Consider the following 106,086-nt stretch of genomic DNA (forward strand, 5'->3'; position numbering starts at 1 on the left):
TTAAAGTTTGCCTTTCGCTTACCTCCGCGTGTTAATCGCCTCGGCAATCACCCTGGGGACGTGCAGTCTCTTGAGCGCCGAAGTGTACTTGGAGCAAAGCTGTCCAGCGCGACCGCGTGAGCAGTGTTGAGGAGGCGCGAGACAAATGATCGACGCACCGAACCCGGTTGACGTTCATGTCGGCCGACGTGTGCGCCTGCGGCGCAGGGAACTTGGCGTCAGCCAAGCCTGGCTTGCAGATCGTCTGGGGCTGACCTTTCAGCAGATCCAGAAATACGAGCGCGGCGCAAACCGCATCAGCGCCTCCAAGCTTTACGCGATCGCCAAGCTCCTCGAGGTCCCGATCACCTATTTTTTCGAGGGCTTGGATGACCCGGCCACGCCGACGGGACGGCAATACGCCCAAGCCTTCACCGGCGTCGTCGAAGAGCTGCTCGCCGAGCCCAACGGTCCGCAGCTGGCCGAAGCCTTTCTAAGCATCCGCCGGCGCAGCATCCGCAAAGGGCTCGCCGAGCTCGCGCCGGCGATCGCGGCGAACGACCAGGCCCAGGCGCCGGACAATGACCGTGAGGCCGCCCAATGACCTGGCGCGACGCCCTTCTTATCGCGCCGATCGTCTTCGTCGGCCTGATAGTGTCCGCGTTCGGGCTCTTTCCCGACGATAGGCGTGATTGGACGCTCTGGGCCAGCACCGCCGCCTCGGCCGCCTCGGCCGCCTCGATCAAGCCCCGTTGATCGCCGCAAACCGACACTTCAGGGCGCCCCCCGTCCTGGAGCCGGCTATGCCGACGCTTCGGGCTCGGCGTAGGACCGCCGCTTCAGCGGTCTGCGGCCGGGGCGAAGTCGACGATTTCGCCAGCGCCGTCGCGTACGACAACGCGGAACGAGACGCGCCGCCCAACGCGGGCTTCGTCGACCAGTGTCCGCCGCGCGCGGAAGGTCATGACCATGGCCGGCCAGTCGGAGGCGGTGAGCTAGTGGTGTCGTATGGCGATCGTCAGGCGGACGGGATCGACGGCGACGATCTCGTCCTCTCCGGCTTCGCTGCCGAATTCCGAGAGAATGGGGCCGACCGAAGTCCCATGGTCGGGGTCGATGCGCGCGATGCGGGCGTGGTCAAGAGCCTCGGGCGTCCCGTTGACAGTGGAGCGGTCACAGGCGCTCATCGACAAGGCTGACATCGCGATCGGCAGGAGGCTGTGACTTGGCCTTGGCTTGCGACGTCGCGGCAGACCTCCTCGACGATGAGGGGACTAGGACCGCGGGGCATCGGGTTCATGGTGCTTGCAGAGGGCGTGGTCACTGAGCACCTCGATGACCCGGCAGTCGGCCGCCTGCCCACGGCAGGCGGAGTCCACCATCCGCTTCAGTTCGGCCCGCAGCGCCTGCAGCTGCCGGATCTTCACCGTAACGGCCTCGAGCTGCTGTGCGGCCAGGACATTTGCCTGTTCACACGAGCGGTTGGGATGATCCGAAAGGTCCAAGAGGTCGCGGATGGCCTCGACCGAAAAACCCAGTTGGCGCGCGTGCTTGATGAAGCCCAGCCGGTCCACCGTCGCCTGGTCGTACACGCGCCGGTCGTTCGCCGTCCGCACCGGATCGGGAAGTAGCCCGATCCCTTCGTAGAACCGGATGGTCGGGACCTTGACCCCCGTGGCCTTCGCCAAGCCACCGATCGGCATCATCGACATCGTCAGCTCCGAAACCTGGCGCCCAAATAAGCACTTGATCCTCTACCTACTAGAGGATGCAGGCTGGCGAAATGTCCTCCTGTTCCTCAGGCCCTGCTCAACTCCAGGCCGCCGGCTCCGCCGGGTGCTGCGGCGCTACCATGGTCTTCGACGGCGCGTCGCCGGCCTATCGGCGGGTCCTGGCTTGCGTGATCGCGATCAACCTGATCGGGTTCGGCGTCGTGGCCGTGGGCGCTCTGCTGGCGGGTTCCGCGGCGCTGGCGGCGAACACCCTCGACTTCGCCGCCGATGCGGGCACCTACGCCCTGAGCCTCTGGGCCATCGGCAAGAGCGCGCAGGTCCGGGCCGCCGCCGCGCTCTTCAAAGGCGGCAGCTTGGCGGTGATGGCGCTGGCGATCCTCGGCTTCGCCGTGTGGCGCGCCCTGACGGGCGCAATGCCCGACGCAGGGGCGATCACTGGACTGGGCCTCTTCGGCGCCGCGGCCAACCTCGTGGCGGCCCTGCTGTTGGTGCGATACCGCCAGGGCGACGCGAACGTGCGCTCGGTCTGGCTCTGCACCCGGAACGACCTGATCCAGTGCGTCGCCGTCGCGGCGACCGGGCTGGTCGTCGCGCTGACCGGCTCGCGTTGGCCGGACCTTGCTGTCGGCGTGCTGCTTGCAGCCGTCTTCCTGCGCTCGGCTTGGCAGATCACCGCGCAAGCCCTGCGTGAGTCCAAGCCCGAAGGCCGCGGCGGGCAGGGTGATACTATAACACATTCCCCTTCCGCAGTGGGCCCGGTATAGAGACCATGATGATCGGGACGGCGATCCGCTGCGAAGCCTTCTGGGCAAGCGCGCCAACCCCCCACCTTTCGGCGGGGGATGCGCCGCGCGTGGTCAGGCGGCAGACGCGCTCAGCCGTTCGCGGCCGGCCAGTCCGACAGGATCAGTGGATGCGCCTAGCATTGGCCTGGGCGCTTGCCTTTGCGCTGTGCCTGACGACGATCGTTTCGGGCGCGGCCGCGCACGAGACGGTCGAACTGGGCGCAGCGCCGGCCGCCGTCGAGGCGCTCAAGATCACCGACGCGCCGTCGAAGCAAGAAGCGCCCAAGAAGCTCCTCTTCGCCATGGTCTGCACGGGCCATTGCGCTGCGCATGCCTTCGCGATGCCTTCGACGGCGGCGGCGCCGGTTCTCGTACCCGTGGTGCGAGCGGGATGGCCTGTGCTGGACGATCAGTGGGCGCAGGTGACGCGCCCGTCGCGCTTGGAGCGGCCCCCCCGAGCCTGATGCGGACCTCGGCGCCGTTCGGCGCCTGACGCCTTGCATCTGGATCATCGGGGATAACGACTTTCATGACACTCATCATGCGCGGGCGGCTGCGGTATGCGGCCGTGAGCGCGGCGGCGATCCTGGGCGCGTGGGCGTCGGGACGCGGCGCGGCGGCCGAACCGGCCCCGCCTTACCGGGACCTGCTGGCCCAGGCGCAGTCGAGCGCGCCCCGGCTAGCCGAAGCCGAAGCCGGCGTGCGCCAGGCCCAGGGCCTGGCCCGCCAGGCGGCGGCGCGGCCGAACCCGACCGCAGCGGTCGAGATGGAGAACTTCAACGGCTCCGGTCCCTATCGGGGCACGGGCGCGGCCGAGACGACGTTCTCCGTTGGCCTGCCGATCGAGCTCGGCGGCAAGCGCGGCGCGCGGATCGCCGCCGGGCGGGCCGGGGTCGATGCGGCGCGCGCCCGGCTCGCCCAGGCGCGGGCCGACTACGCCTTCGAGCTGGCCGCCGCCTACGCCGAGGCCGAGGCCGCCGAGCGGCGGGTGACGCTGGCGCAGGAGTCGCTGACCCTGGCGGAGGAAGACCTGCGCGCCGCCCGGGCGCTGGTGGAAGCCGGCAAGGAAGCCGAGCTGCGCAGCCTGCAGGCCCAGGCCGGCGTGACCTCGGCGCGGGCGGCCCTGGATGCGGCCCGCACCGCCCGCGCCAGCGCCTTCGCCCGGCTGACGGCGCTCGCCGGCTCCCCGGCGCCGTTCACCGCCCTTGCCGAAAGCCTGCTGCCGCGGCCGACGCCGGCGAACCTCGAGCGCACCATCGACGCCCTGTCGGTGCCGGCCGTGGTCGCCGCCCAGGCCGAGCGGGAAGCCGCCGCGCGGCGGGTGCGGGTGGAGCGCACGCGCGCCGTTCCCGACGTCACCGTCTCGGCCGGCGTGCGCCGCTTCAGCGGCGACGACTCCAGCGCCGTGGTGGCCGGGGTCTCCGTGCCCATCCCGGTGTTCGACCAGAACCGCGGCAACGTCAACGCCGCCCAGGGCGAGCTGCTGGCGGCCGAGGCGCGGCTGAACGCGGCGCGGCTGGACGCCGAGGCGGAGCTGCGCACCGCGCTCTTCCAGGTGGAGGCGGCCGAGACCCGGGTCGCCGCCGCCGTCGAGACCGAGGCCACCGCGGCCGAGGCCTACCGGCTCACCCGCATCGCCTATGAGGCCGGCAAGTCGCCGCTCGTCGAACTGACCAATGCGCGCCGGGCCCTGGCCGAGGCGCGCACCCAAACCATCGAAGCCCAGCTGCAGCGCCTGCGCGCCGAAGCGGGCCTGGCGCGGCTGCAGGGCCGCGCCCCCTTCGGAGTCTCCTGATGCCCCGCAAATCCCTCGCCGCCGGCGCCAACCGCAACTGGCTGCTCGCCGGCGCCGCCCTCGTCGCCGCCACCGGCATCGGCTTCACCGCCGCCAAGCTCACCAGTCCCAAACCGCCAACCGCTGCCGAAGCGTCCGCAGAAAAGGGCGAGGCGGCAGGGGCGGCGCATGCGGCCGACACCCTGGTCATGGGTCCGGAACGGATCACCGCTTCGGGCGTGCAGGTGCAGACGGTAGCCACCAGCGGGATCGCCGGCGAAATCGTCGCCCAGGCTACCGTCGAGGCCGAGCCGTCCGGGCAGGCGGCGCTGACCGCCCGCGCGGCGGGCTCCATTGCGCGGATCAACAAGCGTCTGGGTGACCCGGTCCGCGCCGGCGAGACCCTGGCCCTCGTCGAAAGCCGCGAAGCCGCTCAGATCGCCGCCGATCGCGCCACCGCGACGGCTCGCGCCGAGCTCGCGCGCAAGGTGGCGGCCCGGGAGCGGCGGCTCTTCGAGCAGAAGGTCAGCCCCAGGCAGGACTATGAGACGGCGCAGGCGGAGCTTGTCGCCGCCGAGGCGGAGGCCAGGCGCGCCGCGACCGCCGCGGGCGCGGCCGACGTCTCGCGCGATGGACGCTATGTGGCGGTGATCAGCCCGATCAGCGGACGCATCACGGCGATGAACGCAAGCCTGGGCGCCTTCGTGCAGCCCGAGACGGAGCTCTTCCGCATCGCCGATCCAAGCCGCATCCAGGTTGAGGCGGCGGTGACGGCCATGGATGCGCGACGCATCCAGCCGGGTGACCAAGCCGTGATCGAGACGACCAGCGGGGAGACGCGCTCCGCCGTCGTGCGCTCGGTGACGCCTGGCGTCAACGAACAGACCCGGTCGGCCACCGTCGTCCTGTCGCTGGCCGGAGGGGGCGGGGTGCTCCAGCCGGGCCAGCTGGTGCGGGCGCGTATCGTTTCCCGGCAGTCCGCCACCACCGGCATCGTCGTGCCCGAGGAGGCTGTGCAGACCGTTGAAGGTCGCGACGCGGTGTTCGTGCGCACGGCGAAGGGCTTTCGGGTGCAGCCCGTGACGGTGGGCCAACGCACCGGCGGCCGGGTCGAGATCCTGCAGGGGCTGAGGGGCGGCGAGGCTGTCGCCACCCGGAACGCCTTCCTGCTGAAGGCCGAGCTCGGCAAGAGCGCGGAAGAAGAATGAGCCTCCCCATCACGTCTGGAGACATGCCGAAATGATCGGCCGCATCCTATCCATGTCGGTGAAGGGGCGTTGGTACGTCCTTGTCCTGACCCTCATCATCGCCGGTCTCGGCGTCTGGCAGCTGGCGAAGCTGCCGATCGACGCGGTGCCGGACATCACCAACAAGCAGGTGCAGATCAACTCGGTGGCGCCCGCGCTGTCGCCGGTAGAGATCGAAAAGCGCGTCACCTTCCCCATCGAGACGGCGCTCGCCGGCATTCCCGGTCTGGAGTCGACGCGGTCGATATCGCGCAACGGATTCAGCCAAGTCTCGGCGGTCTTCAAGGAAAGCACCGACCTCTACTTCGCCCGCCAGCAGGTGGCGGAGCGGCTGACCCAGGCGCGCGACACCCTCCCGGCCGGCGTGCAGCCCCAGATCGGTCCGGTCACGACCGGCCTGGGCGAGGTCTACATGTACACCGTCGAGTTCGCCAATCCGGGCGGCAGGGGCGCGAAGGTCAAGGATGGCGCCCCGGGATGGCAGTCCGACGGTTCTTATCTGACTCCGGAGGGCGAGCGGCTGAGCGACCCTGTGGCGCAGGCCGGTTATCTCCGCACTGTTCAGGACTGGATCATCCGGCCGCAGCTGCGCACCGTGAACGGCGTGGCCGGGATCGACTCCATCGGCGGCTACGAGAAGCAATACGTCGTGGAACCCGACCCGGCGAAGCTGGCCGCCTACGGCGTCTCCTATACGGAGCTGGCGAAGGCTCTGGAAGCGGCCAACCTCTCCGTTGGCGCGAACTTCATCCAGCGGGCCGGTGAAGCCTATCTGGTGCGGGCCGACGCCCGGGTCCGGACGCTGGACGAGATCGCCAACGCGGTGATCGCCACCCGCCAGACCGTGCCGGTGACGGTCAAGGATGTGGCCACGGTTCGCGTGGGCGGGGATCTGCGCACGGGCGCGGCCACCAAGAACGGCCAGGAAACCGTCGTGGGCACGGCGCTCATGCTGATCGGCGAGAACAGCCGGACCGTCGCCAAGGCCGTCGGCGAGAAGCTCAACGAGGTGAAGAAGTCGCTGCCGCCCGGGGTCGTGGTCAATGTGGGCCTCGACCGCTCCGTGCTGGTGAACGCCACCATTGGGACCGTGGAGCGGAACCTCACGGAGGGCGCCATTCTCGTGGCGGCCACCCTGTTCCTGCTGCTCGGCAATGTGCGGGCGGCCTTCATCGCCGTGCTGATCATTCCCTTCTCATTCCTGATGATGGCGATCGGGATGAACAGCCTGGGCGTGCCCGGCAACCTGATGAGCCTAGGGGCGCTCGACTTCGGCCTGATCGTCGACGGCACGGTGATCATCATCGAGAACTGTCTGCTGCGGCTCGCGGAGCGACAGCACCATGAGAACCGGCTGCTGAACCTGAACGAGCGCCTCGAGACGGTCCTTCACGCCTCGCAGGAGATGATCCGCCCCACCGTCTACGGGCAGGCGATCATCTTCCTCGTCTTCGCTCCGCTGCTGACCTTCACCGGCGTCGAGGGGAAGACCTTCTCCCCCATGGCCATCACCATCATGCTGGCGCTGGCGGCGGCGTTCATCCTCTCGCTCACCTTCGTGCCGGCCATGGTGGCCATCCTTATGCGCGGCAAGGTCGCCGAGAAGGAAGTCCGGATCATTCAGTGGCTGAAGGTTCGCTACGAACCCCTCCTGGCGCGCTCACTCGCGCGGCCGTGGCCGTTCATTGGCGCCGGGGTCGCCGTCTTCCTGCTGAGTGGGGTGGTGTTCACCACGCTTGGGCAGGAATTCATCCCGACCCTGGACGAGAAGAACATCGCCCTCGGCGCCTTGAAGATCCCCTCCACGTCGCTCGAGCAATCCAAGACCATGCAGCAGCAGGTGGAGCGGGCGGTCGCCTCGCTGCCGGAGGTCCAGATGACCTTCTCCAAGACCGGCACCGCCGAGGTCGCCACCGACCCCATGCCGGTCAACCAGTCCGACAGCTTCGTCATCCTGAAGCCCAGCGAGGAGTGGCCGAAGGGGGTCACCACGAAGGAACAGGTGGCTGAGCGGATCCTCAAGAAGGTCGAGCCGCTGCTCGGCAACAGCTACGAGATCACCCAGCCGATCCAGATGCGCTTCAACGAGCTCATCGCTGGCGTGCGGGGCGATGTCGCCATCAAGCTCTACGGCGACGATCTCGACAAGATGAGTGCCGCGGCTGGCAAGATCGGCTTGGTGCTGCAGGGAATCCAAGGCGCCGAGGGCGTGCGCGTCGAGCAGACCGCTGGCGCGCCCACCCTGGACGTCCGGTTCGACCGCGCCGCCATCGCCCGTTTCGGCCTGACCGTCGAGGAGGTGGCCGACACGCTCGCCACGGCGCTCGGCGGCCGCGAGGCCGGCGCGGTGTTCGAGGGCGACCGCCGCTTCGACATCGTCGTGCGGGTGCCGATGACGCAGCGCAACGACCTGGACAGCCTCGGAGCGACGCCCGTGATGCTGCCGTCTTCGGACGGCGCGCCCAGCCAGTCGGTTCCGCTGCGCCAGCTGGTGGAGCTGCGCTTCACCGACGGCCTCAACCAGGTGAGCCGTGAGAACGGCAAGCGCCGCGTCGTGATCCAGGTGAATGTGCGCGACCGCGACATCGGCTCGTTCGTCACCGAAGCGCGCAGCAAGGTCGAGGCCGTGGCCCTGCCAACCGGCTCCTACCTGCAGTGGGGCGGCCAATATGAGAACCTCCAGGCCGCCACCCAGCGCCTGAGCATTGTCGTGCCGCTGTGCTTCCTGGCGATCTTCGTCATCCTGTTCATGGCCCTGGGGGGGCTCGCCCGCGCCGTCGCGGTGTTCGCCGCCATCCCCCTCGGGCTGGCGGGCGGGGTGTTCGCGCTGGCCCTGACCGGGATCACCTTCTCGATCTCGGCGGCCGTGGGCTTCATCGTGCTGGCCGGCGTGGCGGTGCTCAACGGCCTGGTGGTGATGTCGAGTATCCGGCAGCGTCTCGACGAAGGCATGCCCGTCGCCAGGGCGATCTACGACGGCTCGGTCGAGCGGTTCCGGCCGGTGTTGATGACCGGCCTCGTTCCGGCCATCGGCTTCATCCCGATGGCGCTGGCCCACGGGACCGGCGCGGAGGTGCAGAAGCCGCTGGCCATGGTGGTGATCGGGGGGCTGATCACCGCCACGCTGGTCACGCTGCTCGTGCTGCCCGCCATCTCCCAGCTCATCCTTAGCCTCGGGCGCAAGCCCGCGGCCGAGGGTGACCGTCCAGCAGCTCTCCAGCCCCAAGCGAGCTGACTGGACCCGCCGGCGCGGCTCCCCCCAGGCCGCGCCGGCGCCCACCTTCAAGAGGGAGGACAGCCATGCGTTTCCCCGCACTGCCGAAAGACCCCGTGCGTCACGATTGCGGACGGGCGGGGACGGCGAGCAGGAGGTCCGGACTGAGCGGTCGGCTCATCGCCGCGGCGCTGCTTTGGGCGCCGCTGGCCGCCTCGGCGGCCCCGCATGAGGAGCAGCCGCTCGTTGTGGAGCCCGCGAGGCCCGGCGTTTGGCGCGCTGACGCGAAGGGCATGCTCATCGAATTCCAGGCGCCGTTCGGATCGCAGGGCGCCCTGTCAATACGGTTCATCGGGCAGGGCGGAGAGTCCATCGCGCCACCACCCGCGCGGCAAGTCAGCCTGACGTCCTCCGGTGGCCCCGCCGTTTCGTTCTCACCGTCTGCAGGCGGGTGGACGTCCACGACCCAGGCTCCCGCCCCTCAGGACGGCGCGCTCCTGAGCATCATCGAAGCCGATCACCGTCACGACTTCCGGCTCAACGTCCATGCGAAGCCCGATTCCACGCAACCAACCGAGAGAACGCCATGAAGGGTCTGTCTCGCCGCGGCGCCCTAGCAGCGCTTGCGATCGCCGGGCTCGCGCCAGGGCGGACGCTCGCCGAGAGCCAATTCACCGTCTACCGCACTGCTGGCTGTCAGTGCTGCCAGGCGTGGGTCTCGCAGATGGAGTCCGCGGGCTACCGACCACGGACGGTCATCGTCGACGATCTCGCGGACGTCCGGCTCCGCTACAAGGTGCCGGCCGACCTGGCCGCCTGCCACACAGCCGTGATCCACGGCTACGTCGTGGAAGGCCACGTGCCCGCTGAGGACGTACAGGCGCTGCTGCGGCAGCGGCCCCAAGCCATCGGCATCGCAGTTCCCGGCATGCCCGCCGGCGCGCCCGGCATGGAGCAAGCCGACGGCAGCCGAGAAGCCTTCATGACCCTGTTGCTCCTGGATGGCGGCCGCAGGCGGATCTTCGCGCGTCACTGACCCTCATCTTCAGGAGAACCCAACATGCAGTCACCCGGCCAAGCCGTCCTGCTTCGCATCTATACCGACGAGAACGCCCTGGTGGGCGACCGCTCGCTGATCGACGTGATCATCCGAAGAGCCCGTGACGCCCATCTCGCCGGCGCCACCGTGCTGCGCGGCCGCAAAGGTTTTGGGGAGTCCGCGCGGCTGCACGAGCACCGTCCATTCGACCTGAACGACAACCTGCCGGTCGTGATCGAGTTCGTCGATGAGGAGGCGCGTTTGCGCGCCTTTCTGCCCCAACTGGATGACCTCAAGGACATCGGCTTGGTCACCTTCGAGAAGGTCGAGGTGCTCCGCTACGGCGGGCATCACGCCGACCCCCACGCGTAGCGGGCAGGAGCATCGACATGGCCCAGGTGGAGCTCCGACTGCCACTCGAGTCGGTTCTGGGAGGCGGGGCGGATCTTTGCGAGCGCTGCGTCGGGGTCCTGACGTCCGTCGCCCAGGGCCATCCCGCCGTGGCGGAGGCGCGCGTCGAGGCCAAGCAGGGGGCCGGCGAGCACCTGTTGATCCGCTTCGACGGGGAACGGGCGCCGCCCAGCCAGCTCCGCGCCTTTATCGAGGACTCTGGCGCGGTTATCGCGGAACGGTTTGGCCATTTCGTCTTCCGGGTCGGCGGGGCGATCCATCCCCGGATGGCTCGGCGTATCCGTGACCATCTCCGCGCCCAGGCCGGCGTCATCCATGCCGATGTGCGGCCGGTAGGCCGCGCCTTCGTCGAGTTCGACCGGGAGAAGACCAGCGAGGCGGCGCTGCTGGAGTCTGTCCGCACCCTCGGGGTCGAACTTCGATCATTTGACGCGGAGGCGCTTCCCTCAAATGCCGCGGCCGGAACCGTCGACCAACCTCCGCCAGCGCCTCTCCGCCAGGACACGGTGGCCGAAGGCCCCGAACGCGACGAGGATGAGGATGGGCATGCTCATGGCCAGGGTGAGGACAAGCATGAACACGCGCATGCGCACGGGGGCATCTTTGGCGAACGCACGGAGCTGATCTTCGCTCTGCTCGCCGGCGCGGTCCTGGCCGCGGGATGGCTGATCGAGCGACGCGTCGCCGGTCTCGTACCGCTCGCCTTCTACGTCGCCGCCTACGTCTTCGGCGGCTTTTTCACCGTGCGGGAAGCGTTCGAGAACCTCCGTCAGAAGCGCTTCGAGATCGACACCCTCATGCTGGTGGCGGCGGCCGGAGCCGCGAGCCTTGGCGCCTGGGCGGAGGGCGCCTTGCTGCTCTTCCTGTTCAGCCTTGGGCATGCGCTCGAACACTACGCCATGGGGCGGGCGCGGCGCGCGATCGAGGCGCTGGCGGAGCTCGCCCCGGAGCGGGCCACCGTGAGGCGCGGGACAGCCACCGAGGAGGTCCCGGTCGAAGCCCTCGAGATCGGTGACGTCGTCATCGTCCGCCCCAATGAACGCCTGCCGGCCGACGGCGTGGTGATCGCCGGCGCCAGCAGCGTCAACCAAGCGCCGATCACGGGCGAGAGCGTGCCCGTCGACAAGGCGGCAGCTGCGGACGCCCAATTGGACTTCAACAAGGCCGGCCCGGAGCACCGGGTGTTCGCCGGCACCATCAATGGGGCCGGCGTGTTGGAGGTTCGCGTCGCCCGGCGTGCGACCGAGACGACCCTGGCCCGCGTGGTCAAGATGGTGGCCGAGGCCGAGACGCAACGCTCGCCGACCCAGAGGTTCACCGATCGCTTCCAGCGCATCTTCGTTCCCGTGGTGCTCGGCCTCGTCGGCCTCTTGATGTTCGCCTGGCTGGTTCGCGACGAGCCCTTCAGCGTCAGCTTCTACCGGGCGATGGCGGTTCTGGTGGCGGCCAGCCCGTGTGCGCTGGCGATCTCGGTGCCCAGCGCGGTGCTCAGCGGCGTCGCCCGCGCCGCCCGGGGCGGGGTGCTCGTGAAGGGCGGCGGACCGCTCGAGAACCTCGGATCGCTGACCGCGCTGGCGTTCGACAAGACGGGCACCTTGACCGAGGGCAAGCCGCGCCTCACCGACGTCGATCCGGCCGACGGCGTCAGCGAGCAGGAGTTGCTGGCCGTGGCGGTGGCTGTGGAGGCGCTCAGCGACCATCCGCTGGCCGCCGCCATCGCGCGCGACGGCGCCGAACGGCTGGGCGACCGGCCAAGTGCGGTTGCAACGGACGTTCGCAGCCTGACCGGACAAGGTGTCCAGGCCCTTGTCGACGGGGCTCCGATCCTGATCGGCAAGCCGGCCATGTTCGACGCCGGCGAAGGACCCCGACCCTCGGAAGCCGTCTGGAGCGACGCGCGACGACTCGAACGCAATGGCCGCACCGTGGTGATGGTCCGCAAGGGGGACCGCTATCTCGGCAGTCTGGGCCTAATGGACACGCCCCGCCCGCCGGCGCGCCAGGTCATCGAGCGCCTCCGCGCGCTTGGCATCGAGCGGATCCTCATGTTGTCGGGGGATAACCAGTCCGTCGCCGACGCGATCGCCCAGAGCCTGAAGCTCGACGAGGCCAAGGGCGGGTTGATGCCCGAGGACAAGGTCAGGGTGATCCAGGAGCTGACGGCGCAGGAGGGCCGCGTCGCCATGGTGGGCGACGGGGTCAACGATGCGCCGGCGCTGGCCAACGCGACCGTAGGGATCGCCATGGGCGCAGCCGGGTCCGATGTGGCGCTGGAGACCGCCGACGTGGCGCTAATGGCCGACGACCTCAACCACCTACCGTTCGCCGTGGGCCTCAGCCGCCGGACCAGCCGGGTGATCAAGCAGAACCTGTGGGTGAGCCTGGGTGTGGTGGCCTTCCTGATCCCTGCGACACTGTTCGGCCTGAAGATCGGCGTCGCGGTGCTCTTCCATGAGGGCTCTACCGTCCTCGTCGTGGCCAACGCCCTGCGCCTGCTCGCCTACAAGGATCGTGACGCGTGACGTCTCCTGGAACAATTGTCGGACGGGCCGCGCACCTCGTGGCGTCGCCGGCGCTCTCCCGCGTGGCGGTAATCGCCGCGATCGCCGTGGGCCTTGCCGGTGGCGCAGCCTTGGGCGGGCGCGCAGAGGCGGTGACTGCCCCCGTCCCGCACTCACAGTCCTTGGCCGCGCCGGCGGGTGACACGCCTGACGGCGTAGACCTCGACCAGGACGGTCGCACCGATCTGGCCTGGCCGCAGACGCTCGGACAACGCGGCGAGGACGCCTACGGCTCTGGGGCGTTCGGCGCATCCCGGGACGGCGGCCGCCGGCGGCACAACGGGCTCGACCTGGTGGCGCCGGTCGGCGCCCCGATCCGCGCGCCGATTTCAGGCATCGTCACCCGGGTGGGGCAAGCCTACGCCGGCGAGCCGGAATTGCAGTTCGTCGAGATCACGAGCCCCACGACGCGGTACTCCGCGCGGGTCTTCTATGTCGGATCGTCTCGCGCCCCGGGGGCGCAGGTCACCGCCGGGGAGATCATCGGCCGGGCCCAGGACCTCGGCCGTCGATACGCGTCCGGCATGACGAACCATGTCCATGTGGAGTTCGCCAACCATCGCGGCGCCGTCTTGGACCCTTTGGCCGTGCTGCCGGCATCCCCGCGTAGCGCCGACACATGAGGAATGGAGGAACATCGTGCGTCTAGTTGCAATCTTCGCAGTGGGCGTGGTCGCTTTCGCCGGGGTCGCCGCGGCAGCGCCAGCCGAGCGCGTGGAGGTCGCCACCGAAGTGATCCCGCTTACGGGCTTTCGACTGGAGCCCCCTAGCGTCACCCGCGACGGCGAGTCTCTGCGATTTCGAGGTTTCCTGTGCCGAAAGTCCGTCGCGATGTCGCCTTACCGGGTGCGCCTTGAGCGACTCTCCAGTGACGGCCAGGTGCTGGGCGCTGCAACCGGCCGGGTCTCGGGGCTCTCAGGCCGCGGCCACCGCTGCACGGTCTACACGGTCACCGCCCCTTGGCGTCTGGAACCCGGAGACCGGGTGCGGGCCTGCGCGCAACGGGGAGACGGGCCGTGCCCCGCCGCTGGCTGAGGGGCAGGGCTTGGCGTCGGCGTCGCCAGGGAAGGCTCGAACGTCCAGGCGCGCGCGGCCGGCTTCTCACGCGACTGGTCCTGATCGGCATGGCGCTGCTTTTGGCAGCCTACATCGCGCCGCTCTTCCTGTGAGAATCGACATCAATCGCTCGGATGCGTCCCCCGCGCCGAGCCGGAAAGGAGCTGAGATATGCTCGCGGCCCTGGAAGTCACCGTGAGGCGTTGTCGCGCAAAGCATGGGACCGCCGCGCGGTGGCGCATAGCGGTCGCCTGCGGCTTGGCGGCGCTGAGCGCCACCGCAGCGAGAGGCGAAACGCTCGCCGACGCGATTACCCGCGCCTACGAGAGCAACCCGACGCTGGCGGCCCAGCGTGCACAGGTGAAGCTCGCCGACGAGGCCTATGTTCAGGCGCGGGCGGGGCTGCGCCCGCAGGTCAATGCGTCGTCCACAGCGTCCTATAGTCGGACATCCGTCAACGCCGGCCGCGGCACGTTCGTCGACACCAATGGGGATGGCATCCCTGACACTGCGGTTACCGGGTCGGGCGTGACCGAGCGGAACCTCGGCAACGCATCCCTCTCCCTCAGTCAGCCGATCTACACCGGTGGACGCACGACGGCGTCGATCACGGCGGCCGAGGCCGAAATCCTCGCCGCGCGCGAAGCGCTTCGGGAGACGGAGGGCAATCTCGTGCTCAGCGTCGTCCAGGCTTATGTGGACGTCAGGCGGGATCAACGTATCGTAGAGATCCGGCGGCAAGACGTGCAGACCCTCGCGCGTCGACTCGAGGAAACCCAGGCCCGCTTCGACGTCGGCGAGCTCACCGGCACCGACGTCGCGCAGGCCAAGGCGAGACTTGGAACATCGAGAGCCCAGCTCGCCGCCGCCGAGGGGCAACTGGAGATCAGCGCCGCCGCCTATGCTGCGGTCGTGGGTGACGATCCGGGGGAACTTGCGCCGCGTCCGGATCTGGACCCACTGCTCCCCGTTACCATAGCTCAGGCCTACGACACCGCTGAGCAGCAGAGCCCGCGCATCGGGAGCGCCGAACTGGTAGAGCGCGCGAGCCGCGCGCGCATCGCGTTCGCCAAGGCGCAACGCCGACCGACCGTGAGCCTTAGGACGGGCTACGGCTACTCCGGCCAGATCGACCCCTTCGTGGCAGATCGCCTCGCCCGCAACCTGTCGGCGTCCGTCGTGACGACCCTTCCGCTCTATTCCGGCGGGATACTGTCGTCGCAGGTGGAACAGGCCGTGCAGCGCAACAACATCGACCGACTTCGTTTGGAGACCACGGAGCGGCAGGTCCGCCAGGCGGTCGCGCAGGCATGGAGTCAGCTGCGGACCGCCCGGGCGGCGATCGCCGCCAACGAGGAGGTGGTGAAGGCCGCTCGGTTTGCGCTCGAAGGCGTACGTCTGGAATTCGAACTGGGCCTGCGCACCACGCTGGACGTCCTGAATGCGGAGCAGGAACTGCGAACCGCCGAACTCGCCTTGGTCACCTCGCGTCGCGACGCCTACGTCGCCAGCGCCGCGCTCCTGAACGCGCAGGGACGACTGGAGGCGCGGGCGCTGGCGCCGCAGCTGGCCCTCTACGATCCTTCCGCTTCGTTCCGGCGCCGCGCAGCGCCGGGCGTCTGGGCGCCGATCGATCATCTGACCCAGAGCCTGGATCGCATCGGAGCTCCGCGCGACGCGGCGGCCGTCGACCCGGCTGCGCCGGCCAGGGGCCAGACCCAAGGCACGGCTAGGGGGACCCGGCGTGAGTGAGCCGACAGCTCCCGCCCCCATTCCCGCCCGGCGGTCCGGCGCCGGTCTCGCCTCCGAGGTCGGCTCTCGGCTGCGTGCCCGGCGGCAACGGGCAGGTCTGAGCCGCCCAGAGCTGGCTAAGGCGCTGGGCGTAAGCGAGCGACAGCTGCACGACTATGAAGACGGGAGGGTTCGTGCGAGCGCCGCGATGCTGGTCCGGGCCGCGAAGGTGCTTGGATCGACCACCCTCGACTTCTTCCCGACCGTGGCCCAAATAGACACGGTCGCGCGCAAGAATATCCCCCGGTAGGCCTGAGGCCGCTTTGCAGGAACCGCAAGCGCTTGAGTAAAGGCAGACGCCGTCCCATTGCGACGCCTTGTCCGTTGAACGGGTTGTTGGGTCGTCGCCTATGGCGGCGGGCTGGACTGAACAGGCGGCCGCCCCGGTCTCGCAACGGAAAGGGGCTTCAGAACCGCGATCTCGGCCACGCCGGCGCGGCGCTCGATGTGGAATTCGACGAGCGTTCCAGCGGCGACGCCTTCGAGAAGGCGGGGCGATGCCACGGGCAGCGTCAGGCGCATCGCCGGCCAATCGGAGCCGGGGGCGGGGTCGTGATCGATGGTGATCGTGCGCGCCATCCGATCGACGGCTGTGACGTGGCCGACGCCCTTGGCGCGCGCTGGCATCGCCGACAGGGCCGCGCCCTCCAGGGCCCCGTCGTGCTCTGGAGGCGTAAGCTGCCGGCGGTGAGCGGCCATGGCTTCGGGAGTGCGTCGGACGACCGGCCTCTCGCACGCGGACAGGCAAAACCCTGCGAGCAGAATGAACAGCGGCAGGGTTGTCCGCACGGCGCCTCCTTGGGTCCCTATCATGGCGAAAAGGCGCTCGCCGAAGGGAGGCTCCTGCGATCTGTGGATGCACATGCTCTTGGCGATGTCGCGCTGCTGTCCGGTCATCCTCGAGGCCTGGGGTGGCGCGGCTTAGCTGGGCGGAGATTGAGTTCGGTTGTCGAGGTCGCGGGGATCAACCGTCTTCACCTCCGCCCCGGCGGGCTGGGAGGGGGGCCCCGCCGACCCCGAGCCGGACCGCGGCAGCGGGCGGTCAAGCGGGGCGTACTTACCGCAGCTTGAAAGCGCCAAGGCGACGAGGGATCCAACGAACAGGAGTGCAAAGCGCATGTTGTCTCCTTGCTGGGTCCGACGCGTTGGCGCCGATCTGACGCACGGTCCACCTTCCGCGCGTGGAGCGCCGCGTCGAGAGAACTGTACCAGACTAGCGCCACCACCACATTGTACTCGGCGCGCACGAGACAGCCGAGCCGTTCCCACCTATAAAAGGGACATGGCGCCAACGGCGACATCTCCCCGGCTCTTCCGGTTCGCTCCGAGGGGACGCTGCGCATGGCGACGTCGGCTCACGACGTCGCTCACCGTGATGCTGGCCTGGCTGATGATCTTAGGCGGAGCGGTCGCCCCGTCGGTCGCCCATGCCGCCCTGGAACCCACCCGGGGCGCCGCCGTCGCCGTGACGGATGGCGGGGTGAAGGACAGAGGCCAAGCCTCTGAACGCGGCGGTGTCGTCCCCACTTGCGCGGGTCACTGTGCGATGCACGCGTGGAGCCTCCCTGTCGCGCAGTTGGGCGCGACACTTCCTGCAAGCTTTGCGGCAGCCACATGGCCAGGCTCCGGCATCGGCGGGGCTGTCGTACGCCGGCCAGTAGCCTTGGAACGGCCCCCTCGAGTCTGACGTGAGCGCACCGGCCTGTCCGGGTCGGTTGATCTTCGTCACACAATCCTGGGGATTTATGCCACCATGCGCTCCGTTCTGCGTCCCATCATATTCCAGCGACGCTTGGCGATCGCCAGCCTTGCGGCTGTAGCTTTCGCGATCAGCGGCTGCACGACCATCACCAGCCATTCCGGCTATCAAGCCATAGACACCAATCCAACCGATCTCGCGGTCGGGACCGACACCAAGTCGACGGTGCGGGCAAAGCTCGGTTCGCCGTCGGTCACTTCAACCTTCGACCCGAACGTCTGGTTCTACATCTCGCAGATCAAGGCAAGGGCCGCCTTCCGCCGGCCACAGATCATCAAGCGCGACATCGTCGCTCTCGGCTTCGACAAGGAAACCGAGGTGTTGAAGACGCTCGACACCTTGTCGCTGAAGGATGGGAAGGTGATCGCGTTCAACGGCCGGGAGACGCCGACACGCGGCCGGGAGATGACGATCCTCGAACAGCTGCTGGGCAGCGTTGGCCGTGGTTCGATGCTCCCGCGGGACGACTACGGTGTGCCAGGCAACCGACCGGGCGACCGGCGTCGCTGACCGTAAAAGAGGGCCTTGCCGAGGCTGTGCGGCGGCCCCTCATTTTTCCGCGGGCGGCGACCGCGACGAAGAGGTTTCGACACGTGCGAGAGGATCCCCATCGGGAAGGTCCACGCGCCGCCTGGGACAGCCGGCCGCGCGCGACCTGGCGCACCCTCGCGGGCATGGCGATTGGCTTCGCCATCCTGGCGGCGAGCCTCTACGCGGTCTTCGAATTTAGCGAGACCCGCGCCCACCGGCCCTGGCGGGGTGAGTACGTGGTCGTCTCGCCACATGGCTGACCAGCTCTCACCTCGGAGTTCCGCCAGCCGCCCGCCATTCGGTCCCGCACGACACGAGGGGGTCGGCGAAGCCTTGGAGATGCGGCGCTGAGCCAAGACGCACCGATCGCGGCCGGATTCACGTTTCGGAAGGCCGCCATGGCTTATGAACGAGGCTTCGGCGCCGCCGGCGCCTGCGAAATTCGGGTCGGAGCGCTCGGATGGCGATGAGGGGTAGCTTGCCCCGCGTGCTGCTCGTGGAAGACGAGCTGCTTATCCGCGATCTTCTTCAGAGCGCACTCGAAGACGCCGGCTTCGAGGTCGCCGACGCCGACAGTGGCGCTGCCGCCATCGACCTTCGAGCCAATTCGCGGGCGTCGTGACCGATGTCAATCTCGGAAGTGGAACGACGGGCTGGGACGTCGCGCGTGCGGCGCGACGCGCGGATCTGCGCATCGCCGTGGTCTATATGAGCGGTGGCAGCGCACATGAGTGGGCGGCGGAAGGCGTGCCAGACAGCGCAATCTTGGCGAAGCCGTTCGCTCCCGCGCAGCTCGTCGTGGCGCTCGCCACCCAGCTCAACAATGTGGGATCGAGCGCTGGAGAGGCGTAGGCGCCGGCCCGCATTGCGTACTCGCCGCGTGGCTGAAGCACGTGACCGGATCCGCCAGTGAGGGCGCGCGGTCCCTCGGGTTTGCCGCGTTGGCGGCGTTCTGGATGAAACGTGGTTAACGGTTCGATTACTCGGCGCTGTCATAAGACTGCCTAGCGGGAACGCACCGGCGCGGCGCGCGGACGTTGTCGAACTGCGCCGGCGCAGGAGGACCCCTTGCACGAGGTCGCGCGGAGATTTGCGAGGCGCGGGTGTTTCGCGGCCTTCGTGAGCCTGTTCGCCGTAGGGCTCTTGGCGGCGCCCTCAAGCGCGGCCACGTCCCGGATCAAGGATATCGTCCAGGTCGAAGGGGTGCGGGAGAACGCGCTGGTTGGGTACGGACTGGTCGTGGGGCTAGCCGGCACGGGCGACGCGCTGCGGAACGCGCCTTTCACCCAGCAAAGCCTGGAGGCGATGCTGGAGCGTCTTGGCGTCAATACGCGGGACGCTCGCCTCAACACCAAGAATGTCGCCGCGGTGATGGTCACGGCGAAGCTCCCGCCCTTCGCGGCCGCCGGCTCGCAGGTGGATGCGACCGTCTCCGCCATGGGATCGGCGAAGAGCCTGATGGGCGGAACGCTTTTGGTCACGCCGCTCCTAGGGGCGGACGGCCAGACCTACGCGGTGGCGCAAGGGTCGGTGCAGACAGGCGCCGTCTCCGCGAGCGGCGCATCCGGTTCTTCGGTGACGAAGGGCGTACCCACGTCTGGCCGCATCGCCAGCGGCGCCATCGTCGAGCGCGAGACGGGATTCCAGTTCAACGCCATGCGGCAACTGCGCCTCAACCTGCGAAACCCCGATTTCACCACGGCGGTGCGGGTGGCCGACGCCATCAACCGCCGCTTCCCCGACGCTGCACGGGCGCAGAGCCCGACGATCGTTCAGCTCTCGGTGCCGGCGACGTCCACGACATCAGGGTTCGTCACCGCCGTGGAGGCCCTGCCGGTGGAGACCGATACGCCGGCACGGGTCGTTATCGACGAGGTGGCGGGCGTCATTGTCATGGGCGCCGATGTTCGGATTTCCACGGTGGCGATCAGCCAGGGCAACCTCACGATCTCGGTGCGGGAGACGCCGGCTGTGAGCCAGCCTTCGCCGTTTGGCCAGGGCGAAACCGTGGTGACGCCGCAGTCCAGCGTCGAGGTGGACGAAGAAAAGGGGAGAGGACTCGTGAGGCTGCCGGCGGGCGCCTCACTGGGCAGCCTGGTGAGCGGACTGAACGCGCTCGGCGTCACGCCACGGGACATGATCTCGATCCTTCAAGCTATCAAGGCGGCCGGCGCGCTGCAGGCTGAGATCGAGGTGTTGTAGGCTTTCAGAGGCGCCTGGTCGCCGCAGGTGCGGTTTGACTGTCGCGGCCGAGGGCGATGCTGGGCATCCGCCGGCTGGCCCTGCGGCTGTTCGCCCCTTGCGTTTATGGCCGCCCCAAGGTCTAAGGGCGCCGTGATCGCCAAGGTCCTCCCATTGCACGTCCGGCAAGGCGCGGCGCGTAGCCGCGGCTTCGCTTGGCTGCACATCGTCCTGGCGATCGTTCTGGTCTTTGCGGCTTTGCACCCTCAGGCTCATGCCGCGGGGCTTGCCACGCCGCTTGGCGTCGCTGCCGATACCCGCGGCGAGGCGTCCTTAGCGCCGCTGGCGGATTTTGCGCCCGACGAGGTCCCCCAGCCGACCGATGGCGGCTCAGTGTGCGCGGGAAGCTGCAAGGTGGAACTGGCCGCGCCGGCCCACTTTGTGGCGCCGGCCTATATTCCCGTGGTGCGAGCGGGATGGCCTGTGCTGGACGATCAGTGGGCGCAGCTGACGCGTCCGTCGCGGCTGGAGCGGCCCCCCCGAGCCTGATGCGGACCTCGGCGCCGTGGGCGCCTGACGCCTTGCATCTGGATCATCGGGGATAGCGACTTTCATGACACTCATCATGCGCGGGCGGCTGCGGTATGCAGCCGTGAGCGCGGCGGCGATCCTGGGCGCGTGGGCGTCGGGACGCGGCGCGGCGGCCGAACCGGCCCCGCCTTACCGGGACCTCCTGGCCCAGGCGCAGTCGAGCGCGCCCCGGCTGGCCGAAGCCGAGGCCGGCGTGCGCCAGGCCCAGGGCCTGGCGCGACAGGCGGCGGCGCGGCCGAACCCGACCGCAGCGGTCGAGATGGAGAACTTCAGCGGCACCGGCCCCTATCGGGGCACGGGCGCGGCCGAGACGACGTTCTCCGTTGGCCTGCCGATCGAGCTCGGCGGCAAGCGCGGCGCGCGGGTCGCCGCCGGCCGGGCCGGGGTCGATGCGGCGCGGGCGCGGCTCGTCCAGGCGCGGGCCGACTACGCCTTCGAGCTGGCGGCCGCCTATGCCGAGGCCGAAGCCGCCGAGCGGCGGGTGACGCTGGCGCAGGAGTCGCTGACCCTGGCGGAGGAAGACCTGCGCGCCGCCCGGGCGCTGGTGGAGGCCGGCAAGGAAGCCGAGCTGCGCAGCCTGCAGGCCCAGGCCGGCGTGACCTCGGCGCGGGCGGCCCTGGATGCGGCCCGCACCGCCCGGGCCAGCGCCTTCGCCCGGCTGACGGCGCTCGCCGGCTCGCCGGCGCCGTTCACCGCGCTTTCCGAAAGCCTGCTGCCGCGGCCGACGCCTGAGAACCTCGAGCGCACCATCGACGCCCTGTCGGTGCCGGCCGTGGTCGCCGCCCAGGCCGAGCGGGAAGCCGCCGCCCGGCGGGTGCGGGTGGAGCGTACGCGCGCCATCCCCGACGTCACCGTCTCGGCCGGCGTGCGCCGTTTCAGCGGCGACGACTCCAGCGCCGTGGTGGCCGGGGTCTCGGTGCCCATCCCGGTGTTCGACCAGAACCGCGGCAACGTCAACGCCGCCCAGGGCGAGCTGCTGGCGGCTGAGGCGCGGCTGAACGCGGCGCGGCTGGACGCCGAGGCGGAGCTGCGCACGGCGCTCTTCCAGGTGGAGGCGGCCCAGACCCGGGTCGCCGCCGCCGTGCAGACCGAGGCCACCGCGGCCGAGGCCTACCGGCTCACCCGCATCGCCTATGAGGCCGGCAAGTCGCCGCTCGTCGAGCTCACCAACGCGCGCCGGGCCCTGGCCGAGGCGCGCACCCAAACCATCGAAGCCCAGCTGCAGCGCCTGCGCGCCGAGGCGGGCCTGGCGCGGCTGCAGGGCCGCGCCCCCTTCGGAGTCTCCTGATGCCCCGCAAATCCCTCACCGCCGGCGTCAACCGCAACTGGCTGCTGGCCGGCGCCGCCCTCGTCGCCGCCACCGGCATCGGCTTCACCGCCGCCAAACTCACCAGCCCCAAACCCCCAACCGCCGCCGAAGCGCCCGAAGAGGGAGAGGCGGGTCACGGCGAGGGCGAGGCCCACGCTGAAGGCGAAGGGCACGCTGAAGAAGGTGCGGAAGCCGAAGTCGTCGCGATGGACGACGCCCGGATCAAGACTGCGGGCATCCAACTCCAGCCCGTCGCGGTCGGCGGGTTGGGGGCGGAGATCCGAGCCCAGGCCACCGTCGAGGCCGAACCGTCGGGGCAGGCGGCGCTGACCGCGCGGGCGGCCGGCTCGATCGCGCGCATCAACAAGCGTCTGGGCGACCCCGTCCGCGCCGGCGAGACCCTGGCCCTCGTGGAAAGCCGCGAAGCCGCGCAGATCGCCGCCGATCGCGCCACCGCGACGGCTCGCGCCGAGCTCGCGCGCAAGGTGGCGGCCCGGGAGCGGCGCCTCTATGAGCAGAAAGTCGGGGCGAGGCAGGACCTGGAAGCCGCACAGGCGTCTCTAGCGGCCGCCGAAGCCGAGGCCAGGCGCGCGGCGGCGGCGGCGGGCGCGGCCGACGTATCGGCAGACGGCCGATATGTGCGTGTGGTCAGCCCCATCAGTGGACGCGTCACGGCCATGTCGGCCAGCCTTGGCGCCTTCGTGCAGCCTGAGACCGAACTCTTCCGGATCGCCGACCCAAGCCGCATCCAGGTCGAGGCCGCCGTGTCCGCGCTGGATATGCAGCGGATTCAGCCCGGCGACCGCGCCAGCATCGGCGCCGCCGCCGGGACGGCTATTCCTGCGATCGTGCGGTCGATCACGCCGGCCGTCGATGAGCAGACCCGCGCCGCCACCGTGGTGCTCACCCCGACGGGCCCTCTCGGGGACCTCCGGCCCGGCCAGCTCGTGGAAGCCCGCATGACCTCGGCCCGTTCCGCCACCCGCGCGATCGTCGTGCCGGACGAGTCCATCCAGACTGTCGAGGGACGCTCCGTTGTCTTTGTCCGGACGCCCAAGGGCTTCCGCGCGCAGCCGGTCACGGCCGGGCGGCGGACCGGCGGGCGCGCCGAGATCCTGGAGGGCCTACGGCCCGGCGATGTGATCGCCGCAGCCAACGCCTTCGTGCTGAAGGCGGAACTCGGCAAGGGCGAGGCGGAACATGGCCATTAAGCCGAACCATTCGAAAGGGGAGCTGGTGGCGTCATGATCGGCCGCATCCTGGATTTTTCGGTCCGCTTCCGCTGGACCATCGTCTTCCTCGTCGCCCTGGTGGCGGCGTTGGGCCTCTACAATCTGGTCCGGCTGCCGATCGACGCGGTGCCGGACATCACCAACAAGCAGGTGCAGATCAATACGGTCGCCCCGGCGCTCGCGCCGGCGGAGGTCGAAAAGCTGGTGACCTACCCCGTGGAGACCGCGATGGCGGGAATCCCGGGCCTGCAGAGCACCCGCTCGATCTCGCGCAACGGCTTCAGCCAGGTCACCGTGGTCTTCGCCGAGCGGACGGATGTCTACTTCGCCCGCCAGCAGGTCGCCGAACGGCTCATCCAGGCCCGCGAAAGCCTTCCTGAAGGCGCCCAGCCGATGATGGGCCCGATCTCGACCGGCCTCGGCGAGGTCCTGATGTGGACCGTCGAATACGAGCATCCGGGCGGCCGCAGCGCGCCGCGCCGGGACGGCCAGCCAGGGTGGCAATCCGATGGCGCGTACCTGACCGTCACCGGCGAGCGCCTGACCGATCCGGTCGCGCAGGCCGCCTACCTGCGCGAAGTCCAGGACTGGATCGTCCGACCGCAGATGCGGAGTGTGGCCGGCGTCGCCGGCGTGGACTCCATTGGCGGCTACGACAAGCAGTTCGTGGTCACGCCAAACCCAACTCGACTGGCCGCCTACGGGGTCTCCTTCTCTGAGCTTTCCCGAGCGCTGGAGGCCGCCAACCTGACAGTGGGCGCGAACTTCGTTGAACGCGCCGGCGAGGCCTTCCTCGTGCGCACCGACGCGCGGGTGCGGACGGCCGACGAGATCGCGCGAGCGGTCGTCGCGACGCGCGGCGGCGTGGCCATTGCAGTGCGCGACGTGGCCGAGGTCAAGATCGGCGGCGCCCTGCGCACCGGCGCAGCCTCGGAGAACGGTGAGGAAGTCGTCGTCGGCACCGTTCTGATGCTCACGGGGGAGAACAGCCGGACGGTGGCGCGGGCCTCCGCCGAGCGGCTGGAGGAGATCGCCAAGACCATGCCGCCGGGCGTGCGCCTGCAGGTGGTCTACGACCGCTCAAAGCTGGTCAACGCGACGATCAAGACGGTCGAGAAGAATCTGGCCGAAGGCGCCTTGCTGGTGATCGTCGTGCTCTTCCTGCTGCTCGGCAACATCCGGGCCGCGATCATCACCGCCCTCGTGATCCCATTGTCGATGCTGATGACCGCCATCGGCATGAACCGGCTCGGCGTCTCGGGAAACCTGATGAGCCTGGGCGCGCTCGATTTCGGGCTCATCGTCGATGGCGCGGTGATCATCGTGGAGAACAGCCTTCGGCGACTGGCCGAACGGCAGCACCACGAGGGCCGGCTGCTGACCCTCCAGGAGCGCCTCGGGGAAACCCGCGAGGCCGCCCGGGAGATGATCCAGCCGACGGTCTATGGCCAGGCGATCATTCTTCTCGTCTATGCGCCGCTCCTCACCTTCACCGGCGTGGAAGGCAAGACCTTCTCGCCGATGGCGATCACAGTGATGCTCGCCCTGGCCGCGGCCTTCATCCTGTCGCTCACCTTCGTGCCGGCGATGATCGCCCTCCTGATCCGCGGCAAGGTGGCTGAGAAGGAGGTCCGCCCGATCCGCTGGGCGAAGACGCGGTACGAGCCGTTGCTCCGAAAGACAATCGGTCGTCCCTGGCCCGTGATCTTGGCGGCGGCCGCCGTGTTCGTCGCCGCTGGCGTGGTCTTCGGCTTCCTCGGGCGGGAATTCGCGCCGCAGCTGGATGAGAAGGACATGGCGGTCCAGGCGCTGCGCATCCCCTCCACCTCGCTGGAGCAGTCTTTGCGGATGCAGCGACAAGTGGAGCGCACGATCGCCAGCTTCCCGGAGGTCGCCTACGTCTACTCCAAGACCGGGACGGCGGAGGTCGCCAGCGACCCGATGCCCCCGAACGCCTCGGACAGCTTCATCATCCTGAAGCCGCAGGAGGAATGGCCGAACAAGGGCGAGTCGAAAGCCGAGCTCGTCACGCGGATGGAAGAGCGGCTGGAAGGCCTCACCGGCAATGTGTTCGAGTTCACCCAACCGATCCAGATGCGCTTCAACGAGCTCATCGCCGGCGTGCGTGGTGACGTCGCGATCAAGATCTATGGCGACGACCTCGATGCGCTGGCCCAGGCGGCGGGGCAGGTGGCGAACGTGCTCCAGACCGTCCCGGGGGCGGCCGACGTCAAGGCCGAACAGACGACGGGCTTCCCGACCCTCGATATCACAGTCGACCGCGACGCGATCGGCCGCCTCGGCCTCACCGTCGAGGAGGTCGCCGACACCATCGCCGTGGCCATGGGCGGCCGGGAATCCGGCCTCGTCTTCCAGGGCGACCGCCGGTTCGACATCGTCGTGCGTCTGCCGAACGCCATCCGCAACGACCTCGAGGCCGTGGCCGCCTTGCCGGTGCTCCTGCCGGAAGATGGCAGCGGCGTCCGGCGGTCCGTGCCGCTCCGCGACGTTGCGCGGTTCGCCTATTCTGAAGGGCTGAACCAAGTGAGCCGGGAGAACGGCAAGCGCCGCGTTGTGGTGCAGGCGAACGTCCGCGGCAACGACCTCGGCTCCTTCGTGGCCGAGGCGCAGCGGAAGGTCGAAAGCGAGGTCAAGCTCCCGCCCGGCGCCTGGGTCGAGTGGGGCGGACAGTACGAGAACCTGAAGGCCGCGCAGGCGCGACTGGCGCTTGTCGTGCCGCTCTGTTTCCTGCTGATCTTCGCCCTGCTCTACATGGCCCTGGGCGGGGTGAAGCCGGCGCTCGGGGTCTTCTCGGCCATTCCGCTCGCCCTGGCGGGCGGGGTGTTCGCCTTGGCCGCGCGCGGCATGCCATTCTCGGTCTCCGCCGCGGTCGGGTTCATCGCCCTGTCCGGGGTGGCGGTGCTGAACGGCCTGGTGATGATGACGGCCATTCGGCAGCGGCTGGAGAGGGGGGCCTCTCTCGACCATGCCATCGTCGACGGGGCGATGGAGCGGCTGCGCCCAGTGCTGATGACCGGGCTCGTGGCGTCGCTCGGCTTCGTGCCTATGGCGCTCGCCACCGAGACTGGCGCGGAGGTCCAACGGCCGCTCGCCACCGTGGTCATCGGCGGACTGGTGACAGCCACGGCCCTGACCCTGTTCGTGCTGCCGGCCATCTGTCGCCTGATCTTGCGACCGACTCCGCGTTGACGACCCGCGCCCCGTGTCCGGATTCAGCAGGGAAGCCGGACACGGGGGCGATCGAGAGGCTCTACCGGGGCAAAACGGCGCGAGCGGCGCGGTGCGTATGCTCGTCAGGACTGGCCCACACGAGATACAATGCGCCGCCCAGCACGATGAGCGAGAAGATGAGTAGGAGCACAGCTCCGCGACTGACCTTCTGCCGCATACCTTCGGATCGCTTTCATTGGGTGCTTCGCTGAAGTCTGCGACGCGCTGGCAGCGATCACAAGCGTCGACGGTCGAAACTGGCTGGCGGTCCGCGTACTGTTGACACCTCGCAAGGCGGACGATCGCAGGCGGCCGTATACGGACACCCCCGAGCACTCCCGCGGGGACCCTGACCGAGCGCACAGGAGGCGAGAATGACCTATGCCGATATCGTGGTGGATGCGACCCCCAGCCCCACAGTCCGTCAGACCCTGGAGGTGGCGGCCGAGTTCGCCGAGGCGTACGGCGGCTCTCTCTCGGTCGCCGCGTTCGCTTGGCCACGCGCCTCGACGCTGAACGAAGCGCTCCTTGGCAACGCGGGCGGGTCCGCGCTTCAAGCCTTGGCCTTCGGCGAGGTCCTCGAGAGCACGCAGGCGATCCATGGCGAGGTCTTCGCTGACCGCCAGGTCGTCACCGACTGGTGCTCGGGCATCTCGGATCCGAATCTGATCCTGAACGAGCATCTGCTCACAGCGGACCTGGCGATCCTCGGCGCCTCGGCGAGCGGACAATTCGCGAGGGTCGACGCGACGGCGCTTGCCGCCCACTCCGGCGCGCCGGTTCTGCAGATCGGATCGCGCCGGCCGCGCGTCCCGTTTCGGCAGGTCCTGGTCGCGTGGAAGGACAGCCGGGAAGCTAGGCGGTCCGTCCATGAGGCGCTCCCGCTTCTGAGGCGCGCCGAGCGCGTCGTCGTCCTCGGCGTCGGCGACGAGGTCAGGAGTGAGCGCTTGGCGCAGGTCGCCGACCATCTGGCGCGACACCAGGTCGCCGCAACTCATCTTCACCTCTCCAAGGGCGGCGCTGGCGCTTGCGCACAGATCCTGCAGCACGCCGAAACCGAGGGATGTGATCTCCTGGTGAGCGGCGCCTACAGCCGCCCTCGGTACAGCGAAAGGGTCTTCGGCGGCGTCACGCGGGAGCTTGTGCAGGGCCTGCCAATAGCCTGGCTTTTGGCGCACTGAGGCTCGACCGCTGGTGTCCTGCGCCCTTCGCCGGTCCGCCACGGCTGTAAGCGCCATCGAATCCGCGCTAATCGCCGGCCTTCTTCCGCGCCGCGCGACGCTGACGTCGGTTTAACGGCTTCCCGGCTTGCGGCGGCGCGGCAGACCGACCGCGTCCCGCCAAGGCGGCGCCCCACGCTTCGTAGTAAGGTTTGAGCCGCTCGGTCTTGAGCTGGTGCTTGAACGCGATCTGCGCCAGCCAGCCGGTGAAGCGGACACCATGGCGAATACGGACCCCCTGTTCGACGGGCTCGAGTTCGATCCAGCGTCGTTCCCGGAACCCGATCCAGCCGAGGGTGAACTCCAGCCGCCTTGGCGGGTCGAACGCCGTGATCCTGGCCGGGACTGATTTCCGGGCCACATGGCCCCAGTTCACCGAAAAACGAACCTTGGCGCCTTCCTTCGCCTCGCCCTCGATCTTCTGATACGGATTCCAACTCGGGTAGTCGTCGAAGCTGGTCAGGCGACGCCAGACGACCTGCACCGGCTGACGGATGATCAGCTCGGTCGAATAGGCGATCTCGTTCATCGGCCAGACTCCAGACGGCACGACGACGTGCGACCCGCTTCGACTCTAGGGAATGGTGCTGCAGGCGGCAAACGGTCTCCGACCTCCTCGCGGCTCGGCAACTCGCCTGCCGGTTTGCAGGCCCACCTTCGAGTGGTCGGCCGCCCGTCGGGGCGTCTCAGCATGGTCGTCCTCAAGGTTTCGGAGATGATCCCTTTGGCATCATGATCACCTGGGGTCCGGACCGCCGCGGTGGCGGGCTGGAGCGAGCGGGGGCCGGGGCGTCGCTTGGCGAGGCCTCTGGAGCAAGGCAGACGAGGCGTAGTGCGCGGGCCTCCGCGTCCGCCACCGGGGGCCGCCACGCTTCTCGGCTATATGTCGTGCCGGCGTATTCGCCACTCCAGGTGCGACGGGTCGTCTGCACAGTCCGGACCTGTCGGCTCTTGCAGTCGAAGTCGAAGGTGACCTCAAGCTTCGTAATCGTGCGCCCGGCCTCCAGCTCGGGCTCCCGCAACTCCACGACACCCTGGACGCGTTGGTATCCATGACCATGGTGCTTGTGTTTTGACTCCATCTCCAACGCCAGCGCCCCTTGGTCGGTGGCGCCCACCGAAGTCAGCGCATCCGGTTCCTGGGCGTGAACGAGACCTGGCAGAAGCGCCAGCAGGGCCAGGATCAGGCGTTTCCGGATGTTTCGAAGCACGGCGCAGTTCCTCTGCAACGGCGCTTTCGGCCCCTCGTCCGAAAAGAGCGCCAACCAAGAAGACCACGAGCGCGCCCCCGACAGAAGACAGTTAATGGAGGGCGCGGCGCGAACGGCTCGTCACCGCCGGTGAGCGACACCAAGACCAGGGACACGACAGAGCGCGCGACCCTGTTGCTTGTTGTTGTCTTACACGGCTCCTTCCATCGAGCCTGGCGACCAGCAGAAAGGTCCGCACGCCGGCGCTGCGGTCGGCGCGCACCCGATCCAGCCCAGCGGAAGCGCGAGCGCATAAGCTGGCGCCAACTTGAAGACGTGCATGGCGATCTCCCACAGGTAAGCCGGATCAAGGCGCTGAGCTCGCTGGCCTGCATCTTGGATGAACAGGGGGTGACGAGGAGCGTTCCTTGTGGGTTCAGGCCGGTGCCCTAACGATGCCTGATCGCCGCGTGGGCTCGCCACCGGCAAAAGGAGTAGGTCTATGAAGGTGCTCATCGCCGCCGCCGCGGCTCTCTCGGTCATTGGCGGCACAGCCGCCGTGGCCCAGCCTTACGACTACCGGGGTCAGCAAGACTACTACGATCAACAAGCCCACCATGGGCAGCAGGCGTATCGCGGGCATGGCCAAAACTACGGGGGTTACGTCGCCCCGGCGCCGTACGGCTATGGCCAGACTTACACAGGCAACGCCCATGCCTATGGGCGTTCCGCCTACTATGGCGATACCCACGGGGCCCGAGCGTACGGGTACGCTGATCACTACGATCGTCATTCGCGCCGGGAGGGCCGGCGAGATCGCCACTATGTCGCCCCGCGCGCACGACATGATCGGCATCACTAGGCCTTGACGCTTCGAGACCGAACCCCCGCCTTCGGGCGGGGCTCTTGCAAGGAGAGTATCCGTGAGCGATCCCACCCCTGCTTCGATAACCCCTCATGAAGGGGGCCTGCTTTGCCCCGCGTGTCGCGTGGACCTGGTGATGTCCGACCGACAGGGCGTCGAGATCGACTATTGCCCGCGGTGCCGTGGCGTCTGGCTGGACCGCGGCGAACTGGACAAGATCATCGAACGCAGCGCCGCTTACGAAGCCGGCTCGCAGGCGGCGCCGGAACCGCCGGCGGCGCGGCCTGGATATGGGCAGCCGTGGGATGGCGGGCATTCCGACGAATATCGCGGAGGCCACCATGGCGGGGGTCGCCACGGAGGCGGCCACGGCCGGCGGCGCGGCTTTCTCGGCGGCCTCTTCGACGACTAGGGCGTGGCGCGAAGCTTTGGCTGACACGCTTGCCCGAGCGCAGATCAAGCAGTCACCTAGGCTTCGAGATCGCCTCGAACCAGCCCACTCCGGCGATCCTGGATGAAGAGCGGTTCACCCTCTCCCGGTCAGAGAAGGTGGCTCGGGGTCGCGAGGCCTTCTTGGCTCTGATGCCAGCACGCTTCTCGACGCCTCTAGTGTCGGCGCCCCCCGAGATGTCCGAAGCCGTTGTGGCCGCTGGGATATCCGCGCGAGCCGTACCGATTATAGCCGGCGTAATGGCCACGGTCGTAGGCCCGCGGCGTCACGTAGATCGCGCCTCGGCCATAGCTGTAGGGCGCAACGTAGCCGTAGTTGGGGTGCGAGGAACCGTGGTAGCCGTAGTCGCCCGCGCCGTAGGTCGAGCACCCGGCCAAGGCGAGACCTGCCAGTCCGGCAACGAACACGGGTCCGATTGTGAAGCGTCTTCTCCTTAGCATGACGCGTTCTCCTTCCTCGCGGCGTAACGTAGCAGGAAACGACTCGTTCAGATGTCCGCCGCTCGGGTCATCTTCCAACCGCGATGGCGGGCAGAGTTAGGTTGACCCCACCAGCGCGATTCGCGCGTTCATCAGCTGCGCTGCAGCTGCGATCAACCGAGAGCAAGATCCATGGGTGCCGGACACGACCACGCGGGCGCGAACACCAACAGCCGTAGGCTGGCGATCGCTTTGGCGCTGACCAGCACCTTCCTGATCGCCGAAGTGGTGGCGGGCTTCGTCTTCAACAGCCTGGCGCTGCTCTCGGACGCGGCGCACATGTTCACCGATGCCGCAGCGCTCGCGATCGCCTTGGCCGCCATTCGGATCGGCTCGCGCAAGCCCGATGATCGCCGCACCTTCGGCTACCGGCGATTCGAGATCCTGGCCGCCGCATTCAACGCGATCCTGCTGTTCGGCGTAGCGATCTATGTGCTGGTCGAGGGGATCCGGCGGATCCTGGAACCCGAGGCGGTGCAATCGACCGGCATGCTGATCGTCGCCATTCTGGGCCTCGTGATCAACTTGGTGTCGATGCGCCTACTATCGGGCGGCAAGGACAAGAGTCTAAACGTGAAGGGCGCCTATCTGGAGGTCTGGGCCGACATGCTCGGCTCGCTCGGCGTCATTGTCGGGGCCGTTGTGATCCGCGTGACCGGTTGGCCGTGGGTCGATCCGATCGTCGCCATCGCGATCGGACTTTGGGTGCTGCCGCGCACCTGGATTCTGCTGCGCGACAGCACGAACATCCTGCTTGAGAGTGCGCCCCGCGGTGTGGTGCTTGCCGAAATCCGCAAGGCGATCGCTGGAACGCCGGGCGTCGCAGGCGTTCATGACCTGCACGTCTGGGTCACTGGTGCGGACCAGACGAGCGCTTCGGCCCACGTGGTGCTGGTGGATGGTGCGGAGGCTGAAGACGTCCGCCTGGCTGTCTCGTCGCGTCTGCGCGACGATTACCAACTCGAACACATCACGCTGCAGACAGAGCGCATCCCCTGTGAGGATGCAGCTATCGCGCACCTGTAGGCCAGCCGGGGCGAATCCTTTGGGAGCCGTCAACGGGGATGCCACATGTGCCGTGCGAGATAGAGCGGCTAGAGCAGACCCCGGTGTTCCACCGCGAACCTACTCGGGCGCCGGGCTCAGGATTCTGGGGCGGAGGTTCTCCTGGACCGCGCGCGCATCGAAGGCCGTCGGATCGTCCACGGGCTTCGCGCCGCGACCCATGACGATCTCAGCAGTGGCCTCGAACTTCTGGATGGTCTGCACGTCGATGCGGCTGGCGAAGAATGGGCTGCCCATGTGAGGATGCCAGGTGCTCCAGCCGTGGCCTCCATGATAGCGCCACGTCGGCGCGAAGTGTCCAAAGTGAGACCCGTACCACGACCCATAGAATGGGTCGGTCTGCAAATAGCTGCGGGTCTGCCTGTCCGTTCTGCGATCGGCGATGGCGAACCAGTCGTAGCCTTGCGCCTGAGTGAGTTCAGCCGCCCGGAACAGGAGGTAGCTCTCCACCGTCTCCCGGGACGTCAGGCTGTTGCCGGCAAACGTCACTCGCCAACGGTTCGGTTCCAGGCGCTGCTCGGAGTATCCGCCGCTGGCCTTCTGGCGCGGGAGGTTCGGCTGGTAGGGCGTCGCCGTCGCACAGGCGCTGAGGGTCGCGACGCTCAGCAGGATGACGAGCGTCTTCGCACCGAGCGCATGTGGCTTAGGCGTTGTCATGAACTCAGGCGCCCCCTTCAGCCGATCCTAATGCCTGACAGTACACACGTATGGGGTTCTTTTCGATACAGGCCGTGAGCCATTGTCAGAGAGGTTGACGCCCATGGAGGGTCCAGTCACGGTCAAAGTCGTCAAGCTGGTGTCGTCGGCATCGCGGCCATGGCCCTAAGGGCTCACCGGGCGCGCATCCGGGTTCGGCGCCGTACCGTCGGCAGCTGCCTGTCCTCCAAAAACCGAAGCTTGGCGATGGTCTCAGAGCGTCGATGGCGCGGGTGGATCCCGTTGCAACCTCAGCCTCGGACCTGCTCATCCGGGGAATGGACGCAGCTCTCCATCCGCTTGCTGCAGCAGCACTTCGACTGGCCGCCCGGCGCCTTTGGCAGCCCTGGCGAACCTAAGAGCCGCTTCCTCGGCGTCCACCTGGTAGGCGTAGCTACCCATCGAGCCGGCGTCGGAGATGACGCGCCAGCCGGCTTGGTGCCGCACGATGGCGATGGAAATGGGCATCTGTTGTGTAGCCATACTCTGCCTCCGGTTCAGAGCAGGAGGGGATCCGACTTGGCAATGGCGTGCATCGCGACCGCGCAGCCAGGGAACAGGGCGCGGCCTGCGAGCATGGAGAGCGGTTCGTTGACGACGTGTGCGCCTAAAACCACTGGGCCTCAATAGTGGCGGTGATGTGATCCAAACGTCCCTGCTACACGCGCCGACGTCGGCGCCTCCATCGGTCCGAACCACGAGCGAAGACTCCGGCCGACATCGGAAACCCGGAGGCGGCGCCGAGCCTTGCCCGCAGGCGGCGCGTCTGCTCTTTGATGGGCATGTTCTTCCTCACGACGGGGCGCGCCGCTCGCGAGACGACCCGTCGCCGCGTGGTCGGCGCCGGACGGCTATGCTCATCGGGGATGCGCTAAGCGATGCCGGGAATGCACGCCGAGGCGCATGTCGCCGTGCCGCCGGAGCGGGTTTGGGCGCTGCTCATCTGCTTCGAGAACTACCCCTTGTGGACACGCGCCCTGGCGCTGTCCGGCAAGCTGAAGCCCCACGCGCCCGTCGACTATGTCGTTCCGCTCGCTCGCCCGGCCGGACCGATCCGCCGGCTTGCGCTCCCGTGCGAGGTTACGCGCCTGACGCCGGGGCGTAGCCTGGCGCTGTCTTTCGGGTGGGGCCCGGCCTTATACGCTACGAACTCAGCTTCGAGCTGGAGCGCGACGGGGACGGCAGCCGGCTGCGCCACGGAATTGAGGCTCAGAGCTTCTTGAGTCGCGTGATCGAGGGGCGGCTGCAGCGGCTGTTGAAGCGTCCCTTCGAAACCTTCGTCAACGATGTGCGCCACCGCTTGGCAGCCCCGGCCGCGCCGAAGCCGAAGCCCCCGAGGGCCGGGAAATCCAGAGCGCCCCGAAACCTCCCGCCGCCGAAGAGGGGTCGGCGACGGTAGGCCTGCCCGGGGCAGCCCCAATGCGCCACTGACCTCAGGCTATCTCGGGCAGAATCTCTCACCGCACGAGGTATGCGAGGAGGTCGGCGAGGCTCAAGTTGAAGATGTTGGCGGCGATCTCCCAAATGCTTGAGTGTCGTACCTCCTGCAGTCCTCAGATCCGGCTAGATGAACGGGAGGTGACGCACAGCGTTCTCCAGAGGTTCAGGCCCAAAGTCCATGATGCCTGATCGCCGCGGGCCTTCGCCCCGCGGCAGAGGAGTGGTTCCCATGAAGTACCTCATTGCCGCCGCGGCGGCGCTTTCGGTCCTCGGAGCCTCGGCCGCCATGGCGCAGCCCTACGGCTACGGCGGTCAGCAAGGCTACTACGATCAGCAGCCCTATTACGGCCCGCAGCAGCCCTACCGCGGCCAAGCCTATGACGATCGCGGCTACGGCGCGCCATACGGCTACGCTCAGCCCTATACGAGTCGTGGCTATGCCTATGGGGGTCCAGCCTACAACGGCGGGCACTACGGCGCGCGCGCCCACAACTATAGCTACCGCAACGACCGGCACGTTCGCCGGGACCGCCATCATGTCGCCCCCCGGGGCCGTTACGATCGCCACCACTAAGTCGTTTGGCTTGATCCGGGACGCTCCGCCCGCGCGGGCGGAGCGTCTCCAAGGAGTACGAGCGCGCCGCCGCCTATGGACCCCCATACGACCCCCAACGGGACCGCCAGGCGTCTGCTGGTGACGGGGAGCTGTCGGACGGCGCCTATCGCCCGGACCCGGCGGAGGTCATCGGACCATCGTCACGGCGGGGAGGGGGCATGGCGGCGGTCACCGCCGACGCCGAGGCTTCCCCCGCCGCGTTTTTGACGACTGGCGGAGCACAAAATCGGCAACCCGCTTCGGCCGTGGCCGTTGCGACCGAGGTCCTCTCCGTCCTAGGCGCTGACAGGTCAAATACCGCCTGGCGCCGTCTCATCGCGACCCATAATGCCGTCAGACCTCGACCTGCGTTCGCTCCGGATCGGCGTCCTTCTGAACACCTCGAGTGGCAGCTGCGACAGCTCCACCCGCGGCGCCGTCCTCAGCGTCCTGGAGACGGCCGAGGTCGAGCCGGTGCAAGTCTGGGATGTCGTCGGCAAGGGGGTGGATCGAGCTTTGGACCAGGCGACGGAAAGTGGGTTGGACGTAATGGTCGTTCTGGGCGGCGACGGCACCATACGGGCGGCCGCCCAGCGGTGCGAGGCCGAAGGCCCTCTGCTCATGCCACTGCCGGGCGGGACCATGAACATGCTCCCCAAGGCGCTCTACGGCGCCCGTACCTGGCGAGAAGCGCTGACCGACACCCTCGCCGCGCCGATCGTGCAAGCCGTGCATGGCGGGCAGGTGGGGGGCCACCGCTTTTACGTCGCAGGCGTGTTCGGCGGCGCATCCCTCTTCGCCGAAGCCCGCGAGGCTATCCGGGATGGCGATCTGCCCGCCGCGTGGGAACAGGGGGTCGCGGCCCTCAAGCAGGCGCTGGGAGCCGAACTCAGATACCGATTCGAGGGAAAGTCCGCCTCGAAGGCCGAAGCGGTTGTGGTGCTCTGTCCGTTGCCGCCGCCGGAGACTGACGGGGAGGTGCTGCTTGAAGCCGCAGCCATCGATGTCGATGGCGCGGGGGACGCGATCCGTCTGGCGGTGATGTCCGCGTTTCGCGGCTGGCGAGCCGATGAGACCGTCACGCTCGCGCACTTGGAGAGCCTGGAGATCGCCTCCAGCCGGCCGATCCCCGCGATTTTGGACGGGGAGCGGTTTACGCTCACGCGGTCTGAGCGGGTCACGCGGGTTCGCGGGGCCTTCTATGCCTTGAAGCCCGCGCCGCCGGCTTGGTCAGCCTAGTGCCACCGCCCGCCCAGGTGGCCAAAGCCGTTGGGCTCCTGGAATAGCCGCGGAACCCGTAGCCGCGATCGTAGGCGCGATCGTAGGCGCGAGGCGTCGCGTAGCGACCCTCGACATAGCTGTAAGGCGTGCTGTACCCGTAGCTGGGATAGGAACGGCCATGCGAACCGTAGCTGCCGGCGCCGCACGTCGAGCAGCCCGCCAGGACGACGCTTGCCAGTCCGGCGAGCATCAGGACGATCCGCGCGTCTAGATTTCAGCACGACCAACTCTCCTTCTGCTGGCGTAACGTCGCGGGTGGCCGTCCTGGCCTTTGGCTGCGCGGAGCATCGCGTCGTCGGACTTCCCCCTCGTCGCGGTCGCCGGCCAGTTCGGGCAACGAGGCCGGTATCGTAGCCAATGTGCCGGCGGCTCAGGCGCGGCCGGGGTCCTGATCGCAAGGCTACTTCGGACCGGAGATTCAACGGCCGCTCGCCAACGTAGTGATCGGGGCGCTTCGGTCCGCCCCGCTGCGCGGGTTGGCGACTCGATCGTGCTTCCCGAAGCGCGAGAATGCAGGCACTATCCCACCATGTTCGAAGCTTCGGTCACGACGCGAGGAGCTCCGCATTGGCGGACGCACCGGTCGTCGCGCCCGACGGCGAACGGGTGGCTGCGGCTTCTGCTCACACCGGTCTTCGCGCTCTGCCTGCTGGGCACCTGCCTCTCCTGTGGCCCGCTGGCGCATGCCGGCCCGCCGGCGGCTGACGTCGGTGTCGAACAGACGCAGGGGGCGGGGCTGCAAACCTCGGTCCAAGCTCCGCCCGTCGGCGGACCGGACGATGTCGGGGCCCCGATCACGGCGCCCGCCCGGACCTGCGGCGGCTGCGCGGGCCACATGGCCCCGATGCCGGCCGACATGCAGGTCGCCGAGACGGTGGCGCGTCAGCCCTTGCGCTGGCGCTCAGAATTCGCCCTGCCGCCGCCGCCGGTCGAGCCTGACCGCCTGGAGCGTCCCCCTCGCGCCTGAGCCAAGCCTGAGCGCCCCTTCGGGCGTCGCCTTGGTCTTGTTCGCAGAGGGATGTCAAAGCTGTGCCCCGACAGTCGCCGCAGGCCGTGTCGCGCGGTCGCTTCTCGTGCCGCCCACCCTTGGGTGTGCGGCGCTGCGTCGTGCATCGAACCATTCTCCGCTCCCGAACTCCACCGGGCGGCGCAGCGCAGTCCAACCAGGTCGTTGCCTATTCGCCAGGCCTGGCTGGGTGCGCCGGCGTGTCACTCCCGACGCCACGCCGGCGTTACCCTTTTCCCCGTCCTCCTTCCGTTCGAGGGGCCCAGCTCGAATGTCGGTTCCGGTCGTCGCCCCCCACCCATCACGGAGGCGACCGGACGCGCCGGCATGACGGCGAAAGCCGCCCAAGCCGGCGCACACCATTAGGCCTCCTTTCGCAACGGGTGACCCTGGCCCGCGGAGGAGGAGTCAACTGCAAGCAGCCCGCCTCGAGAGGGCTTTGCCGGCGGCGGGCGGGCCGGTCCCCGTCCCGAATGCGCCCCGCCGATCACCCGACGGTGGCGCGTCATTACCGGCGGCGCCCCCAACCTCCCATTTCAGCCGAGTCCGAGAGGACGACACCCCAGGAGTTGCTCATGACCAAGCTTGGTGAAGGCGGTCCGATGGCGATCGCGGCGATGGCGCTCCGCGCCCAGCAGGCGCGGATGCGGATTATCGCGGAGAATATCGCGAACTCTCAGACCACCGCTGCCACCCCGGGCGGCGACCCCTACCGACGCCAGATGCCGATCTTCGCGCCGCTCAAGCTGGAGGATGGGTCCGTGAGCGTCCAGCTGGTCCGGACCGAACCCGATCCGACGGCGTTCAAGAAGGAGTATAGCCCGGGCCATCCGGCCGCAGATCCGAGCGGCTACGTGACGCTCTCGAATGTCGAGACCCTAGTCGAGTCCCTCGACTTCAAGGCGGCGCAGCGCGCCTACGAGGCCAACCTCAACGTCATCGACACCTCCCACGCGATGGAGCAGAGCACCATGCGCCTGCTGCAGTCCAAGTGAAACCGCCCCCGCAAAGGTCTGACCGGCGGTCCGCCCATGGTTGATTGGCTCTCCGCCTGGGGCCTCGCCGATCCGGGCGCGGTCGTGCGCCACTTGGCCGATCTGGGCCTGGCTTTCCTCCTGGCCCTGCCGATCGGCCTCTACAACGAACGTCACGAACGCAGTGCCGGGCTGCGGACTTTTCCGCTGGTGGCCATGGCGGCCTGCGGCTTCGTGATCGTGGCGGTCAGCGTGCTGGGGCGCGAGAGCGAGGCCCAAGGCCGGGTCATGGAGGGCCTGATCACCGGCGTCGGTTTCATCGGTGGCGGAGCGATCCTGAAGTACCGCGGCCATGCGGACGGCACCGCCACGGCGGCGGGCCTATGGGTGACGGGCGCGATCGGCGCGGCGGTGGGCTATGGCCTGTTCGACATCGCCGCCATCCTGGCCCTCGCCGCCTTCCTCACCATGCGCGGCCTCAAGCCCATCAAAAAGTTCGCCCAGCGCGACCCCGCCGACGCTGCGGAGACCCGGCGGTGACATCCCCCAACCCGTGCAACGCGCCTCGGCGCCTGGAGGCTCCATGCCCTTGATGATGTGTCCCAACGACAACGCCGCGATGGAGGTCATCGCCCGCGATGGCGTTCAGTTCGACATGTGCCCCACCTGCCGGGGCGTCTGGCTGGATCGCGGCGAGCTTGAGAAGCTCCTAGCCGACGCCCGCGCCGAGGCCGACGTGGCGCCGGTGGCGCGACAGCCCCCGCCGGAGCGGTATGACTCGCGTCGTGGCGGCCATGGCGATCACGACCGGGGCCGCGACAGCCACGGCGGCGGTCATGGCGGCGGCTACGGCAAGCATGGCCGCCGTCGGAGCATCTTCGATGTCTTCGACTGACACTCGCCCGTCCTCAGTCCCCCTCCACAGGAGCTCCGCGCCAGCGCGGAGATGCAACATGACACACCCTCTTCGACTTCTGTCGCTTGTGGCCGGCGCCGCGCTGCTCGCGAGCTGCGCCACGGTCACCCCCTATCAGCCGCAGGTCAGCCGTGGGCCAGTGAGCGGCGGCTACACGGACACCCAGGTGGAGCCCGACCGTCTCCGCGTCTCCTTTGCCGGCAACACCCTTACCTCCCGCGAGACCGTGGAGGTGGGACTGCTCTATCGAGCCGCAGAGCTCACCCTCGCGCGCGGGTATGACTGGTTCGAGCTCGCCGACCGGGCCACAGACCGCAAGGCCTACGCCTCCGCCGTCAGCGGCTACGGGGGCGTTTCGGCCTTCGGAGGCTGGGGCCATGGGTTCGGCCACGGACTGGGGCACGGCGGACGCCACGGGTTCGGACATGCGGGGTTGCACGGCTTCGGTCCCGGCGGGGGCCTCTATCCGGGGTGGGCCAGTGGGCTCGATGTCCGCACCGTCGAGCGGTTCACCGCCACGGCGGAAATCCTGCTGCGGCGGGGCTTGAAGCCAGCCGGCGATCCGCGCGCCTTCGACGCCCGCGCGGTCCAGCAGAACCTAGAGCCGCTCATCCGGCGGCCCGCGGCGACGTCATGATCCGCCTCCCGATGCCGTCGATCGCGGCGCCCACTCGGCACTCGGTCGCCCCCCTCCTGCTGGTGGCGCTCATGGCGGCGACGCCGGCCCTCGCCCAATACGGCCGCGGTACAAATGGTCGCCCCGGCCAGGGGCGCCCACCGCCGGTCTCCCGGGCGCCGAGTCGTCCGTCGACGCACGTGCGCAGTCCGCCGCCCCCGCCACAGGCCCCCTTCAAGATGAGCGATGTAGTGGCGGTCGGGGTCGTACAGACCCTTGATGTAGAGGCGGGGCGGGTCACCATCGCCTATGAGCCGATCGAGAGCCTGAATTGGCCGGGTGGGACGAAGCCGTTCGGCGTCGCCAAGTCGTCGCTCCTCGCCGGCGTGGCGCCCGGCGACAAGGTCCGCTTCCGTCTCGAGAGCCAGCAGATCGCCGACCTCAGGCCGTTCTCGCCGCGGATGGTCGCGGGACCTGAGGTCCGCGCCCCTGACGTCGCCGATCCAAGCCCATCGGCCAACGTCGTCCCGCGGCCTCGGCCATGACCGTTCACGACAGCGGGCCGCGCGGCCCGACCGCCCCCAATCGTTCGGCAACGGAGATGCGAATGAACCACCTACGACGCAAGCCGCTCCAGGCCGCCTGCCTTCTGGCCGTCGCCCTGGCGCTCAGCGCCTGCGGAAAGATGGGCCCCGCAAGTCGACCCGGCCCGATGTGGGGCGCTCCCGGCGAAAGTCCAAGCCCGACGCCGAAGCCGTCGCCGGGTATGGAGACGATTGACGCCCGCGATCGCGACCAACGCCAGGCGACGCCGACGGAACCGCGATCGTGACGTTCGGATGGCGGAGGCCGCAGGTGGTGCCCGCTCGCGGTCAACAGGGCGACAAATGAAACACCTCAGGCACCTGAACCCCTGGATCCGGCTCGCGATCCTACCGGCCGCCGCGCTTGTCTTTGTGCTCCTGCTCAAGTTGTTCGGCTCAGCGTCATAGGCCGCCAGATGTCGTCCACCCGGGCGCGGCTGTCGCTGGCGGCGCCCAGAAGTGCGGCGAGCCAAGCCAAGGGCAGGCCGCTCGCAACGAGCGCCAGCGCGGCGCCGATGAACCCGAACATGAACGCGGGGCGTACGCCGCCCGCAAAACCCTAAGCATGAAAGCTCCCTCGACCTGTAGCAGGGAGGAAGCTACGCGATCACCCGAGGCCCGGCTTGAACGTGGCGGTTGGCTAAGGCGGGCTCCGATCAGCCGCCCCATTCAAGTCGCGGGTCTGAGGACTCGGCCGCCAGCCCTGCTCCTTGCGCTCGATCATCAAGGATCGACCCGCAGGCGGGCCGCAGCCTGGGCGCGCCGGCCCGCCGCCCAGAACCCAACCACTACCGCCGTCAGCGTCAGGAGCTGGGCCATGAGCCCTTCCCAGGTCGGGAAGACACCGAGCACCTCGATGCGGGGCAGGGCGGCCAGGGGCCGCACGTCCAGCATCCCCGCCTCCTGCAGCCCCGCGACGCCCTTGCCGGTGAGCACGACAGCCAGCACCGCGATCAGGATCGAGCTGTAGGAGAAGAACTGCGCGACGGGCAGGCGTTTGCTGTAGGTTAGGAGCGCCCAGGCGATCACCGCCAGGCTGGCCACGGCCAGAGCGGCGCCCGACAGCATGGCGAGCTGACCACCTTGGCTCCAGAGGGCGGCGTAGAAGAGGATGGTCTCGAAGACCTCCCGGTAGACAACGATGAAGGCCAGCAGGAACAGGAACCAGGCCGACCGCTTCGAGAGCGCCGCCGACAGCTTGTCGCGAATGTAGGCCTGCCAGGCGCCGGCTTGCGCCTTCCCGTGCATCCAGACGCCCACCGAGATCAGCACGACTGCCGAGACCAGCGAGCCGAACCCCTCGGTGAGCTCACGGCTCGCCCCGCTGATCGAGATCAGGTAGGTCGCGGCCGCCCAGGTGAGCCCGCCCGCCACGAGCGCCGTGATCCAGCCACCATGCACATAGGCAAGCACGTCCTGGCGCTCGGCCTTCCGCAGGAAGGCGATCATGGCGATCACGATCAGCAGCGCCTCGACGCCTTCGCGCAGCAGAATGGTGAAGGCGCCCAGGAAGCTCGAGGCGGCGCTGGCCTGCTCCGGCGCGAGCGCGCGAGCGGCCTCATCGAACAAGGCCTCGAGCCCGCGGACCTACGCGGCCACCTCGGCCGGCGGCGCCCCGCGGTTAAGGCTCGCCCGCAGCTCGCCCATGGCGCCCTCGACCTTGGCCATCAGCGCGCCGTCGCGCGCGCGCAGCAGAGGTTCGACAGGCTCAAAGCCGTCGAGATAGGCCGACAGCGCCAGCTCCTCCGCCCGCTTGCGATCGCCAGCCCGGTAGGCCGCAAGGCTCTGGGCGAGCTTTTGGCGCGCGACATCCAGACCGCCGGCTGACTGGGTCGCCACAGCCTCCGGATGACGGCGCAGATAGGCCATGAGCTGGTTCGCTTGCGGCTCGCCCACGCGAGCGGCGAGCGCCGCGGGGGTGGTCTGGGTGAGCGCCTGCAGATCGGGCACGACGCCTCGCATCTGTGGCCCGGCGCGCCAAGCCTGCTCGCCGGCCCGCTCGGCCTCTCGCGAATAGGCGAGGCTCCCCACATAGTAGGCGAGGGCCCAGCGGTCTTCGGACGACAGATGGGCGAAGCTCGCCATCGCCGTGCCGTCGAGCCCCTGACCGATCACCTGGTAGAGACCAAAGAGGCTGCGTTCCCTGGCGCGCGCCAGGTCGGTGAAGGCGATCGGCGGCGGCTCCAGCCCTTTGGCGTTCGGACCGTCACACTTACCGCCGGCGCCGTGACAAGACGCGCACTGCTCGGCATAGAGGGCCGCCCCCCGGGCGAGGTCCGGCGCCTGCTGCGGCGCCAGCGGCACGGGGTAGGCCTTGAGTAGATCGGTTGCGAGGGTCCGGGCCTGTCGCGCCACGTCCGCAGGCTCCGCGCGCTGATCCACCGATGCGATGAGCGCGTTGGCCTCCGTAAGGAGCTGCGGTTTCGCCGAACTTGCCGGCAGGCCGCCGATGCGGCTGCGCACGGAGGCGGAGAATTCCCGCATCTCCGCATACTCGGCCTCGCTGATGATCCGGCCTTTGGAGACGGCGCCGGGGTAATCCACGGCGATATAGTCCAGCAGGCGCCAAGCCACCTCCGGCGAGGGGGTGGCGTCTCGGGCCCGGGCGGCCTGGGGAAGATTCGCGACCGCCAGCAGGGCGACCGCAAGGAAGAGGCGAGCGAGCGCCAGCATCGAAGCGTCCTGAGCGCGACTGCGAATAGGTCTCAACAACAGGATGCATGCTCAAGCCGCTAGAGGATCAAGAGGCGCCTCCGCGAGCCTGCGAAAAAACGCGCCGCAACGGCTTGATCCTCTAGCCGCTAGATCAAGTAGGGTGCCCCGGTCAGGAGAATTCGCATGTCGAGTACGACGGCGGCCGCAGGGACGCTCCGTTACCGGGTCACCGGCATGGACTGTTCGAGCTGCGCCGAAAAGATCCAGGCCGCCGTTACCAAGTTGCCGGGTGTGGAAGAGGCGCGTGTCTCCATCGCCTCTTCGATGATGACCGTGAAGGTCGATGACGCGGCCAGGCGCTCGCCGGCGGTGGAGGCGACGGTGACGGAGCTCGGCTACCATCTTGATCGCGAAGGAAGTCCGGCGACGGCCGACCCGGATGAGCTTCCAAAGGACCTCAGCCACATCACGCCGGCCTACCGGCGGGCCCTCTGGATCGTGGTGCTGATCAACGTCGGCTACGGCTTGGTGGAGATCGTCGCGGGGTTTGTCGCCCGTTCCCAGGCGCTGAAGGCCGACGCCCTCGATTTCATGGGTGACGGACTGATCACGTTCTTAGGTCTGCTGGCGATCGGCTGGTCGCTCGTCTGGCGGGCCCGCTCGGCGTTGATCCAAGGTCTCTTCCTGGCGGCGCTGGGCGTGGGCGTGCTCCTGAACACGGCCTACCGCGTCCTCGTCCTGAACCAGCCGGAAGCCGAGCTCATGGGCGTGTTTGGGGTCATCGCGCTCGTGGCCAATGTCGCAGCGGCGCTCATCTTGATCCCACACCGCGCCGGCGACGCCAATGTTCGCGCCGTCTGGCTCTTCTCGCGCAACGACGCCCTGGGCAACCTCGCCGTCGTGATCGCCGCTGGCCTCGTGTTCTGGACCAGGACCGCTTGGCCCGATCTCGTGGTGGCGGTGATCATTTCGGGGCTCTTCCTCCAGTCCGCCTGGTCGATCATTCGCGACGCCCGCACGGACCTGCGGGAAGCGCGGTCGCTGAGCGCCGCGTGAACGTCGGATGAGACGGCTTTCGCCTCCAGTGCGGGCCCGGGCGCCAGACGGTCCGCCACCACAGGTCCTGGCCGACTTGCAGCAGGCGGTCGCGCACGCGAACGCCGGTCGATGGACCGAGGCCGAGCTCTATGCCCGAAAGGTTCTTGCGGCCCAGCCGCTGGACCCCTCGGCGCTGAACGTCCTCGGCACCGTCGCCATGAACACCGGGCGCTCGGCCGAGGCGATCGCATGGTTTCAACAGGCGGCAGGCGGCCAGCCGAAGAACCCGTTCATCCAATTCAATCTGGGCGAAGCTCATCGCCGGCTGCAGGCCTACGAGGCGGCGGCGAAGTTCTTCCTACAGGCCGCGGCTCTGAAACCCGACTTCGCCGAGGCCCATGCCTCTGGCGGCGACGCTTACCGTCTGATGGGGCAGGGGACGCAGGCGGAGCGCTGCTACCGCGCCGCTCTGGAACGAGCGCCCGCAATGTTGGCCGCGCTCAACGGTCTGGGCCTGTTGCGCCTCCAGAAGGGCGACGCCGCCGCGGCTGCGGAGCGCTTCGAAGCCGGCTGCAAGGCCGCGCCGGCGGGCCATCCCCTGCGGGCGATCCTGCTGGCGAACCTCGGGCTGGCGCGCCTGCAGCTCGGTCAAGGCCCGGATGGGCTGGCCCTGCTTGCCCAAGCCGTCGAAGCAGCGCCGGGGGACGCCGAGGCCTGGCGGCGACTGGCCGGCGCGCTTCGACACACGCGGGTGGCGCCCGCGACGGCCCGCTTCCGAAACATCCTGCTGCAGCTGTTCGACCGGCCGGACGTCAATCCCCGTAACCTGGCGACGGCGGCCATTGCGGTGTTGCGGCAGGAGCCGCAGATCGATCGGCTGCTGGAGTCGATCGTGGGGGCTCCGCGTGAGACTGCGCAGACGCTGGAGCGCGAGGCCGCGACCGCCACGCGGCTCGTGCAAGATCCGCTCTTCCGAACCCTCCTGACGGGCGCGCCGATCCCGGATGTCGCGATCGAGCTGCCGCTCGTGCAGCTACGAAGCGATCTTCTCGATCTTGCCGAGGCGGACCCCGGAGTCCTGGAGGAGGAGCTGGGCCTCGCCGCCGCGCTGGCCCGGCAGGCGTTCCTCAATGAATATGTCCTGTTCGCCGCGTCGGACGAGCAGGCCCGTGTGGCCAATCTGATCACGGCCCTCGATCGTGACGATATCGGAGAGCAGGGCGGCGATCTCACCAAAATCGCGATTGTCGCGGCCTATCGCCCGCTGGCCACAACGCCGCTCGCTGCGCGTCTCCAGAGCGCCGCCCTGCCGGCGCTCGCAGACCTCCTTCGCGAGCAGCTCAGCGAGCCGGCGGAGGAAGCCGCACTGCGCGCGAAGCTGCAGATTCTCAAACCCCCGACCGACGCCATCTCGCGCACCGTCCAGCAACAGTACGAGCAGAACCCTTACCCGCGCTGGACCCGCTGCAGCTTCGGCGAGCCGCTGCCCTTCCGAAGGGCGATCCAGAGCGCCTTGCCAGACCTGCCGGCCGGGGAGATCCCGGATCTCGCCCGCCCCCGCGTGCTGGTCGCCGGCTGCGGCACGGGCCTCGAGACCATGCGCGTGGCGACCACCTACCGCGGCGCCTCGATCCTGGCGATCGACCTCAGCGCCGCCAGTCTCGGCTACGCCATGCGCAAGGCGCGCGCTTACGGGCTCACCGAAATGGAACACCTGCAAGCCGACATCCTCGACCTGCCGTCGCTCGGGGAGCGCTTCGACCTGATCGACAGCTTCGGGGTGCTGCATCACATGGCCGAGCCGGCGACGGGATTGCAGGTCCTCGGCACGTTGCTCAGACCCGACGGGTTCCTCTTCGTCGGCCTCTACAGCGAGATCGGCCGGCGGGCGGTGACCGCGGCGCGCGCCCACATCGCGGCTTCCGGCTACCGTGATGACGCGGATGGAATCCGCGCCCTGCGGCGGGACCTCATGCTGGACGGCGCGCCGCCGGCCCTGGAACGGGTCATGAGCCCGGCCTCCGACTTCTGGACGCTCTCCGACTGTCGGGACCTGCTGTTCCACGTCCACGAGCATCGCTTCACGCTCCCTCAGATCGGCGAGCTGCTGAGCGCCGCCGGCCTCGAGTTTCTCGGCGTGCGGTTCGGCCATGCGGCGGACGAGGCGCGATACCTCACGGAAAACCCGCGACGGGGGGCGCTTCGCGACCTGGAGGCTCTGCACCGCCACGAGCTCCAGCATCCCGAGGTCTTCGGGGACACCTACCGGCTGTGGGCGCGTCCAAGGAGGCCAAGGAGATGACACAGCCGCTCGCGCCGCCGCATGTTGATCTCCCGAAGGAGCAGGGGGCCGTCGTCCGGCAGGCTCTCCTGGCCTTCGCCGTCTGCGCGCCCACTCTCGTGTTCGCGAGCCTCGGCTTGCCCAGGATCTTCACCTTTCCGGAAGCCCTCGACGAGCGTCTCGCCTTCGCGCTGAGGGCCGACCTCGTGATTGCGCTCTGGGTCGTGCTGGGCGTGCGGATGGTGGCCAAGGTGCGGTTCAGGTCCGCCGAGGACAACGCCGGTTCGGCCTACGGACCGCCGAGCCGGCGCCTGGCGGTGCCGAAGGCCTTCCTGCAGAACACCCTCGAACAGGCGTTCATCACGAGCGTCGGCATGCTCGCGCTGGCCACCGTCGGCGGCGAGGCCGCGCTGGCCTATATTGTCGCGACCGTGATCCTGTTCAGCCTCGGGCGCGCGACCTTCCTGCGCGGCTATCCGCGTGGTGCGGGCGGCCGCGCGTTCGGCATCGCCACGACGGCGCTTCCGGCGGTCGGCGCCTATGGATGGGTTCTCCTCGACATGGCATCGGACATGGCCGTCCTCGCCACGCGTTGAGCCACTTCCTGCGCTTCCTTCGAGGCGATCACGGCGGCCTAGGGGGCGGGTCCGCAGCAGTCGCGGGCCCCGCCGGCGGGTTCGGTGAGCGAGGGCGGATCGCCCGCCGGGCCGCCATCCGCAAGCTCCCGATCGAGCTCCTGCTCCAGGAGGGGACAGGCGGCGCTGAGGCCTTCGACGACCCGCTTCAGCCGCGCCTGCACCTGGGCCGCGGCCAGCTTCAGCTGCGGATTGTCGATGGCCTGCATCGACGCGACCGGATCGATCGCCGCCACCTTGCGCATTCCAGTGATCGTGGGCGCTCATTCCACGCGATGGCGGGCGCCTATTCCACGTGATCGTGGGCGGCGCAGTCGGCCGACGTGGGCATGGAGTCAGGCGTTGGTCTGAGCGTCAAGCTCGCGGTGGCCGGAGAGCCGTCGCATGCTGTCGCCGGCGAGGGTCAGCCGGTGAGCGTTGTGCACCAGCCGGTCGAGGATGGCGTCGGCCAGGGTCGGGTCGCCGATCACGTCGTGCCATTGGTCGACGGGGATCTGGCTGGTGACGATCGTCGAGCCGCGGCCCTGCCGGTCCTCGAGGATCTCGAGCAGATCGATGCGCTGGTTGGCGGTAAGCACGGCCAGGCCCCAGTCATCGAGGATCAGCAGATCGACGCGGCTGAGGGTTTTGAGCAGCCGGGCGTGGCGGCCGTCGCCGCGGGCGAGCGCCAGCGCTTCGAAGAGCCGCGGGACGCGCTGGTAGAAGACGGAGCGTCCGTCACGACAGGCCTTGTGGCCAAGCGCGCAGGCGATCCAGCTCTTGCCGACGCCGCAGGGCCCGGTGATCAGGCAGTTCTGATGGCGGTGGATCCAGTCGCCGGCCGCCAGGCGTGCGACGAGCGCGCGGTCCAGCCCGCGCGGCGTACGCAGGTCGATGTCCTCGACGCAGGCGTCCTGCCGGAGCGCAGCAAACTTCAGCCGGGCTGTGAGCCGCTTGGTGTCGCGCTCGGCCGCCTCGCGGTCGGCCATGATGCCGACGCGTTCCTCGAAGCTGAGCGCGGCGAGATCGGGCGCGGCGCGCTGCTCTTCGAAGGCCTTGGCCATGCCGGTGAGGCCGAGCGCGATCAGGCGCTCATGGGTGGGATGGGCGAGCATTGGGTCTCCTGGTTTGAGGATCAGTGGAAGTAGTTGCGGCCGCGGATGTTGCCGTGGCGCAGGGGCTCGTGATCCGGCTCGGGCTCGAGGAAGCCGCGGTCGAGGCCAGTCTGGAGGATCGAGCGGACGGAGCTCGCCGAGCGCGCCTTGATCTGGGCGGCGCGCTGGCAGGCCGCCTCGAGCCGGGCGCGGCCATAGGTCTTCTCCAGCGCGAGGATGCCCATGCAGCTGCGGAAGCCCTGCTCGGGATGCGGCCGCTCGGCCATGATGGCGGAGATCAGCGCCGCCGCGGCGGGACCGATCTTCCCGGCGCTCGCCATCAGCCGCGCCGGCGTCCATTCCGCGTGGCGCCGATGCGAGCTGGGCATGTGCTCGGGGATCGTCGTGTGTCCGCGACGTCCGGGAGATCGGGCGTGGCTGGCGACGCGTTGGCCCTTGTGGAAGATCTCCACCGTGCGCTCGCTGGCCCGCACGTCCACCTGCTCGCGGATCAGCCGATAGGGGACGGAGTACCAGGAGCCGTCGATCTCGACATGGTAGTCGAGCGCCACCCGGCAGATCTTCCATTCGGCGAAGGCGTAGGGCTCGGCCGGCAGCGGCTTCAGCGCCGGGACATCCACCGCCGCGAAGAGCTCCGCGCGGCTCGCGCCGTAGGCGCGCATCACCCGGGCATTGAGCTCTGCGACGAGCTCGGCGATCGCCGCGTTCAGCTCGACCAGGCTGAAGAAGCGTAGGTTGCGCAGCCGCGCCAGGATCCAGCGCTCGGCGAGCAGCACGGCCTGCTCCACCTTCGCCTTGTCACGCGGCTTGTACGGCCGGGCCGGGATCACCGCGGTTCCGTAGTGCCGCGCCAGGTCCTGGTAGGTCCGGTTGATCTGCGGCTCGTAGCGGTCGCCGCGCGCCACGCCGGCCTTGAGGTTGTCGCAGACGATGGTCGCCGGCACGCCGCCGAGGAAGGCGAAGAGCCCGACATGACAACCGATCCAGTCCGCCAAGCCTTCGCTGGGCCGCGCCTCGGCGTAGACGTAGCTCGACGCCCCCATGGCCGCCACGAAGAGCTTCATCGGCCGGGCCTCGCCGGTCTCGGGATCGATCAGCTCGATCGGATCGCCGGCGTAGTCGACGAAGACCTTGTCGCCCGCCAGGTGCTTCTGGCGCATCGTCGGCGATCGCCGCGCCTTCCAGGCTTCATAGTGCTCGCAAAACCAGGCGTAGCCGTACCCATCGGGATGTTCGGCCCGATATTCCTGCCAGAGCAGAGATCGGGTCACGCCTTTGCGCCGCAGCTCTCGGTCCACGGCGGCCCAGTCCGGCTCGGCCCGCGGTGCCTTGCTTGGCGGCGGCCCGGGGAAAAGCCGCCGCTCAAGCACCGTGTCGTCCAAGTCCTCGGGCAGCGGCCAGCCCAGCCCGGCGACTTGAACCCGCTGCAGGTAGTCGCCCACAGCGCCTTTGCTGATCCCCAGCGACGTCGCGATCAGCCTGGTGCTCAGGCCGACCTCGAACCTCAGGCGCAACAACTCTCTTATCCGGCGCATCGACAATCTCTCGGTCGGCATCGGGCCCCCTCTGCTCAGCACAGGGGACCTTTAGCCCTCAGATTGTCGGCCGAACCGCGCTCACCCCCTCAGATCAGAGGGCGCCCATGATCCCGTGGAATCCGTGCCCACCTTCGCGTGGAATCCGCGCCCACCTTGCCGTGGAATTCGTGCCCGCGATCGCGTGGAATTCGCAGCCACCTCCGTCCTCCGAGGACCGAGCGCCTGCACGACGACGTGGCACGGCAGCATCGCGCCGACCTTGTCTTCCAGCTGAAGGGCCTCATGCGCCATGGCTGGGTTGCACGCGCCGAGGATGCGGTGGTCGCGGAAATCGACGCCCAGCTTGTCCTTGAAGGTCGCCCGGACATCGATCTGCGTGATCACGCCGAACCCCTCCGCCTTCAGGGCGTCGGTCGCGCGCTGCACGGCTTCCTCAAAGGCGACGGGCAGGGTCGTCGCGAAGTAGTAGGCCACTTCGATCTCCTAGCCGGGCCGGAAGGCGCCGGTCTGACGGTCGAACACGTAGCGCTGGACGAGCGCCGCGCCCTCCGTGGTCACGACGTCGGCGGTGATCGTGTTGGCGTCCGTCTCCTTCACGGAACCCAGCTTCACCCGCGGGTTGCCCTCGTACTGGAGGTAGCGCTCCATGTACGCCCTGACGTCGGCGGCGCTGAGATTCAGGTTCGAACGCTGCGAGGACCAGCCGGGACCCATGTAGCCGCAGCCGCCGCACCAGTTCCCGTTCCCCATCATCATGCCGCGATGCATCATCATGGGATGGCCGCTCATGTGGTTCATCATGCCCGGTCCGGGCTGCGCCAGGGCGCCGCCAGCCAGGCCGAAGGCCGCCACCGTCGCCGCGAAGGCGTATGCGGTTGTCGATAGACGCATTTGAGTACACCTCCGCTCGGGATGTCCGGGGAGCCCACCTCGCCGGCTCCATACAATCCTGCGCCGCGCGGCAACGGCCGCCTTGACCGAGATCAAGCCTGCGCGCGAGAGCGGGAAAGGCCGGTTCGGCCACAGCTCACCAACTCCTCGCCCGGCCAACGTCGGCGCCTATGGACGGGTCGTCGTAGCGCGGCGGCTCAGGCAGGGTGAGTAGCTGTCCGAGCCCGCCAGGGATCAGTCCGCGAGCGGGATAACCTCGCGAAACTTGCCGCCATGCCCCTGCTCCGGCGGGTCGCCGCCGCGCTCGAGCGCGACCTGTTCGAGCCCGTGCGCGGCAAGCACCTTGCGCAGGCCAGTCTCGGCCTCGCGCCAGACCGCGTCCTCGTTCGCCGTCGACGCGACTTGCAGGCGCAATTCGAGCGTTTCCGGCGCGGTTTGCGCGATCTGGAAGAGCGTGATCCCGCGGACAGCTTCGATCGGCTGACTGAGCGCCAGCGGCGCAATTCTGACCTCGCCGCGCGGTGTGCGGAAGGTGAGAACGTCGGCGGAGCGCCCTTGCACGCGGATTGCGGGCAGGGGGTTCCCGCATGGGCAGGGGTCGGGCCGCTGCACCACGCTGTCGCCGAGGTCGTAGCGCAGGATAGGCTGCACGCGGTTGGCGAGGTTGCTGATCAGGACCGTGTGCGACGGCTCGCCTGGCGCGACGGGTTGATGGTTCGCATCGACGGGCTCGAACACCACCCAGTCCGCATTGACGTGCAGCCAGCCTTCGCCGCACATCGCGCTCATGAACACGCATTCCGAGGCGGCGTAGCTGTTGCCCACCTTGGCGTCGAACGCCCGGGCGATCCGGCCGTATTCGGCCTGTGGCAGGCCCTCGGCCGAAAGCGCCAGGAGCACGGGATGGATGGCGAGCCGGCCGGCCTCCTGCTCGTTGGCGAGCATAGCGGCGATGCTGGCATAGGGCGCAAGCATCGCCGGCTGGAAACGGTTCAGACGATCGACCAGTTCAGTCATCGGCATGTGGGCCGAAAGCACCTCGAGGCGCTTCCCCTGCCGTTTTTTGAGGCGGGCGGCGGCGACCGCCGAGGCGAAGTGGCCGCCCGTCGCCATGACCATCGCAGTCCGCCCGCGCCGCGCGATGATCCTGAGGATATCGCCGGGACTCAGCCAGCCACCGATCCAGCGGAGCATCATCGCGGTCACGACCGCCATCGTGCGATCGTCGGCCAGGAATATCCCGCGCCGACCGGTCGTGCCCGACGTGGTGTAGAGCGTGTACTTTCCCAGGAACCGCTCACCGATCCGAGCCGGGTCGTCGACGACGGCCTCCACGGCTTCGAGCGTTACCGCGCGGTCTGTGCACCAGTCGTCGAAGCGCTCCATCAGCGTCTTCTTATCAGTGACCGGGAGGCCGCACGGATCTTCGATGCGGTCCGGAAGATCGCGGTAGTAGGGCGAATGCTGGCGCGCAAACGCGACCATGTCGGCGAGGCGGGCGCGCTGGCGGCGTTCAATGCCCGCCCGATCGGCTTTGGCGGCTCTGCGCGTATCGAGCAGGATGCTCTCGGCCATCAGGTTCGGCCTCCGAAGGCCGGGAAGCCTACGACCTCAAGCCGCTAGAGGATCAAGCCGCTTATTCGCGCACGTCAGACCGCGGCCAACGAACTTCGCGAGGAGCCTGGCCCCGAGGCGGCCGGATCGATCCGCTCTCGCCAAGCGTCTGGCGCGTCATTCAAGAAGAGGGTATTTCTGTCTCGCTCTATGTTGCTGATATTGCTTGGCAATTTCCGATAAGATATATTAGGCGCGATTAGGACTCCGGCACCGACACTAGGAGATTATACACGCCTTTTACTCGCCGATATAGGCGGCGAGCTCGTCCGGCGTGCCGTTCGGGAACGCGGATTTCAGACAGTCGAGAAAGGCGGAGACCCGAGCGCTTAGCAGCCGGCGGGTCGGGTAGAGGGTCCAGAGCGGGACAGCCGATGAGGCTGTCGTCGGGATCCGGATTGACCCGAATGACGAGGAAAGCGACACCCACTGCGTTCGCGAGGCGACCATCGGCGGCGCCGAGCTGCGGGAGATCATCAACCTCGAGCCGCAGAGCAAGGTGACCTTCTTCCAGGCGACGGGGCCGCGGGAGGGCGCGATCATCAACGAGCTGTACGAGGACGGGGCCGGCGCTCTGCAACTCCGCTTCTATTGTTACCTCGGCCTGCGCGGCAAAGATCCAGGCGGGGCGGAGGAGCAGGCCGAGCAGGCCCAGTTCGACAGCGACCAGGGCTACAAGGCGGCTCTGCTCTCTACGCTGAAGCGCACGCGCGAACTCCTCGACGAAGGGCGCCTTTGAACGGCGAGCAGCGACCGGACGACCCCACGCCGTCACAGCCGCAGTTGGCAGCCACACAGGCTGCGGCCCTTATGGATGGAGCGGCTGATCGGCAGCTCGGCGCGAGATTCCACGCTCGAACCGGGCGAAGGTCGCCGCAGACGATCGAAGCCACGCTTAGCCTTTGCAAGGGTGCACCGATGACACCGCGCGGAGCGCCCTAGCAAGCTCGTCGATCCGGAATGGCTTGGCGAGATGGGCCAGATCGGGGGCGAGCCCTTCAGCCTCGGCGTAGCCGGAAACGATAAGCACGCCGGTGCTCGGCCAGCGCCGTCGGACAATCCGCGAGAGCGCGTCGCCGGTCATGTCAGGCATCAGGTGATCCGTGACCAATGCGTGGACGGATGTGTGGCTTTCCATCACCTCAAGGGCTTCGGGACCTGACGCAGCCTCGAGGACCTCATAGCCGAGCATCTCGAGCATGTTGCGCGTGGTGGCGCGCACCCCCGCGTCGTCGTCGACGAGCAGTAACCGACCGTGCGCCGCCCCGACGGGCGTTTCCCCGGATGGGAGGGGCGGCTGCCTCTGCCCGTGGCTGACCGGCAAGAACATCTCGACGTTGGTCCCAAGGCCGACCCGGCTGCTGATGTGCAGCCCCCCGCCGCATTGCGCGACCAGGCCGTGAACCATCGAAAGCCCAAGGCCGGTGCCCCTGCCCAGCCCCTTGGTGGAGAAGAACGGCTCAACCGCCCGCGCGCGGGTGGCCTCGTCCATCCCCTCCCCTGTGTCCGACACCGAAATACACACATAATGCCCCGGCGCCAGGCCCGCGCGATGGCCTGCATCCACCCACTCGGCTGTCGCCGACAGGCGGAGGGTTCCGCCGGTCGGCATGGCGTCCCGGGCGTTGACCGCAAGATTGAGGATCGCCATCTCCAGCTGGTTCGCGTCCACGTGGGCAGGCGGGAGGATGGGCGGGGTATCGATGGACACGCTGATCTGAGGGCCCGTGGTCGACCCGATGAGCTCGCCCATCGCCTGGATCGCCGCAGCCACGTCGACGGGTCCCGCTTGGAGCGGCTGACGACGCGCGAACGCGAGCAGTCGCTGGACCAGCGCCTTGGCGCGCTCGGCCGACTGGATCGCACCGTCGAGCAGCTTCCTTTCACGCGGCGAAAGCCGGCTGCTGCGCTGGAGGATGTCGAGCCCTCCCAGGATCGGCATGAGCAGGTTGTTGAAGTCGTGCGCCACCCCGCCTGTAAGCTGACCCATCGCTTCGAGCTTCTGGGCTTGGCGGAGGGCCGCCTGAGTCTGTTCGAGTTCGTTCTGGCGACGCAGTCGGTCCGTGACGTCGTAGACGACCTGAAATGCGCCGATCGCCTCGCCCGCGTCGTTCCGTAACGTGTTGAAGTTCATCTCATAGTAGCGACGATCCAGCGACGGGTCGCCGAACTCGTCGATCTCGGTGAACTCCTCGCCTGCGAGAGCACGGGCCCAAACCTCGCGCACTGCCGCCTGGTGCTCGGGCTTGTCCCTCAAGACGTCCAGCATTGAGTCGCCCACCTTCGGCCTGACGCCAAAGATGCGCTCAAACTCCGAGGCGCTCGCGTCGTTGATCGCCAGCCAGCGGAACTCGAAGTCCGCCGCCTGGATGAAGGCGTCGGTACTCTCGACAATGTCGGCGAAGATCTTCCGTTCGGCCAGCGCGTCGGCCACGCGCCGCTCAAGCTCGGCGTTCAGCGCCTGCAAGGAGGCCTGGACGCCGCGGAGTTCGGACACATCCTCGAAGGTGCAGACCGCCACCAGGCCGTTCGCCGTCTCGATCCGGCGGGCGCTGATCAGCAGCTCGACGAACGTCCCGTCGGGCCGCCGGTAGCGCATCGGGTGATCGGCGATCGTCTCGCCATGAAGCACCGCTCTCGCGGTTGGGTATTCTTCCGCCGAATAAGGGCGCCCGTCGGGATGGACGCCGCCATAGGTGTCGTACTCGTCAGCGACGCGGCCGAGGACACTGTGGCCGAGGATCTCCTCGGCTCGGCGGTTGTAGAGGATGAGTTCGCCGGAAGGGACGGACGCCAGGATCACCCCGACGGGCATCTCCTCGAGCACCGCCTCAAGGGACTGGCGCAGTGGCAGCGATGTCCGTGTATTCATTGGAGGTTCGCCCCTGCCCCACCGTCCTCGTTAGCACGCCTCGCGAAGAACGGAGAGCATCCTCCCCCATCCACTCTCGCCGCAAGTTCGCCGGAACGGATCCACCCGGAGAAAGCCCGCGGTGGCTACCTCGAAAAGGGCGTGAGGCCGAGGGCGGGACGCCCCTCGAACACGATCACGCGGCTCTTCGCGCGCCAGAGTTCCGCCGAATGCCCCTCGCGGCGCTGCTCGGCAAGTTCGATGGCAGCGCCATCATCAGCAGCCATGAATTCGTCGCTGCTGGTGATGTGACCCGCCCCGTTGAGAAAATAGAGTCTGTACCCGAGCACCCTCGCGCCTCCGACGGCGCGTCTAGCATGTGGATGTGCTGGAGAGCTGTAGGATTCCCGACAGGAACAGCGGCTTAGGACCAGCCGCCCAGATGTTCGCCTCAGCCGCGCGCAACCACTTCCGCTTCGCACACCGTCTCGGCAACGGACTGGATGTCGGCGGAGAGAAAAGCCAGGGTGTCCCGGCAACTGCAGGCGGCGTCGGCGAGGCCCTCGGCGTCGAGCACCTCAACGCCCCGACCGCTCTTGATGACACGTCGTTTCTGCAGCGCGGAGACTGAGGCCGCGATCGTGGTTCGTTGCACGCCCAGGAGCTGGGCAAGCGCCTCCTGCGTGACCGGCAGGTGGTCACGGCGAGCCTTGTCGCGCATGTCCAAAAGGATCCGCGCGAGCCGGTTCTCCACTGAATGCAGTGCGTTGCATGCGGTGGACTGCCGCCCCTCAGCCAAAAGCACCTCGACATACATGTGAATGGAGCGCCGCAGATTGGCGCTCTGCGAAAAGAGATCGCGATAGGCGGACGCCGTCAGTGTCAGCGCGCGGCCCGGAACCTGGACGACCGCGCGAGTGTAGCTCCGCCGGCTGCCGCAGGCTTCGAACACGCAAAGCGCACCCTCCCGCCCAAGAAGGGTGACGTTGACGCTTTCGCCGTCGATCGTCTCCGAGCCCAATGCCAGAACTGCATCAAGGGGGAAGAGAACATCCTGAACGTCCTCGCCCGGCCGCTGCACGACGTCACCCCGTTCGAGCTGCAATGGCTTGAGGCGACGCTCCACCTGGGCAAAGCATTCGGGCTCAAGCCTGGCCAGCAGGGCATTGGATTTGGGCATTGCGGGAGGCTGCCTAAGGGCGAAGAAAGCTGTTCCCTTAGCCTGTACGACCCGCGTCGGCTGTAGCCTTCCCGACAACATGGCCGTTCTCCGAGAACGTCCCGAACGGCGGCGACACCGATTACGACGTCCGCGCCGCGTCAGCCACGCCCTTTTTCGCCAACCGGATCTTCGCTCTTCGCGGACCGGTGACGCTCAGCGACGGTCGCGGCCTCCGCGAGCTGCTGGGCCGTCTGCGCCGCGGCGCTTGGCGTCAAGGAAACGCCCATAGGCCCGTTTTCGGCTCGGATAACGACCTCTCCATCGAAGACCTCGACTGAGAGAGGCTTGTCATAGGCGCGGGTGCTGGCCATCGCGAACCTCTTCTTGCCGCCACGTGCAGTCGCCTGGGTGACACGCGCAGATGCCACTAACTTTAGGCAGCGGCGATGGTTGCACGGCCCAGGCTGCCGGCGAGCGTCGTCCATCATTGCCCAATCCGCACTGGAAAGGTGTAGTCAGCCCGACAACCCGGCCTGCAGCTTGCCTCTATAACGGTCCGATGACGTGCGAAGTCAGCGATCGCTGCTACACCTTTCTCGGAGTTCGCGCCGATGGCGGCGTGCCGGTCATGGACCTGCGCCCCGCCTTGGACGATGAGACCGCCGTTCTGTTCGCCAGAGCCCTGCTGCAGGAGCATCGCACCTGCACACGCCTCGAAGTGTGGCGCGATGGCGAGATCGTCACCGTGTTGAGCCGTGGCTGCGAATTCCACGCGATCGCGGGCACGAATTCCACGGCAAGGTGGGCGCGGATTCCACGCGAAGGTGGGCACGGATTCCACGGGATCATGGGCGCCCTCTGATCTGAGGGGGTGAGCGCGGTTCGGCCGACAATCTGAGGGCTAAAGGTCCCCTGTGCTGAGCAGAGGGGGCCCGATGCCGACCGAGAGATTGTCGATGCGCCGGATAAGAGAGTTGTTGCGCCTGAGGTTCGAGGTCGGCCTGAGCACCAGGCTGATCGCGACGTCGCTGGGGATCAGCAAAGGCGCTGTGGGCGACTACCTGCAGCGGGTTCAAGTCGCCGGGCTGGGCTGGCCGCTGCCCGAGGACTTGGACGACACGGTGCTTGAGCGGCGGCTTTTCCCCGGGCCGCCGCCAAGCAAGGCACCGCGGGCCGAGCCGGACTGGGCCGCCGTGGACCGAGAGCTGCGGCGCAAAGGCGTGACCCGATCTCTGCTCTGGCAGGAATATCGGGCCGAACATCCCGATGGGTACGGCTACGCCTGGTTTTGCGAGCACTATGAAGCCTGGAAGGCGCGGCGATCGCCGACGATGCGCCAGAAGCACCTGGCGGGCGACAAGGTCTTCGTCGACTACGCCGGCGATCCGATCGAGCTGATCGATCCCGAGACCGGCGAGGCCCGGCCGATGAAGCTCTTCGTGGCGGCCATGGGGGCGTCGAGCTACGTCTACGCCGAGGCGCGGCCCAGCGAAGGCTTGGCGGACTGGATCGGTTGTCATGTCGGGCTCTTCGCCTTCCTCGGCGGCGTGCCGGCGACCATCGTCTGCGACAACCTCAAGGCCGGCGTGGCGCGCGGCGACCGCTACGAGCCGCAGATCAACCGGACCTACCAGGACCTGGCGCGGCACTACGGAACCGCGGTGATCCCGGCCCGGCCGTACAAGCCGCGTGACAAGGCGAAGGTGGAGCAGGCCGTGCTGCTCGCCGAGCGCTGATCCTCCCCCGAAAAAGTGGACGGGGTTAAGCCGCTCTGCGCTCGGCCTCGGCTGGACTGATGTAGCCCAGGGCTGAGTGCAGGCGGCGGGGATTGTAGAAGCCCTCGATGTACTGGAACAGGTCTCGTCGGGCCTGGTCGCGGGTGGCGTAGACCCGGTGGTGGACGCGCTCGGTCTTGAGGGTGTGGAAGAAGCTCTCCATCGGGGCGTTGTCCCAACAATCGCCCTTGCGGCTCATTGAAGGCGTGATGCCGGCGCGGGCCAGGGCCGAGCGGTAGGCCTCGGCGGCGTACTGGATACCGCGGTCGGAGTGGTGGATCAGGCCGGGCGCCGGCCGCTGGCGCTCGATGGCCATCTGCAGCGCGTCGAGGGCGATCTCGACGTGCAGCGAAGGCCGCATGCACCAGCCGACGATCTTGCGGGTGAAGAGGTCGAGCACGGTAGCGAGGTACAGCCAGCCCTCGCCGGTGGGGATGTAGGTGAGGTCGGCGAGCCAGACCTGGTTCGGCGCCTGGGTGGTGAAGTTGCGGCCGAGCCGGTTGGGCGCAATCGGATAGCCATGGCGACTGTCGGTCGTCCGCGTGCGCCGCGGCAGAGCCGCCAGGCCCCGGATGCCGGCCCGGCGCATCAGCCGCTCGATGCGGCTGCGCCCGACGCGGCGGCCGTGGCCGCGGAGCACGGCATGCACCCGAGGCGAGCCATAGGTCCCGCTGCTGTCGGCGTGGATCCGGCGGATGTCGTCCAGCAATGCGCGGTTGGCGACCGCGCGCCGGCTCTCTGGCCTGGAGCGCCAGGCGTAGTAACCGCTGGCCGACAGACCCAGGACCGCGCACATCACCCGAACCGGCCAGACGCTGCGATGCTCATCGACGAACCCGAACTTCATCGGGAGGCCGATCCGAAGATGAGCGCGGCTTTTTTTAGGATGTCGCGCTCCATCCGCAGCCGCTCGTTCTCGCGCCGAAGCCGGGCGTTCTCCGAGGCCAGGTCAGACGGCGACGGGGCCGGCGCTTGCGTGGTGGAGCGCCTCGCCGCCCCCGTCGCCTGCGCCCCGAACTGCATCATCCATCGTCGAAGCACCGTCTCGTGCAGACCCAGCTCCCGGGCCACCGCGCCCACCGACAGGCCGCTCACAGCCACCCGGTCGACCGCCTCGCGCTTGAACGTCTCCGGAAACACCCGGCGCGCACCACTCATCTGACACTCCTCTCCAGCTCCTCAGAGCTAGCATGGGTGTCCACCAAACCGGGGGAGGATCAGCATGAACGAACCTTATCCGGTCGGCGGCGCTGCGGGCCAGCGGTGCTCGGCTCCCCTCACGAAGAGAGAGCGGCCATCTGCGGCGGGGCAGCTCATGACCCGAGCTTCCGCTGCAGCTTCAAGGTGGCGGTCTCGGATGCGGCTTGGCTCCCCGCTGCGCCGCCCTACATCGCCTTCATCGGCTGAGGGCGATGAGAGGAGGACGATATGAAGCTGTACTACGCTCCAGGCGCCTGTTCGCTCGCGCCCCACATCGTCATACGCGAGGCGGACCTTTCAGCGGACTTGGAGAGGGTCGACCTGGCCGCCAAGAAGACCGAGCACGGCGACGACTTCCGCTCGATCAACCCCAAGGGCTACGTCCCGGCGCTGAAGCTCGACGACGGGCCGCTGCTGACTGAGAACGCCGCCATCCTGCAGTATCTGGGCGACCGCGCGGGCGAAGAGGCGGGGCTCATTCCAGCGGCCGGAACGATCGAACGCTACCGCTTGATCGAGTGGCTGACCTTCGTGTCGACCGAGCTGCACAAGGGCTTCAGTCCCCTGTTCAACCCCGCCTTCCCGGACGAAGCCCGCAAGCTGACGCGCGCGAAGCTCGCGGAGCGCTTGGGCTGGCTCAACGAGCACTTCGCGGACCACGAGTTCCTCCACGCGGAGCGCTTCAGCGTGGCGGACGCCTACCTGTTCACCGTCCTCAGCTGGACCAAGCGCCACGCGATCGATCTGCAGCCCTACCCGAACGTCAAGCGCTTCCAGAACCGGATCGCCGAGCGGCCCGCCGTCCAGAAAGCGCTGGGCGAAGAAGGTCTTCTCGAGCAGGCGGCGGCCTGATCGCTGCGCCGTCCCGGCGCGAGAGGCCGGGACGGCCTTCGACGGTCGGACCCATGCGGATCGCCACCTTCAACGTCAACGGCGTCAATGGCCGCCTTCCTGTCCTGCTGAGGTGGCTCGAAGAGACGCGGCCGGACGTCGTCTGCCTGCAGGAGCTGAAGGCGCCGCAGGAGCGCTTCCCCGCCGAGGCGATCGAACGCGCCGGCTATGGCGCGATTTGGGCTGGCCAGAAAAGCTGGAACGGCGTCGCGATGTTGGCGCGCGGCGCCGAACCGGTTGAGATCCGGCGAGGCTTGCCGGGCGACACCGAAGATCTGCAGAGCCGGTACCTCGAAGCCGCTGTCGAGGGTGTGCTCGTCGCCTGCCTCTATGCGCCGAACGGCAATCCCGCGCCGGGGCCGAAGTTCGATTACAAGCTGGCCTGGCTTGCGCGGCTGAACAGACGCGCCGCTGAGCTTGTGAAGACCTGCACCCCCGCCGTTCTGGCAGGCGACTTCAACATCATCCCGACGGAGCTGGACGCTTATAAGCCGGAGCGTTGGGTCGACGACGCCCTGTTCCGACCGGAGTCGCGCGCGGCGTTCGAGGCGTTGTTGGACCAGGGCTGGCGTGACGCGCTCCGCAGCCTCCACCCCGCCGAGCGCATCTTCACCTTCTGGGATTACTTCCGAAACGCCTTCCCGCGGGACGCGGGCTTGCGGATCGATCATCTGCTGCTGAGCCCGACCCTTTCGTCGAGGCTCGTCGCCGCCGGTGTTGATCGGCATGTCCGCGGCTGGGCCAAGACGAGCGACCACGCGCCGGTCTGGGTCGAACTGGAGAAGGCCGGCGAAGGCGGCTGAGCGCCGGACAGCCTAGAGCTTAGCAGCCATGAGCCGGGCTACGGCCGCAAGGAACGTCGCGAGCGGCGTGTCCTTGGTGAGCGTCACATCCGCGCCCAGGTGAGCGGCGAGTCCCAAGAGGTAGTCCGCTGACAAGGCCGCGCGCCCTGCCGTGGTGGCGATCACCTTTACGCTCGGCCACCTCGCCCGGGCTGAGCGGATCGCCTCCAAGCCATCCTGCTCCGGCATCAGAATTTCGACGATGAGCACCGCGACTGGGCCTGTCGACGTCAGTATAGCCCGGCCGTCCTCGCCCTCCTCGACCACGTAGGCCCGCGCGCCCAGCGCAGCCGCCAATCTGGCCCGGAACTCCTCATCCGGGTCCAGAACCAAGACATTGCAATTCAACAGGAATCTTTCCGCTCGAACGGCTTCGAAATTTGGTCGCGACCGCCGCAACCAATCATTCACACGGCAGTTATGCCGGATGCCACGTGCGAGCAATATAGTGCACAGTCCATGCTGAACTAGAGGAGAGAGAGACCGTGTCCGTTGCGTTGTCCTTGCCTTCTGCCGAAGGCGGGCTGCGCCGGTATCTGACCGAGATCCGGAAGTACCCGCTGCTCGGCAAAGATGAAGAGTACATGCTGGCCAAGCGGTGGCGGGAGCATGAGGATCCGGAAGCCGCGCACCGCCTCGTCACCAGCCACCTTAGGCTGTCCGCCAAGATCGCCCTGAGCTATCGCGGCTACGGCTTGCCGCTCGGAGAAGTCATATCCGAAGGCAACCTCGGCCTGATGCATGCGGTGAAGAAGTTCGACCCCGACAAGGGCTTCCGCCTGGCCACCTACGCGATCTGGTGGATCCGCGCCGCCATCCAGGAGTACATCCTGCGCTCGTGGTCGCTGGTGAAGCTCGGCACCAGCGCCGTCCAGAAGAAGCTGTTCTTCAACCTGCGACGGGCGAAGGCGCGAATTTCCGCCCTTTCGGATGGAGACCTCAAGCCGGACCAGGTGAAGGCCATCGCGAGCCGTCTGGGGGTGAATGAGGAAGAGGTCGTCAACATGGACCGCCGGCTCGCCTCGCGAGACGCCTCGCTGAACTCGCCCTTGGCCGCCGACGCCGAACAGGAATGGTTGGACGTGCTGGAGGACGAAGCCGCCGTCGATCCTGAAGCGGCGGTCGCCGAAGCCGAGGAACGCGCGCTGCGCATGGATCTCCTGGCGCAAGCGATGCAGACCCTCAATGCACGCGAACGGCGGATCTTCACGGCGCGCAGGCTGCAGGATCCTCCGGCCCTGCTCGAGGACCTGGCCAAGGACTTCGGCGTTAGCCGCGAGCGCGTTCGCCAGATCGAGGTCCGCGCCTTCGAAAAGGTCCAGGCCTTCGTCACCGAGGGCGAAAAGCGCAAGCTCCGCGAGAAGCGGCGTCGGCGCGCCGCTGAGGTCTTGATCGCTCGGCGCACCGCCGATGCGCCGGTCTGGGCCACCGCGTGACCCGGCCTCGCGTTGGGAACGCTCGCCCGTGAGACGCCGTTCGTGCCCCGGGCGGGCGTGATCCACGAGGGATTTGCATGTCGGACGTAGCCAACCGGCTGGCGGCCATCGCCAGCCCGGCGGAGACCTTCGCCTGGACCAAGCTGATCGATACGGCGGGCGATCTGGCGGTCAATCTCGCCGTCGCCGTCTTGATCCTGGCGGTGACCTTCTGGCTTGCAGGCTGGGCCAATCGCTTCGTGCGCGCCGCCCTGGGCCGAGTCCACCCGCGCCGGGGTGCGCCTGACGTCACCCTGCAGACCTTCGCGGGCTCCATGGCGCGCAACCTTGTGCTCGTGGTCGGCCTGGTGGCCATGCTTCAGCAGTTGGGCGTCCGCACCACCTCGATCATCGCCGTTCTCGGCGCCGCATCGCTGGCCATCGGCCTCGCCCTGCAGGGGGCGCTCTCCAATGTGGCCGCCGGAGTGATGATCCTGCTCTTCCGGCCGTATCGCGTTGGCGACATCGTCGAGACGGGCGGCCGAGTGGGTCGCGTGGAGGCGCTCGACCTCTTCGTCACCGAGCTGGCGACCCTCGACAACCTCAAGGTCGTCATCCCCAACAGCAAGGTGTTCGGCGATGTGGTGGTGAACCATACCCATCATGATCGCCGTCGGGCGGACGTCAGTCTCCGCTTGCCGGCGACGGTCGATGCGACGGCCGTGATGGACCGGCTCCGCCAGCGACTGAGGGAGGACGCACGTGTCCTGCAGGATCCCGCGCCGATCCTCGAACTCACGGGCGTCGGGGAGGCCTGGGCCGAGCTCACGGTGAGGCCCTGGACGGAGCGCGAGAACTACGGGCGCCTGAAGGCGGACGTGCTTCTCTGGGCCAAGCTCCTGGAGAAGGATCTGCAATCGCCCCTGCCCGCGACGGCCGAGGCCGAGGGCGATCGTCCGCGGGAAGAGCAGCGTCCTCAAACGGCGCTGGCCTGACGCGCTCGACAGCGGCGCCTGCCTCCAGTCGTCCATCCGCCCTTGCATCCGCGCGGCGGAGCCATAGATTCAGGTCGAACGCCGCCTATCGTCGGCGTGGCCGCTGCCCTGGCGAAGGACTCCTGGTCCAACGAGATCGACACACTGCGACCAGCAACCTGAAGCCGGCCGCAAGAGACGAGCAGCACGTTTCGACCCTGGCCGGGCGGAAGGATTTCGCACGTGTATTCCACCCTGGAAGGCGCAAAGAAGAGCGCCAAGTCGCTGCACCGTCTCTTCGACGAGAGCGGCCTCATCTATCCTTTGTCGAAATGTCAGCTGGCGATCGCCAAGGCCGGCGGCTTCCAGCACTGGCATGACCTGGAGAGCAACCTGAGCGCGGCGCGCCAGCCGGCGGCAGCGGAGGCCTACCGGCGTCGCCTGATCGCGGCGCTGCCCGAGCCCTGCCGCAACCCGGTCCGGGCTTGGTTTGCGGACGAGCCCCCGCCGGACCCGCCTATCGAGGGCTATCCGGCGCGCTGGTATCGCGACGTCTACCCCTATCTTGCGGCCGTCACGAAGCTGCATCGGCGCACCCCCCTCCTGCGCCCCGGCTCCGGCCGCGGCCAGCAGCTGCGCGAGCTGCTCGTCTACGAACTGCTGCTCAACCTGAAGGGCGGCGCTCAGCCCCCGCCGCGCCTTGAGGCCGACACCCTGGCCTTTTGCTTCCGAGGCGACCTGGAGGCTCTTTACCCCGAGCAGATCCGCCACCCCGACTTCGAGCGGGAGCTTGCGCGGCTGGTCGAGGCCAAGATTCTCGATTGGCGCTTCGGCATGATGCGGGTCCTCCCGCCCGCCGGCGACGTCGAGGCGGAGATGCGGGAGCGCAAGGCTGGCATGGCCCAGTACTGGACCGAGACGAGCGGCGAGGCGGGGGACCACGAGCGTCTCATGGCTATCCGCGAAGCCTTGGCGGCCATCGGCGTCAATCATGCGCTGCGCATCGCTGGCGCCATCGCTGAACAGGGGTCCGACGCCTACACCACGCCCTCCGGCGCGATGCTGGACCTGCTTTCGCGCCTGGCGGCCGAAGGCGAGCTGGAGACCTTCGCCCGCGCCGTCGACTTGGCGGCCAAGATCCACCCGCAGAACGCCGCCTTCGTACGCGGAAAGGCGCCGGCGAAGATCGCGTCCAACTATTTCGGCGCGCGTCTGAAGCTGCCGCTGCAGGACTTCACGGCCTGGACCAACGAGAACCCCGACTGGCCGGACCGGCTCATCGACGACCTCTCGTCGCCCGACCTTTTCCGACGGACGGTCGACACCATGGCCGAGCAAGTGCGGGGCGCCGCGGCCTGACCAGCTGGCGTTGCGCGCGGCTGGCGACGTCGCGTGCAACGCTGCGGCAGCTATTCGATACGGATCACGTAGTGCGGCACGTCGTAGAGCGAAGACTTGCGGATCGGCAGCCCGCAACCCGCCGCCTGCAGGTCGGACTGCATGGCAAGGTAGGTAGCGTCGTCGAGGCGAGGATCCAGCACCACCTCCTCGAACACCGCGTGCGGATCGAGGGCGTACTTCATGACCCCGCCGGCTCCGAGGCGCGGGCGTCGAGGGTCGGGAAGCTCCATGTCCTGGAAGATCAGCCGCACCTCGTTCTCGTGGATGAAGGTGTCCCGCTTCAGGCAAAGCAGTTCGGCGAAGCCCGTGCCTTGGCCGCCGGCGGCCACGTCCGCGAAGGTCAGGCCGCCCATCAACCGGTCGAGCTCGGCCTCGGTGACGTAGCGGATGCGGCCGACGAAGAATTGCTGCGGCCACTCGGGCGGACCGACCGCGCGAAGGTTGTCGAAGAGCTTGCGGATCGTCGTTCGGACCTTCACGCCGCGGCTGGCGCCGCTGGGCGAATAGATCCGCCACATGGCGTCGCTCTCCGCCGTCAGCGACCAGCATTGTCCGTACCAGTCGTCCGCAAGATTCTTGAGCGGAATGCGGGAGCCGGACGTCGGATCGTCCACCTCGGTCCGCGCCAGCATGAAGTTCTCGAAGGGGTCGTCCCACTTGGTGGGGTGGACCAGGGCGTCCGTGGCCGTGGCGACCAGCGCCTCGAAACGGTCCAGCGCGTAGATGCGGTAGATTGGCAGGTCGAGCGCGTCGGGCGTGAGATTGACGAGGCCTCGGATGTTCGGCGCAGCCAAGCGCTCTTCCTTTCGTGGTCGATGGGCAGGGTACGAACGGGACGCACGAGCGCCAGCCGCGCTATAGGCTGTGGCCCGGCGCGTGACCAGCCGCGGCGCTGCGCCGGCTCTGGCGGCGTTCAGCTGGCGGCGCGCAGGCCCGGAAGACCGTCAGCGGAAGCCGGTGGGACCAGGTCGGCCAGCTCCGCCTCGCGCGCGGCGCGGCTGACATTGAACCGGATGAGCACCACCTCCTCGCCCGTCGGCTGCGGCCATGGCGTGGTCCCAAGGTCCGCGGCTTCGCCCGCCGAGACGATCGTCCAGCCCCCGTCGGCCGGCTGTGACAGCACGTAATTGCCGCTGCGTCCCTTCAAGAGCGGCGCGCGCGCCAAAGGCATGTAGCTGTACTCGGCGCCTGACGCGCCCCGGAAGATCACATAGCTCGACACGACGTCAGGCCTCCTTGCCCGCAACATCTCACGCCAAGGTGCGAGACGTCAGCCGCTCCGATGTCGCGCAGCCGATTTCTTGTGGACCGTGCCGCCTGCGCCGCGCTTGCGCCCGCGAGGCGCCGGGATCACCGTCCGCCCATGCGCCTGCAGTACGGCCGATATCAGGGACGAACCGCCGAGACTCTCCTCCTGAGGGCTCCGGATTACGCCGTCTGGGTGATGCGCCACCAGCCGGAGGGCCGCCTGGCGCAATACTTTCGCGATCTGATCACGGCGTTCGACGCCCGCCCAATCAACCAGCCCTGCCAGGCTTGCGGCGCCGCCGCCACTCGGGCGGCCGCCCTGCCGGACCGCAGCGACCTCTACTTTTTCTGCGACGACTGCGCCCTCTATCCCAATGCCGCCCCTGAAGGGGCCGCCCAGAACCTGCGCACCTTGGCGGATTTCGTGAGTCACGTGGAGCGCACGGCGCGCCGGCGGCCGGTCGCCAGGCTGCGCGCCTTCGTTCGCCGCATGGCTCAGGCGAAAGGCCTGCCGCGCCGGATCACCGAACCGGCGGCGGAAGCCTTCTTCGCTGGGGAGATCATGTAGCGCCGCCATGGTCCGACGAGAGATCCGCGAAACGCGGACTCTCGCGTGAGAACTATCTTCGCCGCGGCCGGTCCTTTGGCGCCTCCGGCGCGGGCCGTTCCCGGGTCTCCGGTCGCAGCGCCCGGATGGCGCGGATGAGTTCGTTCCGCCGCGTGGCCGGTTCCGGCATGGTCCGCACGAAAGCGCCCACATCCTTCGCCAAGGCGCGGTCCGCCGGATCGGCGGATCGGCCCAGCGCTTGGGCGACGGCCGCATAGGCGCGGCGCACGGCCGCCTGCCGTGCGAGAATCCGTTGCTCCCATGGACGATCCATGGTCCCGCCGCGCGCCAGCCGCGCAGCCTCCCGGTAAGCGGCCTCGAGCACCCGCGGCGCAGGCCCCTGCCCCCGCTCGTAGCGCTCCCGCATCTTCCGGATCGGCGTGCGCTCCGCCTTTTTCGTGATCCCGCGGGTCCGCCGCAGCGTCGCTTCGGCCGCCACTCCGCGCTCGCGCAGCTTCTCGGCGAACCGCTGCCGCCAGGCCTCCAGGTCGGCCTTCCGCGGGCTCAAGCGACGACCGTCCTCGCCCAGGGACCGGACGCTGAGGTGGACGTGCGGATGTCCGGCGTCGGTATGCAGGGCGAACGCGTAATCGTGCGTTTCCCCAAAGGTCTCGCGTGCGAAGGCCCGCGCCGCGTCGCGCATCCGGATGTAGTCCGTTCCCGGCGGCATCGAGAGGACGATCGAGACCGACATGGAGGCGTCGCTCCGCGTCCTGAGGTCGTCGGCGGCCCAGTCGGCGCCGAGTTCACGGACCGCCTCCAGCCCCTGCAGCTGCTCCCCGTCGCGCCCTTCCAGCGGCAGCTCGCCGTCGCGGGAGATGTACTCCAGGTGCGCCCGCAGGTGCTCGCCGTCGCGGGTCTTGCCGGTGATCTTCACCAGCACTTCCGGCGCTCGCCGCACCACGTTGGCAAGCCGCGCCTTGGAATCCCGGCCCCGCGGCGGCGGCGGCAGCACCGGGACGTCCGCAACCCTGCGGCCCCCGCGGGCGATGGGGGCCCAGAGCTCATCGAAGCCGCGGACTTGGCCGAGCGGGCTCATCGGTCCTCTCCGCTCCAATAGGACAGGTCGCCCTCGAGCGCGGCGCGGACGCCTTCGAGCTGCGCGCGCACCTCCTGGCGGAAGGCCATGAGCTCCTTGGCGCTCGCCGCCCCCCCCCCCCCGGCTGTGGAGCGCGTGCACGGCTTGGTTCAGGTTCACGCCGATCCGGCGGAGGTCGCGGCGGATCTCGAGCAGCGCCTGGGCCTCGGCCCGGCTGAACTGTGGCCGGCCGAGAAGACGCCGCCGCACCAGACCCACCACCCACTCGGTGCGGCGAAGGCCGGCCTGGCGGCACGCCGCGTCCAGCGCGGTCAGATCCTCGTCCCGCAGGCGGATGGTCACCTTCTCCGATCGCCCGCGCGCCCGAAGCTCCGCCTCCGCCGCGGGCGGCGCGCCGCCGCCGCTCCGCAGCACGGTCTCGATCATCTGGCGCAGGAGCTTGGAGCGTCCGCCTCGGGATGACGCGAAGGCGTCGAAGCGGACGGCGAGATCGTCGGACAGCCGCACGCCGAAAAACGCCATGACGTCATCGTGGCGTTTAACAATGCCGGCGGCAAGCCTATCCTGCCCTCCCTCACCACAAACCCCTTCACGTTTGGTCGAACAAACGCCTGGCGTTGTCGGAAAGCGGAGCCGTACCGCGGCTGCCCCCCCATAAGCAGCCGAGTCCCACTGGGCGTAAAGCGGAGTCGAACGGTCCAGGCGCCGCTCTCCACGCTGCGCAAAAAAGGGGAGCCGAAGCTCCCCTCAGAAGGGTGGAGACCCCAGGAGCCGATCCGCAGCCTTGGGCTCGAAGCAGTCCCAGAACGCGGCTTCGGCCGGGTCGTCCGCCAGGATGCAGCGGGCCATCCAGGCATCGGCCGCCGGCGGGTTGCGCGCCTCCCATTCGGCCTGCGCCCGCATCTCGGTTTCGTAGGCCCTCATCGCTTCGGCCTCGACGATCGCCGGCACGTCGCCGCGATCCCAGAGCGGCATCAGCACCGGGTAGAAGCGGTGATACCCTGCGTCCCCCACGTCCAGACTGGTCAGGAAGGTGCGCCATTCGCCCAGCTGCTGGGCTTCCGACAGCTGGGTCCAGGTGGTGAAGAGGTCGATCGAGGCCATGGGAGGATCTCCGTCCTTGAGCCGCTCACCGCGAGCGGCGACGGCCTCTTCGGGACAGGCCTGGGCGCCCGTCAGTCACCGGAGCCCTCGGCCATGCCGAGGGCGGAGGGGAACGGCGCAGCCGTTGACTTACGGGCTGGCCTGGCACGATGGGACGTTCGACGCGCAGCGCTCGCGCCCCGTCAGGGGCGCTCCGTCCGGCGCCTGCCCGAAGGGCGCGCCCGGGAGCAGCGGCGAGGCTGAGCGCGGGCGGCCTCAAGAGCGCGCAGCCGTCAGTCTTGCAGCTCGCGGCTGTGGAGCGGCGCGAAGGTCTGAGCGGCCGGCCCTCCATGCAGCTTGGCGCAACGACGCTTCAGCTCATCGCAGAAGAGCCGCCCCGCCGGGCCTGGCGGGGCGTCTATCCGCCAAGCGAGCCAGGACGGCGTGACGGTGAACGCCGTCCGGACCAAACTCCTCCACCGGCAAGCGAACGAGACAGCCGGCCTCGAGGTCGTCCGCCACGAGCCACAAGGGCAGACTACCCCAGCCAACGCCTGCGATGAGGAGCGCCCGCTTGGTCTCATTGTCGCTGGCCCGCCAAACGCCGGGCGACAGCACGCCGAAGTCTTGGCCCTCGGTGAGAGGCGACGGGTCGGGCACGACGATCTGAACATGGTCGGCGAAGGTGATGCGGGTCAGCGGCTGGCCGCCGGCGGCAAGTTTGGCAAGCGGATGATCCGGCGCCGCAACAGCGGCGCGCGGGATGTCCGCCAGGAACGAGAGCTCGATGGTCGGGTCCGCGATATCCGCGCCGGTCACGGCGAGGGCGCATTGCCGGCTGCGCAAGGCGGCATGCGCCGAGCCGAGCGGCAGGGTCCAGGTCTGCACCCCCACCGTGGGGTAGGCCTCGTGCACCGCCCTGAGCGCCGCCGCCGCCAATGGCAGCGGGAACTGCGGGTCCAGCGCGAGGGTGAGCTTGAGCTCGACCTTATGGCCCAGGCCGCGGGCGCGGGCTCGCAGCACGTCGGCCTTCAGCAGCAGGGCGCGGGCGTCGCCCAGGAGGGTCTGACCTTCGGCCGTCAGGACGGGGCGTCGGCCGGATCGATCGAACAGGCGCACGCCGAGCTGCGTCTCGAGCGACGCCAGGGCATGGCTCACCGCAGACTGCACGCGGCGCAGCCGCTGGGCTGCGGCGCGGAAGCTGCCAGCCTCGGCCACGGCCACGAAGACCCGCATCTGGTCCAGGGTGAGGGGATCGATCACCGATCTATTCCATCGACCAAAACCAGCAAGATTTCAGCGATTGCGCCGATCGCGTCGAGCCTCATCTCCAGGGAAACCGATGGAGGCTTTACCATGCAGCAGATCTATCCCGACCTCTGGCAGACCCGCGCCGAGCAGCCGCTGCCCAGCGTCGCCGACCTCGTGACCCGCGCCTATCTGATCACGCGGGCCGACGGGAACCTGCTGATCTACTCGACCGGGCTTGCCGACGAGCACCAAGCCATCGGCGATCTGGGCGGCATCCGGCGCCAGTACCTCAGTCACGTGGACGAGGCGGGCCCCGCGCTCAAGACCCTTCAGGAGACGTTCGGCTCCGAACTGTGGGGCCACGCCGTCGAGGCGGACGCGGTCCTCCGCAGAGCCGGCGTCGCGCCGAACCGGACGTTCACCGGCCCGGAGACGCACGGCGACCTCGAGGTGATGCCGCTGCCCGGCCACACGCCAGGCAGCACGGCCTACCTGTACCGCTCGCCGCATGGGCGGACATACCTCTTCACAGGCGACACCATCGGTCGCGACGACCGCGGTGTCTGGACCGCTGGATACCTGCCCTTCAGCGACAAGGCTCAACTGGTGGCGACGCTCCGGCGGTTGGCGGAACTTGCGCCCGACGTCGTGCTCTCCAGCGCCTTTGGCCGAAACCATCCCCATACCGAGATGACGGCGCCGGGGCAGTGGCGGGCCGCCGTCGATGAGGCGCTGGCTCCCCTTCTCACGGCGGCGTGAAGCGGCGCGTGGCCGTCCCGCGGCGCCGTGAGCGCCGGAGGCGCGAACGCCCTGAGGGCTTCTTCGAGTGTCGGCCGTCCTCAGCCGTGCCGCGCCCGATGTCAGTCGAGCGGCAGCACGCGAAGCCGCCTCCGGCTGATCCAGCCGATCAGCGGCCGGTCCGAAGCGTAGTCGAACGCCTCGACCTTGGCCCAGGCCTCGCCCGCCTCCAGCACCCGCAGCGGCTGGTCCGGATAGATGGCGCGGATCGCGGGCGCCTTGGCGTCGGGCGCGCTGCGCAGCCAGGCCCGCTCATGGACGTAGCGCAGGTCGCGCGCGGTCTGCGGCGGCGGCTGCGCCGCCTTCAGCTCGTCGAGCTTGGCGATGACCGCAGCGGTGTCCGGACCCCGCCGCTCCGCCTCGTCCCCCTGGTATGACAGCCAAGCGAGGCCGACGCCGATGACCCCGACCAGCACGCCGACCACGTTCATCACGCCGAGGAAGGTGATCGGCTGGCGCTCCCGCCGGAGCACCTCGGCCACCAGTTCGGCGAGCCGCGCCAGGGCGGCGTCCAGCCGATCGAGGCGGGCGTGGGCGTCGGTCTCGTCCAGCGCCGTGACGCCGGCCATTACCGCGCCGAACACCGGCGCGTCGGCGTCCAGGTCCTCGTCATAGTGCGCCAGCACGTCGGCCGCGGCGCCGCGGGCGGCCACCCCGTCGAGGCCCGCGACGATGGTCGCCTGGAAGCCCGGCCGCTGCACCGCCTCGACGAGCCGCGTGGCGAGGGTGGCTTCCGCTGCGTGCAGCGCCCCGATGGACGCCAGGGCGGCGCCGGGCAAGCGCAGGTCGAACTGGCTGCGCAGCAGCCGGGCGACCGATGTCGCCTCCCCGAAGAGCTGGTCGTAGATCCCGAACTTCGGCGTCAGCCCAAGCGTGGCCAGATGCGGATAGACCTGCGCGACGCCTAAGACTTCCGTGGCGCGCCGGGCGTTCGCCTGCATCTGGCCGATCACGGAATTCGGCCCCACAAGATCCTCGAAGGGGGAGCGGTACTTCGGGAGCCGCGCGGCCTGCTCGGCGGCGCGGATCATCGCCGCGGCCGTCCCGCCATAGAGCGCCTCGTGCGCCGCCATCAGGCTCGAGGCCGGCCGGAACATGTCCGCCACGCGCCGTTGACGCTCCATCATCTCGTGCACCGGGCCCAGCGCCTTGTAGGCGGCCCCCAGCCGCAGGGCGTCGGTGGCGCGCTGGCTGATCTCCCGGCCGATGCGACGGGCCGGCGCCAGCGCGGTTTCGGCCCTGGCGAACAGGATCCGCCGCAGGCGATCGGTCTGCCGCTCCTGCGGCTGCAACGCAGCCATCTCCTTGGCCTCAGCCGAAAGCGGGCCCATCACCGCGTGACGGGCGTCCAGGAACGCGCCAGCCGCCGTCTCGAGCGCCGCCTCCGAGAGCGCCGCCACCGCGGCCGGGTCCAGGCTCGCACCGTCGGCCAAGCGGGCCTGTTCGGTCAGGAGGTCGCGCATCAGGACCACCCCGTCCGGCCAGCGGCTGGTCTCCATCCCCTTGGCGAGCCAGACATGGAAGGCGGTCTTGCGCGCCTCGACGACGACGGCGCCCAGCCCCTCGACCGGGAACACGACGGGATTGCTGAAGGCGGAAAGGTCCAGGGGTTCTGTCACGTGGGCACTATAGGTCAACGGCTGGGATTCGCCCGGGGTGGGCACGCGCCGGCTCAAGTCCCGCGCCTTGCAGGCCGCATCGCCGATCCTAGATGGAAGGCCAAGGTTGAGGGGGAGCAAGCCGCATGTTGTGCGTCAAAGTCGCGCCCGTTTCGGACGGTTGGGCCGTCACCTGCGACGCCGTGGAGAACCTGATGCTGTTTCGCAGCGGCGCCCAGGCGCAAGACGCCGCCAGGCGGCTGGCGCAGGCCTTGGCCGAGGCCGGCGAGTGGGTCGAGATCGAGGTGCGGATGCGCGATGGCGCCCGGGCCGCGCGCTTCATCTGCACGCCTCAGGGCTCGGATCTTGAAGGTGCGCAGGCGGCGGTGCAGAGACTCCAGATGGCGTGAGGGCCTCAAGCGCCGCCGGGTGTTGGCGAGACAACGCCCGGCGAGGCCAGCGGGCGCTTGTCTAGCCGCCCGGGCCGGGGCGCTCCAGGGTGGCGTTGGAAACCGCCACCACCAGCTGGGCGAGGGCGAAGGGCTTGGTCAGCATGACGCTGCCAGGGACGCCTCGCGAGGCCCATTCGTGCGCGCTCCCGCCGCTCACATAGACGACGGGCAGATCCGGGAAGAGCTCGCGGGCGCGCCGCGCCACCTCCCAGCCGGAGCTGTTGTCGCCGAGATCGATGTCGGTGACCAGGGCGGCGAAGGCCGCATCCGGCGTCTCGAGCTGGCGGATCGCTCCCGCGCCAGTCGAGGCCGAAGCCACGCGGAAGCCGCCCTCCTCCAGAGCCGAGACCCCGAGTTCGAGCACAGCCGGTTCGTCCTCGACATAGAGTACGAGGGGCGCGTCCTCTTCAGCCATTTCCCCCAGCCCAGACCACGCGTCACCACTGTCGGCTTTCCGACAGTCGCACAACGGACGCGAGCAGAGGCAGTTCCGGGTGGCCTCGACGGCGCCCCCTGCGTGAGGGATCGTTCGTTAACAGCGGCCACCGCCGTCAAGGGGCTTCGTACCCCATGCTTCCTCCACTCCGCGTGAGGGATCAAACCGGTACGGCCGAGACGCCGCAGGCGACTTGGTGACGGCGCGCCAGCGCCGGCATGCCGAGCCCGACCGCGCCTCCCGCGCGGGCACGCCCAGCCTGTGCTGCGATCGAGGCCTCCTCAGCCTCTCCAGCTGATCCTCAGGTCATCACCGCTGCCGGGCACAAGGTTCGTTCCGAGGTCGGACATGCCGCCTCAACATGAGCTTCCGTTGCTGAAGCCGCCTCAATGTCACTGCCGCGCGAGTCCCAAGGCCTGCGACGATCGCTGCGAGGTCGGCCTCCGCATGCGTCCCGGCAAGGACGCCTCCCGAGGGAGCTGCGACGAAGTGGGCTCAGGCGCCAGCCTGAGCCCACTCGAACTCCGTTCCGTCCGACCACATGGCGTGCATCAGGACCGCCAGCTTCCGCGCCACCGCCACCTGCGCCTTCTTCAGGCCCGCGCGCTCCATGATCCGCAGCCCCCACAGCCGCAGCGGCACGGGCCGGTCGATCTTCACCAACAGCACGTTGGCGGCCTCCACCAGGTAGCTGCGGGTCATGGAGTCACCTGTCTTGGTGATCCGGCCCGATCGGTCGACCTCGCCCGACTGGTAGATCTTCGGCGTCAGCCCCAGGTACGGGCCGACGTCCGCCGAGCGCTTGAAGCGGGTCGGATCCTCGATGGTCGACAGGAACGCCAGCGCCGTCAGGTGACCCACGCCCGGCACCGTCATCAGCCGGCGGCTCACCGCATGCTCACGGGCGATGACGCGCAGCTGCCGGTCGTAGGTGCGGATCTGCGCCACGACGCCCGCGAGCACCTCCAGCATCGGACGGGCGTAGGCGGCGTAAGCGGGATCCTGCGCCATCGCCGAAGAGGCGCGCTGGGCGAAGCCCCGCCCGGCCGTCTTGGTGGTGATCACCCCGAACCGCTTCACTGCGCCGCGAAGGGTGTTCTCGAGCGTGCGCTTGGTCTGCATCAGCATCTTGCGCGCCTGCAGCAGGCTGCGGATGTAGGTGGCCGAAGCGCCGCGCACCCAGGCCTCGCGGTACCAGCCCACGCGCATCAGCTCCGCGAGTCCGCGGGCGTCATTACGGTCGGTCTTGTGGGTGCGTGCGGACAGCACCTTGTGCGCGTGGCGCGTCTCCATGCAGATCACCGGCAAGCCGGCGGCGCGAAGCCCGCGCACCAGCATGCCCGCCGTCTGGCCCGTCTCCAGGCCGATCCGCTGGGCGTCATGCGCCCGCTCGGCGAGGCAGCGGACCAGCGCCTCCGGCGTGCTCTTCACCCGCCCCTCAAAGCGCACTGCGCCGTCCGCTTCCAGAATGCAGACGCTCGTCTCGGCCAGCGAGACGTCCAGACCCACGTAGCTCGTCATGAGGGCTCCCCCGAGGTGAAAAGGCGGAGCGGACACCGAACTACGGCGCAGGATCAACCTGCCCAGCCCGAGCCGCTGTTACCCCATGTCACCCGACGGGCGGAGACCCGCCAGGGGCTCCGGGAGCCGCCGGCCGGCGGCGAGTAGAGCCCGGCCCGCCGCGCACGCGGCAGGACACGCCCGAATGCCGACCCCACCTCGCCGCCGCATACCGCCGTCCGAACACAGGTTGCTTTGGTTGCGGAAGTTGCATCTTGAGGTGTTCGGTCCCATCTTGGCGGCAGGAGGCGCATCATGGCCCATGCCCAGAAGTCCGCCGGCGGCGAAACCGCCCGCAAGACGCTCGCCCATCGCGCCGCGAGCGGCCAGTTCGTCTACGCCTACAAGGTCAAGGGCGGCGCCCAGGCGCTGGAGCGGATCACACCCCCTAAGGACGCAACCCTGGTGATCATCCCCGAAGGGGCCGCCGACCAGCAGTACCTCGAGGCCTCGGGCCTGGTGGAGCGCTACGGCCAGGTGCGGGTGCAGGACGCCAAGGGCCGCATCGTCGAGCCCGTGCAAACCACGACCGCCAAGGTCATCGACGCCGAGGCCTTCGAACCGAGCGCCAAGGCCCGCGCCCTGCTGCGGGGCGTGCGCACCGCCCAGGAGGACCTGAAGCAGGCCGGCGGGGCCTATGAGTTGGACGAGGTCCGCGCCCTGCTCAACGGCATCTCCCGCCAGGCCGTGGAGAAACGCGTCCGCGAGGGCGCGCTGCTCGCGGTGCCGGGGCCCAGCAACCGCCGCCGCTTTCCGACGGTGCAGTTCACCGACGACGGCGAGGTGGTCCCGGGCCTGCGCGAGGTGCGCCAGGCCCTGCCCTTCCAGAACCCTTGGGCGGTGCTGAACTACCTGGTGAACCCCGACGCGCGGCTGGGCGGGCGCCGTCCGATCGACGCCCTCAAGGCAGGCGAAGCCGCCGAGGTCGTGGAGGCCGCGCGGCGTCTCGGCCAGCAGGGGGCGTGACGGCGCCCCGTCCGCCCGCGGACCTTGACGCCCGCACGCCGCTCACGGTCACCCTGCCGCCGGGGACGGCGCTGCACCGCTTCTACCCGGCGGGACGCGAGCCGATCTATTTCGACACCAGCCCGATGGGCCGGCTCAACGCCCCGGACGGGCGCTACGGCGTGCTCTATGCGGCGGCGAGGCCCGAAGGCGCCTTCGCCGAGACCTTCCTGCGCCTCCCGGGGCGCACCCTGCTGGCGCCGGAGCTCATCGCCGCCAAGGGCCAGGCCCGCCTGGGCCTCCTTCAGCCCGTGACCCTCATCCAGCTGCACGGGCCGGGGCTCGCGCGCCTGGGCGCCACCGCCGAGGTCATCCATGGCGGGCTGCCCTATGACGCGCCCCAGGCCTGGTCGGCGGCGCTCCATGACCATCCGCTCCAGGCCCAGGGGATCGCCTACACCGCCCGCCACGACGACGCGGAGGTCTGCTACGCCATCTTCGAGCGCGCCGCCGCGGCCCTGACGGTCGATGCAGCGACCGAAGACCTCGAGGGCGAGGACGGCTTCTATCTCTTGGCCGAGCAGTACGGCGTGGGCTTGGCGCCGTCGCGTTAGGCGTCGAGCCGGGGGGAGAGGCTCGCGCGATGTCCCTCGGCCAGGCGACCCAAGAGCTCGGCCACGGCGTCCTCGAGCATCTCGCGCGCCTCGTGCTTGCCCATGCCGGCGCCGACGCTGGCCAGCGCCGCCGCCTTCATCAGGCCCAGGAACACCGCTTCCAGCGCGACCCCGCGCGACAGGGAGGCCGGCGTCCGCTCCGCCAGCGGCCGCATCACGGCCAGCACCTGCGCGTAGGCCGCCTCGGCGGTCGCCTCGTAGGCCTCCCAGTCCACGCTGTCCTCGACATGGCTCGGCCGCGCCGGCTGAGGCGCGGCGGCGCCGATTCAGCCGCGATCGACCGCCCGAAGCCGCTTGGCCCGCTGGTGAGCCGCCACCGCCCGCTTCACGGCCTCCAGAAGCTCGACCGGCAGGAAGCCCCACGCGAAGACATCGGGCTTGTCGCGCGAGACAGGCCGCAGGTCGTAGCCTGGCCAGACGAAGCGATTGAGCTCGCGGGTGATAATCCACGAGGCCGCCGCATCGAGGCCGAGCCGGCGCTTGACGCCCGGCGGCAGCGCCACGGCGGTGTGGTCGCCCTCCGGCCGCGAATGAGTGATGGGCGCGACATAGACGACAGTGTCGCCCTCGTCGTCGCGCGTGGTCAGCACGATGGCGCAAGGCCGGTCCTTACGGCCCTCCTCCGCGCCGGCCCCGGCCTGGTCGCGCCACAGATAGGCGTAGGAGATGACGAGGCCCGGCGCCGGCGTCGGCAGCGCCACGGCCTAGTCGGTGTCCTTCAGGCTGTAGCGGTGCTCGGCCGGGATTTCCGCCGATTCGATGGCCGCGATCTCGGCGTCGGAGAGGTCCTCCGAGGCGAGCGCAATGCGTTCGCTCTGCTTTAGCCGGTGGAAAGTCTCAGCCGACACAATGTAGACGGTCTCGCGGCCATACTTGGTGACGCGAACCGGTTCGTTCAGCGCACGGTCGTGGAAGGAGCCGAAGTTCTTCTGGACCTCGCTGGCCGGGGCGGTGATGGACATCGGCAGTTCTCCGTAACATCCACATCTTACGGAACATGGCCTGCGGCGGCAAGGCCCGCCCGGCGTACCGGACGGGCCCGCCTAAGCCTCAGAACGGGATTTCGTCGTCGAGGTCCGGCTCCGGCGCCGTTTCGCCCTGGGCGGTCTCGTCGCGGGGGCTCGCCAGCTTCTCCACCCGATGGCCGGCGCCGGTGACGGCGATCTTGGTGGCCTGGCGCTTCTGGCCCTGGGCGTCTTCCCAGGCCTCGTTGCGGAGCATGCCGACCACCTGGATCAGGTCGCCCTTGTCCACGTACTCCTCCAGGAACTTGACCGTGCCCGGGGCGTAGGTGACCACCCGGTGCCAGGTGGTGCGGGACTTCTTCTCCCCGGACTGGCGGTCGCGCCAGCGTTCCTCGGTCGCGAGGCTGAAGTTGGCGACCTTGTCGCCGGAATTGAGGGTGCGGATCTCCGGTTGGGCGCCGATGCGGCCGGTGAGGACGACGAGGTTCATGGGGTGGCTCCTTGAGGCTCGACCGGCCAGACCCGTCTGACCGGCTCGCGGACATCGCCGCGATCACGTCCCCAGGAGACCGGGGCCGCCAGGGCTGGACGAAAGCCCGCAGCCCCGTGGAAACCGGCCTGCACAAGCCCGCCGCAGAGACGGGCGCGGAAGGCCGGAGGGTCCGCGCGGCTGCGCCTCGCGCCCCGCGAGGTCGGCTTTTGCGCCGGCCCGGCCCCGGTCAGGGATCGTGATGGAGAGCGGCGTTCCTGCGGGCCCTGACTGACGGTCCAGGCTCGAAGCGGCCGGAACCACCAATGCCTCGTCTCCTGCGCCAGGCGCCCACCGCCCGCCGCCACCCGATCGGGCGCGGCCCGCAGCGCCTCGTGTCTGGAGCGCAGCGCCGCCAACCCGGGTAAGGGATCGCGCCGGGTTGTGGGCCCTTATGCGGGGCCCGGACCCGGCCCCGCGATGAGGCGGGGAGCGAGACAACCTCCAGGTCGTCACAACTCCGCCCGGGGCCAGCCGCGCAGGGGCAGCGCGAGGGGTAGGCCTTTGCAGCGCCTAAGGCCCTGCATCGAGGCCCATGGCCCGCTCGCGATTGGAGGGCGGCGGGTGGGACGGCAGGGGCCGGCCGGCCAGACGTGCGCGCATCGTCAGGGCGAAGGCGTAGACGTGGTTGCCGGGATGGCGCCGCGGCCGCAGGAAGCCGCTCGCCACAAGCCCCTCGTACCAGCTGCGGAGGTCATGGCCCGCAGGCGCTGGCGCGCCCCGACGCACCAGCTCGTCGACCGCATAGCCGCTTCCGCGCTCGCCGCCGCGGATTTTCGAGGCGGCCCGGGCCGAGAAGACCGCACCATCCGGGGTGACATGCAGGATGCGGGGCCGGGCCTGCCCGCGGTAGGCGAGCCCCCGGCCGAAGTCGCGATAGATGGCCCCGATATGGCCGGGGCTCGCGAGCCGCCCGCCCAGCCCGACGCGGGGCACTGGTCATTCCATCACGAAATGAGATTGGCAGTCAGGAACGTCCAAACGCAAATGAGACTCGCTGGGGCGCAGGCCGGTGCTGGCGCGGAACCTACTGAATAAGTGAGACCGGCATGGTCTTCCCGGAAAGTCAACGATCTCGTCTGGCGCATAGCGGGCACCCGCACGTTCCGAATCGACAGCTTCTCGACCAAAATCGTGCCGAGCTCGTACCTCGGGCGGCGCGTCGTCATTCTCACGAGCGCCCGGACGGTGTCTGCCGGCGAGGAGTTGGCTTACAACATGAAGGTGCTCGGACGGGCGACCGTGATCGGCGAGACCACCAAAGGCGGCGCCAACCCCGGTGGGATCGAGCGTGTTGGGTCGCGGCTAGTCGCATTCATCCCGACGGGCCAAGCCCGCAATCCCACCACCGGCACAAACTGGGAAGGTGCCGGTGTCGCGCCCGACATCCATGCAAGCGCTGCCGACGCCTTGGCGGTCGCCATGCGGGAGCTGAGAGTTCCGAACGTAAGGAGTAAGGCCCTCGGCGAACTGACGACCGAAGCCGTCTTCCGCCCTGCGGGCCATTAGCGAGAGGCGGCAACGCGCCAGAACCAGACATTCACGAGACGCCGGAATGCGGACCTTCGGGTGGCTGCGCGACGGTGCTCCCCTCAGCTGCCGCGCTGAACGTCAGCTATGGGTGGAAAGCGGACGTTGGCTCGCCGGGGTGTTCCGCAGCCGGTTGTCCCTACAAACTAAGGGCAAAAGGCAGTATTGCTCGCACACCCTACGAAGAGCGCTGCCAGCAGCGCCGGGCCTGCAAGCGCGACGCTGGCAGGTAAGAGAGCGGGCCATGCGGCGCGACCATAACGGCCGAAGGCTACCGCAGTTAGGATCGTCCAAACGACGAGCAGCGCACCAGTCGCTTGGATGCCTAAATCGGCATTGAGCGGCGGGACCTTAGCCAGATACATGACAGTCGTGATCGCCGCGCCGACCCCGGCAAGAAGAGCCGCAAGCGTATACCGGTGGAGCTTCATTCGACTTGTAGTCCCGCCACATGGGTTGGGCAAAGCTGCACCTAGAACGCCAATGTCGGCAATGGGTCGAGAGCCGTCGTGGACGATGTCTGGTTCGTGGCCCTGCGAGTCGGGTGGCGTTGACCGCCGTCATTGACACGATCCCACCACGAGGATGGCATCCGGACATGGATTCATGGCCTCGTCATGCCCGACGATTGCGCAGCATGGCCGCAGTTCTGGCAGCGGGGCTTGCAGTACTGGGTTGCCGCGAGCGGGAGTGGCAGTCGAGTGAGGCCGAGCAGAAAGCGCAGAGCCAGGCAGAGTTCAAGGCGGCCGATCGGCGGGTGGCCGACGGCATCATTTACCTCGACAATGGGCAGTGCATGGATGCGCGCAGGGCGCCGAAGCCGTGGGTGCGGGTCCCGTCGACGACGGAGGTCTATCCCAGCAGCCTGCTGACCTTCGCCATACCCTTGGAGTCGCTAGGGCGGCCAAGCCGGGCGTTCAAAGACTCCGATGGACGTCCCGAGGTTAGCGTCACGAGCCTGAGCGTGTCCGTTGGCGCCTCGCCCGATAGCGATAACTCGCTGTGGCCGATCGCCAAGCCGTTGCGGGTGCGGCGGCTGCTGGAAGAGGGCTACCTCAACGAAGAGACCGCCTGGCGGACCGGAACCCCAGCGGGTTTGCGCATGTATCGTACGCCCGGGGCGCGTCCACAGGATTGGAGCCTGGTGGGCGACGATCCGCGTACACAGTGCGAGACCTCGTTCGGCGTGGTCAGCCTGCTGCACTTCGTGAAATGCCGCGTAGCGGTCCCGGAGACGGCGGCGGCAGCCTTCTTCGACTTCCCGGCCGGCGAGCCCGACGACATTCCGCCCCTAGTCGAGGCGGCGCGGGCGCTAGCACGGCGGCTGACAACAGCGTGTCCCGCACCAAGCAAGACGGCGAAGTTGTCACCGCAGGATGCGGACTAGCGGTCCGAGCGGCGATTTAGCATCCCGCCGTTGTGGTGTGATGCGCGTGCAGGTCTTGGCCGGTTCGCTGGGAAGGCCTGCAATCCAATCCAAGTCCGAACGTCGGCTTCCGACCCGTTGCCGACCTTCACTCCGTCTCGTCGCTCCGCGTCGGGAGCGGACGCTGGCCTCTGCCACGGCGACAACTGATGCAGTGAGGCGCTTTAGGCCACACCGAAAGGCGCATCAAAGCGGGGCTGGAGCAGGTCTTCGAGCCAACACATGGTCTTCAGGACGCGTACATCCTCGCGATGCCGCCCGATCACCTGCAGGCTCATGGGCAGTCCAGCAGCAGAGTTGCCGATTGGGGCGGCGCCGGCAGGGTTCCGTGTCATATTGATCGCAGGCGTCATCTGAACCCACTGCGTACCCACCGGCTCACCGTCTATTGTCCCCTCTTGTCCCACGGCGGGAGGATGGCCCGCCAACGTCGGTGTCAGCAGCACGTCTGCGTCTCCGATGGCCTCGTTCAGCTGGAAGGCGAGGCTGTGAGCGAGATGCAGCGCGTTCGCGTAGTCGGGCGCGGAAAAACGAAGGCCGTCCTCGATCTGCATACGCAGATCGGGATCGATCCGCTCCCAGTCAGGGGATCCCTTCAGGTGTCCTTGGGTGCGCGCCCGCTGCGCCGCCCATATGACGTACCACGCACTCAGCGGGTTCTCCGACCAGACGGTTTGCCTCTCCACCACCGCCACGCCTGCGTTCGCGAGGGCGTCAACGACAGTGCCGCAGCGGGCGAGGATTTCACGATCAACGCGGGCAAATCCCATGGTGGGAGACCAAACCACCTTGCGCGGCAGGTTGTCGGCGTCCAGTGCAGCGCGCCAGCATATGCCGTCGTGATGCAGACTGAAGGCGTCTTCAGGGTCGGGGCCTCGTGAAGCATCAAGGGCCAGCGCCGTGTCCCGCACGCGCAGAGCCATCGGCCCCTTCACAGTCAGGATGCCGGAGCCTGGCGCGCTGGCTCCTCCCACTGGAACTTGGCCTTGCGTGGTCTTGATCCCTGAAAAGCCGCACACCGCCGCCGGGATGCGGATGGAGCCGCCCCCGTCCGATCCGGTGGCCAGCGGAACGATGCCCGCAGCCACGCCAGCAGCAGACCCTCCGGACGAGCCGCCTGCGTGATAGTCGGTGTTCCAGGGATTGCGCGTGACGCCGAAGGGCAGGTTCTCGGTCACCCCCTTGAACCCGAAGGCAGGTGTGTTGGCCTTGCCGACCACGACCGCGCCTGCAGCCTTGAGACGGCGCACGAGCGCGGAGTCGCCGCTCGCTGGCGGCGCATCGACATGCAGCGCCGATCCGAACGTGGTGCGAAGACCCACCGCGTCCTCGAGGTCCTTGACCAGTAGCGGCACACCCGCGAGCGGGCCGATCGCGTCGCCGCTCTTGAGGCGAGCGTCGAGTACGGCGGCGTCAGAGAGCGCTCGGTCTGCGGCAAGCTCGCACACCGCGTTGATCTGACGTGTCGCCTCTACGTTGGCCAGCGCTGCGGCCGTGACCTCGCGCGCCGAGACCTTCCGGGCGCGGATATCGCCAACCAGGGCTTCGATGGTGGTCTTCCGGAAATCCATGGTCACACTCCGCCGACGGGCCAGCTTATAAGATCGTGCTCTGCGTCCAAGTGCAGCGCTGGACTAGCCGCACAGGCGCTGCACGGACGCCGGGCGCTGTTGATTTGAGGCCGGCGCCGGCGGCGTCTGTCGCGAATCTGCGCACTTGCCTGGGAATGCAAGCGGCCTCCGGCTGCGTGCATCGATCGCGGCTTCGCGTGTTTGAAGAGCCCGCCCGAAGCCTCTGTCGCTCGGATGGGCGGCTGCCTGCTGCAAGGGCGAACACAAACTGCCCAAAGGCGACAGTCTTGGCGACAGCCATCCTGCATACCGTGCCGTCCGGGCGCCTGAGGCGCCCTGAGCCGAGGCTGTGATGTTCGGGAAGACGGTGAGAGAAGATCAGCGCGACGATGGACGGGAGCGCTTCGATGTTGCGATCATCGGAGCTGGCATTTCCGGCATCGGCTGCGCCTATCTGCTTCGGAAGCAGTGCCCCAACCTCAGCATCGTGATCCTGGAGGCCCTGGAGTCGTACGGCGGTACGTGGCTCATCCACAGGTATCCCGGCGCGCGCTCCGACAGCGACCTCTTCACCTTCGGCTATGGATTCAAGCCGTGGAAGGGCGATCCCATCGCCTCGCGCGAACAGATCCTCGATTACCTGGGATCGGTGATCGACGAAGCCGACTTGGCGCCCCACATCCGATACCGCCAGCAAGTGCGGGCCGCGGACTGGTCCAGTGATCGGAGCGCCTGGACGCTCGAGGTTCTGGACGCCGAGGCGGGCGAGGCTCGCCGGATCGAAGCCGGGTTCGTCTGGATGTGCCAAGGATACTACCGGCACGCGGAGGGCTATACGCCCGACTGGCCCGGCCTGGACCGCTTCGCGGGCGAGGTGATCCATCCGCAGCACTGGCCGGACGCGCTCGACCTCACGGGCAAGCGGGTCACGGTGATCGGCTCGGGGGCCACGGCCGCCACGCTCGTCCCGGCGCTGGGGGGGCAGTGCGGCCACGTGACCATGCTGCAGCGGACGCCAACCTACTTCGCCGCTGGGCGCAACGCGGACGCGCTGGCGGACGAGCTGCGGAAGCTCGAGATCGACGAGGCCTGGATCCACGAGATCATGCGGCGAAAGGTGGTCCGCGACCGCGCGGACCTCATCGAGCGGGCCCGCGCGGCGCCCGACGCGCTCAAGGCGCTGCTCGTCTCCGGCGTCAAGGCGCACCTGCCCGATGACTACGACGCCGAGCGGCACTTCTCGCCTCCGTACAAACCGCTCCAGCAACGTGTTGCGTTCGTCCCAGACGGCGACCTCTTCAGGGCTATCCGGTCTGGCCAGGCTTCTGTGGTCACCGACCGGATCGTCGAGTTCGACGAGCGGGGCGTCCGGCTGGAGTCGGGCGAGCGGATCGACTGCGATGTGGTCATCACCGCGACCGGGTTCGAGCTCGCGGTGATGGGCGAGATCCCATTCACGGTCGACGGCGCCCGCGTCGACTTCTCCGATACGGTCAGCTACCGCGGCATGCTGTTCACGGGCGTGCCCAACATGGCGTGGGTCTACGGCTACGGGCACTACAGCTGGACACTCCGAGTGGAGCTTGTCGGGGCCTTCATCTGCCGGCTGCTCCGCCACATGGAAGCGCGGGGCGCAAAGAGCGTCGCGCCGGCCTTGGACCTCGACGCCGCTCAGATGCCGCGCCAGCCCTGGATGGATCCCGACAGCTTCAACGCGGGATACCTCCTGCGCAGCCTCCAGCGCCTGCCAAAGCGGATAGACCGGGCCGAATGGCAGCACAGCCAGGACTATCTCTACGAGCGCGACGCGCTGCCGGCGGTCGACCTCGACGACCCTGTCTTTTCCTACGGCTACTGAAAACCCGCGGCGCAGGCCCGCGATGGGAGTGATTTAATGAACCGATTCAAGGGCGGCGTGGCCGTTGTCACCGGCGGCGCCTCGGGCCTCGGCAAGGCGTTCGCCGAAGCCGCTGTGCGACGCGAGATGAAGGTCGTGCTCGCAGACATCCAGAAGGACGCGCTCGGCGAAACGGTCGAGAGCCTGCGGTCCCAAGGCGGCGATGTGCTCGGGGTCGTGACCGACGTGGCGGCCTCGTCCTCCGTACAGGCTCTCGCCGAGGCGACGGAGCAGCAGTTCGGCCCGGCCAACCTTGTGTTCAATAACGCCGGCGTCGCATCGGGCGGCTTCGTCTGGGAAAGCTCTGAACAGGACTGGGACTGGCTGCTGAACGTCAACCTGAAGGGCGTCGCCAATGGGGTGCGCGTCTTCACCCCCCGGATGCTGGCGGCGGCCAAGGCAGATGCCGCCTACGAGGGCTGCATCGTCAACACCGCCTCGATGGCAGGTTTGCTGACCGCGCCGGGAATGGGCATCTACAGCGTCTCCAAGCACGCCGTCGTGGCGCTCTCCGAATGCCTGCATTACGACCTGAGCCTGGTGACGCAGCGGCTGCGGGCCGCGGTGCTCTGCCCTTCGTACGTCCCGACCAACATCGGCCAGTCGCACCGCAACAGGCCTGCGGACTTGGCCAATCCGCAGCCTCTGACGAAATCGCAGGTGGCGACGCGCAAGATCTCGCAAAAGGACATCGACCAGGGGGCGATCTCTGCGGAAGATGTGGCGGAGCTCACCTTCGCAGCCATCGCGAAGGGGAGCTTCTATGTGTTCCCGAGTCCCGAAACCCTCCCCCTGGTGGACATCCGGATGCAGCACATCGTCAACCAGACCAATCCGGACCTTCCCTACGACCAGGTCCCCATGTTGAGAGAGCGGCGCGACCAGATCCTCGCGGCCCTCGCCGAGTAGAGAACGGCTGCCGGGCCTGCATCCCTTGTCGAAACCGGCGCGCGGATGGCGTCTAAGCGTCGCCGGCCGCGTGCGGAGGAGCACATGAACCCGGGTCCGATGCCGATGGGCGCTCTGAACGCCGAGCTCGACGCGCACCTGCGCGCCCGCGCTCGGCGCCAGCGCCTGGGCCGCGGTGAGGTGCTCTTCCTGCGCGGGTCCGCGCCAGATGCGCTGTATTGCGTCGATGTGGGCGTTGTCCGGCTCTGCGTAACGAGTTCAAGCGGGCGCGAAGCGGTGCTGGGGCTCGTCACGCCCGGCCATTGGTTTGGCGAGGCCTCGCTGTTCACCGGCGAGCCGCGAAGCCACGACGCACTTGCGGTCGTCGATAGCGAGCTGCTCGCGGTCCCGGCCGCGGCGCTGCACGAGTTGGTGGATGGTCGACCGGCCTACCTGCTGCAGTTTCTGCGGTTGATGGGCCTGCGATACCGGTCGACGCTGGAGCGCCTCGACGATGCCGCCCTGCAGCCTCTGCCCGTGCGGCTCGCGCGCAAACTGCTGGAGATGTCGCGCTCGGACGCGACGGCGACTGCCGGAGACGGGGTGCTCCAGATCTCGCAGGAGGACCTGGCCCACGCGCTCGGCGTCTCCCGCCAAAGCATCAACCGGATCCTAAAGCGATGGGAAGCCGCCGGCGTCTTGCAGGTGAACTATCGAAGCCTCGTGCTTCTGAAGCCGGAGGCGCTCGGTTTCGTTGCGTAAGGCGAGGCGACACCAGCCCCACGTGAGGCCGCCGGCATTCCGAATTGAGTTTCATCCGCGGGCCGCGCACCCTTCAGCCCATGTGACGGAGTTTGCCCATGACCGACTACGCTGAGATCCTCTACGAAGTGGAGGGCGCGGTCGCCACCATCACCCTCAACCGCCCCGAGGCGCTGAACGCGCTGACCAGCTTGACGCAGGCTGAGGTGAGGCATGCGCTCGCCGCCTCGGAGCGCGACGCGGCGGTGATCGGGACCGTGTTGACCGGGGCGGGTAGAGGGTTCTGCTCCGGCGTGGACATGAACGCGCTCGGCAAGATGAGCGAGGCTGGCCGCCTGCTCTCCGACCGGTACGAGCACCTCCAGGCGGAGGCCGGAAATCCCGACGCCGATCCCAACTATCAGGGTTCGCCCACCTATTTCCTCGGGCTCCGCAAGCCGCTGGTCGCGGCGGTGAACGGGGTGTGCGCCGGCCTGGGCTTCAGCTACGCCACCTTCTGCGACATGCGCTTCATGGATCGGGAGGCGCGTATCGTCTCCTCCTTCGCGCCGCGCGGGCTGGTCGCCGAGCACGGGACGAGCTGGATGCTGCCGCGGCTGGTGGGGCCGTCGAACGCGCTGGACATCCTCTGGAGCTCGCGGCGCATCGAAGCCGAGGAGGCGCACCGCATGGGCTGGGCGAACCGTCTTTGCGAGCCCGGACAAGCCGCCCAGACCGCACAGGCGTACCTCCGCAGCCTCGCCGGAACCTCCGCGCCCTATTCCCTGATGATGATGAAGAAGCAGGTTTGGCGTCACCTGAGCCGCGAGTTGGGCGACGCCATGGGCGAGACCTCGCGCTGGATCGAGGAGAGCCTCGCCCGAGCGGACTTCAAGGAGGGCGTGGCTTCATTCGTGGAACGTCGTCCGCCGCGGTTCGCCAAGCTTCAGGTGGAGTAGGCCTGCAGCTCAGCGGCCTTCGAACTTCGGTTTGCGCTTCTCACGAAAGGCGGCCCGGGCCTCCCGCACGTCCTCGGACGGGTTCGTGATCATGACGGCCATCTGCGCGTCCGCCAACGACGCGGCCCACGACTGCTCCACCGCCTTGGACATCATCATCTTGGTGCACCTGACCGCCAGCGGCGCCTTCTCGGCCAGAGCCGCTGCGAATTCGAATGTGCGGGCTTCGAGGTCGCCGCTCACGACTTCGGTCAACAGGCCCAGGCGGAACGCCGTATCTGCATCGTAGATCTCGTGCAGCAGGCTCATCTTGAGCGCCTTGTCGTAGCCCATGAAGAACGGGAACAGCCAGGCCCCGCCCTCGTCCGGCAGGAGGCCGAACTTGTTGGAAGTGTCCCCGAGCTTTGCGGTGGTCGAGCCAAGCCGGAAGTCGCAGGCGAGCGCCAGCGCCAGCCCGCCGGCCACCGCGTAGCCTTCGATCTGCGCGATGGAGGGCTTGTCGATCCGCCGCAGCTCCGTGAGCACGGGCTGCATGCCGTCGCGCATCTCGCGCGCCATGCCGAGTGGAGCGGCGCGCACCTTCTCGCGATGTTCGTCCTCGGACCCGCCGATGTCGCCGCCGGCGCAGAACGCCCGCTCACCGGCTCCGCGCAAGATCAGGACCCGCAGATCGTCGTCGTCCCGGTAGTCTGCGACGGCGCGGTGCAGCTCCTGGGTCATCGCCCAGGTATAGGCGTTCATCGCCGCCGGCCTGTTCAGCGTGATGCGACCGATGCCCGGCTGCGGAACATCGCAGATCAGGGTCTCGGACTCTCGGGTGGCGAAGATCGCGCGCTGCATGGTTGCCTTCCCTCAAGAGATGATCCCGCCCCGATCTGAGACGGTCCTTTGGATGTTTACACTCGTCCAGCAGCAAAGGAGCAGCGGCTCCGCCGCTCGTTTCCCATCGGACCTGCCCCTGCAATCTCTGAAGCACGAATAGCGGCAAAAGGAACAGCCACCTGCCTAGGCCGCTGAGGCCGCTAGCTCATGCCAGCCCAGTGCAACGCTTGAGACGTCAGGCCTCGCCCGCAGGCGGTCACAAAGTGTCTCGGCGCGTTGCTCGTCGAGGTCTTCGAGTTCCAAACGGATGTGAAGCCCCGCTGGGGTGCGGTGCATGCCGACCGCATTGAGGATGGCGCCCGCCACGAGACAGAGGTTGAGCGCCCGCAGCAGGGTGTCTGCCTCGTGGCCGGCTTCGATCAGGAGCGTCCAGCGGCTCGGTCGCCTATGCACCGTGACCGCTCCCACTCCTGCCGACGGACCGCAACCGGCCGCTGCAGTCGGCGACATAGCGGCGACGCAGAAGAGGGCGGCCAACACTGTCGAACGCGCTCAGCTGAACCGCTTCGAGCTCACCGCCGGCGCGCACGAGGATGACCTCATGGGAAGGCGGAGTTGCGCGTGCGGGCCAGGCGGCTTGCAGCGCCATGTCGACGCCGAAGAGGCTTCCCTCGCCGGAGGGATAGACCGTGGCCTCGAGGCGCACGACCTGCTCGAGCAGGTCCTCACGGTCGAGGCTGTTGGCGAAATCCATCGCCGCTCTTTTCACGGCGGAGTTCGCAAGGTTCCGGGAAGGTTGGCTCATTGATCGGTCCTTCTGGTGACCAACGGCGCGCAACAAAAAACCCCGCTGCCTTTCGGAAGCGGGGTTCTGATCTTGCGACCGTCGGAGGGTTTAGCTCGCGCGCGTTCGCCCCGCTTCCGAGGTGACGGTCATAAGAATAATTTGGATGCGCAGGGACGAGGCCGCCGTCGCGGCGGCGGTCAGATTGTGCGGCCGTGTCTGGACGTGGCGCATCGTGCGGCCCCTCGGAGCGGGCTCCTCTAAGGCGCTTTCGGGCCTTGGGCAAGCCCACGATCCTTGCGTTACTGAGGACGTCGGAAGAGCTTGGTGAGATGCTGAAGTTCGTGACGGCTCGACAAAGTTTGCTCCAGTTGCGGCTGCCAGCGGCGGCCGAACCTCACGACATCCTCGGGAGGAGGCGGCGCTCCACAGTGGCCGCGGTGGCGGACTCATGCGTCCGTGGCTCTCCCAGCGAGGATCGCTCTCACTGAGCATGGCCCTGCACGAGCTCGGCACCAACGCGGTGAAGTACGGCGCTCCAGGCTCTCCGTCGGGGCGGGTTGAGGTCTCCTGGGAGGTGCAGCGGGATGCGCACTCACGGCCTGTCCGGCTGATGCTCGGTTGCGTGAGAGCGGGGGCCCGCCCGTACAACCACCTAAGGAGCGTGGGTTCGGCGCCCGCTTGTTGGACGCCATGACGCAAGAGCTTGGGGGTCAGAGCTCAATCGCGTTCGAGCCGAGCCGGGTTAAGTGGCATTTCGAAATTCCAATGGCCTCATCGGTCTAGCGGTCTCTCCGCGGCCGGCCTGCAACTGCCCCTGCGCCAGCCGCGGTGACGGATCTCGGAGGGGTCCGCTTCCCACCCTCAGCTGACGTTGGTGAGGTCTGATAGCCGATTGTCGGGACCAGCTAAGAGTGGCCACGAAACAAGTCGAAGATGGCCATGGCGGCATTGCCGCCAGAAGCTGAGTTCGCGTCCTGATGCAAAGCTGGCGTCAACAACCGACTGATAGGCAACTGACCGCTGGGTTCAGTTGCGGCTCTTGGCCGAGACCTTCGTGATTTCCTCGGCGATGAATTGCCGTAGGCCGCATCCAGGGACCGTATGCACGGGCCGTCGCAGGCGGCTCAAGGTCGCCTCACTCTTGCGCCCGCCCCGCAAGGGCCCTGGCGCTAGCCCCAGCGCCAAGCCAACAGCACCTGAAGGCCGATCCCGACTGCCACTGCGGCGAACATGAGCGCGCGCAACCGCGCTCGAACCCGCCGCTGCAGGCGCATCGCGTCCTCTCGGGTGAAGAACTCCCTGCGCTGAGTGGACAGCAAGAGCGTCAAGGCTTCGGCCTTCGCCTGGCTCATCCCGGCGGCCTCAAGAGGCTGCGTGGATTCAGCGAATTCGGTCCGGCTCATATAATCAGACTAAGGCGACAGGTGGTTTGGCGGAAGCACTAAGCGCCAAGTGGGGCTCCGGCTTGCCCCAAGGGTCACGTTGGCCAGGAGAGCCAATCGACTGGCTAGACTTTGGCAGGTCAGCCTCGGGTGGATCTCGGACGTTGAGCGATCCTTGGCTCAGGAACTAGGTTCGGTGTGTGGGATCTCAGAACACCAGAAGCGCCTAGATGGCGCGGATGCACGTCAGACCGCTCCCAGGCCCGGACGGCGGCTTGGGTGGCCGCGCGCCCGCGCCCACTCATCGCGCTCGCAATGCTTCGCCCAGGTAGTAGGGCATCCGCTGGTCGTTGCTCAGGTGCGCAGGGGACACGAGAGCATCGTCCCGCAGCATCCACGGCCTAATAGACGTTCCGATGCCCAGAATTGGTCGAGCGCCCGCCGGCGTTCGCGTTCTAGAGCCACCAAGCGCGCGATCCCCGCCCGCTTCTTGCACTTCCTCCGGAGCACGGGCCTGCGGCGCCTACCCTTCGTGCATCCCTCCGGACAGGCCAAGCGACCGTTCATCGGCTTACCGTCGTCGAACGCGATGCCCAACGTGCGATCCGTGATCCAGGAAGGCTTATCCGCGTGAGCCTGCGCGTACTCCTCGGTGAGATCCAGCTCGGCGGCCAAGTTCTGCGCAGCAAGCTGGAGTTCGCCGGCATGGCCGTGATCAAGAGCGTGATGCGCCGGCCACCGTCCCGTCTGCGCGGCAATGGATTGAACCTGAAGCCACTGCTCCATGTGGGTCCACCAGACCTTCGCGTCGTCGCCGGTCTCCACCGGCAGTGCGTCCAGACCCAGGCAGAAGGTCTGGTCCGCCTGGATATGCCTCTCGGCACACCGGACGGGCAGAAGCGTGCCAGGGGTAACCTCAGCCGCCCCCAGGCGATCCGATCGCGAGAAAATGCGAAGCCGGATGCCGTTGGCTTCCCAAATCGTGTCGCGCGGATGGGCGTCCCCGATGATGTCGCCATCCGTGTTCTGGATAGCAAACCAGCCGGGGACCGCCTCAGCGAGACGGCGCAGGCGTGGCTCCATTAGCGGCTATGGGCCTGGACCCGCGGCACGGACGTCTGCCCAACCTGCACCCGGGGGAGCCCACGGATCAGGATACTCGCCGCGGGGTAGTTCAGGTTGGGCACGATGCTCGACGCCCCGAACGCCTGCTGGACGGTGAGGCCACCGATGCGGATGGCTTCTTCCCCAAGGCTTGTTTCGGTGCCGCCGCACTCCTGCTGCAGCCGCTCGGATTCGCAGGTCGCGCCACTCGTCACGCAACGCACGCTGGCGTCGCCGCGCAGGCCGATGCGGCAAGCCGGAGTGACGCCGTACTCAACGCCGATCGCGAGCCCGAGCTGGTTCACTCCTTCCAGTTCCTGCCGGCAGAGGTCGAACGATGAGCGCAGGCCGCCGGCCATGAGGATTGCCTGCTCGACCGTCGCCTTGGAGTCCGTGCTGCGAGCGTCGCCTTCCGCCACGATCGCCTGCAGGCAGTCTGATCCTCCCCCGGTTTGGTGGACACCCATGCTAGCTCTGAGGAGCTGGAGAGGAGTGTCAGATGAGTGGTGCGCGCCGGGTGTTTCCGGAGACGTTCAAGCGCGAGGCGGTCGACCGGGTGGCTGTGAGCGGCCTGTCGGTGGGCGCGGTGGCCCGGGAGCTGGGTCTGCACGAGACGGTGCTTCGACGATGGATGATGCAGTTCGGGGCGCAGGCGACGGGGGCGGCGAGGCGCTCCACCACGCAAGCGCCGGCCCCGTCGCCGTCTGACCTGGCCTCGGAGAACGCCCGGCTTCGGCGCGAGAACGAGCGGCTGCGGATGGAGCGCGACATCCTAAAAAAAGCCGCGCTCATCTTCGGATCGGCCTCCCGATGAAGTTCGGGTTCGTCGATGAGCATCGCAGCGTCTGGCCGGTTCGGGTGATGTGCGCGGTCCTGGGTCTGTCGGCCAGCGGTTACTACGCCTGGCGCTCCAGGCCAGAGAGCCGGCGCGCGGTCGCCAACCGCGCATTGCTGGACGACATCCGCCGGATCCACGCCGACAGCAGCGGGACCTATGGCTCGCCTCGGGTGCATGCCGTGCTCCGCGGCCACGGCCGCCGCGTCGGGCGCAGCCGCATCGAGCGGCTGATGCGCCGGGCCGGCATCCGGGGCCTGGCGGCTCTGCCGCGGCGCACGCGGACGACCGACAGTCGCCATGGCTATCCGATTGCGCCCAACCGGCTCGGCCGCAACTTCACCACCCAGGCGCCGAACCAGGTCTGGCTCGCCGACCTCACCTACATCCCCACCGGCGAGGGCTGGCTGTACCTCGCTACCGTGCTCGACCTCTTCACCCGCAAGATCGTCGGCTGGTGCATGCGGCCTTCGCTGCACGTCGAGATCGCCCTCGACGCGCTGCAGATGGCCATCGAGCGCCAGCGGCCGGCGCCCGGCCTGATCCACCACTCCGACCGCGGTATCCAGTACGCCGCCGAGGCCTACCGCTCGGCCCTGGCCCGCGCCGGCATCACGCCTTCAATGAGCCGCAAGGGCGATTGTTGGGACAACGCCCCGATGGAGAGCTTCTTCCACACCCTCAAGACCGAGCGCGTCCACCACCGGGTCTACGCCACCCGCGACCAGGCCCGACGAGACCTGTTCCAGTACATCGAGGGCTTCTACAATCCCCGCCGCCTGCACTCAGCCCTGGGCTACATCAGTCCAGCCGAGGCCGAGCGCAGAGCGGCTTAACCCCGTCCACTTTTTCGGGGGAGGATCAGTCACCGATGAACCGGACCTTTCGGCCATTGAAGTCTTCACGTGCACAAGCGGCGAGTTCGCCGCGGAAGACATGCAGATTGTGCACGGCCCTCCGGGCGTTGCCGCTGGCAAGGCTTTCGTCGACGTACCTGGTGAAACCATCGATGTCGGCAAAGAGCGCCGCCAGCTCCATCAAGACCGCGTTGCTCGGCGGGTGGGCTCCGAAATCCAAAGTCCGCAACGGCGGCTGTCGGTAGTGGAAGTTGAACACGGCCAGGCTGCCACTCATCTCCACCTGCGCGAGTTCCACGTCGAAAGCCTGGATTTCCGCCTGCGCGGTTTCCTCCAAGGTCCGGCCACCGGGCCCGAGCCGAGCCGCGAACCCCTTGCTGAACGCTTCCTCGATGAAGTCCAAGCGGCCAGGCGAACGCGCTTGAGCTAAGCGTTCCTGAACGCGGTCGCTGAGGTGGACCCCCGCCTTGTCGCAGGCCGCGAGGTGCGCCGCGTGGTTCGCGGGACGACCGATGAACAGAGGTTCCTGCTCGGCGCCGCGACCGCTGTTGATGGCAATAGCCTTGCCGCAGTCGATGCCAATCGAAACGTCCGTGCGGAACCGCCCGCCAAACCGGCGCCCGGTTCGCTCGACCATCGCCTCGAAAGCCCGCGCGAAAGCCAGGGCGCGAGCAATGCGTTCAACCTCTTTGTCAGGGCCGGCCGGCGACATCACCACTGCGTGCAAACGCGCCCCGTGGAAGTCGACACGTTGCAGGCCGAAAGCGGTGATCAGGCGGTCACACGCGCCATAGTGCAGGTGCAGGAACTGCAATGCCCGCCGGAAGCTCGCCTCCGTTTCGCGCTCTGACGAGAGCTGCGAACCAAACGCTATCAGGTGGGCGTAGATGTGGACGCCATTCGTCAGGATCGCCCGGTTACGGGGGATGTTCACGATCGCCGCCGCCGACGCTTCTGTCAGGAGTTGCACCTTCGCCAGTTCGGCGCGCCGGCGCGGCAGGTACTCATCGGCGAAGTCTTCGATTTCGATGCCGTGACCTGCCCCCCGCCGGTCCCTCGATCATTATGAGAGCCCAGGGGGTTGGTAGCTGATCTCCAGCGCCGGCGGTAGCGGCCGGGCGGTGGAGCTGATCAAGTTGCGCAGCCGGCCGGCCGCGGGGTTCAGACGCACGGCTTCCGGGGTCAGTCCGCCGTGCGCCGAGTGCGGCCTGACGTGGTTGTAGTCGAGCCGCCAGCGCTCGATGACAGCCCGGGCCTCGGCGAGGTTGGCGAAGACCTCCTCGTTCAGGCACTCGTCGCGCAGCTTGCCGTTGAAGCTCTCGACGAAGCCGTTCTGCTGCGGCTTGCCGGGCGCGATGTAATGCCAGTCGACGCCGGTGCGGTTGGTCCATTCCAGCATGGCCCGGCTGGTCATCTCGGTCCCGTTGTCGCTAACGATGGTCGCCGGCCGGCCGCGCCGGGCGATCAGGGCGTCCAGCTCGCGGGCCATGCGATGGCCGCCGATCGAGGTGTCGACCACCAGCGCCAGCGCCTCGCGGGTGAAGTCGTCGACGATGCACAGGATCCGGAAGCGCCGGCCCCAGCTCAGCGTGTCGGCCACGAAGTCCAGGCTCCAGCGCTGGTTCGGCCCGTCCGGCAGCGCCATGGGCGCCCGCGTGCCGGTGGCGCGCTTGCGGCCGCGCCGCCTTCGCACCGCCAAGCCCTCCTCGCGGTACAGCCGGAAGAGCTTCTTCTTGTTCATGCTGACGCCTTCACGCTCGAGCAGGATGCCGAGCCGCCGGTAGCCGAAGCGGCGTCGCTCCGCCGCCAGGCCCCGCAGCCGGGCGCGTACCTCCGCATCGCCTGGCTGGGCCACGCGGCGCACTGTCTTCGGATCGACCTGGACCAGCCCGCAGGCGCGCCTCTGCGAGAAGCCGCGCTCCGCCATCAGGCGAAGCACGGCCTCCCGGCGCGCTGCAGGCCCGATCAGTTTTTTCCCAGCAGGTCCTTCAGCGCCGACACGTCGAGCATGGACTCCGCCAAGAGCTTCTTCAGTCGCCGATTCTCGTCCTCCAGCGTCTTCAGCTTCTGGGCATCCGACACGTTCATGCCGCTGTACTTCGCCTTCCACCGGTAGAAGGTCTGCTCGCTGATCCCATGCCGCCGGCAAACCTCCGCCGTCGGGCTCCCGGCCTCCTGCTCCCGCAGCACGCCGATGATCTGCGCCTCGTTGAACCTGCTCTTCTTCACGTCCGTCTCCTCAGGGTGACGGACTCTCACTCAAACCGAGGGATCAGGAAGGGGGCAGGTCACTTACGCACCGGCGCTTCGAGGCTCAGGGCCTGGCGGAAGGTGAACCAATAGGGCGAGGCGTAGCCGCGCTCAGCGCCGACGAAGGCCAGGAGCCAGGCGTTGCTGCCGCTGAAGGGCTCGCCGTCCGCACGCCGCGGCAGGCTGGGCTCGCCGCCGCTGGCCCACGGCTGACGCCACGGGGGCACGCCGCGTTCGATGCGCCCGATGATGTCGGCCATCAGGGGTTCGAGGGGATTGGTCATGGGAGAGCTCCTGCAGGTCCGCGCGGGACCGCCCGCGCTCGCCCACCCGGGCCCTCCCCTTCCCTTTCGCGCTCCACCCACGAAAAACCCCCGGCGGGTCAGACCGGGGGCGGGTCGTTGGCGGCGCCGGCCGCAAGTGAAGGCGCCGCCGCGCCGATGAACCGCGAGCGCGGGATCTGGTTCCCGCGCCGTCCCGGCGTGACGTCCCACGGGATGTTTGTTTGACCAAACTCGGCGCGGCCTGATCAGGCGGCGGCGCTGAGCAGGGTCTGCGGCGGCCACTTGCCGAGCACCGCCGTCAGCACCTCCGGCTTGTCGACCGGGACAAAGACCCTGGGGGTGTAGGCGATGATCTCCACGAAGCAGCCGAGAGCCTGGAAGGCGGAGCGCTGCGGGGCGGCGCCTACGACCTCCAGCCGAAACCGGTCCATCACCTTCGCCCGGCGCAGCCAGAACCCGCCCGCCAAGGCGATCGAGGTGTTCTCGCGCAAGACCAAGTGCGCCGCGCTGGCGCCATCGCCCACGGCCGTCGCCACGTCGCTGAGCCCAAGCGCCACTTTCAACTTGGCCGCGTCGCTTGGCTCGAGGACGCGTCCGAGCCAGCGGCGGCCGTCCGGCGCCTTGAGCCGGCGGACATAGGTGCGCTGGTCGGGAAGGCTGCTCCACACCGGCAACAGCAGGCCGGTGGCGAGGATCAGCTCCCGCGTGCGCCAGGGATCGGCCTCGGCCAGCTCAGCCTCCCACGCCTCGCGCCAGCGGCTTTCATCCGTGTCCTCCCAGGCGGACTCCTCGAATGTTTTCCGCGTGAGCAGCGACCGCTTCTCTGGCCGGATGAGCCGCACCGCGGGCACCAGGCGATCCTGATCGTCGGTCGTCGTCAGGCCTTGCACGACGAGGGCGGCGCGGCCGGACTTGGCGTTGACGGCGTAACGAAGCGCCGCTTCGTCCTGGCCGCGCCGGGCGTCGTCCGCGCTGGCCAACTCCCGCCGCGTGCGGATCGCGAAGGTCACGAGCTTGGTCTCCGCGCCGGTCGTGGCGTCGGTGCGGACGACCTCCTCGGCCAGGAGGCTGACGTCGTCGGCGTCGATGTCCTCCAGGCCCCGGTCAAGGGCGCCCGCCGCCGCAGCCCGCTCCAGAATGCCGGCGAGCAGCGACTCGAAGGCTTCGAACAGGGCGTTCTGATCCTCGATCCTGAGCGCCAGCATGCGGTTCAGGAAGGTGTTCATCGGCGGGAGGTCCTCAGGCGCCTTCAACCCGCCCTCGGCGTCCAGCAGGTGCAGGCCGGTCTTGGCCTCGAACGTCTCCCGGTCCATGGCCGCCACGTCGCCCCAATGCAGCGCCACATAGAAGGCCTGCAGCGCGCGCCGGGCCCACGCGCTTTCCAGGTTGTCCTCGGCGCGGAAGAGCCCCTGTCCGGCCGTGCGCCGCTCGCCCTTGGTCAGGGCGCCCAGGCTGTCCAGCCGTCGCGAGATGGTCGAGGTGAAGCGCTTCTCGCCATGGATGTCCGTGGTCACCGGACAGAAGAGCGGGGCGCTCGCCTGGTTGGTGCGGTGCGAGCGGCCGAGTCCCTGGATGGCCACGTCGGCTCGCCAGCCCGGCTCGACCAGATAGTGGCGGCGACGCTCGGTGTTCCCGCAGTTCAGGTCCGCGTGGTAGCTCCGACCCGTGCCGCCGGCGTCGGAGAACACCAGGATGCGCTTGCGGCCGCTCATGAAGGCGTCGGTTTCGGCGCGGGCGGCCGAGGCGCTGCGGCGCTCGACCACGCGACGGCCGTCACGGGCGACGACCCGCCGGGACCGTCCGGTGATTTCCGCGACCTGGTCGGGTCCGAAAGCGTCGAGCAGCGCGTCCAGCACGCCGGGGACCGCCGGCAGGCAGGCGAGTTCGGTGATCAGGGCCTCGCGCAGGCGCAGCGCCTCCTGGCTGAGCACCGGCCGCCCGTCCACGATCAGCGGCCGCAGCGTGACGGCGCCGTCCTCGTCCTCGATGCTTTCCATGGCGGTCACCGGGAAGGCCCCCTTGAGGCAGTCCAGCGCCTGATCCTTCGGCGTCAGGTCCACGGCCAGGTTGTTCCACTCCTCCGGCGGGATCTCGGCCAGCCGCCGTTCCATCACCGCTTCATGGGTGGAGACGATCTGCACCACGGCCGAGCGCCCGTGGGCGAGGTCCTCGCGGATCGAGGCGATCAGGGTGGGCGCCTTCAGACCGGACAACAGCGCGCCGAAGAAACGCAGCTTCGCGCCCTCGAAAGCAGATGGGGTGGATGGCTCCCGCTCACGGCATCTGAGTGCCAGACTTGTGGAAGTTGTCGAACAACCACGAGCGAAGGGAGCCACCCAGATGGAGATTACAACGATCGGCCTGGATCTCGCCAAGAGCGTTTTTCAGGTTCACGCGGTTGACGCCGAGGGGAAGGTCATCGTCCGCAAAGCTCTTCGACGAGCCCAGGTTCTGCCGTTCTTCAAGACCGCGCCGCCCTGCCTGGTGGGGATCGAGGCCTGCGGCACGTCGCACCATTGGGCGCGCGAGCTGAGGCGGCTCGGCCACGAGGTGCGGCTGATGCCGCCGGCTTACGTGAAACCCTACGTGAAGCGCGGCAAGACCGACGCCAACGACGCCGAGGCGATCTGCGAGGCGGTGACGCGGCCGACGATGCGGTTCGTGGCGATCAAGTCCGAGCAGCAGCAGGCGGCCCTGGCGCTGCACCGGACCCGAGATCTGCTGGTCAAGCAGCGCACCCAGCTGGTCAACATGATCCGCGGCCTCCTGGCTGAGTTTGGGATCGAGATGGCGCGCGGCCTGCATCATGCCCTCGACCTAGCCGCACGGGTTGCTCAAGGCGCTGCGCCGGACGTGCCCGAGCTGGCGGCGCGAGTCATCACCGGCCTGGCGGGCCAGATCGGCGATCTGCAGGTCCGTCTCACGGCGCTGGAGAAGGAGCTGCTGACCTGGCATCGGACAAACGAGCTGTCTCAGCGCCTCAGCACCATCCCTGGCGTCGGCCTGATCTCGGCCACGGCGCTTGCCGCCTCAGTCACCGACGCCAGCCGCTTCCGCTCCGGGCGGCAGTTTGCGGCCTCGCTTGGCCTAACACCGCTGCAGAACTCCAGCGGCGGCAAGGAGCGGATGGGGAGGATCTCACGGATGGGCGATCGATATCTGAGACGCCTGCTGGTCGTCGGCATGACCTCGCTCGTGCGCCGTGCACGAACAAGACCGGACTCGGTCGACCCGCGCATCGCTGCGATGCTGGCGCGCAAACCCGCTCGCGTGGTGACGGTGGCCGCGGCCAATCGCACCGCCCGTGTCGCCTGGTCGATCATGGCCCGCGGCGGCGTCTACCGCGCGCCTCAGGGCGTGACCGCCTGACAGATTAGCTGATCGTCGACGACCAGCTTCCGGAGGTTGCGAGCGCGATGTGAAGTGATGGCGAACCGGTCAGACCGGGAGCTGGGACACCCCGCGTAGTGTCCAAGGCGTCGAAGCCTGCAAAGCAGAGTGGGACCCAGCTTGCGGACACCATCAGGGCCAGCAGTCCTTGAAACGACTGCATCAACAGGCCGGACACAAGACTGCACCCGACCCAGCCGCCAAAACATCAAATCGAGCCTTGCAACGCGGGAGCCATCCACACAGGACATTACCGCCGAGGCGGCCTGGCCGCTTTTCGGCTTGCCATCCTCGGTGACGCCGACCGCCTCGAGCGCCGCACGCAGGTTCTGATGGATCACCTGGTAGGCGTCGGCCCACGCGTTCCAGATCTCGATGTCCTGCGAAGTGAGCGCGTGGCGCACCGCCTCGTACTCCACGCCTTCGAACGACAGGGAGCGGGCGATGTAGAGGCCAAGCGCCTTCAGCTCGCGCGCGATCAGCTCCATGACGGCCACGCCGCCCTTCTCCACCGCGTCCATGAAGGCGTCCCGGGTGGGGAACGGCGCGGCCGCGCCGCCCCAGAGGCCGAGCCGCGCGGCGTAGGCGAGGTTCTCCGGCGTCGTGGCGCCGGTGGCGCTGACATACATCACGCGCGCCAGCGGCAGACGGTTCTGCAGCGCCAGACCGGCCATGCCCTGGAGCGAGGCCTTCTTCGGGCCCCGCGCCCCCTTGCCGCCCCCGGCGGCGTTGGCCATGGCGTGCCCCTCGTCGAACACGATGACGCCGTCGAAGTCCTCGCCGAGCCAGGCGATGATCTGGTCGAGGCGCGAGGGCTTGTCGCCGCGGCCGGGCTGCCGGAGCGTGGCGTAGGTCGTGAAGAGCACGCCGCGGTCGAGGCGGATGGCGTCCCCCTGTTTCCAGGCGCTCTGCGGGACGATCTCGCGCGCTGCGCCGCCGATCGCCGACCAGTCGCGGCGCGCGTCCTCCAGCAAGTGGTCGTTCTTGGAGATCCAAAGCGCACGAAGCCGTCCCTGCGCCATGTTGTCGGCGATGACCGCTGCGGCCTGCCGCCCCTTGCCGCAGCCGGTGCCGTCGCCGAGCATGAAGCCGCAGCGCAGCTGGAAGGCGCCGGGAACGTCTTCCCGCGCCAGGGCCAACTGGTGGGGCGCCTCGGTCAAGGTCCACCAGCCGGGCAGGAGACGCGCGTGCGCCTCCCCGGCGTAGATGACGGTTTCCAGCTGGGCGTCGGAGATCAAGCCCTCCGCGACCACCCGCGGGGGCAGGACGGGCCGGTAGCTCGGCGCGGGCGGGGCGACCGAAGCCATGGCCGCCGACTCCACCAGGGGCGAGGGGTGCGGCTGGGCGCCGGCCGCTTCGAGCCGGCTCACCTGGTAGGCCTGATAGAGGCCGACATCGCGTCCGGGGCCACGCCACGGGATCGTGGCGTAAGCCACCTGGGCGCTGGCGCTGAGGAACCTGAGCCGGTTCGCCGGACCGGCGGGCGTTCGGGCCCGGGGCGAAAGGAAGGCCGAGGGGGCGGCGGCGCGGAAGGACCTGGGCTTGGCGGTGGGCCTGGGGGCGAGCGCCGTCACGGCCTGGGCGGCCTCCGCCAAGGTGTCGACGGACCGCACCTCGGCCCTTTGTGCGCCGGCCGCGTCGGCCCGGTCGAGGACCAGCAGGCCCACCTCGACCGACGTGCCATGCTTGGCGAAGGCCGGGGGCGGAAGGCCGACGGCGGCCACGAGGTCGCCGCGGCCCTGCAGCGCCTGCAAGGCGGCCCGGTCCTCGAACAGGCGCGCCGGCACGATGGCGGCGAGCCGGCCGCCGGTCGCCAGGCAATCGAGCGCGGCGTGCAGGTGCCGCTCCAGGTGCTGGAACGGCGGATTGACGAGGGCGGCGTCGAAGCTGCCGGCGGTCGGCAGGAGGTCCTTCAAATGCACCGCGTCGTGCCGCGTCGGCGCAGCGTCCGGGAACAGCCCTTCGAGCAGGGCCGCGCGATGCGGCGCGAGCTCGTTGAGCGTCAGGTGCGCGCCGCAGGCTTCTGCGATGACTGCCATCAGTCCGGTGCCCGCCGAGGGCTCGAGCACACGGTCGCCCGGCCGCACCTGGGCGGCGGCCACGGCCATCGCCGCGAGCGCCGGCGGCGATGAGAACTGGTCGAGCGCCACCTGCTCTTCGCTGCGGCGCGAATGGGTCAGGGTAAGCGCCGTGAGATCGCTGAGCAGGGCGACGATCTCGGCTGGCGCGTCCTCGAGCCGGGCGAGTTGCGGGGCCAGCCGGCGAAGCTGCAGGACCAGCGCGGCTTCCACCGCGTCATAGGCGTCGCGCCAGAGCCACGCGCCGTCGGCGTCGGAGCCGCCGAACGACGTGGTCAGGGTCGCGGCGACCAGTCGGCGGTCCAGGGCTCGGGACCGGTTGAGCTGAGGAGCCAGCGCGCGCGCCGCGGCCAGGGTGTTGGCGGCCTTGTCGCCGGCGGGAGCGGCGCCGAAGAGCGGAAGGGGGGCGTTCATTCGGGAGGTCCTGATCGCCCGCGGCGGAGGGCGCCTCCCTCCTCTCCCGCGGGCTCGCCGGCCGCCTTCCCTCCCCTTCCCCTTTCCGTCAGATCGGCGAGCGCCAAAGCAAGACGCCCCACCGGCCTGGCCGGTGGGGCGCTCAGGGGCGCTCAGCGCATCAGGCCGCCGCCTGCTCCGCCAGCCCGTCCCCAGGCCGATCCTCGGGCGCGTCGGAATCACTCGCCGCTTCCGCGTCCGGGACGTCGTCGCTCGGCGGCGCGGCGTTCCAGGAGAGCACCGAGGGGGCCCACTGCCGCTCGGCGGCGGCCTCGGCCACGAAGGCGACCAGCTCCTCCTTCTTCAGCGTCTTCACCCGCGGGTCGTCGACGCCCATGTCGTCCAGAAGCGAGAGCAGCTGCTTCTTGGGGTGGACGGAGAGGTAGTCGTTGTCCGGCGTCCAGTGCGCCGCGATGTCCGCCCCGCAGAGCTCGGCGATCTCGGCCGCCTCGGCCCGCGCGGACCGGCGCAGGCTGGTCGTCCGCTCCTCCCGAACATTGAGGCTGATGGCCACCAGCTCCGCCAGGAGGGCCATTCGCTCGCCGTGCGGCAGGCTCTCCACCCAGGCGATCGGGCGAAGGTTGGACGCCAGATAGGCGGCCCGGCGCTGGTCGAGCCGGCCCCGCACCTCCCCGTCGAGGGCGGGGATCGCGGGCGTCTGACCCCGCCGATAGCCGGTGGCGGAAATCACCAGCGCCGACTCGCCCTGATAGACTGGCCCATGAAGCGCAAGGTGCTTGAAGAGCTGCGCGATCAGGGCGACGAGCGCGGCGCCCGGGTTGTCGGCAAGGTCCCGGATCAAGCCCCGCGTCGCCACGTCGGTCCGCGTCTCATGCAGCGCATGGCTTGCGCCGTCCACCTCAACCTCGATCACCGGCACCTCGATGTCCGGCTCGTAGGGGGCGCCGGCCTCCGCCTGGTCGTCGGCCTCCTGCGCCTCGTCCTCTTCCGCCTCGTCGATCGCCGCCGGCGCGCCGAAGAACTCGGCCTTAACCCCGATGGCGCGGTCCGGCGCCAGCAAGACCGCGCCGAGCGTCAGGCGCTTCAGCGGCGCGGCGGCCACCTCCATCTTCGCCATCAGGGCCGGTAGGATCTTCGCGGCCGCGTCATCGCCGGCAAGGTCCTCTTCGTCGAGCGCAGCGAGGGCCTCGGCGGCCGCCCGGCGCGCCTCGGCGAGCCGCCCCTTGGTCGCCTCGTCCAAGTCGCCCGGGTAGACATAGGGCAGCGTCTCGAAGCCCTCCGGCGCACGGTAGCCGGTGTCGCGGCCGATGTAGACCGCCAGTCCGGCCGCCTTGAAGGCGTCCACGAGCGGCTGCGCCCGCCCGCGCCAAAGGTCCTGCAGCGTCTCCGGATCGAGCAGCCGTTCGGGCATCTCGCCGAAGAGGTCGGTCTCGACCCGCCCCCCCGCGGCCGTATACCGGTCGAGCCCCACCAAGGCGAACCGCTCGTCCTCGCTCGTCACCCGATCGGCGGCCAGCGCCTGATGCAGCTGGTATTCGTGGAAGTAGCCCTGCAGGGCGGTGGCGGCGAGCTCGCCCTGGGCCTTGCGGTCGGGCAGCCGGGCGAACAGGCGCACCTGCTTCAGCGTCAGGGCGCCCTTTCGGTACGCCTTCAGGACATCGCCGTGGACATGGGCGAGCGCCTCGAGCCGCTTGATCTCCAGCTCGTCGTAGCCGAGCGCGCCGGCGATCGCGGCGGTGTCCATCTTCTTGCGACGCATCTTGCCGATGGCTTCGATGACGTCGGCCATGTGGACGGGCGCCCGCTCGACATTGGTGAGCATGGCCGCAGCCGCCTGGCTCTCCCGCGTCTCGAAGAGCTCGCACTTCACGGGGAACGATCCGTCGACCCGGCCGGTCTCCAGCAGGAGCTGCAGGGCGAAGAGGCGGCGGCGGCCGTCCAGCACCATGAAGGGCTTCTCGCCCTTGCGGCCGGGGCGGACGGCCAGCGGAATGACGACGTTGGCCGCGGCGATGGTGTCGGCCAGCTGCGGGACGCCTTGGTCGGCGGGCGTCTTGAAGCGGATGTTCTCCGGCGCGAGCGCCAGGTCCTGGAGCGGCACGTGAACCTGGCTGGCGGCGGGCGTTGGGGTGACGACGTCGGTCATGGGTTGGGTATCCAGCGCCGTGGGCGAGGGCCATCCTGCCCTTGGGCGCACCCTCCCCCGCCCTACCCTTCTGCTTTGTGGCGCCGGGCCCGCCCGTTCCCCGCGGCCTGGGCGAGGTCGTTCCAGTCACCGTGGGGTCGGGGCGGCAGCAGGATGCGAGCCTCGATCGTCGAGCTCTGGAGCGCTTCGGCGAGCTCCCGCGCCGAGCGCTCACCGTCCTTGCCGCGATCGGCGGCGATCCAGACGCTGCGCACGCCCTGCGGGGCGCGCCAGGAGCGCAGGTTGCGCGTCGACATCAGCGCCCAGCCGGGCCGGCCGAAGCGTTCGGTGGCCGACAGGACGGTGAAGACGCCTTCGCCGACGAGCAGGTCGCTCGCCACGGCGTCCAGCCGAACGGCCGAGCTCGGTTGGATCACCCCGATCGTCTTGCGCGGCAGGCGCAGCCGGCGCGTCCGCTGTCCATCGGCGTCCAGGTAGGTGACCTCGACGGCCGTCAGCTCGCCATTGGGGTTTCGGATCCCCGCGAGCAGCGCGGGCCGGGTCGGCGAGCGGCGACGGTACGCCGAGATCGGCGCGGCCGGATGATGCCGCAGCGCCTCCGGCCCCGGCGGGTCGCGTTTGACCTGACGGAGCTGGAGGTGCCGGGCGGAGAGCGTGCCGCCGATCGGGCGCGCCTCCTCCCAGAGGCGCTGGGCGGCCTCGATCCGGTCGCGGTCCGATGGCTCTGGGCGGCCTGGGCGCACCGCGCCCGACGCACCGCCCGCGTTCGGCCGATTCAGGTCGTCGATGAGGTTGCGCGCCCTCAAGTCGTCCAGGATCTCGCGCCAGTCGGCCCCATTGAAGGCGTGGACGAGCACCCGCCCATCCACCAGACGCAACGAGACAGACCGGTCATGGGCGCTATGCCCGGGCGCGGGGATATTGGCGCGCAGCCCCCGCGCGTAGAGGTCGCCGCCCAGGGCGGCGACGATGGCGTTCAGCGACATGGGAGACTCCTTGCGTCCCGCCCCTTGGGCGCTCGCGTCAGCCTCGCCCTCCCCTGCCCCTTCAGCGGTCCGCCTCCACAGCCAGGATCTTCACCTTGGACGCAGGGACGAGCTCGGCCGCGCCGTCGAACACCACCCAGACACCGTCGGCCGTGCTTGAGCGGTCGAGCGCCAATCGCCCCGCCCGCGCGCCGACGAGGACCCGCACGAGCGGCGCTGCGACGGTATTCACCTGGTGGGAGGGCTCCTCGCTTGGAGCCTCGGCGACCCTGGACTGAGCGGCGTCGAACGGTGCCGGCGGTGCGGTGTCCGAGACGCCCGGCTTGGCCGTGCGTGCGGGCTTGAGGGCGCCCGCGAAGGCGCGCGCGGCCGCCTGGGTGAGCTGGCTGGGATCGCGTGCGGCGAGCCAAGCCTGGGTCTTGCTGGCGTCGGCCTTCCATGCCCCCCAGAGTTCGTACAGCGTCCTGGCGCCGAGGACGTCGCCCAACCTTTGGAGGTCGGCCGGCATCTGCGGCACAGCGGCGTAGATCGCGATCAGGTCTTTGCCGCGGCCGAGCCGTCGGGCGATCTCCGCCTGGCTCTGGCCGAGGGCCAGAAGGCGCGCCACCGCCTGGGCCATGTCGGTCGTGGTCAGGGCCGCGCGCTGCTCGTTCTCGATCAGCTGGTCCGTGAGTGCGTCGGCCTCGTCGACATCGCCGGCCTCGATCACAGCGCGGATCTCGCTGAAACCCGCAAGGCGCGCGGCGCGAAAACGCCGGGCGCCGTAGCGGATCACGTAGCGCCCCTCCGCATTGGGCGGCCGGACGACGATGGGCTGCTTGAGCCCCCGCGCCTTCAGGGTTTCGGCCAGAGCCGCCAGCTCGGCTGCGTCGAAGGCTTGCCGAGGATTGGCGGGGTCCTCCTCGACCAGGTCGAGCGGCAGGCTCATGACCGTATCGGCGGCGGCGCCGAGTGCGGCGCTGAGATCGGCGAAGGTGTCGAGAAAACCGGACTGGGACATGGGCTCAAGCGGGAACGACGTCGAGGCGCGACTGGATGGTGGCGAGCACCCGGCGGATCTCCCGCCCGGCCTCCTGAGCGGCGGTCTTCTTCAGCTTCCAGACCGGCTGGCGAACATCGAGCGCTTCAGCGTATCCCTGGCGCTGGGTGAGCACGCCCTGGCCCGGAAACATGATCCGCGCGCCCTGTTCGCGCAGGAGACCGGTGAGGTTCTCCCGCTGCCTTGGCGAGTTGCTCTGGAAGCGGGACGGGAGCAGGCCCAGGAAGTCGATCGGCCGCCCGCCTCGGGCCGCCTTTTCCACCGTGGCCTTCTGCGCCCAGAGCTGCTTCACCCCCTGCAGGGCGTAGGTCTCCAGGTCGATGGGCGAGACAAGGCAGCTGGCCACCATCAGGGCGGCGTAGTTGCGCCCGCTCCAGGTGGGCGGCGTGTCGAGCACGGCGTAGTCGAAGCGGCCCGCCAGGCGGGTGAAGGCGTTGCGGTAGTTGACCACGGCGCTGGAGAGGGCGGCGTCGACCCTGTCGAGGCCGCGGTCCCCGGCGAAGAGGGTGACGCCGGCGGCCTCGCTCAAGGCGGGCGGCGCTTCGAAGAACAGGACGCTGCTCGGCCCCGCCTGCCGGGCGTCGGCGAGGCTGTAGCTGGCGTTTCCCTGAGGGTCGAGATCGACGAACAGCACCCGGGCGCCCGCCTCCGCGAGGAACCAGGCGGCGTGTACGGCCAGCGTCGTCTTACCGACGCCGCCCTTCTGATTGTTGACGACGAGGGTCTTCACGCGCGCTCACCAATCCGGATCGTCGTCCCAGGCGCGACCGGGGTGATAGACGCCGCCGCCGGCCATGAACGGTGCGAGGATCACGAAGAGCAGGACCGCGAGGATCCCCCGCCCGGCGCTCCGAACCACGACCCCGGGGTGCGGCAGTCGGGCGAGCCCTAGTCGGTAGAAGAGGTAGAAGACCGCCAGGCCGAGCAGCACCCAGGCCCAGAAGAAGGTCGACAGCAGATCGCTGATCCTGTGATCGAGGAGGAAGCGTTCGAGGTCCATCCGAAGGCTCCAGAGTGGCCGTCGCTCGATTCTGAGTGCTTCGCGACCGGCTTTGCAACCTTGAGCGGAAAACATGCGGCGGACGCCTTCCCCTCCGTACCAATCCTTAAACACGACCGCTGCGGATGCAGCGGGTGATTTCGAGATTCCAGGATTCAGATTCAGAGCCGACAGAATGCCGTAGGAACAAGCACTTAGAACCATAATCCTGACCTTGCGGGGGAGAACGCCTGACCGGATGGGGGCGTCATCCTGACCTTGCGGGGGACTTGTCCTGACCGGCAGGGGGCATCCTGACCGATTGGGGGCTGAGGCATGGCTGCGACCATATCCTGACTTGCGTTGGGAACGAAGGTCAGGAAAGCTGCCGCCGTCAAGCTCTAGAGATTCTGCGTGGACGACAGCAGCGACATCGTTGTCGAAGAGGCGGCGGCCGATGGCGAGCCTGGGCGGGCG

At 68.8% G+C, this 106,086-nt stretch carries 106 protein-coding genes and 5 pseudogenes; 59 read left to right on the forward strand and 52 right to left on the reverse strand.

Annotated elements, in window-relative coordinates:
• Positions 1-145 precede the first annotated feature (145 nt).
• Positions 146-583, forward strand: coding sequence for a helix-turn-helix domain-containing protein (locus PHZ_RS20820; protein WP_012520472.1), 438 nt, complete (start codon positions 146-148; stop codon positions 581-583).
• A complete protein-coding gene (locus tag PHZ_RS23315) occupies positions 580-735 on the forward strand; it encodes a hypothetical protein (RefSeq protein WP_187149122.1) in 156 nt (51 codons plus the stop codon). The genes PHZ_RS20820 and PHZ_RS23315 overlap by 4 nt, the downstream gene beginning before the upstream one ends.
• An 83-nt stretch (positions 736-818) precedes the next feature.
• On the opposite strand, the gene PHZ_RS23870 is transcribed toward PHZ_RS23315, so the two are convergent.
• The 3 genes from PHZ_RS23870 to PHZ_RS20830 form a co-directional block, all read right to left on the reverse strand.
• Positions 819-950 (reverse strand): hypothetical protein, encoded by a 132-nt coding sequence (locus PHZ_RS23870; RefSeq protein ID WP_083771053.1) that lies wholly within the window; start codon positions 948-950, stop codon positions 819-821.
• Positions 951-974: 24 nt separating this feature from the next.
• Positions 975-1,166, reverse strand: a complete 192-nt coding sequence (locus tag PHZ_RS20825; protein ID WP_148217046.1) for a hypothetical protein — start codon at positions 1,164-1,166, stop codon at positions 975-977.
• Positions 1,167-1,253: 87 nt separating this feature from the next.
• The gene (locus PHZ_RS20830; protein WP_041374603.1) at positions 1,254-1,685 is read right to left on the reverse strand and encodes a MerR family transcriptional regulator; all 432 of its coding nucleotides are present in this window, start codon (positions 1,683-1,685) and stop codon (positions 1,254-1,256) included.
• Positions 1,686-1,831: 146 nt separating this feature from the next.
• Between PHZ_RS20830 and PHZ_RS20835 the strand changes: the two genes are divergently transcribed.
• From PHZ_RS20835 to PHZ_RS23875, 12 genes are all read left to right on the forward strand, one after another.
• Positions 1,832-2,476, forward strand: coding sequence for a cation transporter (locus PHZ_RS20835; RefSeq protein WP_148217047.1), 645 nt, complete (start codon positions 1,832-1,834; stop codon positions 2,474-2,476).
• A gap of 5 nt (positions 2,477-2,481) precedes the next feature.
• Positions 2,482-2,961 (forward strand): hypothetical protein, encoded by a 480-nt coding sequence (locus tag PHZ_RS20840; protein WP_012520477.1) that lies wholly within the window; start codon positions 2,482-2,484, stop codon positions 2,959-2,961.
• 65 nt (positions 2,962-3,026) lie between these two features.
• Entirely contained in the window at positions 3,027-4,292 is a 1,266-nt protein-coding gene (locus tag PHZ_RS20845) for a TolC family protein (protein ID WP_012520478.1), read from the forward strand.
• Positions 4,292-5,479 carry an efflux RND transporter periplasmic adaptor subunit gene (locus PHZ_RS20850; RefSeq protein ID WP_012520479.1) on the forward strand — a complete coding sequence of 396 codons (1,188 nt, stop codon included), beginning with the start codon at positions 4,292-4,294 and terminating at the stop codon, positions 5,477-5,479. The genes PHZ_RS20845 and PHZ_RS20850 overlap by 1 nt, the downstream gene beginning before the upstream one ends.
• A gap of 31 nt (positions 5,480-5,510) precedes the next feature.
• The gene (locus PHZ_RS20855) at positions 5,511-8,753 is read left to right on the forward strand and encodes an efflux RND transporter permease subunit (protein WP_012520480.1); all 3,243 of its coding nucleotides are present in this window, start codon (positions 5,511-5,513) and stop codon (positions 8,751-8,753) included.
• Positions 8,754-8,818: 65 nt separating this feature from the next.
• Positions 8,819-9,322, forward strand: a complete 504-nt coding sequence (locus PHZ_RS23320; RefSeq protein ID WP_041374511.1) for a hypothetical protein — start codon at positions 8,819-8,821, stop codon at positions 9,320-9,322.
• Entirely contained in the window at positions 9,319-9,768 is a 450-nt protein-coding gene (locus tag PHZ_RS20865) for a DUF411 domain-containing protein (protein ID WP_012520481.1), read from the forward strand. Before PHZ_RS23320 ends, PHZ_RS20865 begins: the two co-directional genes overlap by 4 nt.
• Positions 9,769-9,792: 24 nt before the next feature.
• Positions 9,793-10,143 (forward strand): DUF190 domain-containing protein, encoded by a 351-nt coding sequence (locus tag PHZ_RS20870; protein ID WP_012520482.1) that lies wholly within the window; start codon positions 9,793-9,795, stop codon positions 10,141-10,143.
• A gap of 17 nt (positions 10,144-10,160) precedes the next feature.
• Complete coding sequence (locus tag PHZ_RS20875; protein ID WP_012520484.1) at positions 10,161-12,704, forward strand: heavy metal translocating P-type ATPase; 2,544 nt, start codon at positions 10,161-10,163, stop codon at positions 12,702-12,704.
• Between the two features lie 62 nt (positions 12,705-12,766).
• On the forward strand, positions 12,767-13,366 hold the full coding sequence (locus PHZ_RS20880) for a M23 family metallopeptidase (RefSeq protein ID WP_187149123.1): 600 nt from the start codon (positions 12,767-12,769) through the stop codon (positions 13,364-13,366).
• Between the two features lie 604 nt (positions 13,367-13,970).
• Positions 13,971-15,551: a TolC family outer membrane protein gene (locus PHZ_RS20885; protein ID WP_049758524.1), complete on the forward strand. Its 1,581-nt coding sequence runs from the start codon at positions 13,971-13,973 to the stop codon at positions 15,549-15,551.
• A complete protein-coding gene (locus PHZ_RS23875; RefSeq protein ID WP_187149124.1) occupies positions 15,544-15,840 on the forward strand; it encodes a helix-turn-helix domain-containing protein in 297 nt (98 codons plus the stop codon). Before PHZ_RS20885 ends, PHZ_RS23875 begins: the two co-directional genes overlap by 8 nt.
• Before the next feature lie 98 nt (positions 15,841-15,938).
• Here PHZ_RS23875 and PHZ_RS21985 read toward each other — a convergent pair whose 3' ends face one another.
• Positions 15,939-16,487: a copper-binding protein gene (locus PHZ_RS21985; RefSeq protein ID WP_049758526.1), complete on the reverse strand. Its 549-nt coding sequence runs from the start codon at positions 16,485-16,487 to the stop codon at positions 15,939-15,941.
• A gap of 856 nt (positions 16,488-17,343) precedes the next feature.
• Here PHZ_RS21985 and PHZ_RS20900 point away from each other — a divergent pair.
• From PHZ_RS20900 to PHZ_RS20930, 9 genes are all read left to right on the forward strand, one after another.
• Positions 17,344-17,859 (forward strand): outer membrane protein assembly factor BamE, encoded by a 516-nt coding sequence (locus tag PHZ_RS20900; protein ID WP_012520490.1) that lies wholly within the window; start codon positions 17,344-17,346, stop codon positions 17,857-17,859.
• Positions 17,860-18,367: 508 nt separating this feature from the next.
• Positions 18,368-18,502, forward strand: a complete 135-nt coding sequence (locus PHZ_RS23815; protein WP_269079175.1) for a response regulator — start codon at positions 18,368-18,370, stop codon at positions 18,500-18,502.
• Positions 18,499-18,732 (forward strand): hypothetical protein, encoded by a 234-nt coding sequence (locus PHZ_RS23730; RefSeq protein ID WP_012520492.1) that lies wholly within the window; start codon positions 18,499-18,501, stop codon positions 18,730-18,732. The genes PHZ_RS23815 and PHZ_RS23730 overlap by 4 nt, the downstream gene beginning before the upstream one ends.
• A 267-nt stretch (positions 18,733-18,999) precedes the next feature.
• Positions 19,000-20,082, forward strand: a complete 1,083-nt coding sequence (locus tag PHZ_RS20905; RefSeq protein WP_041374608.1) for a flagellar basal body P-ring protein FlgI — start codon at positions 19,000-19,002, stop codon at positions 20,080-20,082.
• Positions 20,083-20,214: 132 nt separating this feature from the next.
• Positions 20,215-20,610, forward strand: a complete 396-nt coding sequence (locus tag PHZ_RS23325; protein WP_041374513.1) for a hypothetical protein — start codon at positions 20,215-20,217, stop codon at positions 20,608-20,610.
• Positions 20,611-20,674: 64 nt separating this feature from the next.
• On the forward strand, positions 20,675-21,940 hold the full coding sequence (locus tag PHZ_RS20915) for a TolC family protein (protein ID WP_012520494.1): 1,266 nt from the start codon (positions 20,675-20,677) through the stop codon (positions 21,938-21,940).
• The gene (locus PHZ_RS20920; protein WP_012520495.1) at positions 21,940-23,172 is read left to right on the forward strand and encodes an efflux RND transporter periplasmic adaptor subunit; all 1,233 of its coding nucleotides are present in this window, start codon (positions 21,940-21,942) and stop codon (positions 23,170-23,172) included. Before PHZ_RS20915 ends, PHZ_RS20920 begins: the two co-directional genes overlap by 1 nt.
• A gap of 33 nt (positions 23,173-23,205) precedes the next feature.
• Positions 23,206-26,403 (forward strand): efflux RND transporter permease subunit, encoded by a 3,198-nt coding sequence (locus PHZ_RS20925; protein ID WP_012520496.1) that lies wholly within the window; start codon positions 23,206-23,208, stop codon positions 26,401-26,403.
• Between the two features lie 395 nt (positions 26,404-26,798).
• On the forward strand, positions 26,799-27,605 hold the full coding sequence (locus tag PHZ_RS20930) for a universal stress protein (protein WP_012520497.1): 807 nt from the start codon (positions 26,799-26,801) through the stop codon (positions 27,603-27,605).
• Between the two features lie 67 nt (positions 27,606-27,672).
• On the opposite strand, the gene PHZ_RS20935 is transcribed toward PHZ_RS20930, so the two are convergent.
• The gene (locus PHZ_RS20935; RefSeq protein ID WP_012520498.1) at positions 27,673-28,173 is read right to left on the reverse strand and encodes an SRPBCC domain-containing protein; all 501 of its coding nucleotides are present in this window, start codon (positions 28,171-28,173) and stop codon (positions 27,673-27,675) included.
• A 1,163-nt stretch (positions 28,174-29,336) separates the two neighbouring features.
• On the opposite strand from PHZ_RS20935, the gene PHZ_RS22365 reads away from it, so the two are divergent.
• Together PHZ_RS22365 and PHZ_RS20940 are read left to right on the forward strand one after the other, a co-directional pair.
• Positions 29,337-29,696, forward strand: a complete 360-nt coding sequence (locus tag PHZ_RS22365; protein ID WP_083771055.1) for a hypothetical protein — start codon at positions 29,337-29,339, stop codon at positions 29,694-29,696.
• A gap of 61 nt (positions 29,697-29,757) precedes the next feature.
• Positions 29,758-30,111 carry a TFIIB-type zinc ribbon-containing protein gene (locus PHZ_RS20940; protein ID WP_012520500.1) on the forward strand — a complete coding sequence of 118 codons (354 nt, stop codon included), beginning with the start codon at positions 29,758-29,760 and terminating at the stop codon, positions 30,109-30,111.
• Positions 30,112-30,305: 194 nt separating this feature from the next.
• On the opposite strand, the gene PHZ_RS23330 is transcribed toward PHZ_RS20940, so the two are convergent.
• Complete coding sequence (locus PHZ_RS23330; RefSeq protein ID WP_187149125.1) at positions 30,306-30,557, reverse strand: hypothetical protein; 252 nt, start codon at positions 30,555-30,557, stop codon at positions 30,306-30,308.
• 204 nt (positions 30,558-30,761) lie between these two features.
• Between PHZ_RS23330 and PHZ_RS20950 the strand changes: the two genes are divergently transcribed.
• A complete protein-coding gene (locus tag PHZ_RS20950) occupies positions 30,762-31,655 on the forward strand; it encodes a cation diffusion facilitator family transporter (protein WP_012520502.1) in 894 nt (297 codons plus the stop codon).
• 99 nt (positions 31,656-31,754) lie between these two features.
• On the opposite strand, the gene PHZ_RS20955 is transcribed toward PHZ_RS20950, so the two are convergent.
• Both PHZ_RS20955 and PHZ_RS20960 read right to left on the reverse strand, forming a co-directional pair.
• Entirely contained in the window at positions 31,755-32,351 is a 597-nt protein-coding gene (locus PHZ_RS20955) for a CC0125/CC1285 family lipoprotein (RefSeq protein WP_012520503.1), read from the reverse strand.
• 306 nt (positions 32,352-32,657) lie between these two features.
• Positions 32,658-32,858: a hypothetical protein gene (locus tag PHZ_RS20960; RefSeq protein WP_148217050.1), complete on the reverse strand. Its 201-nt coding sequence runs from the start codon at positions 32,856-32,858 to the stop codon at positions 32,658-32,660.
• A gap of 419 nt (positions 32,859-33,277) precedes the next feature.
• Between PHZ_RS20960 and PHZ_RS23880 the strand changes: the two genes are divergently transcribed.
• The 9 genes from PHZ_RS23880 (at position 33,278) to PHZ_RS23335 (ending at position 39,763) form a co-directional block, all read left to right on the forward strand.
• Positions 33,278-33,613, forward strand: coding sequence for an SRPBCC family protein (locus PHZ_RS23880; RefSeq protein WP_187149126.1), 336 nt, complete (start codon positions 33,278-33,280; stop codon positions 33,611-33,613).
• Positions 33,614-34,059: 446 nt separating this feature from the next.
• A complete protein-coding gene (locus PHZ_RS20970) occupies positions 34,060-34,404 on the forward strand; it encodes a lipoprotein (protein ID WP_012520505.1) in 345 nt (114 codons plus the stop codon).
• A gap of 369 nt (positions 34,405-34,773) precedes the next feature.
• Positions 34,774-35,664, forward strand: coding sequence for a diacylglycerol/lipid kinase family protein (locus PHZ_RS20975; RefSeq protein ID WP_049758527.1), 891 nt, complete (start codon positions 34,774-34,776; stop codon positions 35,662-35,664).
• A gap of 877 nt (positions 35,665-36,541) precedes the next feature.
• On the forward strand, positions 36,542-36,673 hold the full coding sequence (locus tag PHZ_RS23820) for a hypothetical protein (RefSeq protein WP_269079176.1): 132 nt from the start codon (positions 36,542-36,544) through the stop codon (positions 36,671-36,673).
• A 614-nt stretch (positions 36,674-37,287) separates the two neighbouring features.
• Entirely contained in the window at positions 37,288-37,707 is a 420-nt protein-coding gene (flgC, locus tag PHZ_RS20980; RefSeq protein ID WP_148217051.1) for a flagellar basal body rod protein FlgC, read from the forward strand.
• Between the two features lie 36 nt (positions 37,708-37,743).
• On the forward strand, positions 37,744-38,226 hold the full coding sequence (locus PHZ_RS20985; protein ID WP_012520508.1) for an MgtC/SapB family protein: 483 nt from the start codon (positions 37,744-37,746) through the stop codon (positions 38,224-38,226).
• Between the two features lie 43 nt (positions 38,227-38,269).
• A complete protein-coding gene (locus PHZ_RS20990; RefSeq protein WP_041374517.1) occupies positions 38,270-38,581 on the forward strand; it encodes a TFIIB-type zinc ribbon-containing protein in 312 nt (103 codons plus the stop codon).
• A gap of 58 nt (positions 38,582-38,639) precedes the next feature.
• A complete protein-coding gene (locus PHZ_RS20995; protein ID WP_041374518.1) occupies positions 38,640-39,239 on the forward strand; it encodes a CC0125/CC1285 family lipoprotein in 600 nt (199 codons plus the stop codon).
• A 218-nt stretch (positions 39,240-39,457) separates the two neighbouring features.
• A complete protein-coding gene (locus PHZ_RS23335; RefSeq protein ID WP_187149127.1) occupies positions 39,458-39,763 on the forward strand; it encodes a copper-binding protein in 306 nt (101 codons plus the stop codon).
• Positions 39,764-40,184: 421 nt separating this feature from the next.
• On the opposite strand, the gene PHZ_RS23340 is transcribed toward PHZ_RS23335, so the two are convergent.
• Together PHZ_RS23340 and PHZ_RS21005 are read right to left on the reverse strand one after the other, a co-directional pair.
• Positions 40,185-40,331, reverse strand: a complete 147-nt coding sequence (locus tag PHZ_RS23340) for a hypothetical protein (RefSeq protein WP_012520511.1) — start codon at positions 40,329-40,331, stop codon at positions 40,185-40,187.
• A 194-nt stretch (positions 40,332-40,525) separates the two neighbouring features.
• Positions 40,526-42,475: pseudogene (locus tag PHZ_RS21005) on the reverse strand (FTR1 family protein).
• A 165-nt stretch (positions 42,476-42,640) separates the two neighbouring features.
• Here PHZ_RS21005 and PHZ_RS21010 point away from each other — a divergent pair.
• The 3 genes from PHZ_RS21010 (at position 42,641) to PHZ_RS21020 (ending at position 46,372) form a co-directional block, all read left to right on the forward strand.
• The gene (locus PHZ_RS21010) at positions 42,641-43,513 is read left to right on the forward strand and encodes a cation transporter (RefSeq protein ID WP_012520512.1); all 873 of its coding nucleotides are present in this window, start codon (positions 42,641-42,643) and stop codon (positions 43,511-43,513) included.
• 76 nt (positions 43,514-43,589) lie between these two features.
• The gene (locus tag PHZ_RS21015) at positions 43,590-45,797 is read left to right on the forward strand and encodes a class I SAM-dependent methyltransferase (RefSeq protein ID WP_041374519.1); all 2,208 of its coding nucleotides are present in this window, start codon (positions 43,590-43,592) and stop codon (positions 45,795-45,797) included.
• A complete protein-coding gene (locus PHZ_RS21020) occupies positions 45,794-46,372 on the forward strand; it encodes a hypothetical protein (protein ID WP_012520514.1) in 579 nt (192 codons plus the stop codon). Before PHZ_RS21015 ends, PHZ_RS21020 begins: the two co-directional genes overlap by 4 nt.
• 38 nt (positions 46,373-46,410) lie before the next feature.
• Here the strand turns inward: PHZ_RS21020 and PHZ_RS21025 are convergent, their stop codons facing one another.
• The 6 genes from PHZ_RS21025 to PHZ_RS21050 all read right to left on the reverse strand — a co-directional run bounded on the left by PHZ_RS21025 (position 46,411) and on the right by PHZ_RS21050 (position 51,509).
• The gene (locus tag PHZ_RS21025; protein WP_041374520.1) at positions 46,411-46,656 is read right to left on the reverse strand and encodes a hypothetical protein; all 246 of its coding nucleotides are present in this window, start codon (positions 46,654-46,656) and stop codon (positions 46,411-46,413) included.
• 90 nt (positions 46,657-46,746) lie between these two features.
• Positions 46,747-47,505, reverse strand: a complete 759-nt coding sequence (istB, locus tag PHZ_RS21030; protein WP_012520515.1) for an IS21-like element helper ATPase IstB — start codon at positions 47,503-47,505, stop codon at positions 46,747-46,749.
• A gap of 20 nt (positions 47,506-47,525) precedes the next feature.
• Positions 47,526-49,061, reverse strand: coding sequence for an IS21 family transposase (istA, locus tag PHZ_RS21035; RefSeq protein ID WP_012520261.1), 1,536 nt, complete (start codon positions 49,059-49,061; stop codon positions 47,526-47,528).
• A gap of 60 nt (positions 49,062-49,121) precedes the next feature.
• The gene (locus PHZ_RS21040) at positions 49,122-49,517 is read right to left on the reverse strand and encodes a DUF302 domain-containing protein (RefSeq protein WP_049758529.1); all 396 of its coding nucleotides are present in this window, start codon (positions 49,515-49,517) and stop codon (positions 49,122-49,124) included.
• Positions 49,518-49,526: 9 nt separating this feature from the next.
• Entirely contained in the window at positions 49,527-49,934 is a 408-nt protein-coding gene (locus tag PHZ_RS21045) for a hypothetical protein (protein ID WP_041374521.1), read from the reverse strand.
• 234 nt (positions 49,935-50,168) lie between these two features.
• The gene (locus PHZ_RS21050) at positions 50,169-51,509 is read right to left on the reverse strand and encodes a phenylacetate--CoA ligase family protein (protein ID WP_012520517.1); all 1,341 of its coding nucleotides are present in this window, start codon (positions 51,507-51,509) and stop codon (positions 50,169-50,171) included.
• Positions 51,510-51,960: 451 nt separating this feature from the next.
• Between PHZ_RS21050 and PHZ_RS21060 the strand changes: the two are divergent.
• Positions 51,961-52,287 (forward strand): annotated as a pseudogene (locus PHZ_RS21060) (AtaL-like protein); the annotation flags it as partial.
• Between the two features lie 156 nt (positions 52,288-52,443).
• Here PHZ_RS21060 and PHZ_RS21065 read toward each other — a convergent pair.
• The 4 genes from PHZ_RS21065 to PHZ_RS21080 all read right to left on the reverse strand — a co-directional run bounded on the left by PHZ_RS21065 (position 52,444) and on the right by PHZ_RS21080 (position 55,932).
• Positions 52,444-54,375 (reverse strand): hybrid sensor histidine kinase/response regulator, encoded by a 1,932-nt coding sequence (locus tag PHZ_RS21065; protein WP_236611935.1) that lies wholly within the window; start codon positions 54,373-54,375, stop codon positions 52,444-52,446.
• 170 nt (positions 54,376-54,545) lie between these two features.
• Positions 54,546-54,749, reverse strand: a complete 204-nt coding sequence (locus PHZ_RS21070; protein WP_041374522.1) for a hypothetical protein — start codon at positions 54,747-54,749, stop codon at positions 54,546-54,548.
• 101 nt (positions 54,750-54,850) lie between these two features.
• Positions 54,851-55,579, reverse strand: coding sequence for a Crp/Fnr family transcriptional regulator (locus tag PHZ_RS21075; protein ID WP_049758531.1), 729 nt, complete (start codon positions 55,577-55,579; stop codon positions 54,851-54,853).
• 140 nt (positions 55,580-55,719) lie between these two features.
• A complete protein-coding gene (locus tag PHZ_RS21080) occupies positions 55,720-55,932 on the reverse strand; it encodes a hypothetical protein (protein ID WP_041374523.1) in 213 nt (70 codons plus the stop codon).
• Positions 55,933-56,120: 188 nt separating this feature from the next.
• On the opposite strand from PHZ_RS21080, the gene PHZ_RS21085 reads away from it, so the two are divergent.
• Together PHZ_RS21085 and istA (PHZ_RS21090) are read left to right on the forward strand one after the other, a co-directional pair.
• Positions 56,121-56,423: a hypothetical protein gene (locus tag PHZ_RS21085; RefSeq protein ID WP_148217053.1), complete on the forward strand. Its 303-nt coding sequence runs from the start codon at positions 56,121-56,123 to the stop codon at positions 56,421-56,423.
• A 73-nt stretch (positions 56,424-56,496) separates the two neighbouring features.
• Positions 56,497-57,294, forward strand: a pseudogene (gene istA, locus PHZ_RS21090) (IS21 family transposase); the annotation flags it as partial.
• Between the two features lie 28 nt (positions 57,295-57,322).
• Here the strand turns inward: istA (PHZ_RS21090) and PHZ_RS21095 are convergent.
• Positions 57,323-58,494 (reverse strand): IS3 family transposase gene (locus PHZ_RS21095; RefSeq protein WP_086004007.1). Its coding sequence is split into 2 segments (ribosomal slippage): positions 57,323-58,221 and positions 58,221-58,494, totalling 1,173 coding nucleotides; the frame shifts between segments, so codons are not numbered across the junction.
• Between the two features lie 270 nt (positions 58,495-58,764).
• Between PHZ_RS21095 and gstA the strand changes: the two genes are divergently transcribed.
• Both gstA and xth read left to right on the forward strand, forming a co-directional pair.
• Positions 58,765-59,388 (forward strand): glutathione transferase GstA, encoded by a 624-nt coding sequence (gstA, locus tag PHZ_RS21105; RefSeq protein ID WP_012520523.1) that lies wholly within the window; start codon positions 58,765-58,767, stop codon positions 59,386-59,388.
• A gap of 53 nt (positions 59,389-59,441) precedes the next feature.
• A complete protein-coding gene (gene xth / locus PHZ_RS21110) occupies positions 59,442-60,230 on the forward strand; it encodes an exodeoxyribonuclease III (protein WP_012520524.1) in 789 nt (262 codons plus the stop codon).
• Positions 60,231-60,242: 12 nt separating this feature from the next.
• Here the strand turns inward: xth and PHZ_RS21995 are convergent, their stop codons facing one another.
• On the reverse strand, positions 60,243-60,602 hold the full coding sequence (locus tag PHZ_RS21995) for a response regulator (RefSeq protein ID WP_049758533.1): 360 nt from the start codon (positions 60,600-60,602) through the stop codon (positions 60,243-60,245).
• A gap of 152 nt (positions 60,603-60,754) precedes the next feature.
• Here PHZ_RS21995 and rpoH point away from each other — a divergent pair, with 152 nt between their 5' ends.
• The 3 genes from rpoH to PHZ_RS22925 all read left to right on the forward strand — a co-directional run bounded on the left by rpoH (position 60,755) and on the right by PHZ_RS22925 (position 64,017).
• Positions 60,755-61,705 carry an RNA polymerase sigma factor RpoH gene (rpoH, locus tag PHZ_RS21120; RefSeq protein WP_012520526.1) on the forward strand — a complete coding sequence of 317 codons (951 nt, stop codon included), beginning with the start codon at positions 60,755-60,757 and terminating at the stop codon, positions 61,703-61,705.
• A 77-nt stretch (positions 61,706-61,782) separates the two neighbouring features.
• Positions 61,783-62,679, forward strand: a complete 897-nt coding sequence (locus PHZ_RS21125; RefSeq protein ID WP_012520527.1) for a mechanosensitive ion channel family protein — start codon at positions 61,783-61,785, stop codon at positions 62,677-62,679.
• A 222-nt stretch (positions 62,680-62,901) separates the two neighbouring features.
• The gene (locus PHZ_RS22925; RefSeq protein ID WP_049758534.1) at positions 62,902-64,017 is read left to right on the forward strand and encodes a hypothetical protein; all 1,116 of its coding nucleotides are present in this window, start codon (positions 62,902-62,904) and stop codon (positions 64,015-64,017) included.
• Between the two features lie 50 nt (positions 64,018-64,067).
• Here the strand turns inward: PHZ_RS22925 and PHZ_RS22930 are convergent, their stop codons facing one another.
• Together PHZ_RS22930 and PHZ_RS21145 are read right to left on the reverse strand one after the other, a co-directional pair.
• Positions 64,068-64,853, reverse strand: coding sequence for a hypothetical protein (locus PHZ_RS22930; protein WP_041374525.1), 786 nt, complete (start codon positions 64,851-64,853; stop codon positions 64,068-64,070).
• Positions 64,854-64,972: 119 nt separating this feature from the next.
• The gene (locus PHZ_RS21145) at positions 64,973-65,281 is read right to left on the reverse strand and encodes a hypothetical protein (protein WP_041374526.1); all 309 of its coding nucleotides are present in this window, start codon (positions 65,279-65,281) and stop codon (positions 64,973-64,975) included.
• A gap of 141 nt (positions 65,282-65,422) precedes the next feature.
• Here PHZ_RS21145 and PHZ_RS21150 point away from each other — a divergent pair, with 141 nt between their 5' ends.
• Positions 65,423-65,875, forward strand: a complete 453-nt coding sequence (locus PHZ_RS21150; RefSeq protein WP_012520530.1) for a hypothetical protein — start codon at positions 65,423-65,425, stop codon at positions 65,873-65,875.
• A 52-nt stretch (positions 65,876-65,927) separates the two neighbouring features.
• On the opposite strand, the gene PHZ_RS21155 is transcribed toward PHZ_RS21150, so the two are convergent.
• From PHZ_RS21155 to PHZ_RS21170, 4 genes and pseudogenes are all read right to left on the reverse strand, one after another.
• Positions 65,928-66,953 carry a relaxase/mobilization nuclease domain-containing protein gene (locus PHZ_RS21155; protein ID WP_012520531.1) on the reverse strand — a complete coding sequence of 342 codons (1,026 nt, stop codon included), beginning with the start codon at positions 66,951-66,953 and terminating at the stop codon, positions 65,928-65,930.
• Between the two features lie 201 nt (positions 66,954-67,154).
• Positions 67,155-67,475: pseudogene (locus PHZ_RS23885) on the reverse strand (plasmid mobilization relaxosome protein MobC); the annotation flags it as partial.
• 225 nt (positions 67,476-67,700) lie between these two features.
• Positions 67,701-68,057 carry a hypothetical protein gene (locus PHZ_RS21165; protein ID WP_012520532.1) on the reverse strand — a complete coding sequence of 119 codons (357 nt, stop codon included), beginning with the start codon at positions 68,055-68,057 and terminating at the stop codon, positions 67,701-67,703.
• 272 nt (positions 68,058-68,329) lie between these two features.
• Positions 68,330-69,299, reverse strand: a pseudogene (locus PHZ_RS21170) (LysR family transcriptional regulator).
• 93 nt (positions 69,300-69,392) lie between these two features.
• On the opposite strand from PHZ_RS21170, the gene PHZ_RS21175 reads away from it, so the two are divergent.
• A complete protein-coding gene (locus PHZ_RS21175; protein WP_012520534.1) occupies positions 69,393-70,046 on the forward strand; it encodes an MBL fold metallo-hydrolase in 654 nt (217 codons plus the stop codon).
• A 101-nt stretch (positions 70,047-70,147) separates the two neighbouring features.
• Here PHZ_RS21175 and PHZ_RS21180 read toward each other — a convergent pair whose 3' ends face one another.
• Positions 70,148-71,704, reverse strand: a complete 1,557-nt coding sequence (locus tag PHZ_RS21180; RefSeq protein ID WP_012520535.1) for an SH3 domain-containing protein — start codon at positions 71,702-71,704, stop codon at positions 70,148-70,150.
• Positions 71,705-71,829: 125 nt separating this feature from the next.
• Between PHZ_RS21180 and PHZ_RS21185 the strand changes: the two genes are divergently transcribed.
• Positions 71,830-72,093 carry a hypothetical protein gene (locus PHZ_RS21185; protein ID WP_041374528.1) on the forward strand — a complete coding sequence of 88 codons (264 nt, stop codon included), beginning with the start codon at positions 71,830-71,832 and terminating at the stop codon, positions 72,091-72,093.
• A gap of 61 nt (positions 72,094-72,154) precedes the next feature.
• Here the strand turns inward: PHZ_RS21185 and PHZ_RS21190 are convergent, their stop codons facing one another.
• Positions 72,155-72,550, reverse strand: coding sequence for a response regulator (locus PHZ_RS21190; RefSeq protein ID WP_012520536.1), 396 nt, complete (start codon positions 72,548-72,550; stop codon positions 72,155-72,157).
• Between the two features lie 516 nt (positions 72,551-73,066).
• Positions 73,067-74,092, reverse strand: a complete 1,026-nt coding sequence (locus PHZ_RS21195; RefSeq protein WP_012520537.1) for an IS110 family RNA-guided transposase — start codon at positions 74,090-74,092, stop codon at positions 73,067-73,069.
• Positions 74,093-74,386: 294 nt separating this feature from the next.
• Between PHZ_RS21195 and PHZ_RS21200 the strand changes: the two genes are divergently transcribed.
• Positions 74,387-75,097: a hypothetical protein gene (locus PHZ_RS21200; RefSeq protein ID WP_012520538.1), complete on the forward strand. Its 711-nt coding sequence runs from the start codon at positions 74,387-74,389 to the stop codon at positions 75,095-75,097.
• A complete protein-coding gene (locus tag PHZ_RS21205) occupies positions 75,094-75,690 on the forward strand; it encodes an RES family NAD+ phosphorylase (protein WP_012520539.1) in 597 nt (198 codons plus the stop codon). The genes PHZ_RS21200 and PHZ_RS21205 overlap by 4 nt, the downstream gene beginning before the upstream one ends.
• Here the strand turns inward: PHZ_RS21205 and PHZ_RS21210 are convergent.
• The 5 genes from PHZ_RS21210 to PHZ_RS21230 form a co-directional block, all read right to left on the reverse strand.
• Entirely contained in the window at positions 75,687-75,965 is a 279-nt protein-coding gene (locus PHZ_RS21210; RefSeq protein ID WP_041374529.1) for a hypothetical protein, read from the reverse strand. The genes PHZ_RS21205 and PHZ_RS21210 overlap by 4 nt on opposite strands.
• A gap of 51 nt (positions 75,966-76,016) precedes the next feature.
• Positions 76,017-76,451: a hypothetical protein gene (locus tag PHZ_RS21215; protein ID WP_012520541.1), complete on the reverse strand. Its 435-nt coding sequence runs from the start codon at positions 76,449-76,451 to the stop codon at positions 76,017-76,019.
• Positions 76,452-76,454: 3 nt separating this feature from the next.
• Positions 76,455-76,712, reverse strand: a complete 258-nt coding sequence (locus PHZ_RS21220; protein ID WP_012520542.1) for a type II toxin-antitoxin system prevent-host-death family antitoxin — start codon at positions 76,710-76,712, stop codon at positions 76,455-76,457.
• Positions 76,713-76,800: 88 nt separating this feature from the next.
• Positions 76,801-77,205 (reverse strand): single-stranded DNA-binding protein, encoded by a 405-nt coding sequence (locus tag PHZ_RS21225; protein WP_012520543.1) that lies wholly within the window; start codon positions 77,203-77,205, stop codon positions 76,801-76,803.
• Positions 77,206-77,757: 552 nt separating this feature from the next.
• Positions 77,758-78,180, reverse strand: coding sequence for a hypothetical protein (locus PHZ_RS21230; protein ID WP_012520544.1), 423 nt, complete (start codon positions 78,178-78,180; stop codon positions 77,758-77,760).
• 102 nt (positions 78,181-78,282) lie between these two features.
• Between PHZ_RS21230 and PHZ_RS22385 the strand changes: the two genes are divergently transcribed.
• Positions 78,283-78,753: a S41 family peptidase gene (locus PHZ_RS22385; RefSeq protein WP_012520545.1), complete on the forward strand. Its 471-nt coding sequence runs from the start codon at positions 78,283-78,285 to the stop codon at positions 78,751-78,753.
• A gap of 658 nt (positions 78,754-79,411) precedes the next feature.
• Positions 79,412-80,161, forward strand: a complete 750-nt coding sequence (locus PHZ_RS21235; RefSeq protein ID WP_041374530.1) for a hypothetical protein — start codon at positions 79,412-79,414, stop codon at positions 80,159-80,161.
• 203 nt (positions 80,162-80,364) lie between these two features.
• Here PHZ_RS21235 and PHZ_RS21240 read toward each other — a convergent pair whose 3' ends face one another.
• Positions 80,365-81,771, reverse strand: a complete 1,407-nt coding sequence (locus PHZ_RS21240; protein WP_012520547.1) for an amidase — start codon at positions 81,769-81,771, stop codon at positions 80,365-80,367.
• Positions 81,772-82,123: 352 nt separating this feature from the next.
• Between PHZ_RS21240 and PHZ_RS21245 the strand changes: the two genes are divergently transcribed.
• The 4 genes from PHZ_RS21245 (at position 82,124) to PHZ_RS21260 (ending at position 86,256) form a co-directional block, all read left to right on the forward strand.
• Positions 82,124-83,629: a flavin-containing monooxygenase gene (locus PHZ_RS21245; RefSeq protein WP_049758537.1), complete on the forward strand. Its 1,506-nt coding sequence runs from the start codon at positions 82,124-82,126 to the stop codon at positions 83,627-83,629.
• Positions 83,630-83,665: 36 nt separating this feature from the next.
• Positions 83,666-84,577: an SDR family oxidoreductase gene (locus tag PHZ_RS21250; RefSeq protein WP_012520549.1), complete on the forward strand. Its 912-nt coding sequence runs from the start codon at positions 83,666-83,668 to the stop codon at positions 84,575-84,577.
• 84 nt (positions 84,578-84,661) lie between these two features.
• Positions 84,662-85,318 (forward strand): Crp/Fnr family transcriptional regulator, encoded by a 657-nt coding sequence (locus tag PHZ_RS21255; RefSeq protein WP_236611937.1) that lies wholly within the window; start codon positions 84,662-84,664, stop codon positions 85,316-85,318.
• Positions 85,319-85,416: 98 nt separating this feature from the next.
• Positions 85,417-86,256 (forward strand): enoyl-CoA hydratase-related protein, encoded by an 840-nt coding sequence (locus PHZ_RS21260; protein WP_012520551.1) that lies wholly within the window; start codon positions 85,417-85,419, stop codon positions 86,254-86,256.
• Positions 86,257-86,265: 9 nt separating this feature from the next.
• On the opposite strand, the gene PHZ_RS21265 is transcribed toward PHZ_RS21260, so the two are convergent.
• The 5 genes from PHZ_RS21265 to PHZ_RS21290 all read right to left on the reverse strand — a co-directional run bounded on the left by PHZ_RS21265 (position 86,266) and on the right by PHZ_RS21290 (position 90,818).
• Positions 86,266-87,096: an enoyl-CoA hydratase/isomerase family protein gene (locus PHZ_RS21265; protein ID WP_012520552.1), complete on the reverse strand. Its 831-nt coding sequence runs from the start codon at positions 87,094-87,096 to the stop codon at positions 86,266-86,268.
• A gap of 427 nt (positions 87,097-87,523) precedes the next feature.
• The gene (locus PHZ_RS21275) at positions 87,524-87,832 is read right to left on the reverse strand and encodes a hypothetical protein (protein ID WP_041374533.1); all 309 of its coding nucleotides are present in this window, start codon (positions 87,830-87,832) and stop codon (positions 87,524-87,526) included.
• 1,202 nt (positions 87,833-89,034) lie between these two features.
• Positions 89,035-89,268: a hypothetical protein gene (locus PHZ_RS21280; RefSeq protein ID WP_041374534.1), complete on the reverse strand. Its 234-nt coding sequence runs from the start codon at positions 89,266-89,268 to the stop codon at positions 89,035-89,037.
• A 333-nt stretch (positions 89,269-89,601) separates the two neighbouring features.
• Positions 89,602-90,330 carry an E2 domain-associated cysteine-rich protein gene (locus PHZ_RS21285; protein ID WP_012520555.1) on the reverse strand — a complete coding sequence of 243 codons (729 nt, stop codon included), beginning with the start codon at positions 90,328-90,330 and terminating at the stop codon, positions 89,602-89,604.
• Complete coding sequence (locus PHZ_RS21290; RefSeq protein WP_049758538.1) at positions 90,330-90,818, reverse strand: hypothetical protein; 489 nt, start codon at positions 90,816-90,818, stop codon at positions 90,330-90,332. Before PHZ_RS21290 ends, PHZ_RS21285 begins: the two co-directional genes overlap by 1 nt.
• Before the next feature lie 32 nt (positions 90,819-90,850).
• Here PHZ_RS21290 and PHZ_RS21300 point away from each other — a divergent pair.
• Positions 90,851-92,022 (forward strand): IS3 family transposase gene (locus tag PHZ_RS21300; protein ID WP_086004007.1). Its coding sequence is split into 2 segments (ribosomal slippage): positions 90,851-91,124 and positions 91,124-92,022, totalling 1,173 coding nucleotides; the frame shifts between segments, so codons are not numbered across the junction.
• Between the two features lie 25 nt (positions 92,023-92,047).
• Here the strand turns inward: PHZ_RS21300 and PHZ_RS21305 are convergent.
• From PHZ_RS21305 to PHZ_RS21325, 4 genes are all read right to left on the reverse strand, one after another.
• Positions 92,048-93,013, reverse strand: a complete 966-nt coding sequence (locus PHZ_RS21305) for a nucleotidyl cyclase domain-containing protein (RefSeq protein WP_049758539.1) — start codon at positions 93,011-93,013, stop codon at positions 92,048-92,050.
• 93 nt (positions 93,014-93,106) lie between these two features.
• A protein-coding gene (locus PHZ_RS21310; protein WP_407946656.1) for an IS3 family transposase occupies positions 93,107-94,272 on the reverse strand; the annotation gives its coding sequence in 2 pieces (ribosomal slippage) (positions 93,107-94,014 and positions 94,014-94,272; 1,167 coding nt in all).
• Between the two features lie 59 nt (positions 94,273-94,331).
• Entirely contained in the window at positions 94,332-94,577 is a 246-nt protein-coding gene (locus PHZ_RS21320; protein ID WP_041374535.1) for an ArdC-like ssDNA-binding domain-containing protein, read from the reverse strand.
• A gap of 245 nt (positions 94,578-94,822) precedes the next feature.
• On the reverse strand, positions 94,823-96,952 hold the full coding sequence (locus tag PHZ_RS21325) for a strawberry notch C-terminal domain-containing protein (protein ID WP_012520556.1): 2,130 nt from the start codon (positions 96,950-96,952) through the stop codon (positions 94,823-94,825).
• Here PHZ_RS21325 and PHZ_RS21330 point away from each other — a divergent pair.
• Positions 96,918-97,946, forward strand: coding sequence for an IS110 family RNA-guided transposase (locus tag PHZ_RS21330; RefSeq protein WP_012520421.1), 1,029 nt, complete (start codon positions 96,918-96,920; stop codon positions 97,944-97,946). The genes PHZ_RS21325 and PHZ_RS21330 overlap by 35 nt on opposite strands.
• On the opposite strand, the gene PHZ_RS21335 is transcribed toward PHZ_RS21330, so the two are convergent.
• The 6 genes from PHZ_RS21335 to PHZ_RS22935 form a co-directional block, all read right to left on the reverse strand.
• Complete coding sequence (locus PHZ_RS21335; RefSeq protein ID WP_012520557.1) at positions 97,928-100,459, reverse strand: strawberry notch-like NTP hydrolase domain-containing protein; 2,532 nt, start codon at positions 100,457-100,459, stop codon at positions 97,928-97,930. The two genes, PHZ_RS21330 and PHZ_RS21335, sit on opposite strands and share 19 nt — an antisense overlap.
• A 160-nt stretch (positions 100,460-100,619) precedes the next feature.
• Positions 100,620-102,605, reverse strand: a complete 1,986-nt coding sequence (locus PHZ_RS21340; RefSeq protein ID WP_012520558.1) for a ParB/RepB/Spo0J family partition protein — start codon at positions 102,603-102,605, stop codon at positions 100,620-100,622.
• Positions 102,606-102,667: 62 nt separating this feature from the next.
• A complete protein-coding gene (locus PHZ_RS21345) occupies positions 102,668-103,591 on the reverse strand; it encodes a toprim domain-containing protein (protein ID WP_012520559.1) in 924 nt (307 codons plus the stop codon).
• Between the two features lie 61 nt (positions 103,592-103,652).
• Positions 103,653-104,591 carry a ParB/RepB/Spo0J family partition protein gene (locus PHZ_RS21350; protein WP_012520560.1) on the reverse strand — a complete coding sequence of 313 codons (939 nt, stop codon included), beginning with the start codon at positions 104,589-104,591 and terminating at the stop codon, positions 103,653-103,655.
• 4 nt (positions 104,592-104,595) lie between these two features.
• A complete protein-coding gene (locus PHZ_RS21355; protein ID WP_012520561.1) occupies positions 104,596-105,360 on the reverse strand; it encodes a ParA family protein in 765 nt (254 codons plus the stop codon).
• A 6-nt stretch (positions 105,361-105,366) separates the two neighbouring features.
• On the reverse strand, positions 105,367-105,630 hold the full coding sequence (locus PHZ_RS22935) for a hypothetical protein (protein WP_041374536.1): 264 nt from the start codon (positions 105,628-105,630) through the stop codon (positions 105,367-105,369).
• Positions 105,631-106,086 lie beyond the last annotated feature (456 nt).

The organism is Phenylobacterium zucineum HLK1, assembly GCF_000017265.1.
Classification (GTDB): Bacteria; Pseudomonadota; Alphaproteobacteria; order Caulobacterales; family Caulobacteraceae; genus Phenylobacterium; species Phenylobacterium zucineum.

Excerpts from the sequence above, each read along its gene's own strand:
- PHZ_RS21075 (WP_049758531.1), bottom strand. The coding sequence starts at position 55,579 with ATGCCCAAATCCAATGCCCTGCTGGCCAGGCTTGAGCCCGAATGCTTT.
- PHZ_RS20850 (WP_012520479.1), top strand. The coding sequence starts at position 4,292 with ATGCCCCGCAAATCCCTCGCCGCCGGCGCCAACCGCAACTGGCTGCTC.
- PHZ_RS20920 (WP_012520495.1), top strand. The coding sequence starts at position 21,940 with ATGCCCCGCAAATCCCTCACCGCCGGCGTCAACCGCAACTGGCTGCTG.
- istA (WP_012520261.1), bottom strand. The coding sequence starts at position 49,061 with ATGCCGACCGAGAGATTGTCGATGCGCCGGATAAGAGAGTTGTTGCGC.
- PHZ_RS21335 (WP_012520557.1), bottom strand. The coding sequence starts at position 100,459 with ATGAACGCCCCCCTTCCGCTCTTCGGCGCCGCTCCCGCCGGCGACAAG.
- PHZ_RS21240 (WP_012520547.1), bottom strand. The coding sequence starts at position 81,771 with ATGGATTTCCGGAAGACCACCATCGAAGCCCTGGTTGGCGATATCCGC.
- PHZ_RS21125 (WP_012520527.1), top strand. The coding sequence starts at position 61,783 with ATGTCGGACGTAGCCAACCGGCTGGCGGCCATCGCCAGCCCGGCGGAG.
- istB (WP_012520515.1), bottom strand. The coding sequence starts at position 47,505 with ATGCTCGCCCATCCCACCCATGAGCGCCTGATCGCGCTCGGCCTCACC.
- PHZ_RS20915 (WP_012520494.1), top strand. The coding sequence starts at position 20,675 with ATGACACTCATCATGCGCGGGCGGCTGCGGTATGCAGCCGTGAGCGCG.
- PHZ_RS21345 (WP_012520559.1), bottom strand. The coding sequence starts at position 103,591 with ATGTCGCTGAACGCCATCGTCGCCGCCCTGGGCGGCGACCTCTACGCG.
- PHZ_RS21235 (WP_041374530.1), top strand. The coding sequence starts at position 79,412 with ATGGCCGCAGTTCTGGCAGCGGGGCTTGCAGTACTGGGTTGCCGCGAG.
- PHZ_RS21330 (WP_012520421.1), top strand. The coding sequence starts at position 96,918 with ATGGAGATTACAACGATCGGCCTGGATCTCGCCAAGAGCGTTTTTCAG.
- PHZ_RS21080 (WP_041374523.1), bottom strand. The coding sequence starts at position 55,932 with ATGGCCAGCACCCGCGCCTATGACAAGCCTCTCTCAGTCGAGGTCTTC.
- PHZ_RS20900 (WP_012520490.1), top strand. The coding sequence starts at position 17,344 with ATGCGCTCCGTTCTGCGTCCCATCATATTCCAGCGACGCTTGGCGATC.
- PHZ_RS20820 (WP_012520472.1), top strand. The coding sequence starts at position 146 with ATGATCGACGCACCGAACCCGGTTGACGTTCATGTCGGCCGACGTGTG.
- PHZ_RS20875 (WP_012520484.1), top strand. The coding sequence starts at position 10,161 with ATGGCCCAGGTGGAGCTCCGACTGCCACTCGAGTCGGTTCTGGGAGGC.
- PHZ_RS21155 (WP_012520531.1), bottom strand. The coding sequence starts at position 66,953 with ATGAGCCCGCTCGGCCAAGTCCGCGGCTTCGATGAGCTCTGGGCCCCC.
- PHZ_RS21175 (WP_012520534.1), top strand. The coding sequence starts at position 69,393 with ATGCAGCAGATCTATCCCGACCTCTGGCAGACCCGCGCCGAGCAGCCG.
- PHZ_RS23340 (WP_012520511.1), bottom strand. The coding sequence starts at position 40,331 with ATGTTCGGGTTCATCGGCGCCGCGCTGGCGCTCGTTGCGAGCGGCCTG.
- xth (WP_012520524.1), top strand. The coding sequence starts at position 59,442 with ATGCGGATCGCCACCTTCAACGTCAACGGCGTCAATGGCCGCCTTCCT.
- PHZ_RS20865 (WP_012520481.1), top strand. The coding sequence starts at position 9,319 with ATGAAGGGTCTGTCTCGCCGCGGCGCCCTAGCAGCGCTTGCGATCGCC.
- PHZ_RS21200 (WP_012520538.1), top strand. The coding sequence starts at position 74,387 with ATGGCCCATGCCCAGAAGTCCGCCGGCGGCGAAACCGCCCGCAAGACG.
- PHZ_RS21190 (WP_012520536.1), bottom strand. The coding sequence starts at position 72,550 with ATGGCTGAAGAGGACGCGCCCCTCGTACTCTATGTCGAGGACGAACCG.
- PHZ_RS20995 (WP_041374518.1), top strand. The coding sequence starts at position 38,640 with ATGACACACCCTCTTCGACTTCTGTCGCTTGTGGCCGGCGCCGCGCTG.
- PHZ_RS20955 (WP_012520503.1), bottom strand. The coding sequence starts at position 32,351 with ATGACAACGCCTAAGCCACATGCGCTCGGTGCGAAGACGCTCGTCATC.
- PHZ_RS21350 (WP_012520560.1), bottom strand. The coding sequence starts at position 104,591 with ATGTCCCAGTCCGGTTTTCTCGACACCTTCGCCGATCTCAGCGCCGCA.
- PHZ_RS22935 (WP_041374536.1), bottom strand. The coding sequence starts at position 105,630 with ATGGACCTCGAACGCTTCCTCCTCGATCACAGGATCAGCGATCTGCTG.
- PHZ_RS21265 (WP_012520552.1), bottom strand. The coding sequence starts at position 87,096 with ATGCAGCGCGCGATCTTCGCCACCCGAGAGTCCGAGACCCTGATCTGC.
- PHZ_RS20925 (WP_012520496.1), top strand. The coding sequence starts at position 23,206 with ATGATCGGCCGCATCCTGGATTTTTCGGTCCGCTTCCGCTGGACCATC.
- PHZ_RS21165 (WP_012520532.1), bottom strand. The coding sequence starts at position 68,057 with ATGGCCTCGATCGACCTCTTCACCACCTGGACCCAGCTGTCGGAAGCC.
- PHZ_RS20950 (WP_012520502.1), top strand. The coding sequence starts at position 30,762 with ATGGGTGCCGGACACGACCACGCGGGCGCGAACACCAACAGCCGTAGG.
- PHZ_RS20840 (WP_012520477.1), top strand. The coding sequence starts at position 2,482 with ATGATGATCGGGACGGCGATCCGCTGCGAAGCCTTCTGGGCAAGCGCG.
- PHZ_RS20935 (WP_012520498.1), bottom strand. The coding sequence starts at position 28,173 with ATGAACGAGATCGCCTATTCGACCGAGCTGATCATCCGTCAGCCGGTG.
- PHZ_RS23870 (WP_083771053.1), bottom strand. The coding sequence starts at position 950 with ATGGTCATGACCTTCCGCGCGCGGCGGACACTGGTCGACGAAGCCCGC.
- PHZ_RS21225 (WP_012520543.1), bottom strand. The coding sequence starts at position 77,205 with ATGAACCTCGTCGTCCTCACCGGCCGCATCGGCGCCCAACCGGAGATC.
- gstA (WP_012520523.1), top strand. The coding sequence starts at position 58,765 with ATGAAGCTGTACTACGCTCCAGGCGCCTGTTCGCTCGCGCCCCACATC.
- PHZ_RS21290 (WP_049758538.1), bottom strand. The coding sequence starts at position 90,818 with ATGGGTGTCCACCAAACCGGGGGAGGATCAGACTGCCTGCAGGCGATC.
- PHZ_RS20975 (WP_049758527.1), top strand. The coding sequence starts at position 34,774 with ATGCCGTCAGACCTCGACCTGCGTTCGCTCCGGATCGGCGTCCTTCTG.
- PHZ_RS21050 (WP_012520517.1), bottom strand. The coding sequence starts at position 51,509 with ATGGCCGAGAGCATCCTGCTCGATACGCGCAGAGCCGCCAAAGCCGAT.
- PHZ_RS21010 (WP_012520512.1), top strand. The coding sequence starts at position 42,641 with ATGTCGAGTACGACGGCGGCCGCAGGGACGCTCCGTTACCGGGTCACC.
- PHZ_RS23880 (WP_187149126.1), top strand. The coding sequence starts at position 33,278 with ATGCACGCCGAGGCGCATGTCGCCGTGCCGCCGGAGCGGGTTTGGGCG.
- PHZ_RS21220 (WP_012520542.1), bottom strand. The coding sequence starts at position 76,712 with ATGTCCATCACCGCCCCGGCCAGCGAGGTCCAGAAGAACTTCGGCTCC.
- PHZ_RS20930 (WP_012520497.1), top strand. The coding sequence starts at position 26,799 with ATGACCTATGCCGATATCGTGGTGGATGCGACCCCCAGCCCCACAGTC.
- PHZ_RS21280 (WP_041374534.1), bottom strand. The coding sequence starts at position 89,268 with ATGAGCCGGACCGAATTCGCTGAATCCACGCAGCCTCTTGAGGCCGCC.
- PHZ_RS21245 (WP_049758537.1), top strand. The coding sequence starts at position 82,124 with ATGTTCGGGAAGACGGTGAGAGAAGATCAGCGCGACGATGGACGGGAG.
- PHZ_RS20885 (WP_049758524.1), top strand. The coding sequence starts at position 13,971 with ATGCTCGCGGCCCTGGAAGTCACCGTGAGGCGTTGTCGCGCAAAGCAT.
- PHZ_RS21045 (WP_041374521.1), bottom strand. The coding sequence starts at position 49,934 with ATGCGTCTATCGACAACCGCATACGCCTTCGCGGCGACGGTGGCGGCC.
- PHZ_RS20825 (WP_148217046.1), bottom strand. The coding sequence starts at position 1,166 with ATGAGCGCCTGTGACCGCTCCACTGTCAACGGGACGCCCGAGGCTCTT.
- PHZ_RS20835 (WP_148217047.1), top strand. The coding sequence starts at position 1,832 with ATGGTCTTCGACGGCGCGTCGCCGGCCTATCGGCGGGTCCTGGCTTGC.
- PHZ_RS20985 (WP_012520508.1), top strand. The coding sequence starts at position 37,744 with ATGGTTGATTGGCTCTCCGCCTGGGGCCTCGCCGATCCGGGCGCGGTC.
- PHZ_RS21275 (WP_041374533.1), bottom strand. The coding sequence starts at position 87,832 with ATGGATTTCGCCAACAGCCTCGACCGTGAGGACCTGCTCGAGCAGGTC.
- PHZ_RS21260 (WP_012520551.1), top strand. The coding sequence starts at position 85,417 with ATGACCGACTACGCTGAGATCCTCTACGAAGTGGAGGGCGCGGTCGCC.
- PHZ_RS20870 (WP_012520482.1), top strand. The coding sequence starts at position 9,793 with ATGCAGTCACCCGGCCAAGCCGTCCTGCTTCGCATCTATACCGACGAG.
- PHZ_RS23335 (WP_187149127.1), top strand. The coding sequence starts at position 39,458 with ATGAGCGATGTAGTGGCGGTCGGGGTCGTACAGACCCTTGATGTAGAG.
- PHZ_RS22365 (WP_083771055.1), top strand. The coding sequence starts at position 29,337 with ATGAAGGTGCTCATCGCCGCCGCCGCGGCTCTCTCGGTCATTGGCGGC.
- PHZ_RS23820 (WP_269079176.1), top strand. The coding sequence starts at position 36,542 with ATGGCCCCGATGCCGGCCGACATGCAGGTCGCCGAGACGGTGGCGCGT.
- PHZ_RS20845 (WP_012520478.1), top strand. The coding sequence starts at position 3,027 with ATGACACTCATCATGCGCGGGCGGCTGCGGTATGCGGCCGTGAGCGCG.
- PHZ_RS21340 (WP_012520558.1), bottom strand. The coding sequence starts at position 102,605 with ATGACCGACGTCGTCACCCCAACGCCCGCCGCCAGCCAGGTTCACGTG.
- PHZ_RS23320 (WP_041374511.1), top strand. The coding sequence starts at position 8,819 with ATGCGTTTCCCCGCACTGCCGAAAGACCCCGTGCGTCACGATTGCGGA.
- PHZ_RS21020 (WP_012520514.1), top strand. The coding sequence starts at position 45,794 with ATGACACAGCCGCTCGCGCCGCCGCATGTTGATCTCCCGAAGGAGCAG.
- PHZ_RS21985 (WP_049758526.1), bottom strand. The coding sequence starts at position 16,487 with ATGACCGGACAGCAGCGCGACATCGCCAAGAGCATGTGCATCCACAGA.
- PHZ_RS21025 (WP_041374520.1), bottom strand. The coding sequence starts at position 46,656 with ATGCGCAAGGTGGCGGCGATCGATCCGGTCGCGTCGATGCAGGCCATC.
- PHZ_RS20855 (WP_012520480.1), top strand. The coding sequence starts at position 5,511 with ATGATCGGCCGCATCCTATCCATGTCGGTGAAGGGGCGTTGGTACGTC.
- PHZ_RS21150 (WP_012520530.1), top strand. The coding sequence starts at position 65,423 with ATGCGCCTGCAGTACGGCCGATATCAGGGACGAACCGCCGAGACTCTC.
- PHZ_RS20960 (WP_148217050.1), bottom strand. The coding sequence starts at position 32,858 with ATGCCCATTTCCATCGCCATCGTGCGGCACCAAGCCGGCTGGCGCGTC.
- PHZ_RS21195 (WP_012520537.1), bottom strand. The coding sequence starts at position 74,092 with ATGACGAGCTACGTGGGTCTGGACGTCTCGCTGGCCGAGACGAGCGTC.
- PHZ_RS23315 (WP_187149122.1), top strand. The coding sequence starts at position 580 with ATGACCTGGCGCGACGCCCTTCTTATCGCGCCGATCGTCTTCGTCGGC.
- PHZ_RS21250 (WP_012520549.1), top strand. The coding sequence starts at position 83,666 with ATGAACCGATTCAAGGGCGGCGTGGCCGTTGTCACCGGCGGCGCCTCG.
- PHZ_RS21085 (WP_148217053.1), top strand. The coding sequence starts at position 56,121 with ATGACGTGCGAAGTCAGCGATCGCTGCTACACCTTTCTCGGAGTTCGC.
- PHZ_RS21320 (WP_041374535.1), bottom strand. The coding sequence starts at position 94,577 with ATGACCAATCCCCTCGAACCCCTGATGGCCGACATCATCGGGCGCATC.
- PHZ_RS20830 (WP_041374603.1), bottom strand. The coding sequence starts at position 1,685 with ATGATGCCGATCGGTGGCTTGGCGAAGGCCACGGGGGTCAAGGTCCCG.
- PHZ_RS21255 (WP_236611937.1), top strand. The coding sequence starts at position 84,662 with ATGAACCCGGGTCCGATGCCGATGGGCGCTCTGAACGCCGAGCTCGAC.
- PHZ_RS21285 (WP_012520555.1), bottom strand. The coding sequence starts at position 90,330 with ATGGAGCCACGCCTGCGCCGTCTCGCTGAGGCGGTCCCCGGCTGGTTT.
- flgC (WP_148217051.1), top strand. The coding sequence starts at position 37,288 with ATGACCAAGCTTGGTGAAGGCGGTCCGATGGCGATCGCGGCGATGGCG.
- PHZ_RS21185 (WP_041374528.1), top strand. The coding sequence starts at position 71,830 with ATGTTGTGCGTCAAAGTCGCGCCCGTTTCGGACGGTTGGGCCGTCACC.
- PHZ_RS20970 (WP_012520505.1), top strand. The coding sequence starts at position 34,060 with ATGAAGTACCTCATTGCCGCCGCGGCGGCGCTTTCGGTCCTCGGAGCC.
- PHZ_RS20990 (WP_041374517.1), top strand. The coding sequence starts at position 38,270 with ATGCCCTTGATGATGTGTCCCAACGACAACGCCGCGATGGAGGTCATC.